This window comes from uncultured Pseudomonas sp. (genome assembly GCF_913777995.1).
In the GTDB taxonomy this organism is placed as follows: domain Bacteria; phylum Pseudomonadota; class Gammaproteobacteria; order Pseudomonadales; family Pseudomonadaceae; genus Aquipseudomonas.
In genome coordinates this window covers 1-112,569 of record NZ_CAJYVE010000042.1, presented here as the reverse complement: position 1 = coordinate 112,569, position 112,569 = coordinate 1, and the positions used below count along the sequence as shown (strand labels likewise).

105 protein-coding genes and 1 tRNA gene (1 of these 106 only partly in view) are annotated in these 112,569 nt (G+C 63.5%); 50 read left to right on the top strand and 56 right to left on the bottom strand.

What is annotated here, in order from left to right:
* The 5 genes from purB to QZ497_RS18635 all read right to left on the bottom strand — a co-directional run.
* Positions 1-14, bottom strand: the 5' end (the start) of a protein-coding gene (purB, locus tag QZ497_RS18655) for an adenylosuccinate lyase (RefSeq protein ID WP_295477734.1). The gene continues 1,357 nt to the left of window position 1, outside the view; only the first 14 of its 1,371 coding nucleotides appear in the window; the start codon lies at positions 12-14; its stop codon lies beyond the left edge, outside the window.
* Between the two features lie 118 nt (positions 15-132).
* Positions 133-753 (bottom strand): high frequency lysogenization protein HflD, encoded by a 621-nt coding sequence (gene hflD, locus QZ497_RS18650; RefSeq protein ID WP_295477731.1) that lies wholly within the window; start codon positions 751-753, stop codon positions 133-135.
* Entirely contained in the window at positions 750-1,883 is a 1,134-nt protein-coding gene (gene mnmA / locus QZ497_RS18645) for a tRNA 2-thiouridine(34) synthase MnmA (RefSeq protein ID WP_295477729.1), read from the bottom strand. The genes hflD and mnmA overlap by 4 nt, the downstream gene beginning before the upstream one ends.
* Before the next feature lie 60 nt (positions 1,884-1,943).
* Positions 1,944-2,390 carry an NUDIX hydrolase gene (locus tag QZ497_RS18640; protein ID WP_295477726.1) on the bottom strand — a complete coding sequence of 149 codons (447 nt, stop codon included), beginning with the start codon at positions 2,388-2,390 and terminating at the stop codon, positions 1,944-1,946.
* Positions 2,391-2,559: 169 nt separating this feature from the next.
* Entirely contained in the window at positions 2,560-4,785 is a 2,226-nt protein-coding gene (locus QZ497_RS18635; RefSeq protein WP_295477723.1) for an NADP-dependent isocitrate dehydrogenase, read from the bottom strand.
* A gap of 456 nt (positions 4,786-5,241) precedes the next feature.
* On the opposite strand from QZ497_RS18635, the gene icd reads away from it, so the two are divergent.
* Entirely contained in the window at positions 5,242-6,498 is a 1,257-nt protein-coding gene (gene icd / locus QZ497_RS18630; RefSeq protein ID WP_295477720.1) for an NADP-dependent isocitrate dehydrogenase, read from the top strand.
* An 84-nt stretch (positions 6,499-6,582) separates the two neighbouring features.
* Here the strand turns inward: icd and cspD are convergent, their stop codons facing one another.
* Positions 6,583-6,855 (bottom strand): cold shock domain-containing protein CspD, encoded by a 273-nt coding sequence (cspD, locus tag QZ497_RS18625; protein WP_295477717.1) that lies wholly within the window; start codon positions 6,853-6,855, stop codon positions 6,583-6,585.
* A gap of 236 nt (positions 6,856-7,091) precedes the next feature.
* Here cspD and clpS point away from each other — a divergent pair, with 236 nt between their 5' ends.
* Positions 7,092-7,454 carry an ATP-dependent Clp protease adapter ClpS gene (gene clpS, locus QZ497_RS18620; RefSeq protein ID WP_295477715.1) on the top strand — a complete coding sequence of 121 codons (363 nt, stop codon included), beginning with the start codon at positions 7,092-7,094 and terminating at the stop codon, positions 7,452-7,454.
* A 30-nt stretch (positions 7,455-7,484) separates the two neighbouring features.
* Positions 7,485-9,758 (top strand): ATP-dependent Clp protease ATP-binding subunit ClpA, encoded by a 2,274-nt coding sequence (clpA, locus tag QZ497_RS18615; protein WP_295477712.1) that lies wholly within the window; start codon positions 7,485-7,487, stop codon positions 9,756-9,758.
* A 91-nt stretch (positions 9,759-9,849) separates the two neighbouring features.
* Here clpA and infA read toward each other — a convergent pair whose 3' ends face one another.
* The 3 genes from infA to aat all read right to left on the bottom strand — a co-directional run bounded on the left by infA (position 9,850) and on the right by aat (position 11,616).
* Positions 9,850-10,068 (bottom strand): translation initiation factor IF-1, encoded by a 219-nt coding sequence (gene infA / locus QZ497_RS18610; RefSeq protein ID WP_002553999.1) that lies wholly within the window; start codon positions 10,066-10,068, stop codon positions 9,850-9,852.
* A 101-nt stretch (positions 10,069-10,169) separates the two neighbouring features.
* On the bottom strand, positions 10,170-10,877 hold the full coding sequence (locus tag QZ497_RS18605; protein WP_295477709.1) for an arginyltransferase: 708 nt from the start codon (positions 10,875-10,877) through the stop codon (positions 10,170-10,172).
* A gap of 49 nt (positions 10,878-10,926) precedes the next feature.
* A complete protein-coding gene (gene aat / locus QZ497_RS18600; RefSeq protein WP_295477706.1) occupies positions 10,927-11,616 on the bottom strand; it encodes a leucyl/phenylalanyl-tRNA--protein transferase in 690 nt (229 codons plus the stop codon).
* Positions 11,617-12,001: 385 nt separating this feature from the next.
* Between aat and QZ497_RS18595 the strand changes: the two genes are divergently transcribed.
* The 6 genes from QZ497_RS18595 to cysG all read left to right on the top strand — a co-directional run bounded on the left by QZ497_RS18595 (position 12,002) and on the right by cysG (position 19,571).
* Complete coding sequence (locus tag QZ497_RS18595) at positions 12,002-14,467, top strand: DNA translocase FtsK (protein ID WP_295477703.1); 2,466 nt, start codon at positions 12,002-12,004, stop codon at positions 14,465-14,467.
* Between the two features lie 71 nt (positions 14,468-14,538).
* Positions 14,539-15,162: an outer membrane lipoprotein chaperone LolA gene (gene lolA / locus QZ497_RS18590; protein ID WP_295477700.1), complete on the top strand. Its 624-nt coding sequence runs from the start codon at positions 14,539-14,541 to the stop codon at positions 15,160-15,162.
* Positions 15,163-15,173: 11 nt separating this feature from the next.
* Positions 15,174-16,499 (top strand): replication-associated recombination protein A, encoded by a 1,326-nt coding sequence (locus QZ497_RS18585; RefSeq protein ID WP_295477698.1) that lies wholly within the window; start codon positions 15,174-15,176, stop codon positions 16,497-16,499.
* Positions 16,496-16,870 carry a fluoride efflux transporter CrcB gene (crcB, locus tag QZ497_RS18580; RefSeq protein ID WP_295477695.1) on the top strand — a complete coding sequence of 125 codons (375 nt, stop codon included), beginning with the start codon at positions 16,496-16,498 and terminating at the stop codon, positions 16,868-16,870. The genes QZ497_RS18585 and crcB overlap by 4 nt, the downstream gene beginning before the upstream one ends.
* Before the next feature lie 16 nt (positions 16,871-16,886).
* Complete coding sequence (gene serS, locus QZ497_RS18575; RefSeq protein ID WP_295477692.1) at positions 16,887-18,167, top strand: serine--tRNA ligase; 1,281 nt, start codon at positions 16,887-16,889, stop codon at positions 18,165-18,167.
* A complete protein-coding gene (gene cysG / locus QZ497_RS18570; RefSeq protein ID WP_295477690.1) occupies positions 18,168-19,571 on the top strand; it encodes a siroheme synthase CysG in 1,404 nt (467 codons plus the stop codon).
* Between the two features lie 63 nt (positions 19,572-19,634).
* On the opposite strand, the gene QZ497_RS18565 is transcribed toward cysG, so the two are convergent.
* The 9 genes from QZ497_RS18565 to QZ497_RS18525 form a co-directional block, all read right to left on the bottom strand.
* Positions 19,635-20,627 carry a glutathione S-transferase family protein gene (locus QZ497_RS18565; protein ID WP_295477776.1) on the bottom strand — a complete coding sequence of 331 codons (993 nt, stop codon included), beginning with the start codon at positions 20,625-20,627 and terminating at the stop codon, positions 19,635-19,637.
* Between the two features lie 92 nt (positions 20,628-20,719).
* A complete protein-coding gene (locus tag QZ497_RS18560; protein WP_295477687.1) occupies positions 20,720-21,733 on the bottom strand; it encodes a glycosyl transferase family protein in 1,014 nt (337 codons plus the stop codon).
* Entirely contained in the window at positions 21,730-22,065 is a 336-nt protein-coding gene (locus QZ497_RS18555; protein ID WP_295477684.1) for a TusE/DsrC/DsvC family sulfur relay protein, read from the bottom strand. The genes QZ497_RS18560 and QZ497_RS18555 overlap by 4 nt, the downstream gene beginning before the upstream one ends.
* A complete protein-coding gene (gene tusB / locus QZ497_RS18550; RefSeq protein WP_295477682.1) occupies positions 22,062-22,346 on the bottom strand; it encodes a sulfurtransferase complex subunit TusB in 285 nt (94 codons plus the stop codon). Before tusB ends, QZ497_RS18555 begins: the two co-directional genes overlap by 4 nt.
* The gene (tusC, locus tag QZ497_RS18545; RefSeq protein WP_295477679.1) at positions 22,346-22,708 is read right to left on the bottom strand and encodes a sulfurtransferase complex subunit TusC; all 363 of its coding nucleotides are present in this window, start codon (positions 22,706-22,708) and stop codon (positions 22,346-22,348) included. Before tusC ends, tusB begins: the two co-directional genes overlap by 1 nt.
* 1 nt (position 22,709) lies before the next feature.
* A complete protein-coding gene (gene tusD, locus QZ497_RS18540; RefSeq protein ID WP_295477676.1) occupies positions 22,710-23,102 on the bottom strand; it encodes a sulfurtransferase complex subunit TusD in 393 nt (130 codons plus the stop codon).
* A 172-nt stretch (positions 23,103-23,274) separates the two neighbouring features.
* Positions 23,275-23,598: a hypothetical protein gene (locus QZ497_RS18535; RefSeq protein ID WP_295477673.1), complete on the bottom strand. Its 324-nt coding sequence runs from the start codon at positions 23,596-23,598 to the stop codon at positions 23,275-23,277.
* The gene (locus QZ497_RS18530; RefSeq protein WP_295477670.1) at positions 23,595-24,941 is read right to left on the bottom strand and encodes an acyclic terpene utilization AtuA family protein; all 1,347 of its coding nucleotides are present in this window, start codon (positions 24,939-24,941) and stop codon (positions 23,595-23,597) included. The genes QZ497_RS18535 and QZ497_RS18530 overlap by 4 nt, the downstream gene beginning before the upstream one ends.
* 2 nt (positions 24,942-24,943) lie before the next feature.
* Positions 24,944-26,272 (bottom strand): citrate:proton symporter, encoded by a 1,329-nt coding sequence (locus QZ497_RS18525; RefSeq protein WP_295477773.1) that lies wholly within the window; start codon positions 26,270-26,272, stop codon positions 24,944-24,946.
* A 61-nt stretch (positions 26,273-26,333) separates the two neighbouring features.
* On the opposite strand from QZ497_RS18525, the gene QZ497_RS18520 reads away from it, so the two are divergent.
* Positions 26,334-27,242: a LysR family transcriptional regulator gene (locus QZ497_RS18520; protein WP_295477667.1), complete on the top strand. Its 909-nt coding sequence runs from the start codon at positions 26,334-26,336 to the stop codon at positions 27,240-27,242.
* A gap of 42 nt (positions 27,243-27,284) precedes the next feature.
* Here QZ497_RS18520 and QZ497_RS18515 read toward each other — a convergent pair whose 3' ends face one another.
* On the bottom strand, positions 27,285-28,868 hold the full coding sequence (locus QZ497_RS18515) for a methyl-accepting chemotaxis protein (protein ID WP_295477664.1): 1,584 nt from the start codon (positions 28,866-28,868) through the stop codon (positions 27,285-27,287).
* A 651-nt stretch (positions 28,869-29,519) separates the two neighbouring features.
* Positions 29,520-29,607 (bottom strand) — tRNA-Ser (locus tag QZ497_RS18510).
* Positions 29,608-29,740: 133 nt separating this feature from the next.
* Between QZ497_RS18510 and QZ497_RS18505 the strand changes: the two genes are divergently transcribed.
* Complete coding sequence (locus QZ497_RS18505) at positions 29,741-30,415, top strand: Bax inhibitor-1/YccA family protein (protein ID WP_295477661.1); 675 nt, start codon at positions 29,741-29,743, stop codon at positions 30,413-30,415.
* 53 nt (positions 30,416-30,468) lie between these two features.
* On the opposite strand, the gene solA is transcribed toward QZ497_RS18505, so the two are convergent.
* Positions 30,469-31,638 (bottom strand): N-methyl-L-tryptophan oxidase, encoded by a 1,170-nt coding sequence (gene solA / locus QZ497_RS18500; RefSeq protein WP_295477658.1) that lies wholly within the window; start codon positions 31,636-31,638, stop codon positions 30,469-30,471.
* A 405-nt stretch (positions 31,639-32,043) separates the two neighbouring features.
* Positions 32,044-33,627 (bottom strand): aldehyde dehydrogenase (NADP(+)), encoded by a 1,584-nt coding sequence (locus QZ497_RS18495; protein ID WP_295477655.1) that lies wholly within the window; start codon positions 33,625-33,627, stop codon positions 32,044-32,046.
* 332 nt (positions 33,628-33,959) lie between these two features.
* Between QZ497_RS18495 and QZ497_RS18490 the strand changes: the two genes are divergently transcribed.
* Positions 33,960-34,745 carry a hypothetical protein gene (locus QZ497_RS18490; RefSeq protein ID WP_295477652.1) on the top strand — a complete coding sequence of 262 codons (786 nt, stop codon included), beginning with the start codon at positions 33,960-33,962 and terminating at the stop codon, positions 34,743-34,745.
* 31 nt (positions 34,746-34,776) lie between these two features.
* Here the strand turns inward: QZ497_RS18490 and hpxK are convergent, their stop codons facing one another.
* The 7 genes from hpxK to QZ497_RS18455 form a co-directional block, all read right to left on the bottom strand.
* Complete coding sequence (hpxK, locus tag QZ497_RS18485; protein ID WP_295477649.1) at positions 34,777-36,036, bottom strand: allantoate amidohydrolase; 1,260 nt, start codon at positions 36,034-36,036, stop codon at positions 34,777-34,779.
* A complete protein-coding gene (locus tag QZ497_RS18480; RefSeq protein ID WP_295477646.1) occupies positions 36,033-37,295 on the bottom strand; it encodes an alanine--glyoxylate aminotransferase family protein in 1,263 nt (420 codons plus the stop codon). The genes hpxK and QZ497_RS18480 overlap by 4 nt, the downstream gene beginning before the upstream one ends.
* 10 nt (positions 37,296-37,305) lie before the next feature.
* Positions 37,306-38,043 (bottom strand): amino acid ABC transporter ATP-binding protein, encoded by a 738-nt coding sequence (locus QZ497_RS18475; RefSeq protein ID WP_295477643.1) that lies wholly within the window; start codon positions 38,041-38,043, stop codon positions 37,306-37,308.
* Positions 38,024-38,680 carry an amino acid ABC transporter permease gene (locus tag QZ497_RS18470; protein WP_295477770.1) on the bottom strand — a complete coding sequence of 219 codons (657 nt, stop codon included), beginning with the start codon at positions 38,678-38,680 and terminating at the stop codon, positions 38,024-38,026. Before QZ497_RS18470 ends, QZ497_RS18475 begins: the two co-directional genes overlap by 20 nt.
* Positions 38,680-39,345 (bottom strand): amino acid ABC transporter permease, encoded by a 666-nt coding sequence (locus tag QZ497_RS18465; RefSeq protein WP_295477640.1) that lies wholly within the window; start codon positions 39,343-39,345, stop codon positions 38,680-38,682. Before QZ497_RS18465 ends, QZ497_RS18470 begins: the two co-directional genes overlap by 1 nt.
* A 10-nt stretch (positions 39,346-39,355) precedes the next feature.
* Positions 39,356-40,141: a transporter substrate-binding domain-containing protein gene (locus QZ497_RS18460; protein ID WP_295477637.1), complete on the bottom strand. Its 786-nt coding sequence runs from the start codon at positions 40,139-40,141 to the stop codon at positions 39,356-39,358.
* Between the two features lie 264 nt (positions 40,142-40,405).
* Positions 40,406-41,245, bottom strand: coding sequence for a MurR/RpiR family transcriptional regulator (locus QZ497_RS18455; protein ID WP_295477634.1), 840 nt, complete (start codon positions 41,243-41,245; stop codon positions 40,406-40,408).
* A 149-nt stretch (positions 41,246-41,394) separates the two neighbouring features.
* Here QZ497_RS18455 and hpxX point away from each other — a divergent pair, with 149 nt between their 5' ends.
* The 4 genes from hpxX (at position 41,395) to QZ497_RS18435 (ending at position 45,024) form a co-directional block, all read left to right on the top strand.
* Positions 41,395-41,583, top strand: a complete 189-nt coding sequence (gene hpxX, locus QZ497_RS18450; RefSeq protein WP_295477630.1) for an oxalurate catabolism protein HpxX — start codon at positions 41,395-41,397, stop codon at positions 41,581-41,583.
* A complete protein-coding gene (locus QZ497_RS18445) occupies positions 41,580-42,974 on the top strand; it encodes an AtzE family amidohydrolase (RefSeq protein WP_295477628.1) in 1,395 nt (464 codons plus the stop codon). Before hpxX ends, QZ497_RS18445 begins: the two co-directional genes overlap by 4 nt.
* A gap of 4 nt (positions 42,975-42,978) precedes the next feature.
* Positions 42,979-43,362, top strand: coding sequence for an oxalurate catabolism protein HpxZ (gene hpxZ, locus QZ497_RS18440; RefSeq protein WP_295477625.1), 384 nt, complete (start codon positions 42,979-42,981; stop codon positions 43,360-43,362).
* Positions 43,363-43,434: 72 nt separating this feature from the next.
* Positions 43,435-45,024, top strand: coding sequence for a gamma-glutamyltransferase family protein (locus tag QZ497_RS18435; RefSeq protein WP_295477623.1), 1,590 nt, complete (start codon positions 43,435-43,437; stop codon positions 45,022-45,024).
* A gap of 15 nt (positions 45,025-45,039) precedes the next feature.
* Here the strand turns inward: QZ497_RS18435 and QZ497_RS18430 are convergent, their stop codons facing one another.
* The 5 genes from QZ497_RS18430 to pncA form a co-directional block, all read right to left on the bottom strand.
* Positions 45,040-46,230 carry an MFS transporter gene (locus tag QZ497_RS18430; RefSeq protein WP_295477620.1) on the bottom strand — a complete coding sequence of 397 codons (1,191 nt, stop codon included), beginning with the start codon at positions 46,228-46,230 and terminating at the stop codon, positions 45,040-45,042.
* Positions 46,231-46,380: 150 nt separating this feature from the next.
* Positions 46,381-47,766, bottom strand: coding sequence for a HAMP domain-containing sensor histidine kinase (locus QZ497_RS18425; RefSeq protein ID WP_295477618.1), 1,386 nt, complete (start codon positions 47,764-47,766; stop codon positions 46,381-46,383).
* Entirely contained in the window at positions 47,744-48,424 is a 681-nt protein-coding gene (locus QZ497_RS18420; RefSeq protein WP_295477615.1) for a response regulator transcription factor, read from the bottom strand. Before QZ497_RS18420 ends, QZ497_RS18425 begins: the two co-directional genes overlap by 23 nt.
* 135 nt (positions 48,425-48,559) lie before the next feature.
* A complete protein-coding gene (locus QZ497_RS18415) occupies positions 48,560-49,456 on the bottom strand; it encodes a formate/nitrite transporter family protein (protein WP_295477612.1) in 897 nt (298 codons plus the stop codon).
* Positions 49,457-49,552: 96 nt separating this feature from the next.
* Positions 49,553-50,197, bottom strand: a complete 645-nt coding sequence (gene pncA / locus QZ497_RS18410) for a bifunctional nicotinamidase/pyrazinamidase (protein ID WP_295477609.1) — start codon at positions 50,195-50,197, stop codon at positions 49,553-49,555.
* 190 nt (positions 50,198-50,387) lie between these two features.
* Here pncA and QZ497_RS18405 point away from each other — a divergent pair, with 190 nt between their 5' ends.
* On the top strand, positions 50,388-52,520 hold the full coding sequence (locus QZ497_RS18405) for a TonB-dependent siderophore receptor (protein WP_295477608.1): 2,133 nt from the start codon (positions 50,388-50,390) through the stop codon (positions 52,518-52,520).
* Positions 52,521-52,775: 255 nt separating this feature from the next.
* Here the strand turns inward: QZ497_RS18405 and QZ497_RS18400 are convergent, their stop codons facing one another.
* The 3 genes from QZ497_RS18400 to QZ497_RS18390 form a co-directional block, all read right to left on the bottom strand.
* Complete coding sequence (locus tag QZ497_RS18400; RefSeq protein ID WP_295477606.1) at positions 52,776-53,732, bottom strand: D-2-hydroxyacid dehydrogenase family protein; 957 nt, start codon at positions 53,730-53,732, stop codon at positions 52,776-52,778.
* Between the two features lie 50 nt (positions 53,733-53,782).
* Positions 53,783-54,436 (bottom strand): DUF1345 domain-containing protein, encoded by a 654-nt coding sequence (locus QZ497_RS18395; protein ID WP_295477603.1) that lies wholly within the window; start codon positions 54,434-54,436, stop codon positions 53,783-53,785.
* 174 nt (positions 54,437-54,610) lie between these two features.
* On the bottom strand, positions 54,611-55,531 hold the full coding sequence (locus QZ497_RS18390; protein WP_295477601.1) for a carbon-nitrogen hydrolase family protein: 921 nt from the start codon (positions 55,529-55,531) through the stop codon (positions 54,611-54,613).
* 84 nt (positions 55,532-55,615) lie between these two features.
* On the opposite strand from QZ497_RS18390, the gene QZ497_RS18385 reads away from it, so the two are divergent.
* Entirely contained in the window at positions 55,616-56,527 is a 912-nt protein-coding gene (locus tag QZ497_RS18385; RefSeq protein WP_295477599.1) for a LysR family transcriptional regulator, read from the top strand.
* A gap of 4 nt (positions 56,528-56,531) precedes the next feature.
* On the opposite strand, the gene QZ497_RS18380 is transcribed toward QZ497_RS18385, so the two are convergent.
* On the bottom strand, positions 56,532-57,422 hold the full coding sequence (locus QZ497_RS18380) for a LysR family transcriptional regulator (RefSeq protein WP_295477597.1): 891 nt from the start codon (positions 57,420-57,422) through the stop codon (positions 56,532-56,534).
* A gap of 147 nt (positions 57,423-57,569) precedes the next feature.
* Between QZ497_RS18380 and QZ497_RS18375 the strand changes: the two genes are divergently transcribed.
* The 4 genes from QZ497_RS18375 (at position 57,570) to QZ497_RS18360 (ending at position 62,772) form a co-directional block, all read left to right on the top strand.
* Positions 57,570-58,646 (top strand): 4-oxalomesaconate tautomerase, encoded by a 1,077-nt coding sequence (locus QZ497_RS18375; RefSeq protein ID WP_295477595.1) that lies wholly within the window; start codon positions 57,570-57,572, stop codon positions 58,644-58,646.
* Positions 58,647-58,703: 57 nt separating this feature from the next.
* Positions 58,704-60,011, top strand: coding sequence for a C4-dicarboxylate transporter DctA (dctA, locus tag QZ497_RS18370; protein WP_295477592.1), 1,308 nt, complete (start codon positions 58,704-58,706; stop codon positions 60,009-60,011).
* Between the two features lie 125 nt (positions 60,012-60,136).
* Entirely contained in the window at positions 60,137-61,441 is a 1,305-nt protein-coding gene (locus tag QZ497_RS18365; protein WP_295477590.1) for a citrate:proton symporter, read from the top strand.
* 77 nt (positions 61,442-61,518) lie between these two features.
* Positions 61,519-62,772, top strand: coding sequence for an OprD family porin (locus QZ497_RS18360; protein ID WP_295477588.1), 1,254 nt, complete (start codon positions 61,519-61,521; stop codon positions 62,770-62,772).
* 97 nt (positions 62,773-62,869) lie between these two features.
* On the opposite strand, the gene QZ497_RS18355 is transcribed toward QZ497_RS18360, so the two are convergent.
* The 5 genes from QZ497_RS18355 to QZ497_RS18335 all read right to left on the bottom strand — a co-directional run bounded on the left by QZ497_RS18355 (position 62,870) and on the right by QZ497_RS18335 (position 70,806).
* Positions 62,870-63,571, bottom strand: coding sequence for a hypothetical protein (locus tag QZ497_RS18355; protein WP_295477586.1), 702 nt, complete (start codon positions 63,569-63,571; stop codon positions 62,870-62,872).
* A gap of 43 nt (positions 63,572-63,614) precedes the next feature.
* Entirely contained in the window at positions 63,615-64,127 is a 513-nt protein-coding gene (locus tag QZ497_RS18350; RefSeq protein WP_295477584.1) for a permease, read from the bottom strand.
* Between the two features lie 207 nt (positions 64,128-64,334).
* Positions 64,335-67,733 carry a T6SS effector BTH_I2691 family protein gene (locus tag QZ497_RS18345; RefSeq protein ID WP_295477582.1) on the bottom strand — a complete coding sequence of 1,133 codons (3,399 nt, stop codon included), beginning with the start codon at positions 67,731-67,733 and terminating at the stop codon, positions 64,335-64,337.
* 368 nt (positions 67,734-68,101) lie between these two features.
* Positions 68,102-69,445, bottom strand: coding sequence for a glucarate dehydratase (gene gudD, locus QZ497_RS18340; RefSeq protein ID WP_295477580.1), 1,344 nt, complete (start codon positions 69,443-69,445; stop codon positions 68,102-68,104).
* Positions 69,446-69,480: 35 nt separating this feature from the next.
* Positions 69,481-70,806: an MFS transporter gene (locus tag QZ497_RS18335; protein WP_295477767.1), complete on the bottom strand. Its 1,326-nt coding sequence runs from the start codon at positions 70,804-70,806 to the stop codon at positions 69,481-69,483.
* 467 nt (positions 70,807-71,273) lie between these two features.
* Here QZ497_RS18335 and QZ497_RS18330 point away from each other — a divergent pair, with 467 nt between their 5' ends.
* Positions 71,274-71,987: a FadR/GntR family transcriptional regulator gene (locus QZ497_RS18330; RefSeq protein ID WP_295477578.1), complete on the top strand. Its 714-nt coding sequence runs from the start codon at positions 71,274-71,276 to the stop codon at positions 71,985-71,987.
* 35 nt (positions 71,988-72,022) lie between these two features.
* Here QZ497_RS18330 and QZ497_RS18325 read toward each other — a convergent pair whose 3' ends face one another.
* The gene (locus tag QZ497_RS18325; protein WP_295477576.1) at positions 72,023-73,174 is read right to left on the bottom strand and encodes an alpha/beta fold hydrolase; all 1,152 of its coding nucleotides are present in this window, start codon (positions 73,172-73,174) and stop codon (positions 72,023-72,025) included.
* A 127-nt stretch (positions 73,175-73,301) separates the two neighbouring features.
* On the opposite strand from QZ497_RS18325, the gene QZ497_RS18320 reads away from it, so the two are divergent.
* The 4 genes from QZ497_RS18320 (at position 73,302) to QZ497_RS18305 (ending at position 78,789) form a co-directional block, all read left to right on the top strand.
* On the top strand, positions 73,302-74,381 hold the full coding sequence (locus tag QZ497_RS18320) for a sugar diacid recognition domain-containing protein (protein ID WP_295477574.1): 1,080 nt from the start codon (positions 73,302-73,304) through the stop codon (positions 74,379-74,381).
* 108 nt (positions 74,382-74,489) lie between these two features.
* Complete coding sequence (locus QZ497_RS18315; RefSeq protein WP_295477572.1) at positions 74,490-75,635, top strand: glycerate kinase; 1,146 nt, start codon at positions 74,490-74,492, stop codon at positions 75,633-75,635.
* Positions 75,636-75,785: 150 nt separating this feature from the next.
* Positions 75,786-77,411, top strand: coding sequence for a methyl-accepting chemotaxis protein (locus QZ497_RS18310; protein WP_295477570.1), 1,626 nt, complete (start codon positions 75,786-75,788; stop codon positions 77,409-77,411).
* Between the two features lie 118 nt (positions 77,412-77,529).
* Complete coding sequence (locus tag QZ497_RS18305; RefSeq protein WP_295477568.1) at positions 77,530-78,789, top strand: AGE family epimerase/isomerase; 1,260 nt, start codon at positions 77,530-77,532, stop codon at positions 78,787-78,789.
* A 72-nt stretch (positions 78,790-78,861) separates the two neighbouring features.
* Here the strand turns inward: QZ497_RS18305 and QZ497_RS18300 are convergent, their stop codons facing one another.
* The gene (locus QZ497_RS18300) at positions 78,862-79,941 is read right to left on the bottom strand and encodes an AbrB family transcriptional regulator (RefSeq protein WP_295477566.1); all 1,080 of its coding nucleotides are present in this window, start codon (positions 79,939-79,941) and stop codon (positions 78,862-78,864) included.
* Between the two features lie 124 nt (positions 79,942-80,065).
* Here QZ497_RS18300 and QZ497_RS18295 point away from each other — a divergent pair, with 124 nt between their 5' ends.
* Both QZ497_RS18295 and QZ497_RS18290 read left to right on the top strand, forming a co-directional pair.
* Positions 80,066-80,968 carry a LysR substrate-binding domain-containing protein gene (locus QZ497_RS18295; protein ID WP_295477564.1) on the top strand — a complete coding sequence of 301 codons (903 nt, stop codon included), beginning with the start codon at positions 80,066-80,068 and terminating at the stop codon, positions 80,966-80,968.
* An 84-nt stretch (positions 80,969-81,052) separates the two neighbouring features.
* Positions 81,053-81,283 (top strand): hypothetical protein, encoded by a 231-nt coding sequence (locus tag QZ497_RS18290; protein WP_295477562.1) that lies wholly within the window; start codon positions 81,053-81,055, stop codon positions 81,281-81,283.
* Here QZ497_RS18290 and QZ497_RS18285 read toward each other — a convergent pair.
* Positions 81,276-81,785, bottom strand: a complete 510-nt coding sequence (locus QZ497_RS18285; RefSeq protein WP_295477560.1) for a nucleoside 2-deoxyribosyltransferase — start codon at positions 81,783-81,785, stop codon at positions 81,276-81,278. The genes QZ497_RS18290 and QZ497_RS18285 overlap by 8 nt on opposite strands.
* Before the next feature lie 143 nt (positions 81,786-81,928).
* Here QZ497_RS18285 and QZ497_RS18280 point away from each other — a divergent pair, with 143 nt between their 5' ends.
* Complete coding sequence (locus tag QZ497_RS18280) at positions 81,929-83,596, top strand: VRR-NUC domain-containing protein (protein WP_295477558.1); 1,668 nt, start codon at positions 81,929-81,931, stop codon at positions 83,594-83,596.
* Between the two features lie 23 nt (positions 83,597-83,619).
* Here the strand turns inward: QZ497_RS18280 and QZ497_RS18275 are convergent, their stop codons facing one another.
* Both QZ497_RS18275 and QZ497_RS18270 read right to left on the bottom strand, forming a co-directional pair.
* A complete protein-coding gene (locus QZ497_RS18275) occupies positions 83,620-83,928 on the bottom strand; it encodes a hypothetical protein (protein ID WP_295477556.1) in 309 nt (102 codons plus the stop codon).
* A gap of 147 nt (positions 83,929-84,075) precedes the next feature.
* Positions 84,076-84,390, bottom strand: coding sequence for a hypothetical protein (locus QZ497_RS18270; RefSeq protein ID WP_295477554.1), 315 nt, complete (start codon positions 84,388-84,390; stop codon positions 84,076-84,078).
* 466 nt (positions 84,391-84,856) lie between these two features.
* Between QZ497_RS18270 and pstS the strand changes: the two genes are divergently transcribed.
* The 4 genes from pstS (at position 84,857) to pstB (ending at position 88,608) form a co-directional block, all read left to right on the top strand.
* On the top strand, positions 84,857-85,873 hold the full coding sequence (gene pstS / locus QZ497_RS18265) for a phosphate ABC transporter substrate-binding protein PstS (RefSeq protein ID WP_295477552.1): 1,017 nt from the start codon (positions 84,857-84,859) through the stop codon (positions 85,871-85,873).
* Positions 85,874-85,955: 82 nt separating this feature from the next.
* A complete protein-coding gene (gene pstC, locus QZ497_RS18260) occupies positions 85,956-86,951 on the top strand; it encodes a phosphate ABC transporter permease subunit PstC (protein WP_295477550.1) in 996 nt (331 codons plus the stop codon).
* On the top strand, positions 86,948-87,829 hold the full coding sequence (gene pstA / locus QZ497_RS18255) for a phosphate ABC transporter permease PstA (protein ID WP_295477548.1): 882 nt from the start codon (positions 86,948-86,950) through the stop codon (positions 87,827-87,829). The genes pstC and pstA overlap by 4 nt, the downstream gene beginning before the upstream one ends.
* Positions 87,829-88,608, top strand: coding sequence for a phosphate ABC transporter ATP-binding protein PstB (gene pstB / locus QZ497_RS18250; protein ID WP_295477546.1), 780 nt, complete (start codon positions 87,829-87,831; stop codon positions 88,606-88,608). Before pstA ends, pstB begins: the two co-directional genes overlap by 1 nt.
* 144 nt (positions 88,609-88,752) lie before the next feature.
* Here pstB and QZ497_RS18245 read toward each other — a convergent pair whose 3' ends face one another.
* Positions 88,753-89,670: a LysR substrate-binding domain-containing protein gene (locus QZ497_RS18245; RefSeq protein ID WP_295477545.1), complete on the bottom strand. Its 918-nt coding sequence runs from the start codon at positions 89,668-89,670 to the stop codon at positions 88,753-88,755.
* A gap of 249 nt (positions 89,671-89,919) precedes the next feature.
* On the opposite strand from QZ497_RS18245, the gene QZ497_RS18240 reads away from it, so the two are divergent.
* The 3 genes from QZ497_RS18240 to QZ497_RS18230 all read left to right on the top strand — a co-directional run bounded on the left by QZ497_RS18240 (position 89,920) and on the right by QZ497_RS18230 (position 93,457).
* Positions 89,920-90,924 (top strand): alpha/beta hydrolase, encoded by a 1,005-nt coding sequence (locus QZ497_RS18240; RefSeq protein WP_295477543.1) that lies wholly within the window; start codon positions 89,920-89,922, stop codon positions 90,922-90,924.
* Between the two features lie 174 nt (positions 90,925-91,098).
* Positions 91,099-92,757 (top strand): FMN-binding glutamate synthase family protein, encoded by a 1,659-nt coding sequence (locus QZ497_RS18235; protein ID WP_295477541.1) that lies wholly within the window; start codon positions 91,099-91,101, stop codon positions 92,755-92,757.
* A 250-nt stretch (positions 92,758-93,007) separates the two neighbouring features.
* Complete coding sequence (locus tag QZ497_RS18230) at positions 93,008-93,457, top strand: hypothetical protein (RefSeq protein WP_295477539.1); 450 nt, start codon at positions 93,008-93,010, stop codon at positions 93,455-93,457.
* 262 nt (positions 93,458-93,719) lie between these two features.
* Here QZ497_RS18230 and QZ497_RS18225 read toward each other — a convergent pair whose 3' ends face one another.
* Entirely contained in the window at positions 93,720-94,280 is a 561-nt protein-coding gene (locus QZ497_RS18225; RefSeq protein ID WP_295477537.1) for a carboxymuconolactone decarboxylase family protein, read from the bottom strand.
* 128 nt (positions 94,281-94,408) lie between these two features.
* On the bottom strand, positions 94,409-95,365 hold the full coding sequence (ftrA, locus tag QZ497_RS18220; protein ID WP_295477535.1) for a transcriptional regulator FtrA: 957 nt from the start codon (positions 95,363-95,365) through the stop codon (positions 94,409-94,411).
* Between the two features lie 96 nt (positions 95,366-95,461).
* Between ftrA and QZ497_RS18215 the strand changes: the two genes are divergently transcribed.
* Positions 95,462-95,899, top strand: a complete 438-nt coding sequence (locus QZ497_RS18215; RefSeq protein ID WP_295477533.1) for a rhodanese-like domain-containing protein — start codon at positions 95,462-95,464, stop codon at positions 95,897-95,899.
* Positions 95,900-96,025: 126 nt separating this feature from the next.
* Here the strand turns inward: QZ497_RS18215 and QZ497_RS18210 are convergent, their stop codons facing one another.
* Positions 96,026-96,430, bottom strand: a complete 405-nt coding sequence (locus QZ497_RS18210) for a hypothetical protein (RefSeq protein WP_295477531.1) — start codon at positions 96,428-96,430, stop codon at positions 96,026-96,028.
* Positions 96,431-96,592: 162 nt separating this feature from the next.
* Positions 96,593-97,807 (bottom strand): aldose 1-epimerase family protein, encoded by a 1,215-nt coding sequence (locus tag QZ497_RS18205; protein WP_295477529.1) that lies wholly within the window; start codon positions 97,805-97,807, stop codon positions 96,593-96,595.
* Positions 97,808-98,032: 225 nt separating this feature from the next.
* Here QZ497_RS18205 and QZ497_RS18200 point away from each other — a divergent pair, with 225 nt between their 5' ends.
* A complete protein-coding gene (locus QZ497_RS18200; RefSeq protein ID WP_295477527.1) occupies positions 98,033-99,190 on the top strand; it encodes an HPP family protein in 1,158 nt (385 codons plus the stop codon).
* Here QZ497_RS18200 and QZ497_RS18195 read toward each other — a convergent pair.
* Both QZ497_RS18195 and QZ497_RS18190 read right to left on the bottom strand, forming a co-directional pair.
* On the bottom strand, positions 99,141-100,481 hold the full coding sequence (locus tag QZ497_RS18195; RefSeq protein ID WP_295477525.1) for an NTP/NDP exchange transporter: 1,341 nt from the start codon (positions 100,479-100,481) through the stop codon (positions 99,141-99,143). The two genes, QZ497_RS18200 and QZ497_RS18195, sit on opposite strands and share 50 nt — an antisense overlap.
* Before the next feature lie 108 nt (positions 100,482-100,589).
* On the bottom strand, positions 100,590-101,414 hold the full coding sequence (locus QZ497_RS18190) for an HDOD domain-containing protein (RefSeq protein ID WP_295477523.1): 825 nt from the start codon (positions 101,412-101,414) through the stop codon (positions 100,590-100,592).
* Positions 101,415-101,784: 370 nt separating this feature from the next.
* Between QZ497_RS18190 and QZ497_RS18185 the strand changes: the two genes are divergently transcribed.
* The 3 genes from QZ497_RS18185 (at position 101,785) to phnN (ending at position 105,506) form a co-directional block, all read left to right on the top strand.
* On the top strand, positions 101,785-103,674 hold the full coding sequence (locus QZ497_RS18185; RefSeq protein WP_295477521.1) for a methyl-accepting chemotaxis protein: 1,890 nt from the start codon (positions 101,785-101,787) through the stop codon (positions 103,672-103,674).
* Positions 103,675-103,876: 202 nt separating this feature from the next.
* A complete protein-coding gene (gene phnD, locus QZ497_RS18180) occupies positions 103,877-104,863 on the top strand; it encodes a phosphate/phosphite/phosphonate ABC transporter substrate-binding protein (RefSeq protein WP_295477519.1) in 987 nt (328 codons plus the stop codon).
* A 79-nt stretch (positions 104,864-104,942) separates the two neighbouring features.
* A complete protein-coding gene (gene phnN / locus QZ497_RS18175) occupies positions 104,943-105,506 on the top strand; it encodes a phosphonate metabolism protein/1,5-bisphosphokinase (PRPP-forming) PhnN (RefSeq protein WP_295477517.1) in 564 nt (187 codons plus the stop codon).
* 29 nt (positions 105,507-105,535) lie between these two features.
* Here the strand turns inward: phnN and QZ497_RS18170 are convergent, their stop codons facing one another.
* The gene (locus QZ497_RS18170) at positions 105,536-106,429 is read right to left on the bottom strand and encodes an AEC family transporter (protein ID WP_295477515.1); all 894 of its coding nucleotides are present in this window, start codon (positions 106,427-106,429) and stop codon (positions 105,536-105,538) included.
* A 196-nt stretch (positions 106,430-106,625) separates the two neighbouring features.
* On the opposite strand from QZ497_RS18170, the gene folE2 reads away from it, so the two are divergent.
* From folE2 to QZ497_RS18130, 8 genes are all read left to right on the top strand, one after another.
* On the top strand, positions 106,626-107,531 hold the full coding sequence (gene folE2 / locus QZ497_RS18165) for a GTP cyclohydrolase FolE2 (RefSeq protein ID WP_295477513.1): 906 nt from the start codon (positions 106,626-106,628) through the stop codon (positions 107,529-107,531).
* A gap of 10 nt (positions 107,532-107,541) precedes the next feature.
* A complete protein-coding gene (locus QZ497_RS18160) occupies positions 107,542-108,102 on the top strand; it encodes a carbonate dehydratase (RefSeq protein ID WP_295477511.1) in 561 nt (186 codons plus the stop codon).
* Positions 108,103-108,111: 9 nt separating this feature from the next.
* Entirely contained in the window at positions 108,112-108,516 is a 405-nt protein-coding gene (gene dksA, locus QZ497_RS18155) for an RNA polymerase-binding protein DksA (RefSeq protein ID WP_295477509.1), read from the top strand.
* Positions 108,517-108,644: 128 nt separating this feature from the next.
* Entirely contained in the window at positions 108,645-109,805 is a 1,161-nt protein-coding gene (locus tag QZ497_RS18150) for a DUF1624 domain-containing protein (protein WP_295477507.1), read from the top strand.
* Positions 109,806-109,894: 89 nt separating this feature from the next.
* Complete coding sequence (locus QZ497_RS18145) at positions 109,895-110,065, top strand: hypothetical protein (protein WP_295477505.1); 171 nt, start codon at positions 109,895-109,897, stop codon at positions 110,063-110,065.
* Positions 110,066-110,159: 94 nt separating this feature from the next.
* Positions 110,160-110,606: a transposase gene (locus QZ497_RS18140; protein WP_295477503.1), complete on the top strand. Its 447-nt coding sequence runs from the start codon at positions 110,160-110,162 to the stop codon at positions 110,604-110,606.
* Positions 110,607-110,741: 135 nt separating this feature from the next.
* The gene (locus QZ497_RS18135; protein WP_295477501.1) at positions 110,742-111,299 is read left to right on the top strand and encodes a TetR family transcriptional regulator; all 558 of its coding nucleotides are present in this window, start codon (positions 110,742-110,744) and stop codon (positions 111,297-111,299) included.
* A gap of 295 nt (positions 111,300-111,594) precedes the next feature.
* Entirely contained in the window at positions 111,595-112,071 is a 477-nt protein-coding gene (locus QZ497_RS18130; protein WP_295477499.1) for a nuclear transport factor 2 family protein, read from the top strand.
* The last annotated feature ends 498 nt before the right edge of the window (positions 112,072-112,569 follow it).

Here is a 112,569-nt window from a genome sequence, read left to right as displayed (position 1 = left end):
GAAGAAAGCTGCATGGGGTGCTCTCGGACAGTCTGGCTGTGAAAAGGGCGCACATCATACACGAAAACGCCGCTCGTCTGGAGCGGACTGACCAGCGTAGAGTGCGTCGCGGGGGAGTGGATGCGCGGCGCTTCAGCCGTGCATCAGGGTATAGAGTTCATTCAGCAGCTTGCGGCGGCTGAACACCAGCTGCCAGCGGTGACCGCCAACTTGTCGCCACAGGCGTGCCGAGCGGATACCGGCGAGCAGCAGGCCGCGAATGCGCGACGCGTTGCTGGGTTGCTGCAGGTTGCGCATGTCGCCGTGCACCTGGATGCGCTGGCGCAGGGTGCTCAGGGTGTCCTGATAGAGGGCGCCGGTAGCGGCGATGACGTTCTCGTGGGTGATGCCGAAATGCTCCACCTGCGACTGGATCTGCGGCAGGCGCCGGCCGATCACTTCGAGCATGTCGTCACGTTTGGCCAGCTGGCGCTCCAGGCCGAGCATCGCCAGGGCATAGCGCAGCGGCTCGCGCTGCAGCGTGCCGGGGTCACGCTCCAGGGCGCTGGCCAGGGCGCGGTAGCCTTCGCGCAGGTGCTGGTCGTTGCCGCCATACACATCCAGGGTGTCCTTGGGGTTGAGCACCAGCAGGCTGCCAAGCATGCAGCCCAGGTCCGCTTCGGCCACCTGGCCGGTCTTGGCGATACGGTCGACCAGCACGGCGGTCTGAAAGACACCGCCCAGAGCGGTCAGTTGTTCCTGCATGCGGTTCATCGCGCCATATCCTTGCTGCTCCAGGGTTCGGCCACTTCGATCACGCCGCCACCCAGGCAGATTTCGCCGTCGTAGAACACCACTGACTGGCCCGGGGTCACGGCGCGCTGCGGCTCGTCGAACACGGCGCGGTAGCCGTCCGCCGTCTGTTCCAGGGTGCAGGCCTGGTCAGCCTGGCGGTAGCGGACCTTGGCGGTCAGGCGGCGCGGGGTGGAAAGGTCGACGGGGTTGACCCAGAAGATCTGCGAGGCCAGCAACGCACGGGAGAACAGCCAAGGGTGGTCGTTGCCTTGGCCGACGATCAGTTCATTGTGTTCCAGGTCCTTTTCCAGGACGTACCACGGCTCGTCACCGGCGTCCTTGAGGCCGCCGATGCCCAGGCCCTGACGCTGGCCGATGGTGTGGTACATCAGTCCGGCGTGACGGCCGATGACCTCGCCCTCGGTGGTCTTGATCTCGCCGGGTTGGGCGGGCAGGTACTGGCGCAGGAAATCGGTGAAGCGACGCTCGCCGATGAAGCAGATACCTGTGGAGTCTTTCTTGCGGGCAGTGGCCAGGCCGTGCCTCTCGGCAATGGCGCGCACTTGCGGCTTTTCCAGTTCGCCAACGGGGAACAGCGTGCGGGCGATCTGTTCGCCGCCGACGGCATGCAGGAAGTAGCTCTGGTCCTTGTTGGGGTCCAGGCCCTTGAGCAGTTCGCTGCGCCCGTCGAGGTCACGGCGGCGCACGTAATGGCCGGTGGCGATCAGGTCAGCGCCCAGGCTCAGGGCGTAGTCGAGGAACGCCTTGAACTTGATTTCCCGGTTGCAGAGGATGTCCGGGTTGGGCGTGCGGCCAGCCTTGTATTCTTCCAGGAAGTGTTCGAAGACGTTGTCCCAGTATTCGGCGGCGAAGTTGGCGGTGTGCAGCTTGATGCCGATACGGTCGCACACGGCCTGGGCGTCGGCCAGATCTTCCTTGGCGGTGCAGTATTCGGTGCCGTCGTCTTCTTCCCAGTTCTTCATGAACAGGCCTTCCACCTGATAACCCTGCTCCAGCAGCAGGACGGCGGAAACGGAAGAGTCCACGCCGCCGGACATGCCGACGATGACGCGTGGTTTATCTGTGTTCGCAAGGGTGGAATCGGGCATGGGGTATTCGACAGCTATGGTGAAAAGGACGCGATTCTATCAGGCCAGCGCTTTGTCGTCTCACGCCTTGTCGCGCAGCAGCTCGAGACTGAAGCGTTCGCCGTGCAGGTAGTCATCCACACAGCGCAGTACCAGTTCGCTGCGCCAGCGTGGGCGTTGCTCCAGCAGTTCATCGCGGGTCAGCCAGCGTGGGCCGATGATCCCATCGTCAAGTCGGGCCTCCGGGTGATGGCGCAAGGCCTTGGCGGCAAAGCAGATGCGCTGGTAGGTCACGCCGTTGCTCGGGGCGGTGTACAGGTAAATGCCGACCACGCCGGTGAGTTCGACGTCCCAGCCGGTCTCTTCGAGGGTTTCGCGCACGGCGGCACGCTGCAGGCTTTCGTTCGGGTCCAGGTGGCCAGCGGGCTGGTTGAGGACCGCTTGGCCGTTCTGCAGTTCCTCGACGAACAGGAAGCGTCCCTGGTCTTCGACAAGGGTGGCGACAGTTACATGGGCATGCCAGGTCATGGAGGAAGCCTTATGGAAATGATGAGCACTATATGGCGCCGCCAGTGGCCAGTTGCAAGAGCGGGGCGCACTGGCGCGTCAAAGCCAATGCCGGGCCGTTCGGAATATGGGTCCTGAAACGAAAAACCCCAGCCAGAGGGCCGGGGTCTTCGTGTTGCAGCGTTTCGCCTTACAGCGCAGCGATGGCCGCGTTGAGGGTGGCGCTAGGGCGCATGGCCTTGCTGGCCAGTTCCGGCTTGGCGAAGTAGTAGCCGCCGATTTCCACCGGCTTGCCTTGCACCGCGCCCAGCTCGGCAACGATCTTCTCTTCGTTGTCGGTCAGGGTCTTGGCCAGCGGGGCGAACTGCGCCTTGAGGGCCGCATCTTCGTCCTGGGCAGCCAGGGCCTGGGCCCAGAACAGGGTCAGGTAGAAGTGGCTGCCACGGTTGTCGATACCACCAACCTTGCGCGATGGCGACTTGTTACGGTCGAGGAACTCGCCGGTGGCCTGGTCCAGGGTCTTGGACAGTACCAGGGCCTTCGGATTGTTGTAGGCGTGACCCAGGTGCTCCAGGGAGGCGGCCAGGGCCAGGAATTCGCCCAGCGAGTCCCAGCGCAGGAAGTTCTCTTCGACGAACTGCTGCACGTGCTTGGGTGCCGAACCGCCAGCGCCGGTTTCGAACAGGCCACCGCCGTTCATCAGCGGCACGATGGACAGCATCTTGGCGCTGGTGCCCAGTTCCATGATCGGGAACAGGTCGGTCAGGTAGTCGCGCAGCACGTTACCGGTGGCCGAGATGGTGTCCTTGCCGGCGCGGGTGCGCTCCAGGGTGGCCTTCATGGCGTCGACAGGCTTGAGGATCTGGATGTCCAGGCCCGAGGTATCGTGGTCGCCCAGGTATTTCTTGACCTTGTCGATCACCAGTGCGTCGTGGCCACGAGCGGAGTCCAGCCAGAAGATGACCGGGGTGTTGCTGGCGCGGGAACGGTTGACGGCCAGCTTGACCCAGTCCTGGATCGGGGCGTCTTTGGTCTGGCACATGCGGAAGATATCGCCTGTCTCGACGTTCTGCTCCAGCAGGACTTCACCCTTGCTGTTGGTGACGCGGACCACGCCGTCGGCCTTGGCCTGGAAGGTCTTGTCGTGAGAGCCGTATTCTTCGGCCTTCTGCGCCATCAGGCCGACGTTCGGTACGCTGCCCATGGTGGTTGGGTCAAAGGCGCCGTGCTTCTTGCAGTCTTCGATCACGGCCTGGTAGATGGTCGCGTAGCAGCGATCCGGGATCACGGCCTTGGCATCGTGCAGTTGGCCATCGGTGCCCCACATCTTGCCCGAGTCACGGATCATGGCTGGCATCGAGGCGTCGACGATCACGTCGCTCGGCACGTGCAGGTTGGTGATGCCCTTGTCGGAGTTGACCATCGCCAGTTGTGGGCGAGCGGCGTAGACGGCCTGGATGTCAGCCTTGATTTCTTCCTGCTTGGCAGCTGGCAGGTTGCCCAGGCGGTTGTACAGGTCGCCGATGCCGTTGTTCAGGTCGAAGCCGATTTCCTTGAGCACGTCGGCGTGCTTGGTCAGGGCGTCCTGATAGAACTCCTCGACGATCTGGCCGAAGATGATCGGGTCGGAGATTTTCATCATGGTGGCTTTCAGGTGCACCGAGAACAGCACGCCTTGCTGCTTGGCATCGGCGATTTCGGCGGCGATGAAGCTGCGCAGGGCTTTCTTGCTCAGCACCGAGCTGTCGATGATCTCACCCGCCTTGACGGCAGTTTTCTCTTTCAGGACGGTGGCGGTACCGTCCTTGGCGATCATTTCGATCTTCAGGGTATCGTCGGCGGCGATCAGCGCGCCTTTCTCGCTACCGTAGAAATCGCCACCGCTCATGTGGGCGACATGGGCCTTGGAGTCGGCAGTCCAGACACCCATCTTGTGCGGGTGCTTGCGCGCGTAGTTCTTGACCGACAGCGGGGCGCGGCGGTCGGAGTTGCCTTCACGCAGAACCGGGTTCACAGCGCTGCCCTTGACCTTGTCGTAGCGCGCGCGGGCGTCTTTCTCGGCGTCGGTGGCAGGGTTTTCCGGGTAGTCTGGAATGGCGTAGCCCTGGTCCTGCAGCTCTTTGATGGTTGCCTTCAGCTGAGGAACCGAGGCGCTGATGTTAGGCAGCTTGATGATGTTGGCTTCTGGCGTGGTGGCCAGTTTGCCCAGCTCGGCAAGATGATCCGGGATGCGCTGGTCGGCGTTCAGCGACTCAGGGAAGCTGGCCAGCACGCGACCTGCCAGGGAAATGTCACGGGTCTCGACGTCGATGTCGGAGGAGGCCGTGAACGCTTCGATGATAGGCAGGAGGGAGTAGGTGGCGAGGGCCGGAGCTTCGTCGGTGAAGGTGTAGATGATCTTCGAGCGGTTGGACATTCGTATTAACTCTCTGTTTTGCTGAGCATGCACAAGATCCCGAGGTGCGCCGGGCGGGCGCTTTACCCGCGTCAGTGTCGCGGGCCGGGGCGGGATTGATTCGCGGTGATGGTGGGTGCATCAGTCGAGCGTCAAGCAATTGGGCACCATGCGGCCCAACGCAATTGGGGCGGGCGTCGCGTATTCGCATGCCTCGGCCCCTCTGACCGGAGTCTCATGACTCTGCAGTCACGCCGGAGTATACCAAACCCTGAAACGCAAGCATTAATGCTATGCGGCGATTTGGCGCATGCCAATACCTTCATGGTTGAAAGCAAGCGCGCTGGATCAACGCTTGCGGCGATTTTTGCAAAAGTTCCCCGATGCCGTCCAACGCCTGGGTTTGTGAGGCCGCGCCGACCTGACTAGGCTCAATGGCGGTCAGGCTGTCCAGGCATACACGCATTGGAGCTCAGCATGAAATACACGAAGATAACCCCGCCCGGGTTCGGCGAGCGGATCACCGCCAACCCGGATCACAGCCTCAAGGTTCCCGATCAACCCATCATTCCTTATATAGAAGGCGACGGCATCGGTGTGGATATCACGCCGGTCATGTGCAAGGTCGTGGATGCCGCCGTGGCCAAGGCCTACGGCGGACAGCGACGGATCGCCTGGATGGAGGTCTACGCCGGCGAGAAGGCCACCCGCATCTACGATCCCGACAGCTGGCTGCCGAGCGAGACGCTGGAGGCGCTGAGGCATCACCTGGTATCCATCAAGGGCCCGTTGACCACCCCGGTCGGCGGCGGCATCCGCTCGTTGAACGTCGCCCTGCGCCAGCAGCTCGACCTTTATGTGTGCCTGCGTCCGGTGCGCTGGTTCACCGGGGTGCCGAGCCCGATGAAGGCGCCGGAAGCGGTGGATATGGTGATCTTTCGCGAAAACGCCGAGGACATCTACGCGGGCATCGAATGGCCGGCGGGGTCGGCGCAGGCCGGGCGGGTGATCCGTTTTCTGAAGCAAGACATGGGCGTCACCTCGCTGCGCTTCGAGGAGGATTGCGGCATCGGTATCAAGCCTGTCTCACGCGAGGGTACCCGCCGCCTGGTACGCAAGGCGCTGCGCTACGTGGTGGAGGAGGATCGTCGCTCGCTGACCATCGTCCACAAGGGCAACATCATGAAGTTCACCGAAGGAGCCTTCAAGGAATGGGCTTATGAGCTGGCGGTCGAGGAGTTCGGCGCTGCCCTGCTGGACGGCGGGCCGTGGATGCGCTTCGTCAACCCGAAGACGGGCAGGGAGGTGGTGGTCAAGGATGTAATCGCCGATGCCATGTTGCAGCAGGTGCTTTTGCGTCCGGCGGATTACGACGTGATTGCCACCCTCAACCTCAATGGGGATTACCTCTCTGATGCGCTGGCGGCGCAGGTGGGGGGTATTGGCATTGCCCCGGGCGCCAATCTGTCGGATCAGGTGGCGATGTTCGAAGCGACCCATGGCACGGCGCCGCGTTATGCGGGCAAGAATCAGGTCAATCCAGGGTCATTGATTCTCTCGGCGGAAATGCTGCTGCGTCACCTCGGATGGGGGGAAGCGGCCCGGCGGGTGTTGCAGGGGGTGGAGGGGGCGATTGCCGCGAAAACCGTTACCTATGATTTCGCACGCTTGATGCCTGACGCACGGCAGGTGTCCTGCTCTGGCTTCGGTGAAGAGGTGATCGCGAGGATGTAGCGAGGAGGGTCTTCCGAACGGCCGGTTCGAACTGCTGAACCGGCTTGCCATCTATATCATGGCTGGCGTTTGTGGTGGTTCGCCTCAGGCTGGCACATTGGAGGTCTTGGGGGACACTGCGCCTGACGTCTCAGCTGCCTTGGCGGCAGTCACCGCAGCAGGCGAAATGTTGACGGCGTGCAGACCCTTGGGCCCTTGGATAATCTCGAAGTTGACCGGCTGGCCTGCTTTGAGCGTCTTGTAACCATCCATTTGAATAGCTGAATAATGTGCGAACAGATCTTCATCCCGGCCGTCGGCAAGGATAAATCCATAGCCTTTTGCATTATTGAACCACTTGACTTTACCACTGAACATAGCCATATCCCTCTGCAAAGGACTCCGTCTGGAGTATCATCCACCTCAATCCGCCATACCTGAAAAAAATTTTGGTTGACTGCGCGGACCCTTTTTACCCAATGTGGGCTCTATTGTTTGTAACACCGTTTAGCTGATAGTCAAGGTCATGCGGCAGTACGTTTTACAACGCCGATCTGACACCGGCCATTGGCTATTAGTTCAACCAGCCCCCTTTTCGAAACGAACGTTTTCCCATGCATGCAATCAGCGAGATTCGACTAACATTCAATCAGGACGAGCAGCGTCCCCATGAGGATGACGCAGCCGGAGTGGCAGTGCAGGAAGCGCGGCCGAGTCTGCAGGCGCCGCCGATGTACAAGGTGGTGTTGTTCAACGATGACTACACGCCAATGGATTTCGTTGTCGAAGTGCTGGAGGTGTTCTTCAACCTGAATCGCGAGCTGGCTACCAAGATCATGCTGACCGTTCATACTGAAGGCCGGGCGGTATGTGGGTTATATACCCGTGATATCGCCGAAACCAAAGCCATGCAGGTCAATCAGTACGCCAGGGAAAGTCAGCATCCGTTACTCTGTGAGATCGAGAAGGACGGTTAAACGCCGACCACTTGGGTATGAGGTGAAGCTATGTTAAACCGTGAGCTCGAAGTCACCCTTAATCTGGCCTTCAAGGAGGCGCGCTCCAAGCGTCATGAGTTCATGACTGTCGAGCACCTTCTCCTGGCCTTGCTGGACAACGAAGCCGCCGCCACCGTCCTGCGTGCGTGCGGTGCCAACCTCGATAAGCTCAAACACGATTTGCAAGAGTTCATCGACTCCACCACGCCGCTGATCCCCGTACACGACGAGGATCGCGAGACCCAGCCGACCCTCGGCTTCCAGCGCGTTCTGCAGCGCGCTGTCTTCCATGTGCAGAGTTCCGGAAAGCGTGAAGTGACCGGTGCCAACGTGCTGGTCGCCATCTTCAGTGAACAGGAAAGCCAGGCTGTGTTTCTGCTCAAGCAGCAGAGCGTGGCCCGGATCGATGTCGTCAACTACATCGCTCATGGAATCTCCAAGGTTCCGGGGCATGGCGAACACTCTTCCGAAGGTGAGCAAGATATGCAGGACGACGAGGGCGGTGAGGCTTCTTCCTCGGGCAATCCTCTGGATGCCTATGCCAGCAACCTGAACGAACAGGCGCGCCAGGGGCGTATCGACCCGCTGGTCGGTCGTGAGCAGGAAGTCGAGCGTGTGGCGCAGATTCTCGCCCGTCGTCGCAAGAACAACCCGCTGCTGGTCGGTGAGGCTGGGGTGGGCAAGACCGCCATCGCCGAAGGTCTGGCCAAGCGTATCGTCGACAACCAGGTGCCGGACCTGCTGGCTGGCAGCGTGGTGTACTCCCTGGACCTTGGCGCGCTGCTGGCCGGCACCAAGTACCGCGGTGACTTCGAGAAGCGTTTCAAGGCGCTGCTCAACGAGCTGCGCAAGCGGCCGCATGCCATCCTGTTCATCGACGAGATTCACACCATCATCGGTGCCGGTGCCGCCTCGGGTGGCGTCATGGATGCCTCCAACCTGCTCAAGCCGCTGCTGTCTTCCGGTGAGATCCGCTGTATAGGTTCCACCACCTTCCAGGAATTCCGCGGCATCTTCGAGAAGGACCGTGCCCTGGCGCGGCGCTTCCAGAAGGTCGACGTGTCCGAGCCTTCCGTGGAAGACACCATTGGCATCCTCAAGGGGCTCAAGGGGCGTTTCGAGCAGCACCACGCCATCGAATACAGCGACGAGGCGCTACGCGCCGCCGCCGAACTGGCTTCGCGCTACATCAATGACCGGCACATGCCCGACAAGGCCATCGACGTCATTGACGAGGCGGGCGCCTACCAGCGTCTGCAACCCGTCGAACAGCGCGTCAAGCGCATCGAGGTGGCGCAGGTCGAGGACATCGTTGCCAAGATCGCGCGTATTCCGCCCAAGCACGTCAACAGCTCCGACAAAGAGCTGCTGCGCAATCTGGAGCGCGACCTCAAGCTCACCGTGTTCGGGCAGGATGCGGCCATCGACTCGCTGGCTACCGCCATCAAGCTTTCTCGCGCCGGGCTCAAGTCGCCAGACAAGCCAGTCGGCTCGTTCCTGTTCGCCGGGCCTACCGGTGTCGGCAAGACCGAGGCGGCGCGGCAATTGGCCAAGGCGCTGGGCGTCGAGCTGGTGCGCTTCGACATGTCCGAGTACATGGAACGGCATACCGTCTCGCGGCTGATCGGTGCGCCTCCGGGCTACGTCGGTTTCGACCAGGGCGGCCTGTTGACCGAGGCCATCACCAAGCAGCCGCACTGCGTACTGCTGCTCGATGAAATCGAGAAGGCGCACCCCGAGGTCTTCAACCTGCTGCTGCAGGTCATGGACCACGGCACCCTGACCGACAACAACGGGCGCAAGGCGGACTTTCGCAATGTGATCCTGATCATGACCACCAACGCTGGCGCGGAAACCGCCTCGCGGGCTTCCATTGGCTTCACCCAGCAGGATCACTCCTCGGATGCCATGGAAGTGATCAAGAAGAGCTTCACGCCGGAGTTCCGCAACCGTCTGGATACCATCATCCAGTTCGGTCGCCTCAGCCACGAAGTCATCAAGAGCGTGGTGGACAAGTTCCTCACCGAACTGCAGGCGCAACTGGAAGACAAGCGCGTGTTGCTCGAAGTGTCCGATGCGGCACGCAGCTGGCTGGCCCAGGGCGGTTACGATGCGGCGATGGGCGCGCGGCCGATGGCGCGGCTCATCCAGGATCGCATCAAGCGGCCGTTGGCCGAGGAGATCCTGTTCGGCGAGCTGTCCGAGCATGGCGGTGTGGTGCATATCGATGTCAAGGATGGCGAGATCACCTTCGACTTCGAAACCACGGCGGAAATGGCCTGACCGTCTGCCCGTCCCGCAAGGGACGGGTAGCGATCCTGCAGAAACGACAAAGCCCGGCATTGCCGGGCTTTGTCGTTTGAAGCTTACGCGATCAGCGAGCGCGGTAGGTGATACGCCCTTTGCTCAGGTCGTAGGGCGTCAGTTCAACGCGCACCTTGTCACCGGTCAGAATACGGATGTAGTTCTTGCGCATCTTGCCGGAGATATGCGCGGTTACGACGTGCCCATTTTCCAACTCCACGCGAAACATGGTGTTGGGCAGGGTGTCGACGACAGTGCCTTCCATTTCGAAGCTGTCTTCTTTCGACATGCAGTAAAGCCCTCGGGTATCAAATGAGTGGCCCGGTGCAAGTGGCGCCAGGCAAAAGCGGCGTGCATTGTGCCCGAAAAAGGCCTGTCAAGCCAAGGACTTCAATACAGAGTGACCCATCTTTGATTGGTCAGCAGTTCGATGGGTCGATATTGGGTCTTGTAGTTCATCTTCTTGCAGTTCTTTATCCAGTAGCCAAGATAGACCGCGTGAAGATGCAGGCGCGCGGTTTCCGCAACCTGCCAGAGAATCGCATAGCGCCCGAGGCTGCGCCGCTCTTCGTCGGGATCATAGAAGGTGTACACCGCTGAAAGTCCGTTGGGCAGCAGGTCGGTGACCGCAACGGCCATCAGGCGGCCTTCGGCGCGGAACTCGTAGAAGCGCGAGAAGGGCAGGTCGCGCACTAGGAAGGTGGTGAACTGATCGCGGCTGGGCGGGTACATGTCGCCGTCGGCATGGCGTTGCTCGATGTAGCGCTGGTAGAGGTCGAAATACTCCTGGGTGAATACCGGCTTGACGCTGCGCACTTCCAGGTCGGCGTTGCGCTTGATGATGCGCTTCTGCTGCCGGGTGGGCACGAACAGGTCGACGGGGATGCGAGCCGGTATGCAGGCGCTGCAGTTCTGGCAGTGCGGTCGGTAGAGGTGATCGCCACTGCGGCGAAAGCCCATGTCCGAAAGATCGGCATAGACCTGCACGTCCATGGGCTGGCTGGGATCGAGGAACAGCGTAGTGGCCTGTTCTTCGGGCAGGTAGCTGCAGGAGTGGGGTTGAGTGGCATAAAACTTGAGCCGCGCCAGCTCTGTCATGATTGCCCCCGTTTACATAAGCCGATAGACAAGAGTGTAAGCCAGCCTGTCAAACTCGCCTAGGCAACCAGTCGGCGTTATTTTCGGCATCGATGTAACGGTTCAGGTAATCGGCGAATGCCGCGCGGCTGATGGGGCCGGCTCCGAGGCTGTGCAGGTGGTCGGTCGGCATCTGGCAGTCGATCAGTACGAAGCCCCAGGCCGCGAGGTGCTCCACCAGCGTGGCGAAGCCAACCTTGGATGCGTTGTCGGCGCGGCTGAACATGGATTCGCCGAAGAACAGTCGGCCCATGGCCAGGCCGTAGAGTCCGCCGATCAGTTCGTCGCCCCGCCACACCTCAACGCTGTGGGCATGTCCGCGGCGGTGCAGCTCGCGATAGGCATCTTGCATGCCATTGGTGATCCAGGTGCCCTGGGCATAGCTGCGTGGCGCAGCGCAGGCGCCGATCACTGCGTCGAAGTCCTGGTCGAAGGTCACTCGGTAGCGTTGCTGGCGCAGCAGCTTGGCCAGGCTGCGTGAGACATGCAGCTGTTCGGGCAGCAGCACCGTGCGTGGGTCGGGCGACCACCAGAGGATCGGCTGGCCATCCTGAAACCACGGAAAGCAGCCGTGGCGATAAGCCTGCACCAGACGCTGCGCAGACAGGTCGCCGCCAGCGGCCAGCAGCCCGTTGGGTTCACGCAGTGCCTTGTGCAGCGGTGGAAATTCCAGACTGTCGCGTCTTAGCCAGGTCAGCATGGGGCGAGATTTCTCGGTAGGGGAGGGCAGATGTGCAACTCTGTATGCCAGGTATGGTCAGAGCCAGGTTGACGTGAGTTTATCCTGACCTATGTCGTGGATGAATCCTGCTTCATAAGCCTTTGTCACGAAAGAGAATGCGTGCTCAAATTGAGCCTCGTCGGCGATGCTTGAAGACCCAGCTGCTGCGCGCCAGACTTGTAGCGCGCTGCGCCATGTCCGCAGGCGGCCAAGGGCGTACAATGCCCCCGTTGCGCGTTATGATTCAAGTCACGCGTCCGATGCTGTCGCCTGGCTTGAGCCAGGCGCTGCCGTTCGCGTCGGGTCGCCGTCGTACTGGTCGTTAAATGAGATGTTCGCGCTGTTGCGCAGGAATTAGAGCGTTTTGAAGAAATCCACTCCAGCACCCGCACCTGCGGCTGTCCCCCTCTGGCGACAGCAGCTGCACTATCGACTCAAGGAAGGGGCACTGATCGCCTTCGGCTTCCTGTGCCTGTACCTGATCATGGCCCTGCTGACCTATGACCAGAGCGATCCGGGCTGGAGCCACACCAGCAGCAACGGCGCCCAGGTGCAGAATGCCGCCGGCCGCGCCGGTGCCTTCAGTGCCGACATCCTGTTCATGGTCCTGGGCTACTTTGCCTATATCTTCCCGCTGTTACTGGGCATCAAGGCCTGGCAGGTGTTCCGCCAGCGTCACGAGCCCTGGCAATGGAGCGGCTGGCTGTTCTCCTGGCGCCTGATCGGCCTGGTGTTCCTGGTATTGGCCGGTGCCGCGCTGGCGCATATCCACTTCCATTTCGCCGCCGGCTTTCCCGGTTCGGCGGGCGGTGTGCTGGGCGAGGTGCTCGGCGACCTGGCCAAACGCGCACTGAACATCCAGGGCAGCACCTTGCTGTTCATCGCCTTGTTCCTGTTTGGCCTCACCGTGTTCACCGACCTTTCCTGGTTCAAGGTCATGGACGTCACCGGCAAGATCACCCTGGATCTTTTCGAGTTGCTGCAAGGCGCCGTGAGCCGCTGGTGGGTGGCGCGGGTCGAGCGTCGCAACATGGTGGTCAAGCTGCGCGAAGTCGACCTGCAACTCGAAGACGAACGCCACGAGCCCAAGGCCTCTGCGCGCCGCGAGCCGGCCCTGGGTGCCCGTGACAAGGTCTTCGAACGCGAACAGCCACCGGTCGCCAAGCCTGCGCCTGCCGCACCGGTTGCCGCGCCAGCCGCCAAGCCCGTCGCGGAGCCGCGCGACAAGACCGCTCCGGCGATCATTCCACCGACCCCGGCCAAGGCTCCGGAGCCGAGCAACCGGGTGATGAAGGAAAAGCAGGCGCCGCTGTTCGTCGACAGCGCCGTGGAAGGCACCTTGCCGCCTTTGTCGATCCTCGACCCGGTGGAAAAGAAAGCCCTCAGCTATTCGCCGGAATCCCTCGATGCAGTGGGCAAGCTGCTGGAAATCAAGCTCAAGGAGTTCGGCGTCGAAGTGACGGTGGACTCCATCCATCCCGGCCCGGTGATTACCCGCTACGAGATCCAGCCGGCGGCCGGCGTGAAGGTCAGCCGTATCGCCAACCTGGCCAAGGACCTGGCGCGTTCGCTGGCGGTGACCAGTGTGCGGGTGGTCGAGGTGATCCCCGGCAAGACCACCGTGGGTATCGAGATTCCCAACGAAGACCGGCAGATCGTGCGTTTCTCGGAAGTGCTTTCCACGCCCGAGTACGACAGCGCCAAGTCGCCGGTCACCCTGGCCCTGGGCCATGACATCGGTGGCCGACCGGTCATCACCGACCTGGCCAAGATGCCGCACCTGCTGGTGGCCGGTACCACCGGTTCCGGTAAGTCGGTGGGGGTCAACGCCATGATCCTGTCGATCCTGTTCAAGTCCAAGCCCGAAGATGCGCGGCTGATCATGATCGACCCGAAGATGCTCGAACTGTCGATCTACGAAGGCATTCCGCACCTGCTGTGCCCGGTGGTCACCGACATGAAGGACGCCGCTAATGCGCTGCGCTGGAGCGTCGCCGAGATGGAGCGGCGCTACAAGCTGATGGCGGCCATGGGCGTGCGTAACCTGGCCGGCTTCAACCGCAAGATCAAGGACGCCGAAGAGGCCGGTACACCGGTCAGCGACCCGTTGTACCGCCGTGAAAGCATCCACGACGAGGCGCCGTTGCTCAGCACCCTGCCGACCATCGTGGTGGTGGTCGACGAATTCGCCGACATGATGATGATCGTCGGCAAGAAGGTCGAAGAACTCATCGCGCGGATCGCCCAGAAGGCGCGGGCCGCCGGGATCCACCTGATCCTCGCTACCCAGCGTCCATCGGTGGACGTGATCACCGGTCTGATCAAGGCCAACATCCCGACCCGCATGGCGTTCCAGGTGTCGAGCAAGATCGACTCGCGGACCATCATCGACCAGGGCGGCGCCGAACAGCTGCTCGGTCACGGTGACATGCTCTACATGCCGCCGGGCACCAGCCTGCCGATCCGCGTCCATGGTGCCTTCGTCTCCGATGACGAGGTGCATCGCGTGGTTGAGGCCTGGAAAATGCGCGGCACCCCCGACTACAACGACGACATCCTCTCCGGTGTCGAAGAGGCCGGCAGCGGCTTCGAGGGTGGCGGCGGCGGAGGCGACGGCGATGACAGCGAGAGCGACGCCCTGTATGACGAGGCGGTCAATTTCGTGCTGGAGAGCCGTCGGGCATCGATTTCAGCTGTGCAGCGCAAGCTCAAGATCGGCTATAACCGCGCGGCGCGGATGATCGAGGCCATGGAAATGGCCGGTGTGGTCACCCCCATGAACTCCAACGGCTCGCGTGAAGTGATCGCCCCGGCGCCGATGCGCGATTGATCCCTGGGTTTCAATGGCGATGCCGTGTATCGTGCATCGCCGCCCTTACAGCGAATTCAAAGAGGACCCCCATGCGTCTTATCCGCATGTTTCTCGCCACTGCTCTGACTCTTTCCGCCGTGACCGCCCATGCCGATGGCAAGGACGTGGCGCGCCTGACCCAACTGCTGGAAAAATCCCAGACTCTCAGCGGGCGTTTCTCGCAGATGACCCTCGACGGCGGCGGCACCCAGTTGCAGGAAGCCCAGGGCAGCATGATTCTGCAGCGTCCCGGCCAGTTCAACTGGCATACCGACCCACCCCAGGAACAACTGATGGTCTCCGACGGCAAGAAGGTCACCCTCTGGGACCCGGACCTGCAGCAGGTGACCATCAAGACGCTCGACCAGCGCCTGACCCAGACCCCGGCGTTGCTGTTGTCCGGCGACGTGTCGAAGATCAGTGAAAGCTTCGACATCACCTCCAAGGAGGCCGGTGGTGTAGTCGACTTCGTGCTCAAGCCCAAGACCAAGGACAGCCTGTTCGATAACCTGCGCCTGTCGTTCCGTAATGGCCTGATCAACGACATGCAACTAGTGGACAACGTCGGCCAGCGCACCAATATCCTGTTCACCGGCGTCAAGGCCAACGAACCGGTGCCCGCCGGCAAGTTCCAGTTCCAGATTCCCAAGGGCGCCGACGTCATTCAGGAATAACACCGCGGATCATGGACCTGTTCAGTCGTGAACCCATCGCCCAGCCCCTGGCCGCACGCTTGCGCGCCACCAACCTGGACGAGTACGTGGGCCAGGAACATGTCCTGGCCCACGGCAAGCCGTTGCGTGAGGCGCTGGAGCAGGGCGCCCTGCATTCGATGATCTTCTGGGGGCCGCCCGGGGTGGGCAAGACCACCCTGGCCAGGCTGCTGGCCAAGGTTTCCGATGCGCATTTCGAGACCGTCTCGGCGGTGCTGGCGGGTGTCAAGGAAATCCGCCAGGCCGTCGAAGTGGCCAAGCAGCAGGCGGCGCAGTACGGTCGGCGCACCATTCTGTTCGTCGACGAGGTCCATCGCTTCAACAAGTCCCAGCAGGACGCCTTCCTGCCGTATGTCGAAGACGGCACGCTGATCTTCATTGGCGCAACCACCGAGAATCCCTCCTTCGAGCTGAACAACGCGCTGCTGTCACGCGCCCGCGTCTATGTGCTCAAGAGCCTGGACGAAGCGGCCCTGCGCAAGCTGGTGCAGCGTGCCCTGACCGAAGAGCGGGGCTTGGGCGGGCGGCATCTGAGCCTGTCCGATGAAGGCTTCGCCACGCTCATGGCTGCCGCCGACGGGGACGGTCGGCGCATGCTCAACCTGCTGGAGAATGCCGCCGACCTGGCCGAAGATGGCAGCGAGATCGGCACTGAAATGCTCAACAGCCTGTTGGGCGACAGCCGCCGACGCTTCGACAAGGGCGGCGAGGCCTTTTACGACCAGATTTCCGCCCTGCACAAGTCGATCCGTGGTTCCAATCCCGATGCCGCGCTGTACTGGTTCGCGCGCATGATCGACGGCGGTTGTGACCCTTTGTACCTGGCGCGCCGGGTGGTGCGCATGGCCAGCGAGGACATCGGCAACGCCGATCCGCGTGCCTTGCCTCTGTGCATGTCGGCCTGGGATGTGCAGGAACGCCTGGGCAGCCCGGAAGGCGAGCTGGCGGTGGCGCAGGCCATCGTCTACCTGGCTTGCGCGCCGAAGAGCAACGCCGTGTACATGGCCTTCAAGGCGGCCATGGCCGATGCCGCCGCGAACGGTTCGCTGGAGGTGCCGCTGCACCTGCGCAACGCACCCACCAAGCTGATGAAGCAACTGGGCTATGGCGAGGAGTACCGCTACGCCCATGACGAACCGGACGCTTACGCCGCCGGTGAGGACTACTTCCCCGAAGACCTCGAGCCGCGCCAGTACTACCAACCGGTGCCCCGCGGGCTGGAAATGAAGATCGGCGAAAAGCTTCGTCATCTGGGGGCGCTGGATGCCGCCAGCCCTCGGCAGCGGAGAAAATCATGATTCAGACCATTCTGGCGGTGTCGATTGCCGGCATCGCTGGTACATTACTGCGTTTCGCGACCGGCAACTGGGTCAACGCCCGCTGGCCGCAGCACTTCTACACGGCGACCCTGGCGGTGAACATCGTCGGTTGCCTGATCATCGGCGTGCTGTATGGCCTGTTCCTGATCCGTCCGGAAGTGCCGGTCGAGGTGCGCGCCGGCCTGATCGTCGGTTTCGTAGGTGGTCTGACGACCTTTTCATCCTTTTCACTGGATACGCTGCGCCTGCTGGAAAGCGGGCAGGTCCCGCTGGCCCTGGGCTATGCCGGCATCAGCGTGTTCGGCGGCCTGCTCGCAACCTGGGTAGGCCTGACATTGACCCGACTTTGATAGACGAGAGAACGATATGCTCGATTCCAAACTGTTACGGACGCAACTTCAGGACGTAGCGGATCGCCTGGCCTCCCGTGGTTTCACCCTGGACGTGGCGCGCATCGAAGCGCTGGAAGCTCAGCGCAAGGTGGTCCAGACCCGCACCGAACAGCTGCAGGCCGAGCGTAACGCCCGTTCCAAGTCCATCGGCCAGGCCAAGCAGCGCGGCGAAGACATCGCGCCGCTGATGGCTGACGTCGAGCGCATGGGCAATGAGCTGTCCGCCGGCAAGGTCGAGCTGGACAACATCCAGGCCGAGCTGGACGGCATTCTGCTGACCATTCCCAACCTGCCCGACGCTTCCGTGCCGGTCGGGGAAGACGAAGACGGCAACGTCGAAGTGCGCCGCTGGGGCACGCCGGCCAGCTTCGACTTCCCGGTCCAGGACCACGTGACCCTGGGCGAGAAGTTCGGCTGGCTGGACTTCGAGACCGCCGCCAAGCTGTCTGGCGCGCGTTTCGCATTGCTGCGTGGCCCCATCGCCCGTCTGCACCGCGCCCTGGCGCAGTTCATGATCAACCTGCACATCAACGAGCACGGCTACGAGGAAACCTACACCCCGTACCTGGTGCAGGCACCGGCCCTGCAGGGCACCGGCCAGTTGCCCAAGTTCGAAGAAGATCTGTTCAAGATCGGCCGCGATGGCGAAGCCGACCTGTACCTGATCCCCACCGCCGAAGTGTCGCTGACCAACATCGTCTCCGGGCAGATTCTCGACGCCAAGCAACTCCCGCTGAAGTTCGTTGCCCACACCCCGTGCTTCCGTAGCGAAGCCGGTGCTTCGGGGCGTGACACCCGCGGCATGATCCGCCAGCACCAGTTCGACAAGGTCGAGATGGTCAAGGTAGTGGCGCCGCACGAGTCGATGAACGAGCTGGAATCGCTGACCGCCAATGCCGAGCGCGTCCTGCAACTGCTGGAGCTGCCGTACCGGGTCCTGGCGCTGTGCACTGGCGACATGGGCTTCAGCGCAGTGAAGACCTACGACCTGGAAGTCTGGGTCCCCAGCCAGGACAAATACCGCGAAATTTCCTCCTGCTCGAACTGCGGCGATTTCCAGGCGCGACGCATGCAGGCGCGCTGGCGCAACCCGGAAACCGGCAAGCCGGAACTGGTCCATACCCTCAACGGTTCGGGCCTGGCAGTTGGTCGTACCCTGGTCGCGGTGCTGGAGAACTACCAGCAGGCCGACGGTTCGATTCGCGTACCGGAAGTGCTCAAACCCTACATGGGCGGCCTTGAGGTCATCGGCTAAATGGAATTCCTGCCACTGTTCCATAACCTGCGTGGCAGCTGGGTCCTGGTGGTGGGCGGCGGCGAGATCGCCTTGCGCAAGTCGCGCCTGCTGGCCGACGCAGGTGCGCTGTTGCGGGTCGTTGCTCCGCAGGTCGAAGCCCAGTTGCAAGAGCTGGTCGCAGGCAGTGGCGGGGAAATCCGCCCGCGCGGCTACCAGGAGACCGACCTGGACGATTGTGTACTGGTCATCGCCGCAACCGACGACGAGCCGCTCAACGCCCAGGTGTCCGCCGACGCCCGGCGTCGCGGCATGCCGGTCAACGTGGTGGACGCGCCGGCGCTGTGCAGCGTGATCTTCCCGGCCATCGTCGACCGCTCGCCGCTGGTCATCGCGGTGTCCAGCGGCGGCGATGCGCCGGTGCTGGCGCGGCTGATCCGCGCCAAGCTGGAAACCTGGATCCCCTCCACCTATGGGCAACTGGCTGGCCTGGCGGCGCGCTTTCGCCATCGGGTCAAGCAGCTGTACCCGGATGTGCAGCAACGTCGCGCGTTCTGGGAAGAGGTGTTCCAGGGGCCGATCGCTGATCGGCAGCTGGCCGGGCAGGGGGCCGAAGCCGAACGCCTGTTGCAGGCCAAGGTGGATGGCGAGCCGCCCCACGCGCCGGGCGAGGTTTACCTGGTCGGTGCCGGCCCTGGCGACCCGGACCTGCTGACCTTCCGCGCCCTGCGCTTGATGCAGCAGGCTGATGTGGTGCTCTACGACCGCCTGGTGGCGCCAGCGATTCTAGAGCTGTGCCGTCGCGATGCCGAGCGCGTCTATGTGGGCAAGCGGCGTGCCGACCATGCCGTGCCGCAGGATCAGATCAACCAGCAATTGGTCGACCTGGCCCGCCAGGGCAAGCGCGTCGTGCGCCTCAAGGGTGGCGACCCGTTCATCTTCGGCCGTGGTGGCGAAGAGATCGAAGAACTGGCAGCGCATGGCATTCCGTTCCAGGTCGTGCCGGGCATCACCGCCGCCAGTGGCTGTGCAGCCTACGCCGGCATTCCCCTGACTCATCGTGACTATGCGCAGTCAGTGCGCTTCATCACGGGACACCTGAAGAACAACACCAGCGACCTGCCCTGGAGCGACCTGGTTGCCCCGGCGCAGACGCTGGTGTTCTACATGGGCCTGGTGGGCTTGCCGACCATCTGCGAACAGCTGATCGCCCACGGGCGTGCCGCTGACACCCCGGCGGCACTGGTGCAGCAGGGCACCACGACCAACCAGCGGGTGTTTACCGGCACCCTGGCCAACCTGCCGCAACTGGTCGCCGAGCACGAAGTGCATGCGCCGACCCTGGTGATTGTTGGCGAGGTGGTAGTGCTGCGCGAAAAACTGGCGTGGTTCGAAGGCGCTCAGGCTGATCTGCCAGCCCTGTAGCCTGTCTGGCAGGACCGCCCATCCAAGCCCTGGAAGCGAGGCCGCTCGCTCCCAGGGCTTTTTTCATTGCCAGATGCCTTTGCCTGGCAGGCGTTCACGGTCGTGGGCCTGGGTGAAATCCTGCTGCGGTCCTTTGGGCACCACGCCGGTCGGGTTGATGGTGCGGTGGCTGCCATAGTAGTGGTGCTTGATGTGCTGGAAGTCCACGGTCTGCGCCACGCCCGGCCACTGGTACAGCTCCCGCAACCAATGGCTCAGGTTCGGGTAGTCACTGATGCGCCGCAGGTTGCACTTGAAGTGGCCGTGGTAAACCGCGTCGAAGCGGATCAGCGTGGTGAACAGGCGAATGTCAGCCTCGGTCAGGTATTCCCCGCTCAGGTAGCGTTGCGTGCCCAGTAGCTGTTCCAACTCGTCGAGCTTGGCGAACAGCTGGTCGAACGCTTCTTCGTAGGCGCCCTGCGAGGTGGCGAAGCCGGCGCGATACACACCGTTGTTGACGTTCGGGTAGATCTGCTCGTTGAGCGCGTCGATCTGCGTGCGCAGTGGCTCAGGGTAGAGGTCCAGGGGGTTGCCGGTCAGGCCGTCGAACGCGGAGTTGAACATGCGGATGATCTCCGCCGACTCGTTGCTGACGATGCGCTGGGTCTTTTTGTCCCACAGCACCGGCACCGTGACCCGCCCGGTGTAATGCGGGTCGTCCCGAGTGTAGCGCTGGTGCATGAACTGCAGGTTGTCGAGGGCGTCGCCGGACGAGCCGGTGGCGGTATCGAAGGTCCAGCCGTTCTCCAGCATCAGCCAACTGACCACCGACACGTCGATGAGCTTTTCCAGGCCCTTGAGCTGGCGCACGATCAGCGTGCGATGCGCCCAGGGGCAGGCCAGCGAAACATACAGGTGGTAGCGCCCGGCTTCGGCAGCGAAACCGCCCTGTCCGGAAGGCCCCGGCGCGCCGTCGGCGGTCACCCAGCTGCGGCGCTGCGCGCTCTCGCGCTGGAATGCGCCGTCTTTGGTTTCATACCACTGGTCGTGCCAGCGCCCTTCGATCAGCAAGCCCATGATGGTCTCCGTTTCCATAGTGGTTCATTGGAGACCAGTCTAAAGGCCATGGTTCGAACTAAAAGTGCAAATACTGGCCGCTATCTATCGAATCAGGCGATAGATAGGGCATTGCGGTCGCGCCTGTCCCAGAACTGCCGGGCCTGCTCGAATGCTGCGTCCCGCTCGACACCCAGGCCGCGCAAGGCCAGCGCCATGGTCGCCAGCAGTGCCAGGCTGCCGTAACTGTCTTCGACTTCACCACGCCAGAACGCTACCAGGTGGGCAGGTTCCAGACTGGCGGGCTTGACGTGGCGCCGTTCGGCCAGCGCCGGCCACTCTTCGTCCCAGTCCGCCCCGGCCGTGGTGCCATACAGGTGGCTGATGGTGTCGGGGTTGACCTCGATTTCGCCGCCGTCGCCCTTGATGACGATGGCGTGGTCACCCAGCAGCCGGCTCGCTTCGCGATGCACGGCCTGGTAGCCGGGGTGGAAGATGCTTTGCAGACCGCAGCGTGCCTGGAGCGGGTTGAGCACCCGGGCCAGGGAGTGGATCGGCGAACGCAGGCCGAGCGTGTTGCGCAGGTCGATCATGCGCTGCAGCGGTGGTGCCCAGTCGCTCAGGGGGATGAACGCCAGATGGCGCTGCTGCATGGCGGCCTGCACCGCACCCCAACCACGGCACAGGGGAATGTCCAGTAGCTCCAGCAACTGCTCGGTGTACAGTCGCCCGGCGGTGTGTGCGCCGCCGCCATGCAGCAGCACACGCACGCCGTTGTCGGCCAGGCAGCGGGCCGCCAGCAGGTACCAGGGCAGATGGCGTTTCTTGCCGGCATAGGTGGGCCAGTCGATGTCGACGTCAATGGCTGGGGCGTTCAGGCGCTGGCGCACGGCCTCGGTGAAACCGGCCAGTTCCTCCGGGCTTTCTTCCTTGTGACGCAGCAGCATCAGGAAGGCGCCGAGCTGTGCCTCTTCGACCTGTTCGTCGAGCAGCATGCCCATGGCTTCACGGGCTTCTTCGCGGGTCAGGCCACGGGCGCCGCGCTTGCCCTTGCCAAGAATGCGCACGAACTGCGCAAAGGGATGCTCGGCGGGCGTTTCGGTGACGAGGGGGCGGTGGTCGGTCATATGCAGTTGGTCGGCTTGGGCAGGCCTGCCAGGCGCGCAGCCAGCTTGGCGGGGCGGCCGTTGAACAGGCGGTTGAGATACTGGCTGTTGCCCTTTTCCGGGCCCAGCTTGAGGGCAGCGTACTTGATCAGCGGGCGGGTGGCGGGCGAGAGCTGGAATTCGGCGTAGAAGTCGCGCAGCAACTGCAGCACTTCCACGTGCTCGTCGGCGAAGGCGATGTCTTCTTCGGCGGCCAGGGCGCGTGCCACCTCCAGTGACCAGTCGTCGAGGTTCTCCAGAAAACCGTCCTGGTCCAGCGGGACCTGGCGGCCGGCAACGGTAAGCGCATTCATAGCCAGGTGTTCACCTTGTCGAAGCGGATGGACAACGCGACGAAGCCGGGATAATCCACCGCGCGGGCCGTGGCGGGCAAGGCAAGGCCTCGCGCGGCGCGGTCTTCTTCGAGGATGAACAGTCGTTCGCCCAGCGCCAGCAGTACGGCATCGGGCTGGCTCAGGGCATAGGTGGCGTCGCCGCACAGCAGCACGGCGTCTGCTTCGCCCAGCACGCGCAGGCAACTGGCCAGGCGGCTGTCGGCGAAGGGGGAGTGGGATACAACGTGCAAGGTCGCCATCAGATCGTAATCACCTGGTCGTAACGGGCAATGAGCGCGGCGATGTCGGCACCACTGGCCAGCGGCTCGATGGCCTCGTCCAGCGTTGCGGCACAAATGCCGCGTTGCTGCAGGCTGTGGCCGCAGGCATACAGCTCTTCGACACCGAACATCGGCAGGGCCTTGAGATTGGCGGTGACGTCCTTCTGCTGCACGGCGCCGGCTGTCTGGCCGGCCTGCAGTTGGAACACGCCATCGTCGAGAAACAGCAGGGCGACCGGCAGGTCGAAGGCGCCGGCGGCCAGGACGATGTCCAGCGCTTCACGCGCTCCGGGGCCTGACCAGGGCGCCTGGCGGCTGATGATCAACAGGGATTTGCTCACCTTACGGCCCTCCGAAGCAGACCACCCGGTCTGCTGCCTGTACGGCATCATGCAATTGCCCCAGCCCGGACAGCTCCCAGCCGGGCATCAGGTTGCCGGCCTGGCGCTGGTAGCGCGTGGCTTCCTGGTCGTTGATCACGCCGCGGCGCAGACCGGCAGCGATGCACACCACGCCATCCAGCGCGTTGTGGGTGATGAAGTCATGCCACTGGCGTGGCAGGTCCTGTTCGTCCTGAGGCGTCACGACGGTGCTGGCAGCGTTGTAGACGCCATCCTGGTAGAAGAACAGCCGTACGATCTGGTGCCCGCCGTCCAGCACCGCCTGGGCGAACAGCAGGGCGCGGCGCGACGAGGGATCATGCGGCGCGGAAAAAACGGAAATGGCGAACTTCATGGCGGGCCCGGTGGTTGTCACAGGCCGCCATGATAAAGAATTCGAGGCCCTGCGTGTGAGAACCGGCGCGGCGCTGCGGGCTTGCCTGGCGCACCGGCTGGCACCGCAGCGCGGCTGAAGCGCTCCCTGTCCTGGCGAGGGAGCGGTAGGACCGGCTTCAGCCAGGATTGGCCTATGCGCCCTCTACGGGCATCTGCAACAGCGCAGCGCCCAGGCATTTGCCGTGGGCGTCCAGGGCCAGGGAGCGGGTGACGCCGCCGCGCAGCAGGCCGGGCAAGACGAAATTCAGCGCGTGCAGCTGTGGCAGTTCATAGCGCTGCACCGGCCCGGCGCTGGCGTCGCGAAGATGAGCGAACCAGGCCTCGACCCGCTCGGCGGTCAACGCCTTTTCCAGGGTCGGATAGTCCTCGGCCTTGAAGGCGATCACCGAGATGTTCGACGTATCGCCCTTGTCACCGGTTCGGGTGTGGGCGAGCTGATGCAAGATGACAGTCATGGGCTTACCTGCAGATCGACATGGGCAATGGCCTGCTCGCGTGGCAGATACAGGCTGGCCACGGCCAGCACCTCGCGCACCTGGCGCGTGGCACCGCCACCGCCCGCCGGGCCGTTGGTGTAAAGGGTCTCGACCTCATTGGCGAGGGCCTGGGCCAGTTCGCGGGTCGCGCAACGCCCGGTGACGCGCAGACGCACCTCCCAGGGTTCGGCCGTCTGGCCGAACGTGCTGCCGTGCAACGAGTCGACGCCCAGCAGTTCGCAACGCAGCTCTTGCACCTGCACCCCGCTCAGCGCCAGGCGCTGCTCGACGATCTGCCCGGCCAGGCGCGCCCGAGCCACGGCATTGGGGCCGCCATAGGACATCTGTCCTTCGCCGATCCAGCCATCGCGATAACCGACCGTCACTTTCAGGTGTTCAGGGCGCTCGCGACCATTGGCGCCACTGACCGCGATACGGTCAGCAGCGACCGGGGTGAAGGTGACCGCGGAAAAGTCGGCGGTGACATCCGGGGTGAGGTAGCGGCGCGGGTCATGCACTTCATACAGCAACTGTTCGGTACAAGTCGCCACGTCGATGCGCCCACCGCTACCGGCCACCTTGGTGATCTGCGCATGACCGTCGCGGTCGATCTCGGCGAGGGGAAAGCCCAGGCGGGCCAGGTCAGGCACGTCCTTGACCCCAGGGTCGGCGAAATAGCCGCCGCTGACCTGCCCGGCGCACTCGAGCAGGTGGCCGGTCAGCGTGCCGCGTCCGCGCCGCAGCCAGTCATCGGCGGCCCAGCCAAAGGCATGCGCCTGCGCAGCGAGAAACAGCGATGGGTCGGCCACGCGGCCGGTGATGATCACATCGGCATCCAGCTCCAGGGCCTGGACGATACCTTCGATGCCCAGGTAGGCATTGGCCGAAACCAGGCGCTCGCCCAGCTCGGCCACCTTCAGACCGTTGTCCAGCGTCCACGCGGGGTGGGCGCGCAGGGTGGCGAGCACGTCGTCGCCCTCCACGGCGGCGACCTTCAGGCCATGCAGGCCCAGTTCGCTGGCGATTTCCAGCACCTTGCGCATGGCCCCACGGGGGTTGGCCGCGCCCATGTTGGTGATGATGCGCAGGCGTCGGCCGCCCTGGCGCAGGTAGGGCAGAACGGCGCGCATGCGGGTGGCCAGCAGCGGGTCGTAGCCGGCCAGCGGGTCGGCCAGGCGAGCCTGCTGGGCCAGCGCGATGGTGCGCTCGGCCAGGCATTCGAAGATCAGGTAGTCAAGCTCGCCGTGGCGGGCCAGCTCCACGGCAGGTTCGAGGCGGTCACCGGAGTAGCCGGCCCCGGCGCCGATACGCAATGGGGTCATGTTCAGAACACTCCAAATGCCAGTGCTGCGAGGGTCATCAGCACCGAGGCGGCAAACAGGAAGGGCAAGGTAAAGCGCTGGTGGTCGGCGAGCTCCAGCTTGCACAGACCGACCAGCAGGAAGGTCGCGGGTGTCAGCGGGCTGACGGGAAAACCGGTGGTGTGTACGCCCAGCAGCGAAGCCTGCGCCACTTGCACCGGGTCCACACCCAGCGAACGGCCGACTTCAGCGATCACCGGCATGACGCCGAAGTAGAACGAATCAGGATCGAACAGCAGGCTCAGCGGCATCGAGATGAAACCCACCACGGCCGGAATCAGGCTGCCGTGCCCCGGCGGAATCTGCTGCACGGCCACTTCGGCCATGGCCTTGAGCATGCCGGTGCCCTGCATGATGCCGGTGAACACCCCGGCGGCCAGGAGAATGCTCGCCATGGTCAGCGCGGTCTTGGCGTGAGCGTCGATGCGCTGGCGTTGCTGATCCACATTGGGGTAGTTCAGGCACAGCGCCGCCACGGTGCCGAGCATGAACATCACCACCGGGTCGACCCAGCCGGCAATCATCACCGCCATCACCACGATGGACAGCGTCAGGTTCAGCCAGAACTTGCCTGGCTGGCGCAGGCTCTGCTCTTCCGGCGTCAATACGCGCTGCGGTGCAGCGGCCTGGCTGCCAGCGGTCAGGCCCAGACGCTTCTCCTCGCGCCAGCCCAGCCACCAGGCACTGGCGAAGACGAAGGTCAGGCCCACCAGTTGCACCGGGATCAGCGGCTGGAACAGATCGGCGACGGGAACGTGCAAGGCCGCCGACGAACGCAGCACCGGGCCGGTCCAGGGCAGGAAATTCACCCCGGCGGCCATAGCCGCCACGCAGGCCAGTATGCGCCGGTCGATGCCCAGCCGCGTATACAGCGGCAGCATCGCCGGGACCGTGACCAGAAAGGTCACTGCCCCGGAGCCGTCCAGGTGCACCAGCAAAGCGAGCAGGGCGGTGCCGCAGACGATCCGGGTCGGGCGCGTGCCCACGGCGCGCAGGATGCGGTCGATGATCGGGTCGAGCATGCCGGCGTCGGTCATCACCCCGAAGAACAGGATGGCGAAGATGAACATGCCCACCACCGGTGCCACGTTCTTGATACCGGTGAGAATGAAACCGCTGGTCTGCAGACCGAAGCCGGCCAGCAAGGCGGCGGCCACGGGTAGCGCGATCAGCGCCACCAGGGGGGAGAGACGCTTGCTCATCACGGCGACGAGCAGGCAGAGAATCGTGATGACGCCGTAAAGCGCAAGCATGGGGACACTCCGGATTGTTTTTGTTGTTGTGCCGAGTATCGGGAACGGGCGAATTGCCTGTAAATTGCAATTACCTGGTGGTCACATTCGAAAAAATTAAATGAAGAATGCCCTGCAGCACATTCGTGCCTTTCTTGCCGTGGTGCATCGTGGCAATTTCGCCCGCGCCGCCGACGACCTGCACCTTTCGCCCTCGGCGCTGACCGTGCAGATTCGCCAGCTCGAAGGCTGGCTGGGCATCAGCCTGCTGGAGCGCAGCCCGCGCCACGTCGAGCTGACCGCCGCCGGCCGCGAAGCGCTGCCGGCCATGGAAAAGCTGCTGCTGGATTTCGCCAACATCGTCAACGCCGGGCAGGGGCTGGCTGCGCTGCGCCGCGGGGTGGTGAGTGTCGCCGCGCTGCCTTCGCTGTGCTCCAGTGCTCTGCCTGAATGCCTGGCGGTGTTCCGCGGCGAGTTTCCCGGCATCGAAGTGCGCCTGCGCGACGTCGTGGCTGATCGTATCTGCGAGCTGGTGCGTGATGGCGATGTCGACTTCGGGCTCGGAGTGCGACCGCGTATGGTCCATGGGCTGGATTTCCAGACGCTGATGCAGGACCGCCTGTGCCTGTTCGTGCCCATCGGCCACCCGCTGGCCGATGGCACCCTGACGCTGGCCGACCTCGACGACCAGCCGATGATATTGACGGGGCGTGACAGCAGCGTGCGGGTGCAGATCGAGCAGGTGTTTCAGCTCGGTGGCTTGGCGTTGCGCCCGGTGCTGGAGGCCAACTACATGTCGACGGTGCTTGCCCTGGTGCGCAACGGCCTGGGAATCGCCTTGCTGCCCGAGTCCGCTGACGATGGCGACCCGCGCCTGGTACGGCGGCACCTGAGCGAACCGGGTCTGGCGCGCGAGCTTGGGGTGATCACCCGCCAGGGCTACGGGTTGTCGCCAGCGGCCTTGCGTCTGGTGGAATGCCTGGAGGAACTGTCGAACGCCGAGCCTGTGCCAGACAAGACAAGGCCCTGAATGTCCAGGACCTTTTACCGGCTGTTTTCAATCGCTCGCTGATCAGGTCTTGAAGCGACCGACCAGCGTTTGCAGGTGCGTCCCGAGGCGCGCCAGCTCGACGCTCGAAGCGGCCGTTTCATCACTGGCGGCAGAGGTCTGTTCGGACAGCTGGCGCACATTCAGCACGCTGCGATTGATCTCGTCAGCCACCGCGCTCTGTTGTTCGGAGGCGGTGGCAATCTGCAGGTTCATCGATTCAATGGTGGCCACCGAACGGGTAATGCTCAGCAGCGAGGTGCCGGTGCGACGCGTCAGCTCGACGCTGTTGCCGGTCAGCGCGCGGCTCTTGTCGAGAGCTTCGGCGACCTGCTCGGTGCGCCGGTGCAGGCTGCTGATCAGCGCCTCGATCTCCTCGGTGGACATCTGCGTGCGTTGCGCCAGGCTGCGCACTTCATCGGCGACCACGGCAAAACCGCGCCCGGCCTCACCGGCCCGGGCCGCTTCGATGGCGGCGTTGAGGGCCAACAGGTTGGTCTGCTGGGCAACCGACTTGATCACATCCAGAACGCTGCCGATCTTGTCGCTTTCCTGCTTCAGCTCGGCCATGGCTGCCGTGGAGTTGCCGACCTCGGCATCCAGGTGGGTGATCTGCTCGATCGCCTGGTTCACCACTGCGTCGCTTTCGCGGGCGGCGTGTCCAGCGTTGACTGCCGCGCTCGAAGCCTGTTCGGCACTGCGCGCCACCTCCTGCACGGTCGTGGCCATCTCGTTCATGGCCGTGGCCACCTGATCGGTCTCGAGTTTCTGGCTGTTCACCCCGGCGCTGGTCTGCTTGGTCACGGCTGACAATTGTTCGGCGGCACTGGCGATCTGCACGACACCGTCGCGCAGGCCGCCAATCAGCTCGCGCAAGCTAACGGTCATGCGTTGCATGCTGGTCTGCAGCAGGCCCAGCTCATCGCGGCGTGATACACGTATGTCCTGGCTGAGATTGCCCTCAGCGACCCGTTCGGCAATCTGCAGTACCTCTTTCAAGGGCGTGACGATCAGGCGACTGATCAGCCACGAAGCCAGGATGCCGAACAGCAAGGCCAGCACGGTAGCGCCCAGCAGGCGTTCGTTGGCTGTCTTGAGTTCGTCGTCGCGCTTCTGGGACTGGCTTTCCAGCAAGTGACCGGTGCTGGCGAACACATTCTGGATGTCGGTATCCAGCGCCGCTTTGGCCTGGTTGTACTGCGCGTCGTTGTGTTCCTGGGTGGCACGCACGAAGTCCTGGAAATGACTGCGGTAACTGCGCAAGGCCGTGGCTGCTTCAGTGGCGGCACGCTGATTGGCTGGGTCTGCAAAGACTTTGCCCAATGTGGCGATGCCCGCATCGAGGTCATCCAGTATCTTGGTAACCTTGGCTGCACGCCCCTCGTCCGGGGTGATGGTATAGCTCAGCCGGGCAATCCGCAGGTCGCGCACGGTTTCGTTGATCTTGCCGATGTTGCTTAACCGGGTGCTGCGTTCACCCAGATCGCGCAAACCCTTCCAGCCCACCGCCGCAATCATCAGCGTCAGCAATAAAACCAGGGTGAACCCCAGAGCCAGCTTGGCCCTGACACTGATATCTCCCAACACGCTCTCAACTGAATTGAACATAGGCGTTACTCAAGGACTGGACTCAACTATCGGTAGGCACAATGAATCCTCAGCGGGTTGCAGAAGAGTCGCTGTGCCCGTTAAAAAAGTTGTCTGATGTCTTCGGCTGGCAGGAGCATCTTTCAGAGAAAAGCGCCGCGAAATGGGCGTTTGCCGTGTTTGAAGATGCGCACGCTTTGGGCCGTTCGTAACGATCGACCGGCCCTGCAGTTTCTGAACCAGCGAATAGTGCGGTTAACGCTAAAAGAATGCAGGGGTAAAAAACTATTTTTGTTCTGGATTTGATGTGGCGCACATTACGACCGCCACGTTCGGCCTGCCGTGGCGGCTTAGACAATAGTTTTTCCGTCTTAAAGGGCTGTGACAAACGCAAGACAACTAGCCAGCCCTTCGCTTGGCGAGATTTAGAACGTCGTGCATGCAATAAGCGCTTGGGGCTGTTGCGCGATGGCAGACGCTTTTGCTCGCAAGCTGGATCACCCATTTCGAAAGCCGGCCTGAGCCGCGCGCACGACCGGAGCCTGTCAAGGTGGCCATGAGCCTCATCCGGCGCTTGGCGAGGCCGGCCTGAAACCTGACCTGAGACGAGCACAAGGGCAGGGCGGGCAGACGCAAAAAAGCCCCGGAATACGGGGCTTTTCTGTCTGAATATGGCGGAGGCATAGAGATTCGAACTCTAGGACCTGTTACAGTCGGCAGTTTTCAAGACTGCTGCCTTAAACCACTCGGCCATACCTCCACTTTCGTTGCGGGCGCCATCATACCGGAATGTAACAAGCTGTCAAACACTGGGGCTGGAGCGGCTCGAAGGCTCTGTTATGATCTTTGCAACTTGTCATTTCAACAAGCTATCAACTGTGAGGAGCTTCGCCATGCGCGAACAGGATTACCTACTTAAAACCGGCGTGCAGGAAGCCGACCAGCTCGAGGTGAGTCGTGTCCTGCGCAATACCTACGGCCTCCTGGCCCTGACCCTGGCCTTCAGCGGTGTGATGGCCTTCGTCGCGCAGCAGATGCGCGTCGGCTACCCGAACATCTTCGTCGTGCTCATCGGCTTCTATGGGCTGTTCTTCCTGACCGCCAAGCTGCGCGACTCGGTCTGGGGTCTGGTGTCCACTTTCGCCCTGACCGGCTTCATGGGCTTCATCCTCGGCCCGATCCTCAACCGCTACCTGCAGATGAGCGGCGGCGCCGAAGTGGTCAGCTCGGCCTTCGCCATGACCGCCCTGGTGTTCGGTGGTCTGTCGGCCTACGTGCTGACCACCCGCAAGGACATGAGCTTCCTGAGTGGCTTCATCACCGCCGGTTTCTTCGTCCTGATGGGCGCCGTGCTGGCCGGTCTGTTCTTCAACATCAGTGGCCTGCAACTGGCGATCAGCGCCGGCTTCGTGCTGTTCTCCTCGGCCTGCATCCTGTTCCAGACCAGCGCCATCATCCATGGCGGTGAGCGGAACTACATCATGGCCACCATCAGCCTGTACGTGTCGATCTACAACCTGTTCGTCAGCCTGTTGCAGATCTTCGGCATCATGGGCCGCGACGACTGATCGCCGCGCTCCTGAAGTCAAAACAAAGCCCGCGTCAGCGGGCTTTGTCGTTTTCAGCGGTTGAAACGTTCAAGGCTGAAGGCCGACAGGTCGAGGTCGCTGTGGCCACGCAGGCAACGCTGCGCCAGCGCTTCGCCGAGCGCTGCCGAATGCTTGAAGCCATGGCCCGAGCAAGCCGACACCACGGTCACACGCGGCATGCTCGGGTGCTCGTCGACGATGAAGTGGTAGTCGGGTGTCACCGTATAGGCGCAGACCGAGGTCTTCACGGCGCGGCTGCCCACGCCGTCGATGCGCCCGGCGACCTGAGTGCGGTACATAGTTTCAACCTGATCGTCGTTGACCTGCCGGTCGAGTGCGTCCGGGTCGCAGGCCTGCTGGTACTGCTCGGTGGCGATCTTCATGCTGGCCTCGCCGGGCAGGGGCGGGAAACCGTAGTTGACGTCGATGAAGCCGGGGCCGTGGGTGAGGATGAAGCTGGGTGAGGCCGGGGCGAAGCGTTCGGGTGAGGTCACTTCGAACCAGTAGAGCGTCTGCCGGCAAACCCGCAGCAGGCTGTCGAACGGCGCGCCGAGCAGTTTCGCCGACCACATCCCGGCACTGACGATCACCCGGTCGGCCAGAATTTCGCCCCGGTCGGTGCTGATCTTCACCCGATCGTCCATCTGTACCAGACCGGTTACCCGTTCATTGCAGCGCAAGGTTGCCCCTTGGCTGCGCGCCAGTTGCAGTTGCGCGGCAATGCAGCGTTCCGGGCGCAGATAGCCACCCTCTGGCTCGAAGTAACCCACGGCGTTGTCCTGCACCGGCGCGAATTGCGCAAAGCGCTGGCGGATCTGCGCCGCATCCAGCACTTCGTGCCGGATACCGTAGGCGCGGGCCAGGGCGATGGTGCGCTGGGTGAAGTCCTCCGGGTCTTGCGGATCATGGCGTTGGCTAGAGGTCATGACCAGCACGCCGCACTGCTCGAACAGCGCTTCGCCGGTGCGCGCTTCCAGCTCGCGCCAGATCGTTTGGGAGCGTCGCACCAGCGGCAGGTACTGCGGGCCTTCGCCGTTGGACAAACGCGTGATACGGGTGTCGCCATGGCTGGAGCCCTGGTCATGGGGCGGGTTGTAACGGTCGATGCCTACGGCCTTCACGCCAGACTGGCTCAACTGATAAAGCGCGGCGGCGCCCATGGCACCGAGGCCGATGACGGCGACTGGGTAATGCGTCTGCATGCGATATCCGTTTTGGCAAATGGCCCATTGCACCGGCGTGGCGTCTGAAAAGCAAGGCGCTTGCCCCTCAGGCGTGGACCGAAGGGGGGTTGCATTCGGCTGTCATTTAAGGTGCGGAAAAATGACAAAAGTTTTCCACGAAAAGCGTGGGTATGTCTGTGGGTAACTCTGTGAATGTCCCGTTTTTACTAGGCCTTATGGGTGTGGTTAATTTATGAGCAGCAAGCGGCGTGGTGGGTTTTCAACCTGTTTGAGGGGTATGCAAGCGGGATGAAAAGCGTGATGCAACTGGCAAATTGGCATTGTTTTACGAAAAAATTTCGTGGGTCTGCAGGTCCTGAAGACTGCGGCAAGAAAAAAGGCGCGACCCTTGCGGGGCGCGCCTTTTGCGTGAATCGAGGGCTATCAGGCGATAGCGCCATCGCTCCACTCACCATTGACCAGGCGACGCAGGCCCAGCGGGTTGGCGTTCTGCAGCGCGGGCGGCAGCAGGGCGTCGGCATGGTTCTGGTAGCACACCGGGCGCAGGAAGCGGTCGATGGCCAGGGTGCCGACGGACGTGCCACGGGCGTCGGAGGTGGCCGGATACGGGCCGCCATGCACCATGGCGTCGCAGACTTCCACACCGGTCGGGTAGCCGTTGACCAGGATGCGACCGACTTTGTCTTCCAGCAGCGGCAGCAGCCACTGGTAGCCTTGCAGATCGCCCGGCTCGCCGATCAGCGTGGCGGTCAGTTGGCCGCGCAGGGCCAGCAGGGCCTCCTTGAGCTGGGCGTCGTCGGCCACTTCGATGGCGATGGTGGTCGGGCCGAAGACTTCTTCCTGCAGCAGTTCGTCGCCATTGAGCAGCAGGCTGACGTCAGCCTTGAACAACTGCGCCTGGGCCTGCTTGCCTTCCTGTGGCTTGCCAGCCAGGTGCGTGACACCCGCGTGGCTCAGCAGGTGCTCGACGCCCTTGCTGTAGCTGCGCAGGCCGCCGGCATTGAGCATGGTCTGCGGGTTCTGGCCACCGATCTGCTCGGCCAGTTGCTCCAGGAAGGCCGAGAAGGCCGGGGAGCGCAGGCCGATGACCACGCCAGGATTGGTGCAGAACTGTCCGGCGCCCATGACCACCGAGGCGGCCAGTTCCTTGGCTACGGTTTCGCCGCGGGCATCCAGGGCCTGAGGCAGGACGATGACCGGGTTGATGCTGGACATCTCGGCGAACACCGGGATCGGTTGCGGGCGCTCGGCGGCCATCTTGCACAGCGCGTTGCCGCCATTGAGCGAGCCGGTGAAGCCCACGGCCTGGATCGCCGGGTGCTTGACCAGGCCTTCGCCGACGCCGTTGCCGAAGATCATGTTGAACACGCCCTTGGGCATGCCGGTGCGCTCGGCGGCGCGGACGATGGCCTGGCCGACCAGGTCGGCGGTGGCCATGTGGCCGCTGTGCGCCTTGAATACCACTGGGCAGCCGGCAGCCAGGGCCGCTGCGGTGTCACCGCCGGCGGTGGAGAAGGCCAGCGGGAAGTTGCTGGCGCCGAATACGGCGACCGGGCCGACGCCGATACGGTACTGGCGCAGGTCGACGCGCGGCAGCGGCTTGCGGTCTGGCAGCGGCAGGTCGATGCGCGCGCCCAGGTAGTCGCCGCGGCGCAGAATCTGTGCGAACAGGCGCATCTGACCGCTGGTACGACCGCGTTCACCCTGGATACGGGCCTGGGGCAGGGCGGTTTCCTGGCAGACGATGGCCACGAAGTCGTCGCCCAGTTGGTCCAGCTCATCGGCGATGGCATCGAGGAATTCGGCACGACGCGCCGGGCTCAGCTGACGGAATTCCGGGAAGGCGGCCTTGGCGGCCTGCGCCGCAGCGTCGATCTCGCTGTCGGTGGCCTGCACGAAGCTGTAGGGCAGGGCTTCGCCGGTGGTCGCGTCCAGGCTCTGGTGCTGGCTCTGACCTTGGGCGCTGCGCGCGCCGCCGATGAAGTTGTGGCCGAGAATGGTGGGCATCGGTATCTCCTGTTGTTATGACCTGGGGTGCGGCAGGTGCAGCACCCTATGGGTTGCCGAGTAGCGGTTGGAGTAGGGAGGAGCAGGCAGGCCGCGACCGGTGCTGCTTCAGCTTCTGTACGAAAATTCGCTGCACTGGGCACAGGTTGAGAAAAACAGGGTCAGAGGCAGACGAATGTCCACAACGCTGCCGCCGACTGCCTGTGTACCGGCCTGTGCCCCAGGCAACGGGTACCGAATAAAGTCAGCAGACATCGTACAACCATGCTCGTGCGCTGCGCAACTGCCGCACGGTGTTAACCTGCGGCCACCTTCATATTCGGAGAGTATTGATGTCCTACGTCTGGCTGGTGCCTTCGGTCGTTCTCGCGCTCGTCGCTGTGCTGCGGGTGCGTGGTCATTTCAGACGGGGCCGGGACCTGCGCCGTGAGCGCGTGATACGTGATTACGTGTTTCCCGGCGGCTTGTTCGACGCACTGCGCGTGCACCACCCGCACCTGACGATCAAGGAGTGTCAACTGGTTGCCCAAGGTCTGCGGCAATTCTTCCTGGCTTACCACAAGAGCGGTTATCGCTATGTGTCGATGCCTTCCCAGGTGGTCGACGACCTGTGGCACGAGTTCATCCTGCATACGCGGGCCTACGATGAGTTTTGCCGCCAGGCCTTTGGCCGCTTCTTCCATCACACCCCGGCGGCCGCCCTGGGCGAGCAGGCGGCGGCGAAGAGCGACGCGGGCCTGCGGCGTACCTGGTGGTACGCCTGCAGCGAAGAGAAGATCAACCCGAAACGGGCGCTGCGCCTGCCCCTGTTGTTCGCTCTGGATGCCAAGCTGGTGATTGCCTCGGGCTTCGTCTATGCCCTGGACTGTGAGGGCATGCGCCGCGCCACTGAGCAGCAGGGCGCGGCGGTGGTGCACTGTGGCAGCGACCTGTTCTGTTCCGACCCGGGTCTGGGCAGCGATGGCAGCGATGGCAGCGGTTCCGGTTGCGGCGGTGGCAGCGATGGTCACCACGGCAGTTCGGGGGGTGATGGCGGCGGTGATGGTGGTGGCGCAGACAGCAGTGGCTGTGGTGGGGGCGGTTGCGGTGGCGGGTGTGGCGGAGGCGGCGGCGACTGAGCCGCCCGCCACCGTACCGGCAGCCCAGGACTCAGTGACAGCCCAGACGGTTGACCAGTTGCATCAAAGCCTGCACCGCCAGCCCGGCGTCGGCTGCGCTGATCGACTCTGCCGGGTTGTGGCTGATTCCACCCTTGCAGCGCACGAACAGCATACCCACAGGCCAGTGGTCGGCCATGGCGATGGCGTCATGCCCGGCGCCGCTGGGCAGTGACAACGAACGCCCCTGCACGGCCAGCAAGACCTCTTCGAGGCTCTGCTGAATGCTTTTGTCACAGGGCGTGGCAGGAATCGAATAGTAGGTCTGTGCGCTGAAACGCAGCCCGCGCTGCGCCGCAATCGTCCCGGCCTGGTCGAGCAACTGTTGCAGCAGCGCGTCCAGTGCCACGTCCTCGGGGCCACGGATGTCCAGGGTCAGGGTCACTTCGCCAGGAATCACGTTCACCGCACCGGGGTGGCACTGCACGGTGCCCACGGTGGCGACCAGCTGCGGACCGGCCGCGCGTGTGCCGGCCTCGATGGCAGCCATCCATTGCACCGCCCCCGCCAGGGCGTCCTGGCGATGGCCCATGGGCACCGTCCCGGCATGTCCGGCCTGGCCCTTGAACGAGCAGTTCAGCCGTCGGGCGCCGTTGATCGCCGTCACTACCCCAAGGGCCAGATTCTCGCCTTCCAGGCATGGCCCTTGTTCGATGTGCAGTTCCAGGTAGGCGGCAATCTCGTGCCTGGCCCGTGCGGCTTCGCCGACTTTCAGCGGGTCCAGGCCGAAGTCGAGCATGGCCTGGGCGACGCTGATGCCGTCGGCATCGGTTTCGTCCAGCCAGTGCGCCGGCCAGGTGCCGCTCAGGCCACGGCTGCCGAGCAGGGTGATGCCGAAGCGCGTGCCTTCTTCGTCGGCGAAACCGACGATCTCGATGGCGTGGTCCAGGCGCCGCTGCTGGTCATGCAGATGCTGCACGACCTCGATGGCGGTGATGACCCCGAGCATGCCGTCGTAGCGCCCGGCATCACGTACGGTGTCCAGATGCGACCCGAGCAGCAGGGCGGACGCCCCAGCCCTGCGGCCTTCGTAGCGACCGCAGATATTGCCGACGCTGTCCTGCCAGACCCGCATGCCGGCCGCCTGCATCCATTCGCCAACCAGGGCATTGGCCTGGCGATGTTGGGGCGACAGGTAGACGCGGGTCAGCGCGCCGGGCGTGGCGCTCAGTGTGGCCAGTTCGTCGCAGCGGGCCATGACACGGGCCGCAGCCTGCGCGCTGCAGGCCGCGCCCATTTCCATGAGGCTCATGACTGCACGCTGGCGTAGTGATCCCAGGCGGCCTGCATCGCGGTGCCTTGCGTGGTGCGCAGGCCCAGGCGGTTGAGCACGGCTTCCAGGGCGCAGAGGGTCTGCATCACGCAATCCTTGCGGGCGTTGTAGCCCATGGTGCCGATGCGCCAGATCTTGCCGGCCAGCGGGCCGAACGAAGTGCCGATCTCGATGCCGAAATCCTGTAGCAGCAGCTGGCGTACCTGCTCGCCGTGTACGCCCTCGGGAATCACCACGCCCAGCACGTTGTTCATCTTGTGTTCGAGGTTGCCGAAGGTCTGCAGGCCCATGCCCTGGATGCCCTTGAGCAGCGCGTCGCCGTGCAGCTTGTGGCGGGCGATGGCGCTGTCCAGGCCTTCTTCGAGCAGTATCCGGGCGCACTCGCGGGCGCCGAACAGCGCCGAGGTGGCCTCGGTGTGGTGGTTGAGGCGTTCGGGGCCCCAGTAGTCGAGGATCATCCCCAGGTCGAAGTAGTTGGAGTAGATCATCTCGTCTTCGCCGTCGCGATGCGCGTCGGTGCGGATGCCGGCTTCGACGCAGGCGCGGCGCCGGATCACCTGCTCCATGCGCTCGCTGAGGGTGATCGGCGCCGTACCCGACGGCCCGCCCAGGCACTTCTGCAACCCGGCGGACACCGCATCCAGGCCCCAGCCGTCGCTGTCCAGCAGGTTGCCGCCCAAGGAGGCGGTGGCATCGGTGTAGAACAGCACGTCATGGCGACGGCAGATCTCGCCCAGTTCCGCCAGCGGTTGCAGCATGGTGGTCGAGGTGTCGCCCTGCACGGTGAGCAGCAGGCGCGGCTTGACGCGCTTGATCGCGTCTTCGACCTGGCCGGGCTCGAACACCTCGCCCCAGGGCGCTTCCAGGGTGTGCACCTCGGCGCGGCAGCGTCGGGCAATCTCGCACAGCAGGTGGCCGAAGCGGCCGAACACCGGTACCAGCACCTTGTCGCCGGGGCGGATCGCCGAGACCAGAATGGCCTCGATGCCGGCCCGCGAGGTGCCGTCGACCAATAGCGTCCAGCGGTTATCGGTACGGAACACGCCGCGATACAGCGCCATGACCTCGTTCATGTAGCCGGTCATGGCCGGGTCGTACTGGCCGATCAACTGGCTGGACATGGCGCGCAGCACGCGCGGGTCGGCATTGATCGGCCCGGGGCCCATCAGCAGGCGCTGTGGCGGGTTGACCGGCTGGTAGCTGGAAATGTTCATCGGCAGGAAACTTCCGTTGGTCATTATCGAAGACTCAGTTCAGCCCGCGAACGGACGAGATGAACTGCTTGAGTTCGGCGGTCTGCGGGTTGGCGAACAGCTCGCGGCTGTCGCCCTGTTCCCAGACGCGGCCCTGGTGCATGAACACCACGCGGTCACCCACTTCGCGGGCGAAGTTCATTTCGTGGGTGACCAGGATCAGGGTCATGCCTTCGGCGGCCAGTTGCTCCAGGACCTTGAGCACTTCGCCGACCAGTTCCGGGTCCAGCGCCGAGGTGATTTCGTCGCACAGCAGCACCTTGGGCGACATGGCCAGGGCGCGGGCGATGGCCACGCGCTGCTGCTGGCCGCCGGAGAGGTTGGCAGGGTAGTAGTCCATGCGGTCCGCCAGGCCGACCTTCTCCAGCATGCGTGCGGCCAGTTCGCGGCATTCGGCCTCGCTTTTCTTCAAGACCCGGCGCGGCGCCAGCATGACGTTCTCGCGGGCGGTCATGTGCGGGAACAGGTTGAAGTTCTGGAACACCATGCCCACCGAGCGGCTGATCTCCCGGGCCTGCGAGTCGCGGTCGGTGACGGTCATGCCGGCCAGCTTGATGCTGCCGTTCTGGTAACCCTCCAGGCCATTGATGCAGCGCAGCAGGGTGCTCTTGCCCGAGCCGCTGCGGCCGATGATCGACACCACTTCGCCGATCTCGATGTCCAGGTCCACGCCTTTGAGGACGTGGTTGTCGCCGTAGTACTTCTGTACCTGATCAATGGTGATGAGCGGCATTGAATTTCTTCTCCAGGAACTGGCTGTAGCGCGACAGCGGGTAGCACATCAGGAAGTAGCCCAGGGCTACCAGCCCGAACACCTTGAAGGGCGCGTAGGTCACGTTGTTGAGGATGGTGCCGGCCTTGGTCAGCTCGACGAAACCGATGATCGAGGCCAGCGCCGTGCCCTTGATGACCTGCACGGCGAAGCCCACGGTGGGGGCGATGCCGATGCGCAGCGCCTGGGGCAGGATCACCCGGTACAGGGTCTGGCCGAAGTCCAGGCCCAGGCAGCGGCAGGCTTCCCACTGGCCACGCGGCAGGGCGCGGATGCTGCCGTGCCAGATATCCACCAGAAAGGCACTGGTGTAGAAGGTCAGCGCCAGCGAGGCGGCGGTCCATGGCGGGACGTCGATGCCCAGCAGGGCGACGCCGAAGAATGCCAGGAACAGCTGCATCAGCAGCGGCGTGCCCTGGAACAGCTCGGTGTAGGCGCGGATCAGCCTGTGCAGCCAGGTGTGTCGCGACAGGCGCATCATCACCAGGGGAATGGCGACCAGGGTGCCGCCGACGAACGCGGTCATGGACAGCAGGACGGTCCAGCGTGCGGCGAGCAGCAGGTTACGCAGGATGTCCCAGTCGCTGAAGGTGGTCATCATGGCTGGTCTCCAAAGCATTTGCGGCCGATGGCCAGCAGCGCCTGGCGCATGGCGATGGACAGCGCCAGGTACATCAGGGCGGTGACCAGGTACACCTCGAAACTGAGGAAGGTGCGCGACTGGATCAGGCTGGCGGCGAAGGTCAGTTCTTCATAGGACACCTGGGACACTACCGAAGAACCGAGCATGACGATGATGCACTGGCTGACCAGGGCCGGATAAATGCGCTTCATGGCCGGTGGCAGTACCACGCGGATGAAGGTCTGGCTGCGGGTCAGGCCCAGCACCCGGCCGGCTTCCCACTGGCCACGCGGAGTGACCTGGATACCGGCGCGGATGATCTCGGTGCTGTAGGCGCCGAGGTTGATCAGCATGGCCAGCAGTGCGGCCTCACCGGCGCTCAGCTTGAGTCCCAGGTTGGGCAGGCCGAAGACGATGAAGAACAGTTGCACCACGAAGGGCGTGTTGCGGATCAGCTCGACGTAGGCGCCCCACAGGCGGCTGGCCAGCGAAGGCCGGCCGCTGCGCAAGGCAGCACCGAGAATGCCCAGGGACACCCCGCCCACGGTGGCCAGCACCGTGAGCTGGAGGGTCACCCACAGGCCGGCGAGCAGCTCCGGCCAGTAGGGCAGCAGGGCGGGGAAGTTCAGCTGTGCAAGCATGGCGAAGCCCTTAAGCGCCCAGGTTTTCAGGCAGTGGCGCTTTCAGCCACTCTTCGGAGAGCTTGTTCAGGGTGCCGTCCTGCCTAGCCTCGTCGATGATCGCGTTGACCTTGTCCTTCAGCGCCGCTTCGTTCTTGCGCAGGCCGATGAAGCACGGCGAATCCTTGAGCATGAACTTGGCCACCGGAGCGCGCTCGGCGTTCTGCCGGGCGATGGCGGCGACCACCAGGTTGCCGGTGGCAACGTACTGCACCTGGCCGGACAGGTAGGCCGACAGCGTGGTGTTGTTGTCTTCGTAGCGCTTGACCTGAGCGCCGCCCGGGGCGATTTCAGTGAGCACCATGTCCTCCACCGCGCCACGGGTCACGCCGATCGACTGCCCGGCCAGGCCGGCGGCATCCTTGAGGCTGGCATCCTTGGCACCGAACACACCGAGGAAGAACGGCGCGTAGGCCTTGCTGAAGTCGATCACCTGTTCACGCTCGGCGTTCTTGCCCAGGCTGGAAATCACCAGGTCGACCTTGTCGGTCTGCAGGTAGGGCACACGGTTGGCGCTGGTGACCGGCACCAGTTGCAACTTTAGTTTCATCTGCTTGGCCAGATGGCGGGCCATGTCGATGTCATAGCCTTGTGGCTGCAGATCGGTGCCGACCGAGCCGAATGGCGGGAAGTCCTGAGGGACGGCGATGCGGATGACACCGCGCTTCTCGATGTCCTGCAGCTGGTCGGCCAGCGCTGCGCCCGCCTGGGTCAGCAACAGAGCGCCTGCCAGTACCGCCATCAGTTTCTTCTTCATCTTTGACACCCCTGTTGATCAGCGTAATGAAACAAAAGATTCGTTAATCGTGATTCTGCAACGAGTGTGCCAATGACCTTTCGCCGTGCGTCGGTCACCCGGCGGGTGCTTGAAACCAGTCGCAATGCCTTGAAAATCAGGCTCTGCAAAGCGGCTCAGGTGCTTTGGGTGGGGGGCTCCGGCGGTGGGCATGCGTCGGAACGGGCAGAAAGGACGCGGGCGAAAAAGGCGCTTTGGTGAGTTTGCGTGCGCCAAATTGGTGCGTTAGCGCTGTTCCAGCTCATCCAGCTCGCCATACAGGGTGGCGATCTGCTGGATGCGCTGGCGCCCGTCGCCGAGCTGCTCGTGCAGCACCGCATTGACCAGCAGGTTGATCAGGCTGTTGGCGCTGGCGTAGCTGTCGAAGGCCGAGACGCTGTCCAGCGGGGTGCAGAGGTGCCAGCGCGCCCGTTCGATCACTGCCTGGGCCTGCGGTTCACAGATCACCAGGGTGGGAATCTGCCGCGCCTGCAGGCTGTCCAGCAGAGGCTTGAGCAGGCGTGGGCGACGGCGGAAGCCCAGTACCACCACCAGGTCGTCGGTGCCGGCATCGACCAGTTCCTCGGCCAGGGTCTGGCCCGGTTGCGGCAACACCTGCACGGCACTGCGGATCTGCAGCAGCTGCTGGCGCAGGTGCAGGGCCACCGGGTAGGCGTTGCGCATGCCCACCACCCAGACCCGGCGGCTGTGGCCCAGCGCTTGCACCACTTCGGTGAACTGCCGGGCATCGATGGCATTCACCCATTGGCTGAGGTTGGCCATTTCCTGCTTGTAGTGCCGCGCCAGCAGGGTGTTGCCCTGCACCGCATCGCGGTTGTCGGCCACCGGCATGCCGGTCTGGCGCAGGGTGCGCAGCTCTTCGCGCATGTCCTTGTACTTCTCGTAGCCCAGGCGCTTGAACAGGCGGCTGACGGTGGCTTTGGAAACCCCGGTCAGGCGCGCCAGCTCGGCGCTGTTGTAGCTCACCAGGTCGTCGTAATGGTCAAGCATGAACTCGGCCAGGCGCTGTTCCTGGGGCGTGAGTTGCGAGTAGTGGCTGCGCAGGCGTTCGTCTAACTGATTCACAGAGGCACCTTGTAACTTTTGTTTCATTCGGTCGATGATATAGCAATCACGCGCTTGCCTGCACTGTCCGTTTCGCGACGGCATGCCAGGCGGCGGTCTTGCAGCCCGCGTTGCAGAAGCCGTGCTTCTGGCGCCCCAAGGAGTTCACCATGACACAGGTCACGCCCGACTGGGCCGCTTACGTCGAGCAGATGGAACAGGTGCTGGGCCTGCAGCTCGATGAGGCCCGCCGCCAGGAACTGCTCACCCAGTTCAGCCGTATAGCCGCCATGGCCGAGCCGCTGATGGACTACCCGTTGGATGACCGGCTGGAAGTGGCGGGGGTGTACCGAGCATGAATCCAGCCTCCCTGACCATTGGCCAGCTGCGTACGGCATTGCGTAACGGCGAACTCAGCGCCCGCGGCATCGCCGAACACAGCCTGGCGGCCATCGCCCGCCACGACCCGGCGATCAACGCCTGGACCCAGGTGACCGCCGAGCGCATGCTGCGCGAGGCCGACCAGCAGGACCTGCTGCGCCGCCAGGGAGCCGCCTTGCCAGCGCTGGCTGGCGTGCCCTATGCGGTGAAGAACCTGTTTGACGTAGAGGGCTTTGCCACCCTGGCCGGTGCCAAGCTGTTCCAGCAGCGTCCACCGGCCACGCGCGATGCCTGGGCGGTGCGCCAGCTGACGGCCAGTGGTGGCCTGCTGGCTGGGCTGCTCAACATGGACGCCTATGCCTATGGCTTCACCACGGAAAACACTCACTTCGGCGCCACCCGCAACCCCCATGACCTGACGCGCATTGCCGGTGGTTCGTCCGGTGGTTCGGCGGCGGCGGTGGCGGCCGGGCTGGTGCATTTCTCGCTGGGCAGCGACACCAATGGTTCGATCCGCGTGCCAGCCTCGCTGTGCGGGATCTTCGGCCTCAAGCCGACCTTCGGCCGCCTGTCGCGCAGCGGCACCCACCCCTTCGTCGGCAGCCTCGACCACATCGGCCCGCTGGCGCGCTGCAGCGCAGACCTGGCGCAGGTCTATGACGCGCTGCTGGGTCACGACCCGGACGACGGTTTTCAGGCCGACAGGCCGGTCGAGCCGTTGACCGGCAGCCTGGCGCGTGGCGCCGACGGCTTGCGCTGCGCGGTACTGGGCGGGTACTTCCAGCAATGGTGCGATGACACGGCCAAGGAGGCGGTGGCGCGGGTCGCCAGAGCGCTGGGCAGCGAGCGGGAGATCACCCTGGCCGAAGCCAGCCTGGCGCGCAGCGCGGCGTTCATCATCAGCGCCAGCGAGGGCGGCAACGCCTACCTGCCAGCGCTGCGCAGTGCGCCGCAGGACTTCGAGCCGCTGTCGCGCGAGCGTCTGCTGGCCGGGGCCATGATTCCTTCGGCCTGGTACGTGCAGGCGCAGCGCTTTCGCCGGCATTTCCAGCGCCAGGTGTTGCCGCTGTTCGACGAGGTGGATGTGCTGATCGCCCCGGCCACGCCGACGTCGGCGACCCTCATCGGCCAGGAAACCATGAACATCGGTGGTGCCGAACTGCCGACCCGCGCCAGCATGGGCATGCTGGCCCAGCCGATTTCCTTCCTTGGCCTGCCGGTGGTCAGTGTGCCGTTGCGCGGCGCCAATGGCCTGCCGATCGGGGTGCAGCTGATCGCCGCGCCGTTCAACGAACAGGCCTGCCTGCGCGTGGCGCATGAGCTGGAGCAGCGGGGCGTGACCCAGGTCGCGGCCATCAATCAGGAGTGAGGCGATGAACCTGCAAGCCATTGACCGCCCAGAGGTGCTGGCCGAAGTCAGCGCCGCGTTCCAGCGCTACGAACAGGCGCTGGTGGGCAACGACATCGAGGTGCTCGACGAGCTGTTCTGGCACGACCCGCGCACCGTGCGCCTGGGCGCCGGGGAAAACCTCTATGGCATCGAGGCGATTCGTGCCTTCCGCGCTGCACGGCCCGCCGCCGGCCTGGCCAGAACCCTGCGCAACACGGTGATCACCACCTATGGCGAGGACTTTGCCGTGTGCAGCACCGAGTTCACCCGCGCGGGCAGCGAACGCATCGGCCGCCAGCAGCAGACCTGGGCGCGGCTCGATGGTCGCTGGCGCATCGTCGCCGCGCAGGTCAGCCTCATGAGCTGATTCGCCCCATTGACCCTGCCGGCGCGGCTTCAGCGAACAGCATTGCTCTTCAACCTGACTACAGGACACCCCATGCTCAATACCACCCAGGCCGCCCGTGGAATCGCGGTGGCGCCTCACAGCCTGGCCGCACAGTCGGCGCTGGCCATTCTGCGCAGCGGCGGTAATGCCATCGAGGCGATGGTCGCGGCGGCGGCGACCATCGCCGTGGTCTACCCGCACATGAACGGCCTGGGCGGCGACGGCTTCTGGCTGATCGTGCCCAAGCACGGCGCGCCGCTGGCCATCGACGCCAGCGGCCCTGCCGGCAGCCTGGCCAGCCTGGCGCGTTACCAGGGCCAGGCGCGCATTCCGACCCGCGGCGCGGCAGCGGCGCTGACCGTGGCCGGCACCGTCGGCGGCTGGCAGGAGGCGCTGGCGATCAGTGCCGAGCGCGGCGGCCGCCTGCCGTTGGCCGAGCTGCTTGCCGACGCCATTCACTACGCCCGCGCCGGCGCACCGGTCACGCCGTCGCAACAGGCTGCCACCCAGGCCAAGCTCGGCGAGCTGCAAGCAGTGCCGGGGTTTGCCGACACCTACCTGGTCGATGGTCAGGTCCCGGCAGCCGGCAGCCTGTTCCGCCAGCCGCGTCTGGCGGCCACCTTGCAGCGTTTGAGCGAGCATGGCCTGGACGATTTCTATCGTGGTGAACTGGCCGCCAGCATCGCGGCCGACCTGGCGCAGCTCGGTGCGCCGGTCACCGCCGATGACCTGGCCGCCTACCGCGCACAGCGCGTACGTCCGCTGGAGCTGGCGCACGCTGCCGGCAGTGTCTACAACCTGCCGGCACCGACCCAGGGCCTGGTTTCGCAACTGATCCTCGGCATTGCCGAGCGTGCCGGCCTGGCACAGCAGCCGGTGGATGAGGCGCAGTACGTGCACACCTTGGTGGAAGCGACCAAGCTGGCCTTCAAGGTTCGCGATGCGCATATCACCGACCCGGCCGACATGCGCGTCGACCCGCTGACCTTCCTGGCGCCGCACTACTTGGAGCAGCAGGCGGCGCTTATCGATCCGCAGCAGGCCATGCCCTGGGGTGCCGGCAAGGGGCCGGGCGACACGGTGTGGATGGGCGTCATCGATCAGGACGGCCTGGCGGTGTCATTCATCCAGAGCATCTACCACGAGTTCGGCAGCGGTGTGGTGCTGCCAGGCAGTGGCCTGGTGTGGCAGAACCGCGGCGCCTCGTTCAGCCTCGACCCCGGCCACCTGTTGGCCCTGCGTCCCGGCAAGAAGCCCTTCCACACCCTCAACCCGGCGGCTGCGCGTCTCAAGGACGGGCGCACCATGGTCTACGGCACCATGGGGGGTGACGGCCAGCCGCAGACCCAGGCCGCCGTGTTCAGCCGCTATGCCGTGTTCGGCCAGCCCTTGCAGCAGGCGGTCACCGCGCCGCGCTGGCTGCTTGGGCGCACCTGGGGCGACAGCAGCGATTCATTGAAGGTGGAGGGGCGCTTCGAGCCGGCGGTGCTCGCCGCGCTGCAAGCGCTTGGCCACGAGGTGGAGGTGCTGGCGCCGTTCAGCGAAACCATGGGCCACGCCGCCGCGGCGGTACGCTGGCCCGATGGCAGCTTAGAAGGCGCCTTCGACCCGCGCGGCAATGGCGCCGCAGCCGGGTACTGAGGGCCGGCGAAGTGCTCAAGCCAACTGGCGAGCCTTGGCGGTGTCGCGCAGGAAGGCCAGCAGGGCGAGGCCGGGCAGGGCGGTGCCAGCGACCAGGATAGCGGTCCAGCCGCCGTGTTCGAACAGCAGGCTGGCCACGGCCGAGCCGATGGCGCCGCCGATGAAGATGCTGGTCATGTACAGCGCATTGAGGCGGCTGCGGCTGGCGGCGTCCAGGGCGTAGACGGCACGCTGGCCGAGCACCATGTTGACCTGCACGCAGAAGTCCAGCAGCACGCCGGTGACGGCCAGGCCGACCACACCGGCGCCGATGGGGCTCAGCGCCGGCAAAAAGCACAGCGCCGCCAAGGCCAGCACTGTCAGGCTGGCCTGGCGGGTGTGGCCGGCATCGGCCAGGCGCCCGGCCACCGGCGCGGCCAGCGCACCAATGGCGCCGACCAGGGCGAACAGCGCGATCTGGCTTTGCGACAGGCCATGGTGGCGCGCCAGCTCCAGCGGTACGGCGGTCCAGAACAGGCTGAAAGTGGCGAACATGCACGCCTGGTAGAAGGCGCGCTGGCGCAACACCGGTTGCTGGCGCAGCAACTGCCACAGCGAAGCCAGCAACGCCGGGTAGGAGGCGCGGTGCTCGGGCTGGCGACTGGGGATGGTGGTGGCCAGCATCACGCAGATGGCGAGCATCACCCCGGCGGCACAGGCGAATACCGCACGCCAGCCGAAGTGGTCGGCGATCAGACTGGCCAGCGGCCTGGCCAACAGGATGCCCAGCAACAGGCCGCTCATGATGCTGCCCACCACTCGCCCGCGCGTGGCTTCCGGCGCCAGGTGTGCGGCCAGCGGAATGAGGATCTGCACCGATACCGAACTGAAACCCACCAGCAGCGACAGCACCAGGAACAGGTTGGGCTGCTCGACCAGTGCCGCGCCGGCCAGGCTCAGCACTGCCAGCAGCGCGGTGGCGATCATCAGCCGACGGTTTTCCAGCAGGTCGCCCAGTGGCACCAGGAAGAACAGGCCCAGCGCGTAGCCGATCTGGGTCAGCGACACGATCAGGCTGGCCAGGGTGCTGGATAGGCCGAGGTCCGGCGCGATCAGTTCGATGATCGGTTGGGCGTAATAGATATTGGCGACGATGGCGCCGCAGCAGAAAGCGAACAGCAGTACCAGGCCGGGAGTCAGGGCTGCAGGTGTGTGGCGTGAAGTCATCGGGCGGTCCATGGCGTTTGGCTGGCCGGCCAGGCACAGGGCTGGGGCTGGCGGCGGGTGGAGGGGATGATGGCGTGCAGGCTACCGGCTTTCGCCGGCAGGCAGAACTGCCGGCGAATCGATACTGGCTATGCCTGCCGGTGATGGCGCTCAGGCCAGGGCGGTTTTCGTCGGGCAGTCCAGCACCAGGCTGGCACCGCCTTCGGCAGCGGCATCGATGCTCAGGCGGAAACCGTGCAGCTCGACGATGGCCGCCACCAGCGACAGGCCCAGGCCGAAGCCTTGCGGGTTGTCGTGTTCGCTGCGGTGAAAGCGCTGGAACACCGCTTCGCGTTCGGCCGCCGGAATGCCGGGGCCTGAGTCGCGCACCTGGATGCGCGCGTGGCCTTCCCAGGTGCCGGCGTGCAGCACCACGTTGCCACCCGCCGGGGTGAACTTGATGGCGTTGTCCAGCAGGTTGGCCAGTGCCTCGAACAGCAACGCACGGTCGCCGGTCACCGCGGGCAACGGCTCGTCCAGGGTCAGGTGCAGGCTGATCTCGCCCTCTTCGGCCAGCGGCAGGTAGAAGTCATGCAGCTCCTGCAGCAACGGCGCCAGCTGCAGTTCGACGAACGCCGAGCGGCGTCGCTGGTCCTGCAGTTCGGAGATACGCAGCAGGCCGCGAAAGCGCGCCATCAGACCGTCGGCCTCGGCAATCACTTGGGCGATTTCCGGGCCGTGCGGCGAGTCCGGCGCCTCCTGCTGGATGCGATACAGACGGGCGCGCAGTCTGGTCAGTGGCGTGCGCAGGTCATGGGCAATGTTGTCGCACACGCCTTTGACTTCGTTCATCAGGCGTTCGATCTGGCCCAGCATGTCGTTGACGATCAGCGCCAGCATGTCCAGTTCATCGCGACGCGTGGAGACCGGCAGACGCTTGCTCATGTCGCCGCTGACGATGGCCTCGGCGCTGGCCTGCAGGGCATGGATGCGTCGCAACGGGCGACGGCGCAAGAGGTACCAGCCGGCCACGCCGGGAATGATGGTTAGCGACAGGCCCCAGAGCAGGGCATGCAGAATCAGGGTCGAGACGGCGAACAGCGAACCGTTGTCACGCACGATGATCAGCCAGTTGCCGGCGCGGGTGCGGGTGGCCACGGCGGCGCAGCTGCTGCGTGGCAGGTTCGGGTCGGTGGAAACGATGCAACTGCCCAGTTCGTGGATCTGTCCGTCCAGCGGCAGGTTGGCCGGCACCTGGCGAATCGGCCCGAACAGGGGGCGCAGGCGCGCGTCGAACAGGCCGAAGGCATCCACCGCCGGTTTGTCGAAGGCCATGCTGGCCACCAGCGCTTCGACCAGGTCCTGGCCTTCGAAGCGGGCGAACAATTGCTGACGCTGCATCAGCGAGTGGCGGGCCATCTGGTCGAGGTAGCCCTTGACCTCCCAGTACAGCACCCCCAGCAGGATGCTGCTCCAGGCCACGAACAGCGTACTGTAGAGCGCCAGCAGACGGCTGCTGGATGAGCGCCAGCCCTTAGGCAGGTTCGCTAATGACATACCCCGTGCCCCTTACCGTACGGATCAGCGGCGCGGTGCCCGGTGGGTCGATCTTCTTGCGCAGCCGGCCGATGTGCACGTCGATCAGGTTGGTGCCGGGGTCGAAGTGATAGCCCCAGACTTCCTGGAAGATCATCATCCGGGTGATGACCTGGCCATGGTTGCGCATGAGGAATTCCAGCAGCTTGTACTCGGTGGGCAGCAGGGTCAGCACGCGGTCGCCGCGGCGCGCTTCGCGGCTCATAAGGTCCAGCTCCAGGTCGGCGACCACCAGTTGGCTCTTCTGCTCGGCCGGGCTGTTGCGGCGCAGCAGCACCTCGACCCGGGCCGCCATCTCGTCGGAGGCGAATGGCTTGGACAGGTAATCGTCGCCACCGGCGCGCAGGCCGCGCACACGCTCGTCGACGTCGGACAACGCACTGATCATCAGGATCGGTGTGCTGATGCCCTGGGCGCGCAGGCGCGTGACGATGGTCAGGCCGTCGACCTGCGGCAGCATGCGGTCGAGGGTGATCAGGTCGTAGTCACCGCTGACGGCCTTGTCCAGGCCATCACGGCCGTTGTCCACCCAGTCCACGTCCAGCCCGTGGCTGCTGAGTTCCGCGACGATTTCCCTTGCGGTGACGGCGTCGTCTTCGATTGCCAGGATTCGGGTCATCTTGCCTGCCTGCAGTCTCGGAGAAAGCCTTATCTTGCCTGCGCGAACCTGAAAATTTCCTGAAAGAAAGTTCATGATGGCCCCTTGCCCGGCGCTGGCGTGCTTCTGCGCCTGGCGGGCAAAGGCCGGGCGCGGTCAGTCTTGGCGGCTGCGGCGCAGTTCTTCGAGCAGCTTGTGTTTGTCGCGTTCGCGTTTGGCGGTCATGTCTTTCTCGCCGCGGATCTGCGCGTGGCTGAGCAGAGCGAAGATGAAGCTGCCGCCGATGATGTTGCCAGCCAGGGTAGGGGCGGCGAAGTGCAGCCAGAAGTCCGACCAGCTCGCCTCGCCGGCAAAGACCAGGTAGGAGACCTCCACCGAACCGACCACGATATGGGTGAAGTCGCCCAGCGCCATCAGGTAGGTGATGACCACGATGATCGCGATCTTGGCGCTTTCCATCGAGGCGATCATCCACACCATGGTGGCGATCATCCAGCCGGAGACGATGCCCTTGGCGAGCATCTGCCCCGCTTCGTTCTCCATCACCTTGCGGCCGATGTCGAGGAAAGCCATGTCGGTCTGCGCGTCGAAGATCGGCAGGCGCAGCATCACCCAGGCCACCAGCAGGGTGCCGCACAGGTTACCGAACAGCACCACGCCCCAGAGCCGCAACAGGCGCCCGAAGTTGCCCAGGGTGAGTTTGCTCATCACCGGCAGCACTGCGGTGAGGGTGTTCTCGGTGAACAATTGCTGGCGCGCCAGGATCACCGCCAGAAAACCTGCCGAGTAGCCCAGGCTGGCGATCACGTGGCTGGCGTCGCTGTCGCCCAGCCGTGAACGGAACAGCCCCATGGCCATCAGCGACAGGCCCATGGTCAAACCGGCCGCCAGGGCCGACCACCACAAGGCGGCGACGCTGCGCTCCAGCTCATGGTCGCCCTGCACACGGATGGTCTCGTGCAGCACCACCGCGCGCGGCGGCAGCTTTTCATCGATCTCGCGCTCTTCTTCGGCTGACAGGCCGGGGGTCTTGCCGTCTGCTTGCTCTTGCATAGCCACTACCTTCATGAGAAATGCGACGGGGGCCCGTCTGTCTGTTGTGTCAGACCGATGGCCCCTGCAGTCGTTCGCCGCTCATGAAGTGGCCATTCAGGCCGGCAATGCGTCGCTGTGCAGGCGCTCGACACCCAGCTCGCGCATGGCCTGCCAGGCCGCCTGCAGCGAGCCGTTTAGGTCGATGGCGCGACAGGCATCTTCGATCACCGCCGTGGCGAAGCCGGCACGCGCCGCGTCCTGCGCCGACCAGGCTACGCAGAAGTCCAGCGCCAGGCCCACCACATAGAGGCTTTCGATACCGTGTTCACGCAGGTAGCCGGCCAGGCCGGTCGGCGTCTGGCGGTCTGCTTCGAGAAATGCCGAATAGCTGTCGATCTGCGCGTTGCAGCCCTTGCGCAGCACCAGTTGGGCATGTGGCAGGTGCAGGTCGTGGTGCAACTGCGCGCCGTGGCTGTCCTGCACGCAGTGGGTCGGCCAGAGGTTCTGCGCGCCGTAGGGCAGGCTGATCGACTCGAACGGCACGCGGCCGGGGTGGCTGGCGGCGAAGGACACGTGCCCGGCCGGGTGCCAGTCCTGAGTGACGATCACCCGGGCGAAGCGCTGGCCGAGCTGGTTGATCAGCGGCACCAAAGCATCGCCGTCGGCCACGGCCAGGGCGCCGCCGGGCATGAAGTCATATTGCATGTCGATCACCAGCAGCGCGCTGCGCCGGTCGCTGGGGGCGTGAAGGCGGGGCATTGAGGCTCTCCGGTCGAAGGATGATGGCCATTGTGCGCGTGTGGCGGAGCAAAGGCGACTGCTCCGCTGGCACGGTTGAGAGTTACATTTGGGAATAAGTTTCAATTGTAGTTACAACTCGGTACTATCCGCCGCGCTAAAAAAACGGGCCGCCATGAGCCCGCTGTTCATCAAGGGGATAAAACTACACATGCGTCGCACTCTGGTTTCTCTGTGTGCCCTGCAGGCGGCACTCAGCCCGCTGGCCTGGGCCGATCAGGCCATGGCTGACAAGCCGGGCATCGAACTGCAGGTCATCGACATCAACGCCGCTGGCGACAGTGAACAGGCCTCCGGCCCGGTGCAGGGCTACAAGGCGACCCGTTCGGCCAGTGCCACACGTACTGATACCTCGATTCATGAAACCCCGCAGTCGATCAGTGTGGTGACCCGCGAGGCCGTGGAAGACCTTGGCGCTACGCGCCTGCAGGAAGCCCTGGATTACGCCGGCGGTGTCGGTCGTGCCAACAACTTCGGGGGGCAGGGTCTGACCAGCCTGACCGTGCGCGGTTTCACCACCAGCGAGTTCTACCGCAACGGTTTCCCGATCAACCGTGGCTATCCGAGCATGCCCGACGCCAACACCATCGAGCGCCTGGAAGTGCTGCGCGGCCCGGCTGCCACCCTGTATGGCCGTGGCGACCCGGGCGGCACCTTCAACGTGGTGTCCAAGCAGCCGTCGCGCGAAGCCTCGGTGACCCTGGGCAGCCAGCTCAACGACCAGGGCATGACGCGTGGCACCCTGGACGCCACCGGCCCGCTGGACGAAGAAGGTCGCCTGGCCTACCGCCTGAACGTGCTGGGCGAGGGCGGCGAGACCTTCCGCGACCATGTCGAAACCGAGCGTTATGCGGTGAGCCCGGTGCTGAACTGGGAAGTCAACGACAGTACGCGGATCACCTTCGAAGGTGACTTCATGCGCAACAACGCGCCGCTGGACCGTGGCCTGACCCGCTACCCGGCGCAGATCGGCACGGCCTCGCCAGACACCTTCTGGGGCGAGAAGGACGTCGGCAAGCTGCACACCGACAGCAACATGGCGCAGCTGCGTTTCGAGCACGACCTGAATGCCGACTGGACCCTTGGTGGCGGCGTGCAGATGCTCGACGGCACCATGAAGGGCAATGGTGTCGAAGCCAACGGCATCGCCGCCGATGGCCGCACCCTGGGTCGCAACTTCAACTGGCGCAAGCTGGACTGGACCGATGTCGATGTGCAGCTCAATCTCACCGGCCACTTCAATGCGGGCGGCTTCGACCACTTGCTGCTGGCCGGTGTGGAATACGAAGACTACGACTACAAGTCGATCATCCTGCGTTCCAGCGGCGCGGTGAGCGCCTATCCGATCGACATTTTCAACCCGGTCTATGGCCAGCCACGTCCGGCACTGACCCGCACCACCACTCACGACAAGGAAAACCTCAAGACCTGGGCGGCGTTCCTGCAGGACCAGGTGAGCCTCACCGAGCGCTTGAAGCTGCTGGCTGGCGCACGCATCGAGCGTTTCGAGCACCAGTACGATGCCTACATCACCGGCGTGCGATCCTGGGAAAAGAGCGACAGTGCCGTCACGCCGCGTCTTGGCCTGACCTACGACCTCACTGACGAACTGGCGCTGTATGCCAGCGCTTCGCGGTCGTTCAAGCCCAACAGCGGTGCCTCTCGCCTGGGTGGCGGTTTCGATCCGGAAGAGGGCAAGGCCTATGAGGTGGGGGCCAAGTGGCGGACCCTGGATGACCAACTGAGCGTGGAAGCGGCGATCTACCAGATCGACAAGAAGAACGTGCTGACCACCGACCCGGTCGACTCGACCTTCAGCGTGGCCGCCGGCCAAGTGCGCAGCCGCGGCTTCGACCTGAACCTGGTGGGTAACATCACCCCGGCGTGGAAGGTAATGGGCAGCTACGCCTATGTCGATGCACAGGTGACCAAAGACAACACCCTGCGCGACGGCACGCGCTTGCTCAATATCCCGCGTGAAAGCGCCAGCCTGCTGAGCATCTACGAGTTCCAGGACGGCCCGCTGCGCGGCCTGGGCCTGGGCGGCGGTGCCCGCTACGTGGCCGAACGCGCCGGACAGACCGCCAACGTGCCGAACTTCAGCATGGACAGCTACACCGTGTATGACGCGCTGTCGTACTACAAGGTCAACGACAAGCTGCGCCTGAACCTGGACGTGAAGAACCTGTTCGACAAGGAATATGAAGAGGGGGCGTTCGGTAACGTCTACGCCTACCCAGGCGCCCCGCGTACCGTGCAGGTGGGCTTCACTTACAAGCTCTGAAGCCTGCTTGTGGCTTTAGCCGCAATACGGGTCAGTTAGGCCAGGTAAGAGCGGCCTCAGCCGCGAAGCGACCGCCTGTTCACAACAGATGCAGTGAATTTTCTGGCGCTTTTGCGGCTAAAGCCGCTGCCACCGGGCCACATGCCGCTTAAGCGAACAATATTGGCTTTAGCCGCGAAGACCGCATCACGGTCTCTACGGCTGAGGCCGACCCTACCGGGCCAGGCCGCGCCCGGTTGAGCGGTTCTTCACCGCTCAGGCAAAGACGCGGATCGGCTGGCCGGCGTGCCAGGCCTGGATGTCCTCGATCATCTGCCCGTAGAAGGTCCGGTAATTGTTGCGTGTCACGTAGCCGATGTGTGGCGTGGCCAGCACGTTGTCCAGCGTGCGCAGCGGGTGCTCGGCCGGCAGTGGCTCCTGGTCGAACACATCCAGTGCTGCACCGGCGATGCGCCGCTCGCGCAAGGCCTGCACCAGGGCCGCTTCGTCGATGATCGGCCCACGCGAGGTGTTGACCAGCTGCGCGGTGGGTTTCATCCAGCCCAGCGCCTGGGCATCCACCAGCCCGCGGCTGCGTTCGCCCAGCACCAGATGCACCGACAGCACGTCGGCCTGTTCGAACAGTGCCTGCTTGTCGACCCGCTCGACCCCCACTTCGGCAGCCGCCTCAGCCGTAAGGTTAGGGCTCCAGGCGATCACCCGCATGCCGAACGCCTGTCCATAGCGCGCCACCCACTTGCCGATGCTGCCCAGCCCCAGCAGCGCCAGGGTCTTGCCGTACAGGTCGCCGCCGATGCCCACCTGCCAGCCCCCGCCACGCAGCGAGTTGGCCTCTGGCACCAGGTTGCGGGTCAGGCCCATGATCAGCGCCCAGGTCAGCTCCGGCGCGGCATTCTTGTAGCTGTCGGTGCCGCACACCTCGACGCCCAGCGCCCGCGCAGCGGCCACATCCAAGGCGGCGTTGCGCATGCCGCCGGTGACCAGCAGCCGGAGGTCGGGCAGACGTTCCAGCAGGGCACGGTCGAATGCCGTGCGCTCGCGCATCACGCAGATCACCTGGAAGCCTTGCAGGCGGGCGGCAAGGGTTTCGGTGTCGGCGGGGTAATCATGCAGAAAGGTCACCTGGCCGATGGGGTCGAGCACCGACCAGTCCACCACACCGCTGGCCACGTTCTGCCAATCGTCCAGCACCGCAATCTTGAGCAGGGTCATCTTCGAGGGTCTCCGGGCTTGTGTGGCTTCGCACATTACCCCTGAAACGCTCAACCAAACAGCCCGGCGGCAAGATTGATGGTCAGGCCGAGGATTGCCGTGTTGAACACGAAGCCCAGCAGGCAGTGGGCAAGCACCACACGGCGCATGGCGCGGGTCATGACCCCGACGTCGGAGGTCTGCACTGCCACGTTCAGGGTGAAGGAGAAGTACAGGAAGTCCCAGTAGTCCGGGTGACGTTCACCATCGGGAAAATTCAGCGCCGGCTGCTCGCCACCACAGGTGTAGAACAGCCGCGCGTAGTGCAGGCTGAAGATCACGCCGGTGAGCAGCCAGGAGCCGGCGATGGTCAGGACAGTAAAACCGTAGCGCAGGGCGGGGTTGGCCGGGTGCGCGTCGCTGTGATTGGCCAGCTCGACGACGATCGCCGCGACGCTGGCCAGCGCCCCCAGGCAGACCGTAAGTAATACCACCCCGGCGTTCTCATCCTCCATGACCGCCACCCTCCTGACATCGGCGGCGCTGCTGCGCGCGGTGCGCGCGAGTATCAAGGCGAGAAACAGCCACACCGCCACGTTCCAGCCCACCAGGCCTTGCTGGATAGGGCTCAACTGTGGGGCGACGGCCACGGTAAGAAGGCCCGCCAGCAGGCCGACGGTGGCTGAGGCGGTGAGGCGCGGGTGGGTATGGACGACATGCGGCATGGCCGGATTCTCTGATGGCAGGCGCTCAATACAGCACAAATAGCTCGGCGCCGGTAGATCACGGCTCATGGGCGGAGGGTTGCAGCGGCTTCAGCGGCGAATACGGCGACATCTTCACTGCATATGCAGCGGCTTTGCGCGATCTTCGCGGCTGAAGCCCTACATGCCCGGGCTTCAGATGAATTTGACGCCAGGCCTGGCGCGCTCGTCGACGCTCAATTCAAAGACGTCCGGTCGGGAATAGTGCCCGGTCACGTCGAAGTCGTATCGCGCCCGGGCCAGCTCTGCGGTATCGATCTCGGCCACCAGCAGGCCGCGCTCGCCCACCAGCGGCCCGGCCAGCACCTCACCCAGCGGGCCGACGATCACGCTGCCGCCGTTGATCAATGGCCGCTCGGCCGGCCAGTTCTCCACCTCGGTGCCCAGTTGCTGCGGCGAGTCCTGCACCTGACAGGCGCTGACCACGAAGCAGCGACCTTCGCAGGCGATATGGCGCATGCTGGATTGCCACATGTCGCGCTCGTCGACAGTCGGCGCGCACCAGATCTCGACGCCTTTGGCGTACATGGCGGTGCGTAGCAGCGGCATGTAGTTCTCCCAGCAGATCGCCGTGCCCAGGCGCCCGGCGCTGCCTTCCACCACCGGCAGGGTCGAGCCGTCGCCCTGGGCCCAGATCAGCCGTTCGGTGCCGGTGGGCATCAACTTGCGATGCTTGGCCACCAGACCATCCTGGGCCGTGAAGAACAGCGCGGTGCAGTACAGGCTGTGGCCGCTGCGTTCGATCACACCGACCACCAGGTCGGCACCGGTGCGAGCGGACAAGGCCGCCAGTTCGTCGGTTTCGGCGCCCGGCACGTCGATGGCGTTGGCGTGGTAGCGGGCGAAGGCTTCGCGGCCTTCGGGCAGACGGTAGCCCAGCTGGGTGCCGAAGCGCTCGCCCTTGGGATAGCCGCCCAGCAGGGCCTCGGGCATCACCACCAGGCGTGCGCCGGCGTCGACGATGGCTTGTTCCCAGCTCAGGATCTGCGCCAGGGTTTCGGCCTTGCCGCCGGGCAAGGAACCGATCTGCAAGGCGGCAACGATGGATCTGGACATGACGACTCTCCGCAATGACAAGTGAATGGCGCCATTCTCAAACCTGCCGCGCTATGAATAAATACGCGCTCATTGCTAACTGATATGAGTGCCATGAATATCGAGTCCGTCGACCTCAACCTGCTCAAGGTCTTCGAGGCCCTGTTCGAAGAGGGCAGCGCCAGCCGCGCCGCCTTGCGCCTGGGGCTTACCCAGTCGGCGGTCAGTGCGGCCTTGCGGCGCCTGCGCGAGGTGTATGGCGATACCTTGTTCGTGCGCACCGGACGTGGCCTGGCGCCGACCTTGCAGGCCAACCAGCTGCGCCCGCTGATCGCCGAGGCGCTGGCGCGCTGTCGGCAGAGCCTGACGCTGCTGGATCCCCATCGTGCAGACTTCCTGGGCCGCAGCGTCACTCTGGGGCTGTCGGATGATTTCGAGATCGCCCATGGACGGCGGCTGATTGCGGCGGTGCAGGCGTTGGCGCCCGGCTTGCGGCTGATCTTCCGCCAGACCCATAGCCAGATCGTCGCCACGGACCTGCTGGAGCGGCGTATCGATCTGGCGATCACCGCCGGTGGCTGCAATGCGCGGTTGCTCGGGCGCGAGGTGCTGGGGGAGGGCGGTTATGCCTGCCTGGTGGACCCTGCCAGCCTGCAGGCCGGGCAGCACGCACTGGACCTCGATGAGTTCGTGGCTCGTGAGCATCTGCTGGTATCGTCGGCGGGCTTCATCGGCATTGTTGATGAGGCGCTGGCCGCCCAGGGGCTGCGGCGCCGCGTGGCGGCTTCCACCACGCATTTCGCGGCACTGCCGTGGTTGTTGCGCGGCACCTCATGCGTTTCGACCATCCCGGCGCATGCCGCCGAGGCGATCGCCGCTGCCGCCGGGCTGCGGGCACTGCCATGCCCGCTGGCGCTGCCGCGCTACCCGGTGGAACTGGGCTGGCGCACGGTAACCCCGGGGGACCCGGCGGTGGCGCGGGTGCGTGAAGCGATTGCTGCATGCCTGCAGCCCTGAGGCTTCATTGCGGCCACTTCTCCAGCAGCATGGCGACGAACTTCTCCGCTGCCGGCGACAGCGAAGCGCCACGTCGGTAGACCAGGCCCAGCGAGCGGTTCACCACCGGTTCTTCCAGCGGCACGCTGACCAGGGTCGGGTGGTCGGCGGCCGGCATCGCCAGGCTGGGCATCACCGACACACCCAGGCCGGCTTCCACCAGGCCCAGGGATGTAGACAGGTGTTGGACCTCGTAGAACCACTTGGGACGCCAGCTCAGCCCGGCCAGGGCGTGGTCAAGGATCATCCGGTTGCCGCTGAGCCGGCCTACACCGATCAATCGGTAGTCGCTCAGCTCCGACCAGGTCACCGAGGTGCGCCCGGCCAGTTCATGGTCACGGCGACAGGCGAGCACGAACGGCTCGTTGACCAGCGGCATGAAGTCGATGTCCGGGTGCTGGCCGCTCATCATGTTGATGCCGAAGTCGGCCTCGCCACGCAGTACGGCCTCCAGCCCGTCATTGGCACTGAGGTCGAGCAGGCGGATGCGGATCTTCGGGTACTGCTCGTTGTACAGGCGTATCACCGACGGCAGGAAATAGAACGCGGCAGTGGGGATGCAGGCGAGGGTGACTTGGCCGGTCTGCCGCTCGGCCAGTTCGCGAATACTCAGAATCGAGTCTTCCAGGTCGTCGAGCAGGCGCCTGGCCTTGGGCAGAAAATCGCGTCCCACACTGGTCAGGCTCACCCGGCGGGTGGTGCGTTCCAGCAACGGGGTGCCCAAGCCTTCTTCCAGCTTCTTGATGCGTCGAGTCAGGGCAGGTTGGGAGACATGCAATACGTCCGCAGCTTCGTGGAAGCTGCCCAGTTCGGCGATTTTCACGAAAGATCTTATATCTTGTAGCTCATATTCCACGATGATGCTCCGTTGCGCGTTGCATTGTTATTGATAATTCGTGCGCAATAATGGCTACGATCTTTGCATTGGATTGATTTTTCAACTGCTGGCACTCTTGCCCCTAGAACATCAATAACACCGATTGATTAACAAGAGTCAGCAGTCATGCAACCAATTCCCTGCGTGCTCATGCGCGGCGGTACCTCCAAGGGACCGTTCTTTCTTGCCAAGGACCTGCCTTCCCAGCCAGAAGAGCGCGATGAGATGCTGATCAGTCTCATGGGTTCCGGCCATGAACTTGAGATCGATGGCATCGGCGGCGGCAGTCCGCAAACCAGCAAGGTTGCCATCATCAGCCCCTCCACGCATCCAGAAGCCGATGTCGATTACCTCTTCGTGCAGGTGATGGTCAACGAGCGTCGTGTCGATACAGCCCCCAACTGCGGCAACATGCTCTGCGCCGTCGGCCCGTTCGCGGTCGAACAGGGCCTGGTCACGGCCGATGACGGCAAGACCCTGGTGCGCATTCGCAACGTCAACACCGGTACCTTGGTGAATTCGCTGGTCGACACGCCCAACGGCGTCGTCAACTACGAAGGCACGGCCTCGGTCGATGGCGTTCCTGGTACTTCTGCACCGGTGCACCTGACGTTCCTCGATGCGGTCGGCAGCAAGACCGGCAAACTTTTCCCCACCGGCAAGGTGCGTGACGTCTTCGACGGTATCGAAGTGACCTGCATCGACATGGCTATGCCCATGATGCTCGTGGAAGCCGAGAAACTTGGCAAGACCGGCGGCGAAACCCCGGCGGAGCTGGACGCCGACACCGAGTTGCTCAAGCGCCTGGAAAACCTGCGCCTGCAGGCCGGCCTGGCAATGGGCCTGGGCGATGTCAGCGAGAAAGTGATTCCCAAACCCGTATTGATTTCTCGTCCTCGGCACGGCGGCACGCTGCAGGTGCGATACTTCATGCCACACAACTGTCACCGCTCACTGGCGATCACCGGGTCCATCGGCCTGGCTACCGCCTGTGTCAGTGCCGGCAGCGTGGCCGCCGAGCTGCTCGGCGAGTCGGCCCTGGCGCTGAGCCAGGTTCGATTGGAGCACCCCAGTGGGGGTATCGATGTGGCCTTGAGCCGCAGCGGCCCGGAGGGCACTTTGCAGGCATCGGTGGTGCGCACCGCCCGGCGTCTGTTTTCAGGATTCGTCTACGTTCCAACCCCGCAACGGCTGGCCGGCTGACCCGGTTCGTCCGTTGACCCAGCGCATCCGCACAATTTCAACAATGGGTGATGCCTCATGAGACTCATCAAATCGCTGTACTTCCAGATCATCTGCGCCGTCATCCTCGGCGTACTGGTCGGTCACTTCTGGGCGCAACAGGCCGTTGCGCTGAAACCCCTGGGCGACGCATTCATCAAGCTGATCAAGATGATGATTGCACCCGTGGTGTTCTGCACCATCGTCACCGGCATTGCCGGCATGACCGACAAGAGCACCCTCGGGCGTCTGATGAGCAAGACGCTCCTGCTGTTCCTGGTGCTGACGGTGATCAGCCTGGCGATCGGCCTGGCCGCCGTGTACGTGTTCAAGCCCGGCGTGGGCATGAACATCGACCCGGCAACCCTGAGTACCGCCGGCCTGGCGCAGTACACCGCTTCGGCGGCCAAGCTGAGCGTGGTCGACTTCTTCATGCACATCATCCCGGACACCTTCATCGGTGCCTTCAACAAGGGTGAAGTGCTGCCGGTGCTGTTCATCGCCGTACTCAGCGGCTTCGCCCTGTCGGCGCTGGGCGAGAAGGGCCGTCCAGTACTGACCGTGCTGGAATCAGCTTCGCAGATGGTGTTCAAGATCTTCGGCTACCTGATGCGCTTTGCGCCGGTCGGTGCTTTCGGTGCCCTGGCCTTCACCGTGGGCCAGTACGGGATCACCTCCCTGGGCTCGCTGGCCAAGCTGATCATGACCCTGTATGTCGCCTGTGCCTTCTTCGTCTTCGTGGTGCTCGGTGGCCTGTGCCGCATCTACGGCTTCAGCCTGTGGAAGCTGCTGCGCTACTTCCGTGAAGAGTTCCTGGTCGTGCTGGGCACCTCGTCCACCGAGCCGGTGCTGCCGCGCATGCTGGAAAAACTCCAGGGCCTGGGTTGCAAGAAAGGCGTCGTTGGCCTGGTGCTGCCGACCGGCTACTCGTTCAACCTGGACGGCACCGCCATCTACCTGTCGCTGGCCGCCATCTTCATCGCCCAGGCCTGCAACATCGACCTGACCGTCGGTCAGACCCTGACCATGCTGGCAATCATGCTGCTGTCGTCCAAGGGCGCGGCAGGCGTCACCGGCAGCGGTTTCGTGGCCCTGGCTTCGACCCTGACCGTGATCCATGACATTCCGCTGGCCGGCCTGGCCCTGCTGATCGGTATCGACCGCTTCATGTCCGAAGCGCGTGCGCTGACCAGCCTGGCGAGCAACGCTGTCGCCACCGTCGCCATCGCCCTCTCCGAAGGCGCCTGCGACCGCGAGACCCTGCAGCGTGCGCTCGATGGCAAGCCTGCAGCGCCGGTCGATGTACCGCAGCAATGGGTCACCGACAAGCCCCAGCAAATCAGCTGATACCTCGCTTCACCCCCAAAGGACTTCATGCAGTATCTCGCCTGGCGCCTCACGGCGCCGGGCGGGCAGGGAGGCCGTGTCTCTGAACATTGGCCGCGCCGACATAACAACAAGAGAAAAACAACATGCTCGCATTACTTGGCCTGGCCATGGTCGTGGTATTCACCTACCTGATCATGAGCAAGCGTCTCTCTCCGATCGTCGCTCTCACTGTGGTCCCTATCGTCTTCGCCATCATCGGCGGCTTTGCGCCGACCACCGGCAAGATGATGCTCGACGGCCTGAAAATGGTCGCTCCCTCGGCAGCGCTGCTGCTGTTCGCCATTCTGTTCTTCGGCCTGATGATCGACGCTGGCCTGTTCGACCCGCTGATCCGCAAGATCCTCAAGCGCGTCAAGGGCGACCCGATGCGCATTGCCATCGGCACCGCGCTGCTGTCGCTGCTGGTAGCCCTGGACGGTGACGGCACCACCACCTACATGATCACCTGCGCCGCGATGTTGCCGCTTTACAAGCGCATCGGCATGAACCCGATGATCCTGGCGACCATCTCCATGCTGTCGCTGAGCATCATGAGCGGCATGAGCCCCTGGGGCGGTCCGGCCACCCGCGCCATCGCCGCGCTGGGCCTGGACGCCACCGAGTACTTCATTCCGATGCTGCCGACCATGATCGGTGGTGCGGCCTGGGTGGTGTTCACCGCTTTCCTGCTGGGCCGCGCCGAGCGCAAGCGCATCGGCATCATCCAGCTGGAGTCCGGCGGCACCAAGTGCTACATCGAGGAAATCCTCGAGAACACCCCCTACAAGCGTCCGCGCCTGGCCTACGTCAACCTGGTGCTGGTGATCATCGTGATGACCGCCCTGGTGCTGGGCGTGATGCACGCCGCGATTTTGTTCATGATCGGCTTTGTCGCGGCGCTGATGATCAACTACCCCAAGCTGGAAGAGCAGAAGGAGCGCATCCTGTCGCACTCCGGCAACGCCATGACCGTGGTGCTGCTGGTGTTCGCCGCCGGTATCTTCGCCGGCATCTTCTCCGGCACCAAGATGGTCGACGCCATGGCCCAGACGCTGGTGGCCTGGATTCCTGATGCCTGGGGTCACTGGTTCCCGCTGGTGGTCGCATTGACCAGCATGCCGATGACCTTCGTGCTGTCCAACGACGCCTACTACTTCGGCGTGGTACCGATTCTTGCCAACGCAGCCGCCGCCTACGGCATCTCGCCGCTGGAAATCGCCCGCGCCTCGGTACTTGGCCAGCCGGTTCACCTGATGAGCCCGTTGGTGGCCTCGACCCTGCTGCTGGTGGGCATGGTCGACCGCGACATCGGTGACTTTCAGAAAGCCACCGTCAAATGGGCGGTGCTGACCTCGCTGGTAATCACCGTGCTGGCACTGCTGACCGGCGCCATCTCGTTCTTCGCCTGAGGGCGAACCTGGGCCGCCGGGGGGAGCTGGCGGCCCAATCCCCACCCTGCATAACAATAAAGAAGAGTACCTGGATCATGACCAAAGTCATTACCCGTGCGGCTGCCTGCGGCCTGCTGTTTGCCAGCCTGCCGGATGCCGGCGCCGCCGGTTTCATCGAAGACAGCAAACTCAAGCTGCAACTGCGCAACGTTTATTTCAACGAGAACTTCCGCGACGAGCAGGGCCTCAGCGCCCGTGCCGCAGCTACGGCCAAAAGCGAGCGTACCGAATGGGCGCAGGGCTTCCTGCTCGACTACCAGTCCGGCTTCACTCAGGGCACGGTAGGGTTCGGCCTCGATGCCATGGGCCTGCTGGGCGTGAAGCTGGATTCCGGCCGTGGCCGCAGCGGCACGGGTTTGCTGCCAGTGCACGATGATGGTCGCGCCGCCGACGAATTCTCCAGCTTCGGCGCCACGGCCAAGGCGCGGTTCGCCAAGACCACGCTCAAATACGGCACCCTGCTGCCGAAGAACCCGGTACTGGTCTACAACGACGCGCGCCTGCTGCCGCAGACCTACGAGGGCACACAGATTGTCAGTAACGACATCGAGGGGCTGACCCTGACCGGTGGCTTGCTCGATCGCCAGAAATTGCGCGACTCTTCCGACAGCAACGGCGTCACCCCGGATGGCTACAGCGGCGGCGAGTCGGGTGACTTCCGTTACTTCGGCGGCGAATACAAGCTCACCAAGTCGCTGCGCCTGAGCTACTTCAACGGTGAGTTGGAAAACTTCTACCAACAGCATTTCTTCGGCGTGCAGCACGACCTGCCGTTGGCCGGCGGCGTAGTGACCAGCGACCTGCGGGTATTCGACAGCCGTGATGTCGGCCATGCCTGGAAGGGCCAGATCGACAACCGCATGTACAGCGGCCAGTTGGCTTACAGCCATTCCGGGCACACCGTCGGTGCCGGTTACCAGAAACTCAGCGGCGATGCCGGCCTGCCGTTCGTCAACGGCGCTACCGTTTATTCGTTCAGTAACGTGGGGATTGGCAAGTTCATCCAGGAAGACGAGAAAACCTGGATGGTCAGCTACGCCTACGACTTCGGCACGCTCGGTGTGAAAGGCCTGAACTTCTCCACCCGCTACCTGAGCGGTGACAACGGCAAGTCCGGCGCGGCTGGTCAAGCCGAGTGGGAACGCGATATGGAACTGGCGTACGTGATACCCGATGGCTCGTTCAAGGGCCTGGGCGTGAAGCTGCGCAACTACGTGTACCGCTCCGACTTCTCCCGCGGCCGCGACAGCAACCGTATCTACTTCACTTACGACATCGCCCTCTGGTAATACCTCCCTCCACGCGCGGGGCCTGCAAGGCCCCGCCGTGCCTCAGCGCCAACGCCTGATCAATACCGCCCTGAGCCGGGCGGTACTCCTTAGACCCCTAGCCCCACCAGATACCTTCTCTGTACTGCACCGTGGGCGGCAGTACCGTGCGCAGAAAGGCCAGGTATTGCTCGAATAGCTCTTTATTGGGGAGGCGGGCTTCGAAACCGCATTGTTCTTCATCGACGTGGACGGCGATGATGAGGAAATAACGGTCGATGGTGACGTGGTTGTACTCGTGCCACGGCAGGCTGGTTTCGTATTCTCTGGGAGGCGGCTCCCAGCTACTCAGTCGCAAAGCCGTTAGGATCAGACCCCCTGCGCCTAGAATAAATATTATTGATTCCGTATAAGCGGCGACTGCAAGCAGTACAAGAAGTCCGGCGGCGGCAACGCATTTATATACTAAGCCTTCGTGCTTGAAGTAACGAGGGCGGTAATCCAGCTCTCCCTTTTCAGGGTGAATTTTGTAGTTGAAGTCGGTGCGCTTTAATGCGTCTGACAGAATGCCAAGGCTGGTGAGAATTGCTCCAGATATAAAGATGGCGTAAGTGATGAAAAAGTCTGTGTACAGATCTCGAAAAATAAATATTGTGAATGCCGGCCATATGGTGAACGCAATTGGCCAGATCCAGATTAATGCACGAGGAAGGTTTATTCTCTTCACAGACCAACTGTAAAGAGCACGGGGTATGGTTGGTAAAACCTGAGCTTCATGAGGTACTTCGAATGCGTCCGGCGTTGGCTTGTCTAAGATCATTACTGTCTGGGGCCTTTAATTTATGACGGGTGGGCGCTCGGCTTCAGCCCCACCAGATGCCTTCCCGGTATTGCGCCGTGGGCGGCAGTACTGTGCGCAGAAAGGCCAGGTATTGCTCGAATACCCCTTTATCGGGGAGGCGGGCTACGAAGCCGCATTGTTCTTCATCGACGTGGACGGCGATGATGAGGAAATAACGGTCGATGGTGACATGCTGATAGTTGTACCAAGGAAGGCTGGTTTCGTGTACAGCAGGTGGGGGCTCCCAGCTCAACAGTCGTAAGGCAGCGATGATTACCATCGCCACAGGGCCGAGAAGCACGGCAGAGCCAAGGAAAACGGCTAACCCCAGCAATCCGACAATGACGATCAGCGCCATTCCTTTCAAAAAGTCTTCCATATAGCGGGGGACGTACAGCTGATAATTCACCTCCGCGCGTTCGAGATGAATGCGGTAGTGAAAATGTGATTTTCTGAAGATGCTCGCTAGAAGAAGAACCCAGAGACCGGTAAATAGGCTGGCTGATATTATCCCAAAGCTTAGGTCGTCGATCATGTAATATGCTAGAGCACTCCAAGATGCGAAGCAAATAAATATTAAGATCGGGAAAAGCCAGAAACCGTTTCGTGGGAGATTTATTTTTTTTGCTTTCCAGTTTAGTGATCCGGGTGGCTTGCATTTTAGGCGAGGTTTTTGTGATGGTTGCATTTCGGGTTGCGTCTTGGTGTGTGTTATTAGATGGTTTTATACGCCTGAAAAAAACTAGCGGAGCAATATTGATTTATCTTCGCTTGGTCGCTTCTTTTGTCGAACCAAGAGGTTGGTCTCCTCAAGTCCGTTGTTTGTTTCATCCGCATACGGTTTAAGGCTTACTTGAAAAAGATAGCCTTTATCCTCGCTGTCGCTCCTGAGTACTGACTCGGGATACCAAATTTGGAACTCTATATATTGAGCGCGGGGGTGCAAGGGAATCCAAACCTGCCAGATAACGGGGGCGTCATCCGCCAGCGGTAAAGGTGTTTGAAAGGGTGGGTTCATAGGCGGCCGTTTGTTATCAACTTTCTGCCATACAGAGAGAGGTTGGCATGAGCCATTTGTGATCACCGTATCGGTGAGCTCATCAACTTTTTGTAAATACACCACCCGATACCGATTCATGGTGCTGATGATATGTATCGGGACCCTATGACTTCGTAGCCCGTTAGGTAAAAGTATCTGTATCCAAGCACCGTTCTGATCTGCTTTCACGACGTCGATTCGACCGTGTTGTTCATGATTTACTTCGTCGAAGGTCAGCTTGACCAGAATCTGAGGGCACAGCAAGGCTTCTTCTAGTGAGCGGGCTTCTTCCAGTTGCTCTATTAAAGAGTTGCCAAAACGATTTTCAGACCCGTAAGACCAGTAGCAGCGTCTCAACCAGTTACCGATATTATCCTGCTTCAGATGGTTTATTATCATGCTGATGGTGAGATAGATCAGTCCGAGGGTTAATAGGTAAATAGTCATCATCCCACCCATTGCCATGAGTCCGGCAGATGCCCCAATGGCGCCGCGTAGAAGCATGGTTATGCTCTGGAAGCTGGCCAAGGCTCCCATTACCGCTACCGTGAGGAACTTTATTTTTAAAAGGTTTTTTTCGGTAGATGTTTTTGCGTTGGAAATGTCATTTAAGATTTCTTTCATTTCTAAGGCTGCTGCGGCGGCGCCGAAGGCGCCCGAGATGAACAGTCTCAACCGAAAACTTTTTACAGCAGCGGCCCACTCGGGGCGTCCCTGTCTTTTCCAAAAAGCCGCTGAACGACTAAGTGCTGAAATCGTTTGGCCCTCGCTCGTGACCAGTGAAGCTTTTCTTACGATTTCCCAAGGTGCAGCTACATAAATAGCTGCCCATAGATTCAGGCCATAACCCAGGTTGTAGCCGATTTTGATCAGGTCCGACTGGCTGATCTCGCCATCTCTACCGGCATCGTTCAGAACCACAAACACATTGATCAGATTGATCACGACCACGGTCCAGCCGATGCCTGCTGTTATATTCAGGCGGCCTGCCCACTGCCGAGTTCGCTGAGCCCACTTGTCCAGGCTTTGTTCAGCCTGGCGAGTGAAGTCGATGATCTGTTTGCGGTACTGCTCAGCGTAGCGTTGCTCTCGATAATCCACCGTAAACGGGATGTTCATTTCGTGAATGCGCAGTTGCGTTGTGTGGGCGCTGATCTGTCGCCCCAGATTGTGTCGTTCCTGGCGGTTGACGGTGTAGTGCCAGCGGTTCTTCAGCGTTTGCAGCTGTTGGGTCAGTGAGCGTTGCTGGTGCTTCCATTCCTTGAGTTTGGCGGCGATATCCCGGTCGATGGCCAGTTGGGCGCTGGCGGGGTCGAGAATCTGGTTCAGCAACAGGTGACGAAGCAGCGCGCGCATGTTTTTCGTGTCATGCAGCGCGCTAGTGCCTTGGGTGGCCAGGCTCGTTTGCAACATGCCCTGCATGAATTGCCCGGTGGTGCGTTTACCAAGAGTCACCATGGCCTCAAGCGTCCTGCGAGGAATGTCGTGCAGCGCCTTGACCCAAGGAACCTCGGCAAAGTCGCGGTGGTTGAAGGCGCTGTTGAGTTCGCCGACGCGGGTGGCCAGGCTGGTGAGGTCGCCGAAGCCTTGGAGCAGCCGGTTGGCCTCGCTATCCAGGGCTTCCTTGACGGCCGGGGAAAAACCGTAGCTGTGCAGCCCAAAGAGAGTAGTGGCGTGATGTTCCTGTTCTTGAAGCCACTTGGCGGTTTCTTCGTCCTGAGCGCAGATCGCCTGCAGCTCTGCGAAGGTGCTCGCCAGGTACATGAGTGTGTTGGGGTTGAGTGTGTCGATGAACAGCGCCAGGGCCTCGGTGCCGATATGCAAGTGCCATCGCTTGATGTCCTCGCGAGTGTCTCCAATACGTTGCAGCAAGCGTTGTTGTCGCGGCAGTTGGTCCAGCAGGTAGCGGCGGGCTGCCTCAAGGTCTACTTCCTTTCGCCATTTCTTGCGCTTGAGCCAGGCTTCGACGTCCTGCTCCTCAGGCGCCTTGCCGTAGCGGGCCAAAACATCCTTGCGCGCATCATCGCTGGGAAGGTGTATTCCGGTCGCAGCGAGTCCGCCGCGCACTGTCTCGCTTTCTCTTCTGGCGTCATCTTCCTTTTCGCGTTCTGCCAGATACGCCTCGGCATCGCGCAGATACTCATGGGTCAGGCGCAGATCCCCCTTGGCTTTCTCCGGTAGCTTGTCTCCTTCGACGCCCGGATCTGCCCCGCACAGCTCGGTCACGTAACCGGCAATGGTGATCCGGTGTGCATGTTCGGTTTCCCAGACCTGGTATTCGGCGATTTCGGCGGCCATTTGCGCCGCCAGGTCGCGGGCCACGGCCAGTGGGTCGTCCAGTGCGATGAGTAGCGCGCTGTCCTTGTCGGGCACGCTGCCCAGCCAATGCACGTCGGCTCCGAGGGGGACCCAGCTCGGTTTGTCGGGCTCTTCCGGTGTCGGCGGCGGTTCGCTGCTGGGCAGCGAGGTGTCGTCGAAACGCTGGTCTTCATGGACACTGCCGGCATCGATATCGGCCACCACACGGGCCAGTTCGCGCAAGGGCCGCGTGTGCGGTTCGTTCAGGGTCTGGCAGTAGCTGGCCAGGTCCAGGCGTTTCATCCAGACCGTGCGACTGCCGGTGTGCGAGCGCATGTGTTCGCACAGGCGCCAGGTCCACTGCACCGGGGCATAGGCGATGTGCAGCACATGCCGGCGCGGGTAGAGCAGGAAGGGTCTGGCTTCGCCGGCGCCGTTGCGTTCATCGAGGCCAAGGTGGGCCTGGGTCCAGACGATGCGTGCCAGGCTCGCGTCGTGGGCCGAGTAGGTGTACTCGTGGAAGGTGCCGGCGGTTTCGTCGAATACGTAGACAAAACCGTCGGCCAGTTGCCGAAGCGTGTACTGGCGGCTTTGCAGAAGCGGCAGGCTGGCCCAGCGACCCTCTCTGGGCAAGGGTTTCAGGGCGCTCGGATTGGCATCGTAACGCGAGCGGTCCAGTGCATAGCGCATGGGCACGATGGCGACGTCCGGGCCTTTGAACGGGCAAAGGCTGGTGCCGCTGGCCGGGGTCTTGTCGAATTCGGTGGCGAGGCGCTGGCGGCGCGTGCCGTGTTTTTCGGTCATGGCTGATGTTCCTGGGTCTGACGGCGGCAGCCGACGAGGGATGAGCGCCTGAACCAAGATTCGTGCCGTTGAGTAATTTCTTTTCTATTTCAGTTGGTTAGTTTGACTTTTGCGGCGCGACGGCCTTCATGGTGGCCGCGGACCGAGCAAACCGTTGCGCATCGCCGTGCAATGGCTTGCGCGGGCACCGGAGGTTGCAGCCGCCAAGGGGAGAGGTGCGACGAGGACGGTATTTTGCGCGAAGGTGACTGCGCAGATCCTGCGCATCATGGTTGATGGCTGGCAGCGCGGAGAGAATGAAAAAACGGCGCGCAAGGGGGCTGCGCGCCGGTGGCCCATCAGGGCGAGGGGTACCGCTTGAAGAGGGCTTAGCGCACCAGGCACGGCTGCTTGTTGTTGAAGCTCCAGCCGGGAATCAGGAACTGCATGGCCACGGCATCGTCACGGGCGTTCAGGCCCATGTTCTTGTACAGCTCGTGGGCCTTGTTCAACTGGTCCATGTCCAGCTCCACGCCCAGGCCCGGCTTGTTCGGCACCGCGACCTTGCCGTCGACGATCCTGAACGGTTCCTTGGTCAGGCGCTGGCCGTCCTGCCAGATCCAGTGGGTGTCCAGTGCGGTGATCTCGCCGGGGGCGGCGGCGCCGACATGGGTGAACATGGCCAGGGAAATGTCGAAGTGGTTGTTGGAATGCGAACCCCAGGTCAGGCCCCACTCGTTGCACATTTGCGCCACCCGCACCGAGCCCTGCATGGTCCAGAAGTGCGGGTCGGCCAACGGGATGTCCACCGACTGCAGCTGAATGGCGTGGCCCATCTGCCGCCAGTCGGTAGCGATCATGTTGGTGGCGGTGCGCAGGCCGGTGGCGCGGCGGAACTCGGCCATCACCTCGCGGCCGGAATAACCGTTCTCGGCGCCGCAGGGGTCTTCGGCATAGGCCAATACGTTGTGCTGGTCGCGGCACAGGCGAATGGCTTCCTTCAATGACCAGGCGCCGTTGGGGTCGAGGGTGATGCGCGCATCGGGAAAGCGCTCGGCCAGAGCGGTGACCGCTTCGATCTCTTCGTCGCCGCGCAGCACGCCGCCCTTGAGCTTGAAGTCCTTGAAGCCGTAGCGGGCATGGGCTGCCTCGGCGAGGCGCACCACGGCCTCTGGGGTCAGGGCCTTTTCATGGCGCACGCGGAACCAGTCGTTTTCCGCATCCGGCTCGCGGCGGTAGGGCAGGTTGGTCTGGTCCTGGTCGCCCACGTAGAACAGGTAGCCGAGCATCTCCACGGCATCGCGCTGCTGGCCTTCGCCGAGCAGGGCTGCCACCGGCACCTCCAGGTGCTGGCCAAGCAGGTCGAGCAGGGCGGCTTCCAGGGCGGTGACCGCATGAATGGTGATGCGCAGGTCGAAGGTTTGCAGGCCGCGGCCGCCGGCGTCGCGTTCGGCAAAGGCCTTGCGCACGTCGTTGAGGATCTTCTGGTAGGTGCCGATGCCGTTGCCGACCACCAGCGTGCGGGCGTCTTCCAGGGTTTGGCGGATCGCTTCGCCGCCGGGGACTTCGCCCACGCCGGTGTGTCCGGCGCTGTCCTTGAGGATCAGGATGTTGCGGGTGAAGTAGGGGCCATGCGCGCCGCTGAGGTTGAGCAGCATGTCGTCATGGCCGGCTACGGGCACTACTTGCAGGCTGGTGATGACGGGGGTGCTGCCGGAAGTCTGAATGGTCATGTTCGGTTCCTTTGTTCTTGTCAGCGTTCAGCGGCTCAGTGGCTGGGTGAGGTCTTGATGTCGGCCACCGGCGTGGCGCCTGGCTTGGGTGTGTTGCGTGCCGCGAAGACGATGACCGCGGCGAAGATCGAGGTGAAGGTCAGGCCATAAAGACCGCCCTGGATGGAGCCGGTGTGCTGTTCCAGAAAGCCGAAGGTGGTGGGTGCGACGAAACCACCGAGGTTGCCCACCGAGTTGATCAGGGCGATGACCGCTGCGGCGATGCGGGCGTCCAGGTAGGCCTGCGGGATTGGCCAGAACAGCGACGAGGCGGACTTGAAGCCCAGCGCCGCGAAGCAGATGGCCACGAAGGCGAAGATCGGCCCGCCGGTGGTGGACATGAACATGCCGGCCGCAGCCACCAGCAGTGCGGCGGCGACCCAGGCCTGCTGGCGCTTCCATTTGCCGGCCAGGCTGGCGAAGGCGTACATGCCGATGATCGACAGCAGCCACGGAATGGAGTTGAACATACCGACTTCGAAATCGCTCAGGCTACCCATCTTCTTGATGATGCTCGGCAGCCAGAAGGTCGCGGCGTAGATGGTCAACTGGATCAGGAAATAGATCAGGCAGAACAGCAGGATCTGGCTGTCCTTGAGCAGTTGCCCCAGTGAAGGCTTGATCGGCGTGGCGGCTTCACGGGCCTGTTGCTCGGCGTCGATGGCGGCGACCAGGGCGTCCTGTTCGGCGCGGCTCAGCCATTTGGCGTCATGCGGCTTGGAGTCCAGCCAGAACCACACGAAGAAGCACAACACCACCGAGAACATGCCTTCGATGAAGTACATCCATTGCCAGCCCTTCATGCCCAGGCCGCTGATCTGCAGCAGCAGGCCGGACAGCGGGCCGGAGATCAGCGAGGCGATGGCCGAGCCGCTGAGGAAGATGGCGATGGCCTTGCCGCGCTCCACGCCAGGCAGCCAGCGCGTGAAGTAGTAGATCACCCCAGGAAAGAAGCCCGCTTCGGCGACACCCAGCAGAAAGCGCAGGATGTAGAAGTGGGTTTCGTTCTGGATGAAGGCCATGCAGGCGGCCACGATGCCCCAGGTCAGCATGATGCGGGTCAGCCAGACGCGAGCGCCGACTTTCTGCAGGAGGATATTGGAAGGGACTTCGAACAGCGCATAGCCGATGAAGAACAGGCCGGCGCCCAGGCCGTAGGCGGCAGCGCCGATGCCCAGGTCGGTTTCCATGTGCGAACGTACGAAGCCGATGTTCACCCGATCGATGTAGTTGACGATGAACATGATGACGAATAGCGGCAGGACGTGACGCTTGACCTTGGAAATGGCCGACTGCAGGGTCGGGTCCAGGGTGCTGTTCATCCTGGGGGTGGATGTACTCACTGGGTTTTCTCCCACTCGTTGTTTTTATGCGGGTCATGGGCGAGTCGATGCTTGCCTTGTTGGTCATCATACAAGCAAAGGTTATTGCTGCAAGAGGGAAGTGCAGGGGGAGTGCGCGCAAAAGGGCATGGGTGCGGTTTTTAAAATAGTGTTTTTTGCTGATTTTAAGCGCTATAACCAGCAGTCATTCGGATTTTTAAGGGTTTTATGAGGTGTTGTAAAAAGCCTTTGAGATGCGCTTTTTATCGGCCGAGCGGTGACGGGTGAAAAGATTGATGAGGTAACTTGTCTAACAAGTTAGACGAGTCAGACCGGACATGTGCAGGCCTTCGAATGACGCTGCGATGCTATGATGCGGCGCATCCTCGTTGGCCGGGCCGGTGTGAAAGCCTTTTTCGCCGGGCAGGTCACCGAGAAAAAATACAACTTCCAGCCGGAACGCCTGCATGCAAGAAACGCCCGCTGCCGCACCCAAGCGCCGCTCCCACAGCCTGGCCACCGACCTGGTGACGGAACTCAGCCAGCGCATCCTGCTGGGCAAGATCGCACCGGGGCAAAAGCTGCCTTCGGAAAACGAGATCGTTCGCGAATATGGGGTCAGCCGCACCGTAGTGCGTGAGGCCATCTCCAAGCTGCAGGCCTCCGGGCTGGTGGTCACCCATCATGGCAAGGGCACCTTCGTGCTGCCGCGTGAGGACCAGACCGGGCTGCGCCTGAAGGTCGAGACCGCGTCACGGGTGCGCGACATCATCGAACTGCGCATTGGCCTGGAAACCCAGGCCGTGGCCCTGGCTGCGCTACGCCGTACCGACGAGCAGCTGGCGGCGATGCGCCAGGCGCTGGATGACTACCAGGACCTGCTGGCCAAGGACGACAGCTGCGTGGAGGCCGACAAGCGCTTTCACATGCTCATCGCCGAAGCCACCGGCAACCCGTATTTCCTGGAAATCATGCAGCACCTGGGCAGTGCAATGATCCCGCGTACGCGTATCGCCAACAGCGAGCGCGCTGGCAGCAATCTCGTCCCACACGGCTATCTGGCCAACCTCGAACATGAAGCGCTGCTCAGTGCCATCCGCCGCAAGGACCCCGATGCCGCACGGGCGGCGATGTGGACTCACCTGAGCAACAGCCGCGAACGCCTGGTGCCTCTGGAATAGCCGCCAGCGAGCGGTTTCGATTGCTGGGGCCTCGATCACTGCGCGTCTGCCGCCAGAACCTCCAGCATCACTTGCGTCTGCCATGGGTAATAGGGGTTGAAGGTCAGCCGGGTGTGGACTTTGCCCGGCTCGCGATAACCCCAGTCCGAATACCACACCGGCTCACCCGCCAGGCAACGGGCCATGTCCTGTGGCGTCTGGCCGTTCCAGCAGATTCGCTGGCTGCCTTGCGCGCCGTACAGCGGGTTTTCCGGCGAGAACAACAGGCCCATGTGGGAAAACTGGCTGATCCGCAGCTGTGGCAGGTGATCGTCCCGCACCAGCACCCGTGGGCTGCGTGCCGCCGGTGCCGGGTTGCTGCCGTACCACAGCAGGCGGCTGGCCGGGTGGCTGAAGCGCTGGTTGAAGGTGTCCAGCACAAAGGCGGTGTCCAATACCGAGTCGTGTTCGGTGATCGCCACGAACACCGGTTTGTTGTACGGCGCCTGTTCCAGGCGCTGGCGCGCCAGCAGGCTGCTGCGATGGAACTGCGCGAAGCCATTGGTGGGCACATTGAGGTAGCGCACGGGCGTTTGCATCGGTCGCCCGTTTTCATGAGGCTTGGCCAGCCACGGGCGTGCCCAGCTGATCCACGGGGTCAGCCACACGTATTCGCTGTCGGACCGAAACGCCGGGGAAAACAGCACAAGCCCGGCGATTTCTTCATGCTCGTAGGCGTAGTCCAGCACCAGGTTGGCGCCAGTGGAGAAACCGCCGAGATAGATGCGTGGCACCTCGCGGGTCAGCTGCGCGGCCTGTTCGCGTACCACTTGCTGCCATTGTTCGAGGGTCACTTCGAGCATGTCCTCGGGGCGGGTGCCATGGCCTGGCAGCAACACGCTACGCACCAGATAACCCTGGTCGGCGAGGCTCTGGCCAATGTCATGGAACGACCACGGCGAATCACCCAGGCCATGCACCAGCAGGATGCCGCCCCGCGGGGTGCCCGTCGGGCGCCACTGCTGCGGGGCATTCCAGGCCAGCTCCGTGGCGTGGTCGGGGGTCTGGAAGTCGCGCGTGTCGCGTAGCAACTGCAGGGTGGTCTGGCGATAGCGTTCAAAGGCCGTGTCGGAAGAGGGCTCGTCGGCCTGGCTGACGCAAGCTTGCAGGGGTAGGGCGCACAACAGGGTCAGGAAGCGGCGGATCAACGGCGTGCACCTTGAGGGCGGGAAGGGCGAAGCATGCACTGTGCCACGGCCTTAGCCCCGGGCTCCAGTTTCAGGCACACTGCCGGCTTCGATAAATTCAACAAAACCCATTCGTCGGGAGTCTGCCATGTTCGCCCTCGATCGCGCCCTGGCCCAGGATATCGTCGACCGTGCCATGGCGATCCTGCCACACAACGTCAATGTCATGGACTATCTGGGCATCATCATCGGCAGTGGTGATGCGCAGCGCCTGAGCAGTTGCCATGCCGGTGCCCAGCAGGTGCTGGCGACCCGGCAAGTGGTGGAGATCGACGCCGGCGCCGCCAGCCGCCTGGGCGGCGTCAAACCAGGCGTCAACCTGCCGCTGATGCTCGACCATCAACTGGTGGGGGTGCTGGGCATCACCGGCGATCCGGAGCAGGTGCGGGTCTATGGCGAGCTGGTGAAGATGACCGCCGAAATGCTCATGGAACAGCGCCGCCAGCAGGCCGATCTGCAATGGCGCCAGCAGCGCAGCGACGAACTGCTGGCGCGTTTGCTGTGGGGCGACTGTCCCGACAGCCTGGCCGAAGAAGCGCGGCAGGTGGGCCTGCAACCGCAGCTGCCGCGTCAGGCGCTGCTGCTGCAGGCCAGCGAGCCGCTGAGCATGGAGCACCCGCTGATCGCCCGGTTGCGTGCACGCTGTCCCGACAGCTGGTGCATCCTGCGTGGGCCCGACCTGGTGTTCTGGTGCCGGCCCAGCCAGCGTGGCCAGGCAGACCTGCACTGGCTGGAACAGGGCTGGCCGCTGCTGCGCATCGGCGTGGCGGAGCCGGCGCAGGACCTGGCCGAGCTGCGCCAGTGTTGTGCGGCGCTGCGCGACCTGCTCGATTACGCGGCCCAGCGCTGCCCCGCACAGCGCCTGCTGTCGCTGCACGAGCTGCGCCTGCCGGTGCTGTTCTGGCGTCACCGCGATGACTGGCTGGCGCGTGACATCGCCGCACCGATGCAGCCGCTGCACGAACATCCGCAATTGCTGGAAACCCTCGACCGCTGGCTGCAGCACAGTGGCGAAAGCCAGGTGTGCGCCGAAGCCCTGGGCATTCATCGCAACAGCCTGCGTTACCGCCTGGAAAAGATCGCTGAACTGACCGGCTGCGATCCCTACCGCACCGCCGACCTGCTGCAGCTTTATCTGGGGCGCCAGGTGCGGGGACTGTGCAAATGAGCGGCATTGTGCAAATGAACGGCGCCTGACGGAGAAGGTTGTGCGCCAGCCCGGCGTAAAGCCGGGTTGCGGATGCGAAGATGCCGGCACAAGAACAGGAGTTGCCTCATGAACATCGTCATTGCCCCCGACTCTTTCAAGGACAGCCTCAGCGCCCAGGCCGTCGCCCAGGCGATCGCCAGTGGTCTGCAAGAGGTCTGGCCTGACGCCGAGCTGCGCATCTGCCCCATGGCCGATGGCGGTGAAGGCACCATCGAATCCGTCCTCGAGGCCTGCCACGGCCAATTGCGCCAGGCGCGTGTGTCCGGGCCGCTGGGACAACCGGTAGAGGCGCACTGGGGCTGGCTGGCTGACAACCGTACGGCAATCATCGAGATGGCCACCGCCAGTGGCTTGCAACTGCTGGAGACGGTACAGCGTGACGCGCGAGTGACCACCACCTATGGCACCGGCGAGCTGATTGCCCAGGCCCTGGATGCCGGGGCAAGGCGAGTGATTCTGGCGATTGGCGGCAGTGCCACCAACGACGCTGGCAGCGGCATGCTGACGGCGCTCGGTGCGCGTTTCCTCGATGCCTGCGACGAGCCCCTGCCACCTGGCGGGCTGGCGCTGGCGCAACTGGCGCGTGTGGACCTGACCGGGCTGGATCCGCGACTGGCCGAGGTGCGCTTCGAGATTGCCGCCGACGTCGACAATCCGCTGTGTGGTCCGCAAGGCGCCTCACACATTTTCGGTCCGCAAAAGGGCGCCACACCCGAGCAGGTGCTGGCGCTGGATGCCGCGCTGGGGCATTTCGCCGATCACTGCGCGGCCGTGCTGGAGCGTGACCTGCGTGACAGCCCCGGCAGCGGTGCGGCCGGTGGCATGGGTTTCGCGGCCAAGGCTTTCCTGGGGGCCAGTTTTCGGGCGGGTGTCGAAGTGGTCGCCGAGTTGACCGGCCTGGAACGCGCGCTGCAGGGGGCCGACCTGGTCATCACCGGTGAGGGGCGTTTCGATGCCCAGACCCTGCGAGGCAAGACGCCGCTGGGCGTGGCGCGATTCGCGGGTCGCCAAGGCGTCCCCGTGGTGGTACTGGCCGGTACGCTGGGCGAGGGCTATGAACAGTTGTATCAACAGGGCATCAGCGCGGCCTTCGCCCTGGTCGATGGGCCGATGACGCTGGAGCATGCCTGCCGATACGCCGCCGGCTTGTTGCATGATCGTGCGCGCGATCTGGCCATGTTCTGGCAGTTGGCCGCTCAGCGACGCCGCTGACGGGGTTTCTGGCGTCTGCCCGGCGAGCCGACGGGGGAGATCGATCGGATGGCATTTGCGACTCAAGATGTATGACGAGAGGCCGATAAGCCGGTGATGTCGTCTGACGACTGCGCGCCGTTTCCTCTCTCATAACAAAGAGTCGTAGCCATGAACCTACGCAATATGACCATCGCCCGCCGTGCGGGCTTGGGTTTTGCCCTCATTTCTCTGCTTGTTGCATTGCTAGGCTGGTTCGCACTGGTACAGATGCACACCATTCGCCAGAGTGAAGTGGCGGTGGAAACCAACTGGGTACCCAGCATGCGAGTGGTCGCTGATATCCGCGAAATCATGCTGCGCATCCGCACTATCTCGCTGCGCATGGCCCTGGACCCGGATCCTGCCAACGTGGGCACCTACAAAGGCCAGATGGACACCCGCCTGAAAGATCTGGACGGCAAGATGCAGGTGCTCGACAAATTCGTCGACACCCCTGAAGAAAAGACCCTGGCCGACCAGTTCCGCACCACGCTGGCGCAGTACCGTGATGGCCTGGCGCGCTCCTTCGATCTGGCCGCGCAGAAGGACATGGCTGGCCTGAACAAGTTGTTGCTGGTGGACATGAAGACCATCGTCGACGGTTCGGGCAAGCAACTGGCCGACCTGAGCGATTTCTATAACAAGCAGATCGATGCCGAAGGCATGGCGGCCGAAGCGCAATACGACAATTCCAGCCATGTGGTGCTGATATTCGTGGTCATCGCCGCCCTGGCCACCATCGGCCTGGCGCTGTGGTTGACGCGCAGCATCGTGCGCCCGCTGGAAAACGCCGTGCGGGCGGCAGAGCATGTGGCCGAGGGCGACCTGACGCGTACCATTCACGTCGAGGGCGAAGACGAAGTGACCCGTCTGCAGCGCGCCTTGCAGCAGATGCAGAACAACCTGCGCTCGGCCATGACCCACATCAGCAGCTCGGCCACCCAGCTGGCCTCGGCGGCCACCGAGCTGAACTCGGTGACCGAAGACAGCTATCGCGGTTTGCACCAGCAGAATGCCGAGATCGACCAGGCGGCCACGGCGGTCAACGAAATGACCTCGGCGGTGGAAGAGGTGGCGCGCAATGCCGTGTCGACTTCCGATGCCTCCAACCACTCCAGCGCCTCGGCCAAGGCCGGGCAGCAGCGGGTGATGGAGACGGTGCAGTCGATCCAGTCGCTGACCGACAACGTGCAGAGCACCGCCACCCTGGTGCAGAACCTCGCCGATCAGTCGCAGGACATCGGCAAGGTCCTGGATGTGATCCGCGCCATCGCCGAGCAGACCAACCTGCTGGCCCTCAACGCGGCCATCGAAGCGGCGCGCGCGGGCGAGTCTGGCCGTGGCTTCGCGGTAGTGGCCGACGAAGTGCGTGCCCTGGCGCATCGCACCCAGCAGTCGACCCTGGAGATCGATGCCATGGTCAGTGCCATGCGCAACGGCTCGGCCCAGGCCTTGACCTCCATGCTCGCCAGCCGCGAGCAGGCCGGGTCGACGCTGCAGATGGCCCAGGGCGCCGGTGAGTCGCTCAGTGAAATCACCCAGTCGATCAACCAGATCTCCGAACGCAACCTGGTGATCGCCAGTGCGGCGGAAGAGCAGGCGCAGGTGGCGCGAGAAGTGGACCGCAACATCGTCAACATCCGCGACCTGTCGATGCAGTCGACCCAGGGCGCCAATCAGATCAGCGCCTCGAGCAACGAGCTGTCGCGCCTGGCCGGCGACCTCAGCCAGGTGGTGGCGCGCTTCAAAGTGTAACGCCCGTCGTGACATTTCTGGCCCTTGCTGCCGACCGGCCAGCGCGCGCATGATGCGCTCGGTCGGTCAGGCATCCTTCCCGCAGCCTGACCTTTCGGTTGAGGAGGGCCAGAGCGTCATGGACAAGCATCTCACCCCGCACGTCTTCAGCAGTTGGCTGCACAATCCCACGCATCGTCAGTGGCTGGCCCTTGAGGCCAATCGCCTGCTTGGCTTTGCCAAGGCCGCACGCCTGGAACAGGGCTTCGGTGACCTGGACGGCTACGGTCGGCTCAAGGTCGGCGCCTGCGCCCAGACCCTCAACACCGCTCGCCTGGTGCATTGCTTCTCCCTCGCGCATATTCAGGGCATTCCCGGTTTTGCTGAACTCATCGATCACGGTCTGGCGGCGCTGCAAGGCCCGTTGCGCGATGCGCAGCACGATGGCTGGTTCGATGCACCGCTGGAGGAGGGTGGCAGCAGCGACAAGCAGGCTTACCTGCACGCTTTCGTCGCCCTGGCCGCCAGCTCGGCCACGGTGGCGGGACGCCCCGGCGCGGCGGCGTTGCTGGAGCGTGCGCAGGCCGTGTTGCTCGAGCGCTTCTGGAGCGAAGAGGAAGGCGCCCTGCGCGAGGCGTTCTCCCAAGACTGGCGGCATGAAGAGCATTACCGCGGCGCCAACAGCAACATGCACGGCACCGAAGCATTTCTGGCTCTGGCCGACGTCACCGGCGACGCTCGCTGGCTGGATCGCGCCCAGCGCATCGTCGAGCGGGTGATCCATCAGCAGGCGGCGGCCAACGATTTCCAGGTCATCGAGCATTTCAGCCGCAGTTGGGAGCCGCTGCCAGACTACAACCGCGACAACCCCGCCGACCCGTTTCGCCCGTATGGCACCACCCCCGGCCACGGTTTCGAATGGGCACGCCTGCTGTTGCATCTGGAAGCGGCGCTGCTGCGGGTACGTTGCAACGCGCCGGGCTGGCTGGCCAAGGACGCCCGGCACTTGTTCGACAGTGCCTGTCGTCATGCCTGGGAGGTCGATGGCGCCCCTGGCATCGTCTATACCCTGGACGACCAGCGCCGCCCGGTGATTCGCCAGCGCCTGCACTGGACCCACTGCGAGGCCATCGCCGCTGCCGCTGCCCTGTTGCAGCACAGCGGCGAAGAAGTCTTCGAGCAGTGGTATCGGCGTTTCTGGGAGTTCAGCGAAGCCCGTCTGATCGACCGGGAGCACGGCAGTTGGCACCACGAACTCGATGAGCATAACCGGCCGGCGGGGATCATCTGGGATGGCAAGCCGGATCTTTACCACGCCTACCAGGCGGTGCTGTTGCCCATGCTGCCCCTGGCGCCCAGCTTGGCCACGGCGCTGGCGCAACAGGGCGCGGTGCATTGAGGCATGGGGCGAGAGCGGTTTTGTTGGCGCGTAAGTAGCTGCAGCCGCGAATAGGCTGGCAAGACCAGGGCATCAGCTGCGCCGTTCACTCCAGCGCATCACCTGGCGGGCGAGGAAGCTCCCGGTGAAAATCACGCCAAACAGGCGCAGGGTCTGCATGGCCAGGACGAAGCCGACGTCGGAATGGGTGTCGATGGCGATGATCGCCATACTGTCCAGGCCGCCAGGGCTGGTGGCCAGGTACACCGACAGGTAGTCCTTGCCCATTGCCAGCGAGATCAGCCAGGCCGAAACCGCGCACATCAGGATCAGCAGCAGCGAAGCCAGGGCCATCATCGGCAAGTGCCGCCAGACATACAGCACGGTCTGGCGGTCGAAGCGCAGACCCACGTAGCAGCCCACTGCGCCGTAGGCGAAGGGGATCAGCCAGCTCGGCAGACTGATTTCCAGCACGCCGGACAGCTGTAACACCGTGCCCAGCAGCAGCGGCACCAGCAGGGCCCCGGCGGGCAGGCGCAAGCCCAAAAACACACCGGTACCGATGACCGCAAGACTGAGGCCCACGTTGCTCAGGTCCAGGCTGGCCGCGTGGTTGGTGCTGGCATGCCCCGTGGCACCGCCCACCGAAGCCCCCAGCCAGTGGCTGACCAGCGCGCCGAACATCACCACCAGCACGACTCGCACGTACTGCATGGTGGCCACCACGCGGGGGTCTGCGCCGTAGTCTTCGGCCATGCCCACCATCGCCGATGCTGCGCCAGGCGAGGTGCCCAAGGCCGCAGTGTGGCTGGGAATGCCGGCGTAGCGCACCAGGACCACGCCGACCAGGGCGCTCAGCATCACGGTCAAGACGGTACCCAGCAGCATGACGTGCCATTCCTGCAAGGCCATGAGCAATACGCTCAGGCTCATGGCGTGGGCGATCATCATGCCGACCGTGCCTTGGCCCAGCTGAAAGAGGATCTTCGGCAAGCGAATGGTGGCGCCGGCGACGCCAAAGGCGATGGCCACCAGCATGGGGCCGAGAAATAGCGCGGCAGGCAGGTGCAGGGCGCTGAACAGTTGGCCGACCAGGCCGGCGCAGAGAATCAGACAGGCCCATTGGGCCAGAGCGGGGAAGGGGGTCGAAGCGAGTGGTAAAGCGCGCGGCAAGGCAATTCTCCCAGGCGAGTGACGCGAAGCCTTGATGACGGTTCGCATGGGGGAATTATCCGGGCTTGAAATCATCAAGTCTATTTTCTAATAATCATGAATCAATAACTAATGTTGATCGATTATGGACCTGCGCGACCTCACCTATTTCGAAACCATCGCCGAGCTGGGCCACCTGGGGCGCGCGGCGCAAAAGCTCAATCGCAGCCAGCCGGCCCTGACCAAGAGCATCCAGCGTCTGGAAGAGTCGTTCGGCACCCGGCTGTTCCAGCGCGACGGTCGACGCATCAAGCTCACCCCGGTGGGTGAACTGCTCAAGGCGCGCGGCAAGGAGCTGCAGCAGAGCATCGCGCAGACCCAGCGCGAGGTGCGCGACTTCGCCAGCGGGCTGGTGGGCAACATCCGCCTGGGGTGCGCGGCGACCATGGCCGAGCACCTGCTGCCCAAGCTGACCCAGGCGCTGATGCAGCGCGCTCCCGATCTGACCTTCAAGCTGGTGATCGGCCAGGACGACCTGCAGCGCGAGGCGCTCAACCAGGGGCAGGTCGACATGATCATCTGTTCGCTGATCCCCGACAGTGAGCAGTTCAGCAGTTTCCCGTTGTTCGACGACGAACTGGTGGTGATCGCCAGTGAGCATCACCCGGTGTTCGACAGCGCCCTGCAGATGCGCGACCTGTGCGATTACCGCTGGGTGCTGCCGCCGATCGGTGTGTCGTCACGCAAATGGCTGGATGCGACCTTCGCCGCCCACAGCTTGCCGTTGCCGGTGGTGCAGATCGAGGCCAACTCGATTTCCCTGCTGCCGGGCCTGATCGCCCAGAGCAACCTGCTGAGTTTCATCGCCCGGGAAAGCGTGGAGTTCGGCCAGAGCATGAAACACCTGCGCGTGGTGCCGGTGCCCGAAGTGACCATGAAGCGCACCGTCGGCGTCACGGTGCGCAAGGGGGCTTATCAGTCCCCGGCCGCCCAGGACATGCTGGCAATGCTGCGCGATCATGGCCGGGATTTCTTGAGCTGGTCTTGAGTGCGCCCCACCGCGCGCCGCACAAAAGGGGATTTTGCTGTTATAACAACCGCTTGAAACGTTTCAGACAGGAGCACGATCAAGATGCATCACGCTGACCTCGCCATGGATAGCCCGTTTTTGAACCCGGCCTTGATCCGCTTCGAGCTGCATTTCGGCGGCGACCGCTCGCCGCTCAACGACGCCGACGCCGATGAAGACCCGGAAGCCGAAGTCTACCTAGACCCTGACTTGCTGGGCCTGGACGACTTCGCCGACGCCGACAAGCTCGACCCCGGTTATACCGGCGACATCGGTTCCGCCTCGCTCAACTGAGTGCGCCGTTACGTGCCAGGTAGCGGGCCAGTGCCTCGGCGGCCAGCTCCACGCTGGAGCTGACCCCGGCCCAGCTACAGGCCAGCATCAGGTTGCGCGGCAGGCCGAAATTCTCCACCTCGAACCCCTGCGCGTCTAAGCCCTGCTCATCGTGCGGCACTTGCTCGCGCAGCGGCACCAGCGGCTTGCAGTAGGCCCACACCGGTTTTTCCAGGGCCACCGCCATGCCCACCTCGAAAGCGGTGCCGGAGTCCGGTTCCAGACCACGAAAGGCGTTGAGGTTGGCCAGCACCGCCGTGCAGCGCTGCAGCATGCCGATATTCTGCTGGCAGATCAGCCGCGCCGTCTCGCCGGGCGGCAGTCCCGGTTCCACTTGGTTATCGAATGGATACAGACCCTGCATGCCGTGCGCGGCGCACAGGTCCTTGAGGTAGCGGCCGTGCTCGATGGCATTGGCGCGAAACACATCGAAACCGGCCAGGTAGATCAGCGGTGCAGGCATGATGGCGTTCCTCGTGGCAGTGCAGGGCACAGCATGGCAGGTCGGCCTGACGACCGCCACTGATCGGGCTGGACGGCCAGCGGCTGCAATCTGTACGGATAGCCAGTATCCTTGCCGGGTCTTCGATTCGCCCGGCGCCTCCCGTGACTCCTCCACCGCTCGACAATCCGCTCTACTACCTGGTCAATTTCCACCAGGTGCTGGCCTGGATCAGCCAGCGCTACGACGACCTGCTCGATACCAAAGAGCGGCAGTTCATCCACGACTTCCGTGCGCTGCCGACGCCGGCCCAGGGCTTGCTGGTACGCATGGTGATGCGCAAGGGCAGCCTGTTCCGCGTCAGCAAGCTCAGCTACGCCGAGCTGGGTGATGCGCGACTGGCCGTGCAACCGCTGGTGGCGCTGGGCTGGGTCGACGATTGCCCGGCCCTGGACCTCGACGCGCTGTTCCAGGTGCTGCGCAAGGACGAACTGCTGCAGTGCTTCAAGGTCCATGGCATCAAGGCGAGCGAACGCAAGCCGCAGTGGTACGAGCGCCTGCTGCCGGCGTTCGCCGAGGCTCGGCCGCTGCGCGCCTGGCACCCCGACCTCGAAGAGCAGGTGCTGGCCCTGCGGGTGATGGAGCTGTGCGACCGCTTACGGCTGCTGTACTTCGGCAACCTGCACCAGGAGTGGTCGGAGTTCGTGCTTGCCGACCTGGGCATCTACCGTTACGAAAGCGTGGAGTTCGCCGCCGACTCACGCGCCATTGTCAGCCGCGCCGACATCGACGCCTGCGTGTGCCTGCATGCCTGCCGCGAAGCGCTTGAGGCGGGTGCCGAGCTGGCTGAACTGGCCGCCACGGCCCTGAACGTCACGACCGACAACCCCTGGCTGCGCATGCGCCGGGGCAAGTTGCTGTTTCTCATCGGCCAGCAGGCCGAACGCCTGCAGGACTGGCCGCTGGCCCTGCAGGTGTATCGCGACTGCGGTTACCCCGGCGCCCGTTCGCGGCGTGTCCGGGTACTGGAGCGCAGTGCCGACTACGCCGCGGCCATGGCGCTCTTGCAAGAGGCACGCAGCCTGCCGGAAAGCGATGCCGAAGTGCAGCACCTGCAGCGGGTACTGCCACGCCTGCAGCGCCAACTGGGGCTGGCGACCGAGCGCCGGGGCCGCGTGGCGGCACCGCAGCGCATCGACCTGTGCCTGCAGCCCGAACCGGGCCTGAGTGTCGAACAGCTGGTCAGCCTGCATCTGGCCGAAGAAGGCAGCGAGACCCATTACGTCGAGAACACCCTGGTCAATTCGCTGTTCGGCCTGTTGTGCTGGCCGGCGATCTTCGCGCCGTTACCGGGAGCGTTCTTTCATCCTTTCCATACCGGGCCCAGCGACCTGCACAGCCCCGACTTCCATACCCGACGCAAGCCATTGTTCGACGCCTGCCTGGCGCACCTTGATGATGGCAGCTGGCAAGCGCTGATTCGGGAGCGCTACGCCGCCAAGTACGGCCTGCAGTCACCCTTCGTGTTCTGGAACGCCTTGCCGCCCGAGCGTCTGGAACTGGCCCTGGCCTGCCTGCCGGCGGAGCATCTGCGCCGCTGGTTCATGCGCCTGCTGCAGGACATCAAGGCCAATCGCACCGGCATGCCAGACCTCATTCAGTTCTACCCGGCGCAACGCCGCTACCGGATGATCGAGGTCAAGGGCCCTGGAGACCGCCTGCAGGACAACCAACTGCGCTGGCTGGCCTTCTGCGCCGAGCACGGCATGCCCGTGGAGGTCTGTTACGTGCAATGGGCCAGCAGCGACCAGAACCTGGCGCAAAGCGCCTGAGCCGTTGCCCGCTGCATGGCGGCTCAGTCATCGACGTCGCGCTCGCGCGACCAGTTGCCACGCTTGCCTTCGCCCATACCCTTGTCATGCATCTTGCCGTCCGGCCTTCCGTTTGCCGCGTCGTCCCGGTCGGTGGCCGACGGCGGCATGCCGGGGGTGTCGTTGCCTTGGCCAGGGCGGGTCTGGTCGACATCCGGCTGGGTGCTGCCGTCGCTGCCCATGGTGCTGCCGCGGCCGGTGGGGGGTTGGGTGGGGCCGGTGTCGACGGCCAGCGCAGTGTTGCCGGCCAAGGCCAGAATCAGGGCCAGGGCCAAGGTGCTGTTACGGATCATGATCGCTTCTCCCAGGGGGTGGATGGTCCACATTGGGTCTCGGAGAGCGGCAGGCGTGCGCGGGCGGGAGATGGAAGGCAAGGGCAGGCGACCACTGGTGCGGACGCCTGCCGGGCGGCCGGGCAGGGGACTGCCCGGCATCGCGGATCAGTTGACCACAGGCTTGCCGGAAGGCGTGGTGGTCTGGGTCTTATCATGGTTCATGTTGTTGTGACCGTCATGGGTGGTCTTGCCCGGAACCTTGCCATGCTGGACATCGGTGCCACTTTCGCGAGGCTGGGTCTTGGTGCCTTGGGTGTTGGAGGTATTACGGTCAGTGGTCGGCGTGCCATCAGTGCCAGGCAGCTTGGTGGCGTTAGGGTTGACCGGGTTGGTAGGCCCGGTGGAGCCGGCCATGGCGGCGCCGGAGACGGCGGTGAGCAGGCCGGCGAGGGCGAGTGCGGTCAGTCGGGTCGTGCGCATGCTGATTACTCCTGTGAATGAGGCATACATGGATTGGTCATGAGCGATGATGCTTAGGTGCCATGCTCGCCGACGAACGGTGCTACCTCGAGCCGCTCGGTTCAATACCACCCCAAAATTTCCCCTCAATGTGTGTCGTCAATTGGTCATGAAAGGGTCATGCCGATGAAATGTCAGGCGGCGCGAAACCTCGGTTTTTGACAGTTCTGCTACAGAGATGGCGCGCTGCCATCCATGGGTATTGGCGCTTTGATATCAGCCTGCGTTGTGTCAGCGAAGCGCCCGTAAACCGGGAGCCAGAAGGGCTTTGTCAGGTTTTTTCCAGCCCTGGAAAACCCGCGAAAGCGGCTCGCGGGAGGGCGATTTCGGGTGTTTGTCATTAAACAGAAACATTTCCGGTTTTAAATCCGCCTCGGGCCTTCTCAAGTGGACCACCCCACAATTTCTCCTGGATCGAGGTATTCCCGTGACACTGCTGACTAAAAAACGCTTGTCTGTCCTGCTCGCTTCGCTGTGCCTGAGCGGCATGGCCCATGCGACCGACGTAACGGGCGCGGGTTCGAGTTTCGTTTTCCCGGTGATTTCCAAGTGGTCCCAGGACTACAGCAAGAACTCGCCGAACCGCATCAACTACCAGTCGATCGGTTCGGGCGGTGGTATCGCTCAGATCAAGGCAGGCACCGTTGATTTCGGCGCTTCCGATGCTCCGATGTCGGCCGAAGACCTGCAGGCCGGCGGCCTGGGTCAGTTCCCGAGCGTGATCGGCGGTATCGTGCCGATCGTCAACCTCGAAGGCGTGGAAAGCGGCAAGCTGAAGCTCGACGGTCCGGTACTGGCCAAGATCTTCCTGGGTGAAATCAAGAAGTGGAACGACCCGGCACTGGTTGCGCTGAACCCAGGCCTGAGCCTGCCAGCCACCGACATCACCGTGGTTCGTCGCTCCGACGGTTCGGGCACCACCTACAACTTCACCAACTACCTGAGCAAGGTCAGCCCCGAGTTCAACGAGAAGCTGAAGTTCGGCTCTACCGTTCAATGGCCAGTGGGCGTGGGCGGCAAGGGTAACGAAGGTGTCTCGGCCTACGTGAAGCAGATCAAGGGTTCGATCGGCTACGTCGAGCATTCCTACGCGACCACCAACAAGCTGGCCTACACCCAACTGAAGAACGCCGCCGGCAAGTTCATCGAGCCGACCGCCAAGGCCTTCGCCGCCGCTGCCGACACCGCCGACTGGGCGAGCGCCAAGGACTTCAATCTGATCATGACCAATGCTCCGGGCGAGGCTGCGTGGCCAATCACCGCCACCACCTGGATCATCATGTACAAGCAACCCAAGAACGAAGAGAAGAGCAAGGCTGCTTTCGACTTCTTCAAGTGGTCCCTGGAAAACGGCCAGTCGCAGGCCGAATCGCTGGAATACGTAGCTCTGCCGAAGTCGCTGGTCGACCGCGTCGAGACCTACTGGAAAGCTGAGTTCAAGTAACAGCGTTTCAAGCCTGTAGCTCACCCCCGTCATCAGCCAGGCAGGCCGGTGGCGGGGGCTTTCCCTTGCGAGTGGATCGAACATGACTGAAAACACCCAATATCTGTCCGCCGAGCTGAGCGCTGCCGATTCCGACAGCGAAAAGCGCGCCCAACGGGATCATCGTCACGATGTGTGGTTCCGGCGCGTCCTGCAGGCCTCGGGGATGCTGGTGCTGATACTGCTGGGCTGTATCGCGGCATCTACTCTGTGGGGTGGAAAACTGGCCTTCGAAACCTTCGGTTTCGGCTTTCTGACCAGCACCGACTGGAACGTCAACGAAGGCAAATTCGGCGCCCTGGTGCCTATCTACGGCACGCTGGTGACCTCCTTTCTGGCCTTGCTGATCGCCGTACCGGTGAGTTTCGGCATCGCCATCTTTCTGACCGAAGTCGCGCCGCCATGGTTGCGCATGCCCATTTCCTCGGCCATCGAGCTGCTGGCTGGCATTCCTTCGATCATCTACGGCATGTGGGGCCTATTCGTCTTCGGCCCGTTCATGGCCGCACACATTTCGCCATGGATCACCGAGCACCTCGGCAGCCTGCCGTTCGTAGGTGTGCTGTTCCAGGGCGCGCCGCTGGGTATCGGCATGCTGACTGCCGGTATCGTATTGGCGATCATGATCATCCCGTTCATCACCTCGGTGATGCAGGAAGTTTTCCGCACCGTACCGACGACCCTCAAGGAGTCGGCCTACGCGCTGGGCGGTACGACCTGGGAAGTGGTCTGGGACATCGTCCTGCCGTACACCCGTTCGGCGGTGGTCGGCGGTATCTTCCTCGGCCTGGGCCGCGCCTTGGGCGAGACCATGGCGGTGACCTTCGTACTGGGTAACGCCATCCAGTTCTCGCCGTCGCTGATGATGCCAAGCAGCTCGATCGCCTCGGTGATCGCCAACGAATTCAACGAGTCCTACACCGACCTGCACCGTTCGGCGCTGATCGCCCTGGGCTTCCTGCTGTTCGTCGTGACCTTCATCGTGCTGGCCCTGGCCCGCCTGATGCTGTCCCGCCTGTCGCGCAAGGAGGGCCTATGAGCGACGTGAAAGCCAACGCCAACCTGTACCGGGTTCGCGCGCTGAAAAACAACATCGCCATGGTGCTCAGCTGCGCTGCCACGGCATTCGGCCTGCTGTGGCTGGTGTGGATCCTGCTGACCACCATAGTCGAGGGTGTCAGTGCCCTGAACCTCGACCTGTTCACCGGCATCACTCCGCCACCCGGCGCCCAGGGCGGCCTGGCCAACGCCTTCTACGGCAGCATCCTGATGTCGCTGATCGGCCTGTTGATCGGCACCCCGATCGGTCTGATGGCCGGTGTCTGGCTCGCCGAGTTCGCCCGCTACTCCAAGCTGGGCAACGCGGTGCGCTTCATCAACGACATCCTGCTCTCGGCACCGTCCATCGTCCTCGGCCTGTTCGTCTACACCGTGGTGATCCTGCCGCTGAACGCCGTAAGTGGCCACACCATCGGCTTCTCGGCCATCGCCGGTGCCATTGCCCTGGCGCTGCTGGTGATCCCGGTCGTGGTGCGCACCACCGATGAAATGATGCAGCTGCAGCCCACCACCATGCGTGAGGCGGCCCTGGCCCTGGGTGTGCCGCAGTGGAAGCTGACCATGCAGATCGTCCTGCGCGCGGCCAAGGCCGGTATCGTCACCGGCATCCTGCTGGCCCTGGCGCGCATCACCGGTGAAACCGCGCCGCTGCTGTTCACCGCATTCGGCAACCAGTTCTGGAGCAGCGACTTGCTCAAGCCGATCGCCAGCGTTCCGGTGGTGGTCTTCCAGTACGCCATGAGCCCGTTCGAAGACTGGCACGCCCTGGCCTGGGCCGGCGCCCTGGTCATGACGCTGTTCGTACTGCTGCTGAGCCTGATGTCTCGCTTAATTCTTCTGCGCAATAAGGCGTCCTGATGAACAACCTTTCTCTCGCGAACGAAAAAATCAAGATTCAGGTCCGTGGCCTGGAGTTCTTCTACAACAGCCATCGCTCGCTGAAGTCGATCGACATGCTGATTCCCGAGAAGCGCATCACTTCGATCATCGGGCCGTCCGGCTGCGGCAAGTCGACTCTGCTGCGCGTGTTCAACCGCATCTACTCGATGTATCCCAAGCAGGAAGCGCGTGGCGAAGTGCTGCTCAATGGCGAGAACATCCTGGATTCGGGCTACTCGATGAACCGCCTGCGCAGCCACGTGGGCATGGTGTTCCAGAAGCCGGTGCCGTTCCCGATGTCGATCTACGACAACATCGCCTACGCCATCCGCCATCACGAGAAGCTCTCGCGCCGTGAGATGGAAGAGCGTGTCGAGCAGGCCCTGCGCGGTGCCGCGCTGTGGGACGAAGTGAAAGACAAGCTCAAGCAGAGCGCCACCGGCCTGTCCGGCGGTCAGCAGCAGCGTCTGTGCATCGCCCGCACCATCGCCCTGCGCCCGCAGGTGCTGCTGCTCGACGAGCCGACCTCGGCCCTCGACCCGATCTCCACCGGCCGGATCGAGCAACTGATCACCGAGCTGAAGGAGCAGTTCACCGTGATCATCGTGACCCACAACATGCAACAGGCCGCGCGCTGCTCGGACTACACCGCGTTCATGTTCCTGGGTGAGCTGATCGAGCACGGCGATACCGACACCATGTTCACCAAGCCGTCGAAGAGCCAGACCGAAGACTACATCACCGGTCGTTTCGGCTGATTGCCGCCACTTGGCAGGAGCATGACGGGAGCCACCCAGGTGGCTCCCGTTTTTTTCGCCTGCGCAAAAGGTGCGGCCAGCAACATTCGGGTGGGGCCGGCTCAAGCCGGGATCGGGCGGCTCGGTCTGGGCCGCTGTCTCCCGTCAGGGTTTGTCTCGCTGTTCACCCATGAACGCCTCGATCCGCTCGCGCAGCCAACGCTCGGCCGGGTCGCTGTCCATCACGCTCAACCAGGTCATCGACAGGTCCAGCCCGGGCGTCTCGAAGGGCAGGGGTTCGTCCTTGAGCAGGCCCATGCGGCTCATGGCCTCGGCGGCGTAGTCCGAGAGGTTGGCGATAAGGTCGGTGCCGGCCAGCAGCGCAGGCAGGGAGGTGAAGCGTGGTATCGACATCACCACCTGGCGCTTGCGGCCGATGGCCTCCAGCCATTCATCGGCGAAGCTGCTGACGCTGGCCACGTGGGACACCACCACGTGCGGGCGCGAGCAGTATTCGTCGAGGGTCATCGGCGTTTGCGCGGCGTCGGCGCGCACCACCCGTGGCTGGCAGTTGCGCAGGCGCTTGCGCTTGGCGTTGGCTGGCAGGTCGCGGGTCAGGCACACGCCCACGGTGATTTCCCCGGACATCAGCAGGTCGGAGATATTCCAGTAATCGGCATGCTTGACCACCAGCACGATACCCGGCGCCTCCTCGCGCAGGGCGCGCATCATGGCCGGCAGCAGGCTGAACTCCACGTCGTCGGACAGCCCGATACGGAAGGTCAGGGTGCTCACCGCCGGGTCGAACTCGCGGGTCAGGCTCAGCGCGGTGGACATCGCGTCCAGGGCCGGGGTCAGGTGGCGGAGAATCTCGTGGGCCCGCGCCGTGGGTTCCATGCGATGCCCCACGCGCACGAACAGTGGATCGTCGAGCAGATTGCGCAGCCGGTTCAGCGCTGCACTGATGGTCGGCTGGCCGAGAAACAGCTTTTCCGCCGCTCGGGTGACGTTGCGTTCCTGCATCAGGGTCTCGAACACCACCATCAGGTTGATGTCCGCCTTGCGCAGCTCGTTACGATTCATCGGCAAATTCCTTGATTCCGGCCCCCAGGTGCCGGCCGATGGGCGCCAGTCTAAAAAGTGCCATCACCCGGCGTCCAGCCTGTTGCCGTCGCCCGCCAAAACTTTTTGCAATGCATTTTCACCTTGCGAGCGTAATTGTCGTGCGCTTCGGTGGTCTGTGTTCGGTACGCTGCCTGGCTCGGCTCAGCGCTGCCGTCGCTCTGGCACGAGGCTTCGCGCCGACCCCAACAAGGAAAAGGAGCTATTCGCATGCAGGTTGCAAAGATCGCCACCCTGGCATTGTCCATCGCCTTGCCGGGCCTGGCCCAGGCCGCCACGCCGAGCTACGGCGAGCGTCTGGAGGGCTTTGCCTATCCCTATCCGCTCAAGTCGTTCGCCTTCGAGTCGCAGAACCAGAAACTGGAAATGGGCTACATGGACGTCGCACCCAACGGCAAGGCCAACGGGCGCACGGCAGTGCTGATGCACGGCAAGAACTTCTGCGGCGCCACCTGGGTGGCGACCATCAAGACCCTCAGCGAAGCCGGCTACCGGGTCATTGCCCCGGACCAGATCGGTTTCTGCACCTCCAGCAAGCCCGCGCATTACCAGTACAGCTTCCAGCAACTGGCGCTCAACACCCATGCGCTGCTCGACAGCCTGGGCGTCGACAAGGTGTCGCTGGTCGGCCATTCCACCGGCGGCATGCTCGCCACCCGTTTCGCCCTGATGTACCCGCAGCAGACTGACAAGCTGGTGATGGTCAACCCCATCGGCCTGGAGGACTGGAAAGCCGAAGGCGTACCGTACCGCAGCGTTGACCAGTGGTACCAGCGGGAGCTGAAGGTGAGCGCCGAGGGCATCCGCCAGTACGAACAGAAGACCTATTACGACGGGCGCTGGAAGTCCGAGTACGACCAGTGGGTGAACATGCTCGCCGGCCTGTTCAACGGCCCCGGCAAGCAGGCCGTGGCGTGGAATTCGGCGTTGATCTACGACATGATCTTCACCCAGCCGGTGTTTTACGAGTTCCCCAACCTCAAAGTGCCGACCCTGCTGATGATCGGCGACCGCGACACCACCGCCATTGGCAGCGACATCGCCCCGCCTGAGGTCAAGGCACGTATCGGTCAGTACGCGCAATTGGGCAAGGACACCGCCAAGCGCATTCCGGGTGCCGAGCTGGTCGAGTTCCAGGGCCTGGGTCACGCGCCGCAGATGGAAGAGCCTGAGCGCTTTCACAAGGCGTTGCTGGAGGGCCTGCAGTTGAAGTGACAGCAGCTGGGAGATCTGACCTGGGACCTTGAGGAGCGGCTCCAATGCCTGGCCGACGGGTGTTGCACGTAGACCCAAAACCGACCAAGACTCGCCGTATCGAAACAGCCGCACATCAACACCCGGCGAATCTTGGTATGGTGATCTTACCGTGCCATGCCATAAGGAAATCTCATGAGCTTGTCCCTGCTGAGTCGCTACGCGTTCTTCGTCGGCTGCGTGCTTTTCACCCTGGCAACCCTGCCATTCGCCCATCAGCATGAATGGCTGTGGCCATTGACCCTGGTGTTCGGGCTGCTCAGCCTGCTGGGTGTTTTCGACCTGCTGCAATCGCGCCATGCCGTGCGCCGCAACTACCCCATTCTGGGCAACATCCGCTACCTGATCGAAGGCATTCGCCCGGAAATTCGCCAGTACTTGCTGGAAGCCGACGGTGAAGCCTTGCCCTTTTCCCGAGCCCAGCGCGCCCTAGTGTATTCCCGGGCCAAGAACGAGCCTTCGGACAAGCCGTTCGGCACCTTGATGAACGTCTACCAGACCGGCTACGAGTTCATCAGCCACTCCATGCGCCCCGCGCCGCTGTCGGACCCGGCCAGCTTTCGGGTAGAGATCGGCGGGCCGCAATGCACGCAACCCTACTCGGCTTCGGTGTTCAACATCTCGGCGATGAGCTTCGGTTCGCTTAGCGCCAACGCCATCCGCGCCCTGAACAGGGGCGCCAAACTGGGCCAGTTCTCCCACGACACGGGGGAGGGCAGCATCAGCCCTTACCACCGGGAGCATGGCGGGGACCTGGTCTGGGAGCTGGGTAGCGGCTATTTCGGCTGTCGCACCGACGACGGCCATTTCGACGCCCAGAAGTTCGCCCGGCAGGCCAGCGACCCACAGGTGAAGATGATCGAGATCAAGCTCAGCCAGGGTGCCAAGCCCGGCCATGGCGGCATCCTGCCCAAGCACAAGGTCACCCAGGAAATCGCCAGCACCCGAGGCGTGCCGATGGGCGAAGACTGCATCTCGCCTTCCAGCCACAGCGCCTTCTCCACACCGCTGGGACTGATGCACTTCATCGCCCAGCTGCGCGAGTTGTCCGGCGGCAAGCCTGTCGGGTTCAAGCTGTGCCTGGGCCACCCGTGGGAATTCATGGGCATCGCCAAAGCCATGCTGGAAACCGGAATACTGCCTGACTTCATCGTCATCGATGGTGCGGAAGGTGGCACCGGTGCGGCACCGGTGGAGTTCACCGACCACCTTGGTGTACCGATGCGCGAGGGCCTGTTGTTCGTGCACAACACTCTGGTGGGCATCAACCTGCGCGACAAGATCAAGCTGGGCGCCAGTGGCAAGATCATCAGCGCTTTCGATATCGCCAGTGTCCTGGCCATCGGCGCAGACTGGGGTAATGCTGCCCGTGGCTTCATGTTCGCCATCGGCTGCATCCAGTCGCAGTCTTGCCATACCAACAAATGTCCGACCGGCGTCGCCACCCAGGACCCACTGCGCCAGCGCGCCCTGGTGGTCGAAGACAAGGCCACCCGCGTCTACAACTTCCACCGCAGCACCTTGCATGCCCTGGCCGAAATGCTCGCCGCCGCCGGCCTGAGCCACCCCTCGCAACTCACCGCCCGCCACCTGGTGCGGCGTATGTCCGCCACCGAAGTGAAACTGTTCTCCCAGCTGCACGTGTTCCTCAAGCCAGGCGAACTGCTCAGCGGCGATGTGGCCGGAGAGTTCTACGCCCGCATGTGGCGTGCGGCACGGTCCGACAGCTTCGACCCGATGCCGGCGGATGAAACGGCGATGGAGCCGACGGTGATTGGGCAGGCGAGGGCGTAACAGGCAGGGTATGTCGCTGGGCGGCGCTGCAGGCGACGAAAGTCGCCTTTGAGGCTTCTGATGATTCTGTCGTTAAACGGTGCCGGCTAGGTGTTTTGAGGTTGGCGGATGTCGATCACTGCTTTCGGCCAGACGCTGACCTTTCCAGGAATGTAAGTTATAACTCGCTGCGGTCTCCGTTCATGGAGACCCGAAGCCTTGTAGGCTCCCGTTTCACCCCTCAAGACATTGCATCGATCAAGGACGTCTCATGAGTATCCTGCGTTTTACCTTGTTTAGCTTGTTTCTCAGCGTGGCTGGCTTTGCGCACGCACAGGACGCACCGGATTACGGCGGCGTTCCCGATAAGCTGATACAGAAAGTCGGAGAGAAAGACTTCAAAGGAATGTTCAAGGTCATGTTCAGCGCCGCAAAGAATGAACAAAAGTCAGATACGGAAATGCTGGATGGCTTCTCCAAGCAGCTTGAAGAGCAGCTCGAGGACGCGGGAGATTTTTTGGATGCTGATTTGTACAAAGAAGAGCGCTTCGGGCAGCGTGTGAGCATTCTTAATTACGTAGTGAATTACTCCAGCAAGCCTGTGGGGGTCACCATCAAGATGTATAAAACGCGCATCGGTTGGGTCGCACTCAACGTGATGGTCAAAAGTGATTTCGACAAGTTCCTCAACGAAATGCGCGGTTTGCCGGCCAGTAAATGACTGTGAAAAGCGCCGGGCCTTCAAGTATCAAGTGATTGCTGAAAGCGCTAGCCATTACGGGAATTCTGGGTATTCGCTGGATCGGTGGGGGCGGCTTTAGCCGCAATACTGGTCAGTTAGACCGGGTAGGAGCGGCTTCAGCCGCGAGGCGACGGCATGTTCACAGCAGATGCAGTGAATTTCCTGGCGCTTTCGCGGCCAAAGCCGCCCCCACCGAGCCCCGTGACGCTTAACCGAACAGTATTGTCTGTAGGCTGTTTCACTATTCATCGAAAGGCAGTGCTGTATCCGAGCCTCTTCGCACTTCAAACACATTCAGGGTCATGGCCACCAGCGTGTAGTAGCCGTATACGCCGACCAGTTCGACCATTCCTTGTTCACCGAACAAGGTCACGCCTTGCTGGTAAAGATCGGCAGGGACGCGGCGGGTTTCGTAAAGCGCTTTGCCAATGTCATAAACACACTGTTCATCCTGCTGCTCGAACGTGGGTGTCTTCTGCTGCCTGAGTGCTTCCAGTACTGCATCAGAAAGCCCCGCGCCTTTGGCAATAGGTTCATGGATTTGCCACTCGGCTTGCGAACGCCACCAGGCTGCCGTGGTAAGAATCGCCAACTCGCTCAAGCGCAGTTCGAGCCCGGTACCGTACCGGCAGAATGCACCCAGCCGCTGTGCATGATCGGCCAGCGACGGGCTGTGAATCCACGCCAGGAAAGGACCATCGAGATTGCCCCGTGGCCCCTTGAGAATCTCGGCCAGCACCCTTTGCTGATCATCCGTCATGGCGCTGCTCGGTAAAGGGCTCAACCGGGAAGTGATGTCCATGCTTATCTCTCTTGCAGGTTGGAAAGGTCGGTCACAATGGCGCGGGCTAGCTTCTCGGCAATCTCGTCGATGTTCAAGCTTCGCGAAGCTGTTTCAGGATCTTCACCCGCTCACCCCGGCCACCCGCCTCAACGCCCAAAACTGTCCCGGTAGAACGACGGTGCCAGGCCGACCGTTTTTCGGAAGGCCACCCGGAAGCTCTCCACCGAGGCGAAGCCGCAGCGTTCGGCAATCTGCTCGGTATTGAGGGTGCTGCTTTCGAGCAGCGAGCGAGCCTGGGCCATGCGTGAATGTTGCAGCCAGGCTTTGGGCGTCATGCCGGTCGCTTCGCTGAAGCGGCGTAGAAAGGTGCGCTCGCTCATCAAGGCTTTTGCTGCCATGTCGCGAATGGTCAGCGGCTCGCTCAGATGTTCACGCGCCCAGTCGAGTACCGCCGCCAGGTCGTGCCGGGGTGTTGGCGCGACCGGTGCTGGAATGAACTGCGCCTGTCCCCCGGCACGCAGTGGCGCCATCACCAGGCGCCGAGCGACGGTGTTGGAGATATGTGCACCGAAGTCCCGTTCGACCAGGTGCAGACAGGCGTCGATACCGGCGGCGCTGCCTGCCGATGTGATGATCTGGCCGTTGTCGACGTAGAGCACCGCTGCATCCACTTCTATTGCCGGGAAGCGTGCTGCGAGTTCTTCACAGTAGCGCCAGTGAGTGGTTGCTCGCTTGCCATCGAGCAGCCCGGCGGTGGCCAACACGAAAACACCGGAGCAGATCGACAGCAGCCGCGCGCCACGCGCATGCGCTTTGCGCAGTTCAGCCAGCAATGCCAGGGGAGGAGGCTCGTTACGGTTGCGCCAGCCTGGAATGATGATGGTGCGTGCCGCTTCAAGCGCTTCATGGCCAGCGTCGGCGGTCACCGCAAAACCGCCGAGCGCGCGCATGGGACCCTGGTCGGCCGCCACCACGGCGTGTTGATACCAGGCAAAGTCGAACTCTGGGCGTGGCAGCGCGAAGATCTCGATGGCAATGCCGAACTCGAAAGTACACAGGCCGTCGTAGGCCAGAATGGCGACCAAACCGGGGGCATCATGCATTTGGCGGAAAGTTACCAGTGGCTGTCGAGTTCGCCACTGTAGCGCAGTCACTCACGCGCCTAAAGTGGCCCAACCCCATTTGCGAGAAACAGCGCCATGTCCAGCCTGATCACCCAAACCCCAGCCGCCAGTGCCAATGAGGCCCTTGCCCATTTCAGCAATCGCCTGCGCTTTGAAACCGATTGCTCGGACGTCTACCACAGCCAGCAGGCTGGCGAGATCGACTATGTACTGGTGGATGTACGCGGCGCTGCCGCTTTCGCTGCAGGACATGTGCCCGGTGCGCTGAGCCTGCCGACCAAGACCATCACCGCCGAACGTTTGGCGGCGTTTCCTGCCGATACCCTGTTTGTCGTCTACTGTGCCGGGCCCCACTGCAACGGTGTTCACCGGGCCGCCGTTCGGCTGGCCCGGTTGGGTTACGCGGTCAAGGAAATGATCGGTGGCGTCACGGGCTGGCTGGATGAAGGCTTCACGCTTGCCAATGATGACGGCGGGCCGCGCGCATCCACTCCGATTTCTTGCGCGTGCTGAGCGTAGGCTCGGCTGCCAACGCTGATGGCGTCATGCACTGATCCTCCAGATACGCGCCTTGGCGGCATTCGAGGGGTATCTGGATGGGGTCAGCGTGGATGAGCCGACCTTGCCAGCGCAATCACCCTAAGGCGCCTCATACCGCTCGTAATCCAGCGCAATCCCATCGTTGGCCGGATAGCTGACGTACACCACGATGTCGTCGCTGGTGGCCACCAGGGCGTAGGGCCATTTGCCGTTGGCTTTGCGCAGTTCCTGGTACAGCGAGAGGAAATAGCTTTTCGTCAGCCCGGTGGGGTCGTAGGGCACCTGCCCGGTGAAGATGGGGTAGTGGTCCTGGTTGCACAGCTGTACGCGTTCCAGCTTGACCTGGTTCTTCTCCAGCACGGCGCGGGCTGGGTGGTGCCAGGTCGCCAGGTCGACATCGTGACAGTCTGCCGTTTTGCGCTGGTAAAGCTCGGTATCCTGCAGCGCCGGCAGGGCCATTGCCAGGGAAGGCAGAGCCAGTAAAACCACTAGAAGTAAACGCATCGCCTGAGCGCTCTCGGACCTTGGGGCGAGGAGTGTAGAGGTTTGTGGGTCGAGGCGGCTATCACTGCCGGCTCGGCCGAGGCTGATGGGCTGTAGCATAAGGGCGGGCGGCCCTGAAACGATCTGTAAGTCGCTCCAGGGCCGGCATTGTGCCTGCCGATGTCATTCCTTGCTCAGATCGACCAGCGGCGTCTGCCGCACTTCGGTTTCCCGCCCGCCCTGAATCTCGCTCACCTGCTTCAGGGCCTTGTCCACCGCCGGCTTGTCAGCCAACAGGCTGTACTGGATGCGGAACTGCTTGTGTTCCTTCGGCGCGATGGTCGGCACCAGGTTCAGCGGGCGCTGGTAACGGCGGTTGTAGGAGAAGCTGGTGCCGGGCTCCAGCCCGGTGACGTAGCCCTGGCCCTGGGTGTCGGTGTTTTTCCACAGCGAGAACACCGGCAGGGTCTGGGTGTTGAAACCGACCGAGACGCCCAGGCTGCCGGCCTTGTTGTGCAGTACGGTCAGGGTGTCGCCCTTGGCGTCGGCATAGGGCACCACGTTGTAGACCGTTTCGTCGTAGTCCTTGGTGGGCGCGCGATAGGTTTGCCAATCGACCAGGTCGCCCTTGGCCTTGTCGTTGAACGGCGACACCTGTTTCACCGGTGCGGCGAACCGCGCGCCTTGCTCCAGGAACGGCGTGCTGAAGTTGCTGTGATACAGCGCCTGGTATTCCTTCGGATAATCGCCGTTGTTGGTCAGGGTGTCGTTGAGGGCGAAGGTCACGCTGCCGGGCTCGGTGACCAGCTCGGTGGCAACGGAGAAGTCGACCTTCTTGAATGCCTGCTCTTTCAGCTCTCCACGCAGGGTGATGGCGTAGGGCGGTTTTTCATCGATGTGCAGGGTGACCTTGCTGGCTGGAATGTTCGCGGCCCGGCCATGCAGGGTCAGCAGTTCGCCGTTGTCCATGCCGGGGTGGCCGACCCATTCGTAGCCACAGCGGGTGACCAGCTCGTTGAAGCCTTCCAGCCAGCCCAGGCCACCGCGGCCATTGAGCTCGATGAAGGCCGGGTTGACCACTTCCTTGACCGGCGAATCCCAGCCCATGCGCACATCGCCAACCGAAGCCTGCAAGACGTTCATGCCGCGCGTCGGCACCACGGAAAGCTTCAGGGTGCCGTTGTCGATGTCGACGATGCTGACGCCTTCCTGCCGCCCGCCGTGCAGGGTGCGCAGGGTGACACTGAAAGGTTTGTCGGTTTTCACGCCGAGTTGTTCGCTGGTGATCTGCCACGGCTGGGCGGCCTTGTCGGTGTCGAGCAGAACGTAATCCCAGGCCATGGCGTGGGAGGCAGCGGACAGTGCGCCGAGTGTAACGAAAAACTTGATAGGGGTCATGACAGCAGCCTTTCTTGGAGTTGTGCCATTTTTATAGACCTGAAGAAACGTTTCAGCAAGCTTAATCGGCGCTTTCCCACCGCAGAATCCGGCACGATGTTGGCGACTGGCCAAAGGTCGTGATTCGCCCCGCGTGGCAATCCGCGCTACCATCGGGCGCAGACCTCATTGATCGCCAGGCCACCTGGCGGCGCTGTTCCACCTTATTGTTGACTGCCCGATTCCATGCCTGAAACTCCCTCATCCGAGTCGCGCCTGCGTGCTCGTCTGTTCGCTTTTTTGCGTGCCTTCTGGCCCGCGCCTCATGCCATCGACAGCCTTGAACGCCTGCGTGCCAGTGGGGGTGCGGCGCTGGGGATCCTCCTGGTCGGGCTCGGCGCGGCGTTCTGGCTCAATGGTCAGGCCGCCCACCAGCACGGTCTGCTGGCCCTGGCGCTGGTGGCGCCGCTGGGCGCCAGTGCGGTACTGGTGTTCGCCGTGCCGTCCAGCCCGCTGGCCCAGCCGTGGTCGGTGGTGGGCGGCAATACGTTGTCGGCGCTGGTGGGTATTGCCTGTTGCAAATGGATTCCCGACGCCGGCCTGGCGGCGGCGCTGGCGGTGGGGCTGTCGATTGCGCTGATGCTGTTCATGCGCTGCCTGCACCCGCCGGGCGGGGCTTCGGCGCTGCTGATGGTGCTGATCGGTTGCGAGCGCTTCGAGTTCGCGTTCAGCCCGGTGCTGGTGGACTCATTGCTGATGGTGGCCGTCGGGCTGGTCTACAACAACCTGACCGGGCGCAGCTGGCCGCACTTGCCGCTGCCGACCAAGGCGGCGCCCACCCACCTGCAGCGCAGTGACCTGGACGCGGTGCTGGCGCGCTACAACCAGATTCTCGATATCAGCCGCGATGATCTGGAAACGCTTCTGGAGCAGGTCGAGGCGCTGAACTTCCAGCGCAGCGTCGGCGAGCTGCGTTGCCGTGACGTGATGACCCGCAACCCGTTGACGGTGCGTCAGGAAACCTCCCTGCGCGAGGCCTGGGCGTTGATGCGTGAGCACCGCATCAAGGCGCTGCCGGTCACCGATCGCCAGCAGCACCTGCTGGGCATCCTCACCGTGGCCGACTTCATGGGCCAGATCGACCTCGACGTACACGATGGCATCGCCTGGCGGCTGCGCACCCTGGTGCGTCCGAAGAAAGCCGCCGAGGTGCGTACGGTGGGGCAGATCATGACCCGCACCGTGCGCGTATCGAGCAGCGACCGACTGCTGCTGGACCTGGTGCCGGTGTTCTCGGACAACGGCCACCGGCATATTCCGATCATCGACGACACCCAGCGCCTGGTCGGCATCATCACCCAGTCGGACCTGATCCGCGCCCTGTATCGCGCGGTGCGGGGCTGAACGGCAGCGCTTCACGCTGGCGCCGCGCCCGGCCCAGGCGCAGGCCGACCCAGGCCCACAGCAGCGACAGCGCGGCGCCGCACAGCATGGCCAGGGCCGGGTGTTCGCCGAGCAGGTCCAGGCCACGCTTGAGCCAGCCGCTGAGCGCATCGCCGCCGCGATAGACCACCGTGTCGATGAAGTTCTTGGCCTTGTACTTCTGCTCGGCGCCGACTACGCTGTAGAGCATCTCGCGACCAGGGCGCACCAGCGCGTATTCGCCGGCGCGGCGCAGCACCATCACCAGCGCGAACACGCCGAACACCGGCGCCACGGCCAGCAGCACGAAGCCGACGGTCAGGGCCAGGGGCACGGCGGTGAGCAGCAGGCCGACACCGAGCTTGCTGGCGATACGTCCGGTGAGAAACAGCTGGGTGAAGATCGCCAGGGCCTGCACCACGGTATCCAGCAGGCCGAACACCTGGGTTTGGGTAATGCGCTCGGGAAAGCGTTCGGCGACGATGCGCGCCTGCTCGAAGTACAGGAAGGTGCTGACGCTGGCCAGCAGAATCACGAACAGCGCGATGCCCAGCAGAAAAGGCGTGCGCAGCACCGCCGTGGCGCCGGCCAGTGGGTTGCCGCCCAGCGGCTGGCGGTGTTGCTCGACGGCCTCGGCGTCGGGCGCCTTGGTTTCACGCCAGCGCAGCAGGCCCAACGCACAAGCCAGGCTGCCGGCCAACAGCAGGGCCGAGAGCACCAGCAGGCCGGCATGTCCCAGGTACACCACCAACAGCGTTCCGCTTAGCGGGCCGAGCAGGCCACCCAGGCTGGCGCCGCCGGCGATCAGCGCGAACAGCCGCTTGGCCTGGGCGTTGCTGAACACATCGGCGAGCACACTCCAGGCCAGGGAAATGCTCATCAGGTTGAAGACCGACAGCCACACATAGAACACCCGACCGGTCCACAGGTTGTCCGGGTTCACAGCCAGGGCCGCTGCGAAGCCCAGCAGGTTGGCGACGAAAAAGCCGAATACCGCACTCAGCAACCGTGCGCGGTCGAGCCGCGAAGCCAGCCAACCAAACATCGGCAGCGCGGACAGGGTGGCGACGAAGGTAGCGCTGAACAGCCATTGCAGGTTGTCGACGCCACCCGCCACGCCCATCACTTCGCGTACCGGGCGCAGCATGAAGTAGCCGGTGAACAGCAGCACGAACACGCCCAGGCCGAGCAGGACCGGGCGCTCCTCTCCAGGCCGCAGGTCGAAGAGCCGGCGAAGGCGGGTCAATGAAGGCAGCGGTGATGGGCTGAGCAAGGGTGACTCCCGTGACCGACGAGGGTGGTTGGCCTGCGCGGCGGCTGGGCACCCATGGTCGGCTGCGGCGGGACGGCGGTGCAGTGCGCCGCCGCGCCGCGGGAGTGCTCAGGTCAACAGTTGGGCGAATGCCTGGTCGGCTTCCAGCACCGCCGGCAACTGCTTGAACAGCGTATCCAGGTCGATGCCGTCGAACAGCGGGCCGCTCACCGCCGCCATGGCCTCGGGAGTGGCTCCACCGTGCTCCTGCAGCGCCTCGCAGACGACGATGGCCTGGGCGATGATGCGCGGCAACGGGGCATTCTCCGGAGCCTGCATCGGCCGCGCCTGGAAGGCGATGGCCTGCTGGATCACGTTCGGCAGATGCCAGCGTCGCGCCAGTTCCGCGCCCACTTCAGGGTAGCCGAAGCCCAGGTGCAGGGTTTCGTTGGCCGCACGGCCCGAGGCGCCGGAGCGACTGGCGTTGTTCAGCCGTTCGGCCACTGCAGGGGCGCCGGTCTGGATCAGCAGTTCACCGATGTTGTGCATCACCCCGCAGGTGAAGGCGATTTCCGCATCCACGCCGGTCTGTTTGGCCAGCAGCCGGGCAATGCCGGCCACCTCGAAGCTCTTGAGCCAGAAGTCCTTGAGGTCGAAGTTGGGGACCGCCTTGAACGCACCCGTCACCGCCGATGCCATCACCAGTGTGCGCAGGGTGTTGAAGCCCAGGCGCATGGCTGCGTCTTCGATGCTCGAAGAGTCCCGCGAGCCCCTGAAGCGCGCCGAGTTGGCCAGGCGCAGGATCTTGGCGGAGATTACCGGGTCCTTTTCGATGTTGCGGGCGATGCTCTCCAGGCTCGAAGAAGGGTTGTCGAATTGCAGCATCAGGTCCTGGGCGACCTTGGGGATGCTGGGCAGGCTTTGCAGATCGGCGAATACGTGTTCAATGTCCATGGGCGCATCCTCATGACTTCGGGGATGATTGCAACGATAGTCAGTATTTGCTCACTTGCACGCTTTGCCGATCAGTTTGGGAAACAGTCCGCACTATCTCGGTTATCGAATTTCGTCTGCGCCTGTCGGGTATCTGACCAACTGTCATGAAAAAAACCAGGTCATGTGATATCAAGTAGCCGTTATTTTGGCCGTCACAGTTTGTTGTAGCGGATCGATTATCCCGTCGACCGGCCTCCCGGCTGTGAGTGGCGCTTTAGAGCGGTCGCAACAGGCCGCCGATAAGGCCTTGCGTGCAACAGGGCTTATCGGACGACATGTGATACAGCTTCGCGTATTCACCGATAAAGTTTCGAAATTGGATCACTTAATGAGAAGTCTGGGTTTCAGCAAGAAAATCCTGCTGGCGGCTGCGTTGACCGTGGGCGTGGCATTTACCGTGTTCATCGTCGCCAATGATTACCGGCAACGGCAGACATTGAAGAGCAATGTGCTCAACGAACTTCAACAACTGGGCACCCTGACCACGCAGAACATCCAGGTGTGGCTGGAAGGCCGCAGCCAGTTGCTGCAATCCATGGCCCAGCAGGTCGCGCTGGATGGCCAGGACGTCCCGGCGTTGCGCCGCGCCATCGACCTGCCAGCCTACACCGAGAACTTCCAGCTGAGCTACTTCGGCGCCAGTAGCGGGCTGATGTTCTCCATCCCGACCGGTAATCGCCCGGCCGACTACGACCCGCGTGCGCGCGGCTGGTACAAGGCCGCGCAGACCGCCGGCAAGACCGTGGTCACCGACCCCTACATCGCCAGCTCCAGCGGCAAGCTGGTGGTCACCGTCGCCACGCCGGTCAACCGCCAGGGGCAACTGGTTGGCGTGGCCGGGGCGGACATCAGCCTGGAGGCCATCAGCAAGACCATCAACTCGCTGAATTTCGGCGGGCACGGTTATGCATTCATCGTCAACGCCGAAGGCCGGGTACTGGTGCACCCGGACGCCAGCCGCTTGCTCAAGCCGCTGAGCGAGCTGTACCCGCAGGACACCCCCAAGGTCGCGCCCGGTGTGAGTGAAGTCGAGACCGGCGGGCGTGGCGAGATCATCGCCTTTACCCCGGTGGAAGGGCCGACCGCCAGCCGCTGGTATGTGGCCCTGGTGCTGGAACAGAACGCTGCCTACGCGATGCTCGGTGAGTTCCGCAGCTCGGCGATCACGGCGATGCTGGTGGTGGTGCTGGCAGTGATCCTCATTCTCGGCCTGCTGATCCGCGTGCTGATGCAACCGCTGCACCGCATGAGCGGCGCCATGCGTGACATCGCCGCAGGTGAAGGCGACCTGACCCAGCGCCTGTCGGTCAACTCCCAGGACGAGTTCGGTGAGCTGGCCGGCTCGTTCAACCAGTTCGTCGAGCGTATCCATGCCTCGATCCGCGAAGTGGCGTCCACCGCTGCCCAGTTGGGCGCGGCTGCAGGCCAGGTGGTGGAGGTGTCGCATGCGTCGATGGGCCAGTCGGACGAGCAGTCGCATCGCACCGAAAGCGTGGCGGCAGCCATCAACGAATTGGGCGCCACAGCCCAGGAAATCGCCCGCAACGCCGCGCAGACCTCGCAGAAGTCGGCAGATGCCAGCCAGATGGCGGGCGACGGTCGCCAGGTGATGCAAGAGTCGATCAGCGCCATGAACGCGCTGTCGGGCAAGATCAGCGAATCCTGCGCGCACATCGAGGCGCTCAACGGCAAGACCGCCAACATCGGGCAGATTCTCGAAGTCATCACCGGCATCTCGCAGCAGACCAACCTGCTGGCGCTCAACGCCGCCATCGAGGCTGCGCGGGCCGGTGAGGCGGGGCGCGGCTTCGCGGTGGTGGCCGACGAAGTGCGCAACCTGGCGCACCGCACCCAGGAGTCGGCGCAGCAAGTGCAGGGCATGATCGACGAGCTGCAGGGCGGGGCCAAGGATGCGGTGACGACCATGCTCGCCAGCCAGCAGCACAGCGAGACCAGCGTGGCCATCACCAATCGTGCCGGTGAGCGACTGGGCGCGGTAACCCAGCATATCGACGAGATCAACGGCATGAACCAGTCGGTGGCGGCGGCCACCGAAGAGCAGACCGCCGTGGTCGAGTCGATCAACCTGGACATCACCCAGATCAACACCCTTAACCAGCAGGGCGTGGCCAACCTCAAGGTCACCCTGCAGGCCTGCCAGTCGCTGGAGCAGCAGACGCGCCGCCTGCAGCAACTGGTGGGTTCGTTCAGAATCTGAGTGGCCACGGCAGCCGGGGCGTACCCCGGCCGCCATGATGTTCCGGGAGGTGCTGCTGGCCGACTGTTATCGATTTGCCATGGTCGGTACACTGCGCTGCAATATTCAGGCTGCAGGGTGTCAGTCGGCGCAGGTCGTGCGCCGCCGCAGCCTCGCCCCCCCGGTCGCCTGCTGGCCGGAGCGTTCTTACCGGAGTGATTGCATGTTGCACCGTCTCGGGCGCCAGCTGGCGTCTGTCGTCGTCCTGGTCTTTTGCCTGCTGGCCGTTGCTCGGGCGCAGGACCCCGTCCTGCATTTCGGCATCCTCTCCACCGAGGCCTGTGAGAACCTGCGGATCATCTGGCAGCCGTTGCTCGACGACATGGGCCAGCAGATCGGCCAGCCGGTGCAACCGGTGTTCGCCGACGGCTACGCGGAGTTGATCGACGGTCTGCGCCAGGGGCGCATCGACATCGCCTGGCTGGGCAACAAGGCGGCACTGGCAGCGGTGGATGGCGCAGGCGCCGAGATCTTCGCCCAGACCTCCATGGACAACGGCCTGCCGGGCTATTACGGGCTGTTGATCGTGCGTGACGACAGCCCGATCCACACCGTCAGCGACCTGCTGCGCCTGGCCCCGCAGCTGACCTTCGGCAACGGTGACTTCAACTCCACTTCGGGTTATCTGGTGACCGGCTACTACCTGTTTGCCCGCCAGCACGTCGACCCGGCCACGGCCTTCAAGCGCACCCTCAACCAGAGCCATGAAGCCAATGCCCTGGGCGTGGCCAGCGGTGAACTGGATGCCGCCACCTTCAACACCGACAACTGGGACCGCCTGGCCTTGGTGAACCCACAGGCGTTGGCGCGCCTGAAGGTGGTCTGGAAGTCACAGATGATTCCTTCCGACCCCATTCTGTGGCGCACATCGCTGCCGGCCCCGCTCAAGGCCAAGGTGCGCAGTTTCCTCCTCGGGTATGGCAAGACCGAGCGGGAAGTGCAGGTGCTCAAGGGGCTGCAACAGAATCGCTTCGTGGCCTCGAACGACGATCAGCTATTGCCGATCCGTCAGTTGCTGTTATTCAAGGAACGCACCGACGTGGCGGCCAGTCAGTTGAGCGTGGAGCAGAAGACCGCGCGCTTCAGAGAGATCGACGCCCAGCTGGGCCGCCTGCAGGACCGTATCAAGCCGCTCGAAGGGCCGCGTTGAGCACGGCAGCACTACAGATTCTGCTGCGCAGTCAGTACCATGCGCCGCTTCAGTCGCAACCCCGCCACGAGGACAGAACATGCCTGGCAGGCTGATCTATCTCATCGGACCTTCTGGCTCTGGCAAGGACAGTTTGCTGGACGCCGCACGTGACAGCCTCGCCGCGCGGGGCTGCAAGGTGGTGCGCCGGGTCATCACCCGTTCTGCCGAAGCGGTGGGCGAGGCCGCCGAGGCGGTCAGCGTCGAGCGCTTCCTGGCCCTGCAGGCGCAAGGGGCCTTCGCCCTCAGCTGGCAGGCCAACGGCCTGTACTACGGCATTCCGGCGCAGATCGATGACTGGCTTGAGGCCGGGCATGACGTACTGGTCAACGGGTCGCGTGGCCACTTGCCGGCCACCCGACAGCGTTATCCGGCGTTGCTGGCGATCCTGCTGAGCGTCGATCAGGATGTGCTGCGCCAGCGCCTGCTGGCCCGCAGCCGCGAAACCCCCGCCGAAATCGAGGCGCGCCTGGCGCGCAATGCACGCTTTGCCGCCGAGCTGCTGGCCGAGGCCCCCGACGTGCGCCTGCTGGACAACTCCGGCGCCTTGCAGGACAGCGTGCGGCAACTGCTCGCCTGGCTGGAGCACCCCGCGACCTTCTAGCCGAGCTGATTTTCAGCCGCGGACAGCGCCTAACCCGCCAGCCACATCCAGAGTGGCAGGGTCACGGCCGAGAACAGCGTCGTCAGGGCAATCGCCGAGCTGGTCTTCTGGCTGTCTTCCAGGGTGGTGGCGAAGGCCAGCACGTTCACGCCGCTGGGGCCGGCGGCCATCAGCACCAGCACGCTGCGCGGCATGCCGTCGATACCCAGCACATGGCAGGCCAGCCAGGCCATCACCGGCATCACCAGCAGCTTGGCCACGGCGATGCTCAGCGCTTCGGCGCTGGGTGTCAGCCGGTAGCTCGACAGGTTGGCGCCGAGCACCAGCAAGGCGCAGGGCAGGGCTGCCTGGGCCAGCCAGGTGGCCAGTTGCTCGGCCCACGACGGCAGCGGCAACCCGGACAGGTTCACCGCCATGCCCGCCAGCAGGCCGATGATGATCGGGTTGGCCAGGCTGGCCACCAGGCTGCGCACATTGAAGCGAGCGCTGCCGGTGAAGGTTTCGTAGACCGAGTGGAAGCTGAACAGCAGCAGGCTGTGCACCGAGACCACGGTGAACAGCAACAACAGGCCGGGCGGGCCGAACAGGGTGCTGACCATGGGGATGCCGATCAGCAGGTTGTTGGAAAAGCTCGCCGTCAGCCCGAAAGGCACCGGGCGCCCGCTCCAGCGGTGGGTCAGCGCGTTGACCAGGATGAACACCAGCAACGCGGGTACGAAGTAGGCCGCCAGCACGCCGAGGTCCAGGCCGTCATGCAGCGGCGACTTGAGCATGCCGGTGAACAGCACCATCGGCATGAACAGCTTGAACGCCAGGGTACTCAGCGCCTTGGCGTTTTCCCCGGCGATGACCTGGCGGCGGCCCAGGCCATAGCCCAGCACGATCAGTAGAAAGATGGGCAGGATGGCTTGGATGACGGCCACGGCGGGTCCTTTTACGGCGGTTTCGAAACGACGGCCGCGCAGTATGCCGGGTTGCACTGGCCTGCGCACGTGTCTGGCCCCGCGTTTCGCCCTCGCAGGTTTTGCGTGACGTCGATGTAACCATTGATGTTATATTGTTGCAAAATTAGCGAGCAGGGGCCGGACGTCTCCTTCCGGCCTGACCGAGATCCAGAGCATGAACACCTACCTTCCCGATGTAGCCCTGACCGAGACCTCCGCAGCCTTGATCCCGCTGGACTGGGTCGGCATGCAGGGCATTCAGTTGCCCTTGCTGATGGATGAGCCGGGGCAGAAATACCCGCTGCTGGCCCAGGCCGATGTGCAGGTCGACCTGGCCGACCCCAGCGTCAAGGGCATTCATATGTCGCGCCTGTACCGGCTGCTCGATGGCTTTGCCGAACACCAGCCGGTGTTGCCGCATACCCTCTATGCGCTGCTGGAGGCGATGGTGGTCAGCCACGCCGATTGCCTGTCCAGCAGCGCACGGCTGCAGTTGCGCTTCGATCTGCCATGCCGCCGGCCAGCCCTGGTGACCGCCGGGTTGAGTGGCTGGAAAGCCTACCCGGTGCAAGTCGATGCGGTATGGCAAGGGGGCCGTCTGCAGCTGGATGTGGCAGTGGATGTCACGTACTCGTCCACCTGCCCGTGCTCGGCGGCCTTGTCGCGGCACCTGCTCGAAGCGGCCTTTCGCCGGCGCTTCGTCGGGCACAGTGCCGTGGACCCTGAACAGGTGGCGGTGTGGTTGCGCGAGCACGGTTCGTACGCCACGCCGCACAGCCAGCGCAGCGTGGCACGGGTTCAGGTGCGCCTGCCGGAACAGGCTGCCAGCCTGCACCTGATGGAACTGATCGACCTTACCGAACAGGCCCTGGGCACGCCGGTGCAGACTTCGGTCAAGCGCGCTGACGAACAGGCTTTCGCCCGTCTCAACGGCCAGAACCTGATGTACGTCGAGGATGCGGCACGCAAGATCCAGCGCGCCTTGCAGGACCGCTTCGCCGCCTCCAGCGTCAGCGTCCAGCACCTGGAAAGCCTGCATCCCCACGACGCCGTGGCCTCTACCTCCAATTACCTGATCTGAGGGGCAGTGCATGATCCGCAAGAATCCGTCCGGCCATCTGCCGGTCATCGCCGAGTCGGCGTACATCGACAAGACCGCGATCATCTGCGGCAAGGTGATCATCCAGGACAACGTGTTCGTCGGCCCCTATGCGGTGATCCGCGCCGACGAAGTGGACGCCAGTGGCGACATGCAGCCCATCGTCATCGGCGCCAACTCCAACATTCAGGATGGCGTGGTGATCCACTCCAAGTCCGGCGCCGCAGTGACCATCGGCCAGTACAGCTCGATTGCCCATCGCTCCATCGTGCATGGCCCCTGCGAAGTCGGCGACCGGGTATTCATCGGCTTCAACAGCGTGCTGTTCAACTGCAAGGTCGGCCACGGCAGCGTGATTCGCCACAACTCGGTGGTCGATGGTCGCGACCTGCCGGAGAGCTTCTACGTGCCGTCCACCACGCGCATCGGCCCGGCCACCGACCTGAGCCAGTTCCCGCCGGTCAGCGTCTCGGCCTCGGAGTTCTCCGAAGATGTAGCGCGTACCAACATCGACCTGGTGCGCGGCTACAAGGCCCTGCAGAACGAGTTCTAAGGGGCCGTGATGACTGAACAGGAACTCCTGGCCCAGCCGGCCGAGTGCTACATGGACGACGCCCAGCAGGGCTACTTCCGCGAACTGCTGCTGCGCCAGCGCCATGAGCTGCAGGAGCGTATCGCCGGGGAATTCGACGACTTGCGCGAGTACGAGCCGGTCAGCGACCTGGCCGATATCGGCGCCGCCGAAGAGCAGCGGCACTGGCAACTGCGTGTGCTGGAGCGCGAAAAGAAGCTGCTCGACAAGATCGACGCCGCGCTGGAGCGCCTGGCGCGTGGCGAGTTTGGCTGGTGCGCCGAAACCGGCGAGGCCATCGGCCTCAAGCGCCTGTTGCTGCGGCCCACGGCCAGCCTGTGCATCGAGGCCAAGGAGCGCCAGGAACTGCGCGAGCGACACCTTCGCGACCATTGATTTGCGTGGAGGCCAGGACCCACACCGCTCGCTCCAACAAAAGCCCAGGAACGCATGACTGGCTGACCCCTGTTGGGCTCAAGGCCCCCCTTACCACCACCTATTCGAACAACGGACCCTGTTTTTCCATGACCATTGCCGTTCAACCTCGACCCGCTTCGCGGCTGCGCTCGATCGACGCCCTGCGCGGGCTGATCATTCTGTTCATGCTGCTCGACCACGTGCGCGAGACCTTTCTCATGCATCACCAGGTGACCGACCCGATGGATGTCACCGCCACCGCGCCGGCGCTGTTCTTCAACCGGACCCTGGCACATCTGTGTGCGCCGCTGTTCGTGTTCCTTACCGGACTGTCGGCGTTTCTGTATGGCGAGAAGCACAGCGGGCGCCGCGACGTATCGGCCTTCCTGTTCAAGCGCGGTCTGTTCCTGGTGGTGCTGGAGTGGACGCTGGTCAACTTCGCCTGGACCTTTCAGTTTCCGTTCGCGGTCGTCTACCTGCAGGTGATCTGGGTGATCGGCCTGAGCATGATCGCCCTGGCCGCGCTGGTGTACTTGCCGCGCCCGGCGCTGGTGGCGCTCGGGGTGGTGATCGTCGCCGGGCACAACCTGCTCGACGGCGTGCATTTCGGTGTCGAGTCGGCCATGCATGTGCCTTGGGCGGTGCTGCATGATCGCGGCTGGCTGCAGCTCGCCGAAGGCGTGCGCCTGCGCACCTCCTACCCGCTGCTGCCGTGGATCGGCATCATCGCCCTGGGTTACGCCGCCGGCCCCTGGTTCGCCAGCCAGGCCGATGCCGCGATTCGCCGCACCCGCCTGCTGAGCGCCGGCGCTGGCCTGCTGGCGTTGTTTCTGGTGCTGCGCCTGCTCAATGGTTATGGCGAAAAGTCCTGGGCCGTGGGGGAGAGCGGGGTGCAAACACTGATGAGCTTCTTCAACGTCACCAAGTACCCGCCGTCGCTACTGTTCACTTGCCTGACCCTGGGCACCGGCCTGCTGTTGCTGGCCGCCTTCGAGCGCTGGCAGCAGCGCGGCTGGGTCAAACCGCTGGTGACCTTTGGTGCGGCGCCGATGTTCTTCTACCTGTTGCACCTTTACGTGCTGAAGATTCTCTACCTGAGCGCCGTGGCGATCTGGGGGCTGAACCAAGGCCAGTACTTCGGTTTCGACAGCGTAGCGGCGGTGTGGCTGGCCAGCGCGGCACTGGCAGCGTTGCTGTTCCCGGCGGTGCGCTGGTTTGCCGAATTGAAGGCGCGGCGCCGTGACATTGCCTGGTTGAAATATTTCTGAGTCCACCATTCATCGCCGACACGGCACTTCCCGGTCGGCGACCTCTCCCATGCTTGCAGGCGTTCTGCATCCAAGACGGGAGAGATGTGATGGAAATCGACGAAAACGCACCCGGCAATATTTCCCAGTGCCCGGCGACCCGTACCACCGACAACGAAACCGGTTTCGACTCCAACACTCAGGTAGAGAACGAACCCATGCGGCCCGTGCGTCCTCAGGTGGATGAACGCCCGGCGCCGGTTCCGGAGCGTGCTTCCTGAGTGAAATGTCGGTAACACCCTGGCAAATACTGCCAGGGCTCTGCCGGGGATGGCCCTCTACGCTGTGAACTCCCGATGCCCAGGAGTACCCGCCATGGATGGAGCCGCATTCCCCGTCGTTCAGCCTGCCAGCGTGCATCAGGTGCACGTCCTGACCACCTTGACCGCACCCAGTACCACGCCTTTCCAGGACTTCCACCTCGGGCGGCTGCTGGTGCATGAGCTGCGTGCCGCCCAGGAACACGACCTGGCCGACAGCCTGGCCTGGGTGGTGCTGCCCGACCGGCTGCACTGGCTGGTGGCCCTGCGCGGGGCTTCGGCAGCGCGGCTGGTGCAACGTATCAAGGCCCGCAGCGCGCGGGCTATCAACCGTGCCTTGGGCAGCTGTCGGCCCATCTGGCAGGCCGGTTACCACGACCTTCCCGTACAGCACGAGGGCGACCTGCTGACGCTGGCCCGGCAGATCGTCGCCTACCCTCGGCGTGCCGGGTTGGTGCGTCGCTCGCGGGACTATCCGCTGTGGGATGCCATCTGGGTCTGACCCGCAGCGTGGGGCTGCCAAAGGCAGGCATCGACGAACCTTTCGTCACTTTCCATGTGGGCACAAGAACATTTTTCCAATGCTTGCTTGACGAGGGAGAACGATCGTTCTACCTTAGTCTTCAAGGAGAAACCAATGACAGACACCCGAGCAAAAATCCTGACCACCGCCGAGCAACTTATTTATCAACATGGGATTCATGCCACCGGCATGGACTTGCTGGTAAAAACCTCGGGTGTCGCGCGCAAAAGCATCTATCGCTATTTCGCGACCAAAGATGAAGTGGCCGCCGCCGCGTTGATTGAGCGCGATATACGCTGGATGCAGTGGTTCAGAACGGCATGCGACCAAGCAGATACACCGCAAGATCGTATTCTCGGCATGTTTACGGTACTTAAAGGCTGGTTCGAATCAGACGGATTTCGCGGCTGCGCATTCATCAATACAGCCGGTGAAGTCGGCGACCCCGAAGACCCTGTTCGGCAGATTGCGAAGTTGCACAAGCAAAAGTTGCTGGATTATGTACTTGAGTTGACCGAGGCATTGCAGGTCGAGCACCCGCAGGCCTTGGCCCGGCAGTTGCTGGTGCTGATCGAGGGCGCCATCACCACCGCCAGAGTGATGGGTGACTACAGCGCCGCCGACAGCGCAAAGGAAGTGGCGCATTTGTTGTTGAAACAGGCCCTGCCATAAGGGTCTGGGCTTGTGTAAGAAACGCGTGATGATGTTGCAACTATCCGATTGATCTGGAGGCATTCCCCTGTCCGACGCTCGCGGTCACTAGTTCGAGTTTGGCCATCTTGGCGACCTCGAATAAGTTTGTTAACTGGCTTCAAACTGTTTGAAGTGCCTGGTGCCGCGTGCGTGGCATGCAGGGTACAGCAATACGCTTTACGTTTACTTCTGTTCAAACAGCCCTTGATGTAAGGGCTTGTGCAATACCCAAACTTAACTTGCGAAATCATTCAATTATCTTGGAGGCACTGCCATGTCCAACGAACAACCTCGCCCGCCACTTCCTCCGTTCACTCGCGAGTCGGCAATCGAAAAGGTTCGCCTCGCCGAAGACGGCTGGAATACCCGCAACCCGGAGAAAATCGCGCTCGCCTATACCCTCGACACGAAGTGGCGTAACCGCGCGGAGTTCGCCAACAACCGGCAAGAGGCTCAGGACTTCCTCACGCGTAAATGGAAGAAAGAGCTGGACTACCGTCTGATCAAGGAACTCTGGGCGTTCACCGACAACCGCATCGCCGTGCGCTATGCCTATGAGTGGCATGACGACTCGGGTAACTGGTTCCGTTCCTACGGCAACGAAAACTGGGAATTCGAGGCCGATGGCCTGATGCACCGCCGCTTCGCCTGCATCAACGACATGCCGATCAAGGAAAGCGAGCGCAAGTTCCACTGGCCGCTGGGACGTCGCCCCGATGAACATCCTGGCCTGACTGAACTGGGTCTGTAACAGGATCTGCCAACGTTCCTTGATGTGACCAAGCACCTTCATCAGGAAGGTGAGGCGTGAAGCCATCGGCCTTGAGTAAAACCAAGGTCGGAAAAACGCTCCTTGTGCTCCAGCCCTGCTGATTCACCACATCGCCTGATAGGGCGTGGGTGAATCAGCAGGGCTGGAGCGTTTTTTTGCGCCCCCTGTAAAGCTCGCTCTGCCTGCGTTGAACGCTGCCCGAGTGCGCGCCGGAATTACCCTGCGACACCTTTGAGAACGCTGGAGCCTGCTTGCGAAGGCCGCGTCATGTTCATGGCAGAAGCGCTGGCTTTGCCGGCCGCTTCGCGAGCAAGCTCGCTTCCACGGTCGCAAAGCGCTTGATCGAACAGTTAGACCGGGTAATTGGATGGACTCGCCCCCGCCGAGGCGTCTATGCGCCACGGTGGCATCCTATAGATGTCAGCGACAGCGAGGGCGAGACCATGAGCAAGAATACTTCCAAAAAGACCGCTTTGC

Excerpts from the sequence above, each read along its gene's own strand:
- hflD (WP_295477731.1), bottom strand. The coding sequence starts at position 753 with ATGAACCGCATGCAGGAACAACTGACCGCTCTGGGCGGTGTCTTTCAG.
- mnmA (WP_295477729.1), bottom strand. The coding sequence starts at position 1,883 with ATGCCCGATTCCACCCTTGCGAACACAGATAAACCACGCGTCATCGTC.
- QZ497_RS18640 (WP_295477726.1), bottom strand. The coding sequence starts at position 2,390 with ATGACCTGGCATGCCCATGTAACTGTCGCCACCCTTGTCGAAGACCAG.
- QZ497_RS18635 (WP_295477723.1), bottom strand. The coding sequence starts at position 4,785 with ATGTCCAACCGCTCGAAGATCATCTACACCTTCACCGACGAAGCTCCG.
- icd (WP_295477720.1), top strand. The coding sequence starts at position 5,242 with ATGAAATACACGAAGATAACCCCGCCCGGGTTCGGCGAGCGGATCACC.
- cspD (WP_295477717.1), bottom strand. The coding sequence starts at position 6,855 with ATGTTCAGTGGTAAAGTCAAGTGGTTCAATAATGCAAAAGGCTATGGA.
- clpS (WP_295477715.1), top strand. The coding sequence starts at position 7,092 with ATGCATGCAATCAGCGAGATTCGACTAACATTCAATCAGGACGAGCAG.
- clpA (WP_295477712.1), top strand. The coding sequence starts at position 7,485 with ATGTTAAACCGTGAGCTCGAAGTCACCCTTAATCTGGCCTTCAAGGAG.
- infA (WP_002553999.1), bottom strand. The coding sequence starts at position 10,068 with ATGTCGAAAGAAGACAGCTTCGAAATGGAAGGCACTGTCGTCGACACC.
- QZ497_RS18605 (WP_295477709.1), bottom strand. The coding sequence starts at position 10,877 with ATGACAGAGCTGGCGCGGCTCAAGTTTTATGCCACTCAACCCCACTCC.
- aat (WP_295477706.1), bottom strand. The coding sequence starts at position 11,616 with ATGCTGACCTGGCTAAGACGCGACAGTCTGGAATTTCCACCGCTGCAC.
- lolA (WP_295477700.1), top strand. The coding sequence starts at position 14,539 with ATGCGTCTTATCCGCATGTTTCTCGCCACTGCTCTGACTCTTTCCGCC.
- QZ497_RS18585 (WP_295477698.1), top strand. The coding sequence starts at position 15,174 with ATGGACCTGTTCAGTCGTGAACCCATCGCCCAGCCCCTGGCCGCACGC.
- crcB (WP_295477695.1), top strand. The coding sequence starts at position 16,496 with ATGATTCAGACCATTCTGGCGGTGTCGATTGCCGGCATCGCTGGTACA.
- serS (WP_295477692.1), top strand. The coding sequence starts at position 16,887 with ATGCTCGATTCCAAACTGTTACGGACGCAACTTCAGGACGTAGCGGAT.
- cysG (WP_295477690.1), top strand. The coding sequence starts at position 18,168 with ATGGAATTCCTGCCACTGTTCCATAACCTGCGTGGCAGCTGGGTCCTG.
- QZ497_RS18565 (WP_295477776.1), bottom strand. The coding sequence starts at position 20,627 with ATGGGCTTGCTGATCGAAGGGCGCTGGCACGACCAGTGGTATGAAACC.
- QZ497_RS18560 (WP_295477687.1), bottom strand. The coding sequence starts at position 21,733 with ATGACCGACCACCGCCCCCTCGTCACCGAAACGCCCGCCGAGCATCCC.
- QZ497_RS18555 (WP_295477684.1), bottom strand. The coding sequence starts at position 22,065 with ATGAATGCGCTTACCGTTGCCGGCCGCCAGGTCCCGCTGGACCAGGAC.
- tusB (WP_295477682.1), bottom strand. The coding sequence starts at position 22,346 with ATGGCGACCTTGCACGTTGTATCCCACTCCCCCTTCGCCGACAGCCGC.
- tusD (WP_295477676.1), bottom strand. The coding sequence starts at position 23,102 with ATGAAGTTCGCCATTTCCGTTTTTTCCGCGCCGCATGATCCCTCGTCG.
- QZ497_RS18535 (WP_295477673.1), bottom strand. The coding sequence starts at position 23,598 with ATGACTGTCATCTTGCATCAGCTCGCCCACACCCGAACCGGTGACAAG.
- QZ497_RS18530 (WP_295477670.1), bottom strand. The coding sequence starts at position 24,941 with ATGACCCCATTGCGTATCGGCGCCGGGGCCGGCTACTCCGGTGACCGC.
- QZ497_RS18520 (WP_295477667.1), top strand. The coding sequence starts at position 26,334 with ATGAAGAATGCCCTGCAGCACATTCGTGCCTTTCTTGCCGTGGTGCAT.
- QZ497_RS18515 (WP_295477664.1), bottom strand. The coding sequence starts at position 28,868 with ATGTTCAATTCAGTTGAGAGCGTGTTGGGAGATATCAGTGTCAGGGCC.
- QZ497_RS18505 (WP_295477661.1), top strand. The coding sequence starts at position 29,741 with ATGCGCGAACAGGATTACCTACTTAAAACCGGCGTGCAGGAAGCCGAC.
- solA (WP_295477658.1), bottom strand. The coding sequence starts at position 31,638 with ATGCAGACGCATTACCCAGTCGCCGTCATCGGCCTCGGTGCCATGGGC.
- QZ497_RS18495 (WP_295477655.1), bottom strand. The coding sequence starts at position 33,627 with ATGCCCACCATTCTCGGCCACAACTTCATCGGCGGCGCGCGCAGCGCC.
- QZ497_RS18490 (WP_295477652.1), top strand. The coding sequence starts at position 33,960 with ATGTCCTACGTCTGGCTGGTGCCTTCGGTCGTTCTCGCGCTCGTCGCT.
- hpxK (WP_295477649.1), bottom strand. The coding sequence starts at position 36,036 with ATGAGCCTCATGGAAATGGGCGCGGCCTGCAGCGCGCAGGCTGCGGCC.
- QZ497_RS18480 (WP_295477646.1), bottom strand. The coding sequence starts at position 37,295 with ATGACCAACGGAAGTTTCCTGCCGATGAACATTTCCAGCTACCAGCCG.
- QZ497_RS18475 (WP_295477643.1), bottom strand. The coding sequence starts at position 38,043 with ATGCCGCTCATCACCATTGATCAGGTACAGAAGTACTACGGCGACAAC.
- QZ497_RS18470 (WP_295477770.1), bottom strand. The coding sequence starts at position 38,680 with ATGACCACCTTCAGCGACTGGGACATCCTGCGTAACCTGCTGCTCGCC.
- QZ497_RS18465 (WP_295477640.1), bottom strand. The coding sequence starts at position 39,345 with ATGCTTGCACAGCTGAACTTCCCCGCCCTGCTGCCCTACTGGCCGGAG.
- QZ497_RS18460 (WP_295477637.1), bottom strand. The coding sequence starts at position 40,141 with ATGAAGAAGAAACTGATGGCGGTACTGGCAGGCGCTCTGTTGCTGACC.
- hpxX (WP_295477630.1), top strand. The coding sequence starts at position 41,395 with ATGACACAGGTCACGCCCGACTGGGCCGCTTACGTCGAGCAGATGGAA.
- QZ497_RS18445 (WP_295477628.1), top strand. The coding sequence starts at position 41,580 with ATGAATCCAGCCTCCCTGACCATTGGCCAGCTGCGTACGGCATTGCGT.
- hpxZ (WP_295477625.1), top strand. The coding sequence starts at position 42,979 with ATGAACCTGCAAGCCATTGACCGCCCAGAGGTGCTGGCCGAAGTCAGC.
- QZ497_RS18435 (WP_295477623.1), top strand. The coding sequence starts at position 43,435 with ATGCTCAATACCACCCAGGCCGCCCGTGGAATCGCGGTGGCGCCTCAC.
- QZ497_RS18430 (WP_295477620.1), bottom strand. The coding sequence starts at position 46,230 with ATGACTTCACGCCACACACCTGCAGCCCTGACTCCCGGCCTGGTACTG.
- QZ497_RS18425 (WP_295477618.1), bottom strand. The coding sequence starts at position 47,766 with ATGTCATTAGCGAACCTGCCTAAGGGCTGGCGCTCATCCAGCAGCCGT.
- QZ497_RS18420 (WP_295477615.1), bottom strand. The coding sequence starts at position 48,424 with ATGACCCGAATCCTGGCAATCGAAGACGACGCCGTCACCGCAAGGGAA.
- QZ497_RS18415 (WP_295477612.1), bottom strand. The coding sequence starts at position 49,456 with ATGCAAGAGCAAGCAGACGGCAAGACCCCCGGCCTGTCAGCCGAAGAA.
- pncA (WP_295477609.1), bottom strand. The coding sequence starts at position 50,197 with ATGCCCCGCCTTCACGCCCCCAGCGACCGGCGCAGCGCGCTGCTGGTG.
- QZ497_RS18405 (WP_295477608.1), top strand. The coding sequence starts at position 50,388 with ATGCGTCGCACTCTGGTTTCTCTGTGTGCCCTGCAGGCGGCACTCAGC.
- QZ497_RS18400 (WP_295477606.1), bottom strand. The coding sequence starts at position 53,732 with ATGACCCTGCTCAAGATTGCGGTGCTGGACGATTGGCAGAACGTGGCC.
- QZ497_RS18395 (WP_295477603.1), bottom strand. The coding sequence starts at position 54,436 with ATGCCGCATGTCGTCCATACCCACCCGCGCCTCACCGCCTCAGCCACC.
- QZ497_RS18390 (WP_295477601.1), bottom strand. The coding sequence starts at position 55,531 with ATGTCCAGATCCATCGTTGCCGCCTTGCAGATCGGTTCCTTGCCCGGC.
- QZ497_RS18385 (WP_295477599.1), top strand. The coding sequence starts at position 55,616 with ATGAGTGCCATGAATATCGAGTCCGTCGACCTCAACCTGCTCAAGGTC.
- QZ497_RS18375 (WP_295477595.1), top strand. The coding sequence starts at position 57,570 with ATGCAACCAATTCCCTGCGTGCTCATGCGCGGCGGTACCTCCAAGGGA.
- dctA (WP_295477592.1), top strand. The coding sequence starts at position 58,704 with ATGAGACTCATCAAATCGCTGTACTTCCAGATCATCTGCGCCGTCATC.
- QZ497_RS18365 (WP_295477590.1), top strand. The coding sequence starts at position 60,137 with ATGCTCGCATTACTTGGCCTGGCCATGGTCGTGGTATTCACCTACCTG.
- QZ497_RS18360 (WP_295477588.1), top strand. The coding sequence starts at position 61,519 with ATGACCAAAGTCATTACCCGTGCGGCTGCCTGCGGCCTGCTGTTTGCC.
- QZ497_RS18355 (WP_295477586.1), bottom strand. The coding sequence starts at position 63,571 with ATGATCTTAGACAAGCCAACGCCGGACGCATTCGAAGTACCTCATGAA.
- QZ497_RS18350 (WP_295477584.1), bottom strand. The coding sequence starts at position 64,127 with ATGATCGACGACCTAAGCTTTGGGATAATATCAGCCAGCCTATTTACC.
- QZ497_RS18345 (WP_295477582.1), bottom strand. The coding sequence starts at position 67,733 with ATGACCGAAAAACACGGCACGCGCCGCCAGCGCCTCGCCACCGAATTC.
- gudD (WP_295477580.1), bottom strand. The coding sequence starts at position 69,445 with ATGACCATTCAGACTTCCGGCAGCACCCCCGTCATCACCAGCCTGCAA.
- QZ497_RS18335 (WP_295477767.1), bottom strand. The coding sequence starts at position 70,806 with ATGAACAGCACCCTGGACCCGACCCTGCAGTCGGCCATTTCCAAGGTC.
- QZ497_RS18330 (WP_295477578.1), top strand. The coding sequence starts at position 71,274 with ATGCAAGAAACGCCCGCTGCCGCACCCAAGCGCCGCTCCCACAGCCTG.
- QZ497_RS18320 (WP_295477574.1), top strand. The coding sequence starts at position 73,302 with ATGTTCGCCCTCGATCGCGCCCTGGCCCAGGATATCGTCGACCGTGCC.
- QZ497_RS18315 (WP_295477572.1), top strand. The coding sequence starts at position 74,490 with ATGAACATCGTCATTGCCCCCGACTCTTTCAAGGACAGCCTCAGCGCC.
- QZ497_RS18310 (WP_295477570.1), top strand. The coding sequence starts at position 75,786 with ATGAACCTACGCAATATGACCATCGCCCGCCGTGCGGGCTTGGGTTTT.
- QZ497_RS18305 (WP_295477568.1), top strand. The coding sequence starts at position 77,530 with ATGGACAAGCATCTCACCCCGCACGTCTTCAGCAGTTGGCTGCACAAT.
- QZ497_RS18295 (WP_295477564.1), top strand. The coding sequence starts at position 80,066 with ATGGACCTGCGCGACCTCACCTATTTCGAAACCATCGCCGAGCTGGGC.
- QZ497_RS18290 (WP_295477562.1), top strand. The coding sequence starts at position 81,053 with ATGCATCACGCTGACCTCGCCATGGATAGCCCGTTTTTGAACCCGGCC.
- QZ497_RS18285 (WP_295477560.1), bottom strand. The coding sequence starts at position 81,785 with ATGCCTGCACCGCTGATCTACCTGGCCGGTTTCGATGTGTTTCGCGCC.
- QZ497_RS18275 (WP_295477556.1), bottom strand. The coding sequence starts at position 83,928 with ATGATCCGTAACAGCACCTTGGCCCTGGCCCTGATTCTGGCCTTGGCC.
- QZ497_RS18270 (WP_295477554.1), bottom strand. The coding sequence starts at position 84,390 with ATGCGCACGACCCGACTGACCGCACTCGCCCTCGCCGGCCTGCTCACC.
- pstC (WP_295477550.1), top strand. The coding sequence starts at position 85,956 with ATGACTGAAAACACCCAATATCTGTCCGCCGAGCTGAGCGCTGCCGAT.
- pstA (WP_295477548.1), top strand. The coding sequence starts at position 86,948 with ATGAGCGACGTGAAAGCCAACGCCAACCTGTACCGGGTTCGCGCGCTG.
- pstB (WP_295477546.1), top strand. The coding sequence starts at position 87,829 with ATGAACAACCTTTCTCTCGCGAACGAAAAAATCAAGATTCAGGTCCGT.
- QZ497_RS18245 (WP_295477545.1), bottom strand. The coding sequence starts at position 89,670 with ATGAATCGTAACGAGCTGCGCAAGGCGGACATCAACCTGATGGTGGTG.
- QZ497_RS18240 (WP_295477543.1), top strand. The coding sequence starts at position 89,920 with ATGCAGGTTGCAAAGATCGCCACCCTGGCATTGTCCATCGCCTTGCCG.
- QZ497_RS18235 (WP_295477541.1), top strand. The coding sequence starts at position 91,099 with ATGAGCTTGTCCCTGCTGAGTCGCTACGCGTTCTTCGTCGGCTGCGTG.
- QZ497_RS18230 (WP_295477539.1), top strand. The coding sequence starts at position 93,008 with ATGAGTATCCTGCGTTTTACCTTGTTTAGCTTGTTTCTCAGCGTGGCT.
- QZ497_RS18225 (WP_295477537.1), bottom strand. The coding sequence starts at position 94,280 with ATGGACATCACTTCCCGGTTGAGCCCTTTACCGAGCAGCGCCATGACG.
- ftrA (WP_295477535.1), bottom strand. The coding sequence starts at position 95,365 with ATGCATGATGCCCCCGGTTTGGTCGCCATTCTGGCCTACGACGGCCTG.
- QZ497_RS18215 (WP_295477533.1), top strand. The coding sequence starts at position 95,462 with ATGTCCAGCCTGATCACCCAAACCCCAGCCGCCAGTGCCAATGAGGCC.
- QZ497_RS18210 (WP_295477531.1), bottom strand. The coding sequence starts at position 96,430 with ATGCGTTTACTTCTAGTGGTTTTACTGGCTCTGCCTTCCCTGGCAATG.
- QZ497_RS18205 (WP_295477529.1), bottom strand. The coding sequence starts at position 97,807 with ATGACCCCTATCAAGTTTTTCGTTACACTCGGCGCACTGTCCGCTGCC.
- QZ497_RS18200 (WP_295477527.1), top strand. The coding sequence starts at position 98,033 with ATGCCTGAAACTCCCTCATCCGAGTCGCGCCTGCGTGCTCGTCTGTTC.
- QZ497_RS18190 (WP_295477523.1), bottom strand. The coding sequence starts at position 101,414 with ATGGACATTGAACACGTATTCGCCGATCTGCAAAGCCTGCCCAGCATC.
- QZ497_RS18185 (WP_295477521.1), top strand. The coding sequence starts at position 101,785 with ATGAGAAGTCTGGGTTTCAGCAAGAAAATCCTGCTGGCGGCTGCGTTG.
- phnD (WP_295477519.1), top strand. The coding sequence starts at position 103,877 with ATGTTGCACCGTCTCGGGCGCCAGCTGGCGTCTGTCGTCGTCCTGGTC.
- phnN (WP_295477517.1), top strand. The coding sequence starts at position 104,943 with ATGCCTGGCAGGCTGATCTATCTCATCGGACCTTCTGGCTCTGGCAAG.
- folE2 (WP_295477513.1), top strand. The coding sequence starts at position 106,626 with ATGAACACCTACCTTCCCGATGTAGCCCTGACCGAGACCTCCGCAGCC.
- QZ497_RS18160 (WP_295477511.1), top strand. The coding sequence starts at position 107,542 with ATGATCCGCAAGAATCCGTCCGGCCATCTGCCGGTCATCGCCGAGTCG.
- dksA (WP_295477509.1), top strand. The coding sequence starts at position 108,112 with ATGACTGAACAGGAACTCCTGGCCCAGCCGGCCGAGTGCTACATGGAC.
- QZ497_RS18150 (WP_295477507.1), top strand. The coding sequence starts at position 108,645 with ATGACCATTGCCGTTCAACCTCGACCCGCTTCGCGGCTGCGCTCGATC.
- QZ497_RS18145 (WP_295477505.1), top strand. The coding sequence starts at position 109,895 with ATGGAAATCGACGAAAACGCACCCGGCAATATTTCCCAGTGCCCGGCG.
- QZ497_RS18140 (WP_295477503.1), top strand. The coding sequence starts at position 110,160 with ATGGATGGAGCCGCATTCCCCGTCGTTCAGCCTGCCAGCGTGCATCAG.
- QZ497_RS18135 (WP_295477501.1), top strand. The coding sequence starts at position 110,742 with ATGACAGACACCCGAGCAAAAATCCTGACCACCGCCGAGCAACTTATT.
- QZ497_RS18130 (WP_295477499.1), top strand. The coding sequence starts at position 111,595 with ATGTCCAACGAACAACCTCGCCCGCCACTTCCTCCGTTCACTCGCGAG.